A 113,323-nucleotide genomic window follows, 5' to 3' on the forward strand; every position below is an offset into this window, starting at 1 on the left:
TGGCGGAGGCGGTCCTTGACCTCCCTCCACAGGCCCGCGCGGGACAGGGACTCCTCCACCAGCTCGTCCTTCTCCCGGCGGCTCACGCGCGTCCCCGTGAGGCGCAGACCCGCCACCACGTTGTCGTAGATCGACATGGCGGGGAAGGGGTTGGGCTTCTGGAAGACCATGCCGATACGGCGCCGGGCGTCGGTCAGGCGTCGCTCGGGGGCGTAGATGTCCTCCCCGTCGAAGAGCACTTCGCCCCCGAACGCCGCCGACGGGATCAGCTCGTGCATGCGGTTGAGCGTGCGCAGAAACGTCGACTTGCCGCAGCCGGAGGGACCGATCAGACTCGTGACCTCGCCGGCGGGCATGGTGAGGGAGACCCGGCTCAGCACCTGGTGGTTGCCGAACCAGGCGGAGACCGCGCGGGCTTCGAGGGTGGCGGGAGCGGGGGCCGCTGCCATGGGTACGGGCGGCAGGACGGCGGTGTCGGTCAGGGCGTCGGTCACGTCGGGTACCTCGGTTCGTGGCGGGGCCGGTGCGGCGGTCACAGCAGGTTGGGCAGCAGTTCGGTGGTGCGTGTGGCGACCTGGAGGCCGAGCACCGCAACGAGGGGGGCGAAGACGATCCACGTCTGATGACGGCCCCACCGGTGCCACGCCCACACCGCGGCGACGGACGCGAGGAGCAACGCCTGCAGCCACATCACCAGCGGCCACGGCACCCCGGAGGGGCGGGCCAGCGGCTCTTCGGACTGCGGCAGCGTGCCGGAGCGAATGACGGCCGCCGGGGTCTGGAAGGGCGCGGACACCAGGTCCGCGTCCACGCGCAGGATGCCGCCTGGCATGTAGCTTGGTCCGGTCGCCGTGACCAGCACCAGCCGTCCCTTGCCCGCGGCCACCGGGGCGGGCGCCGGGTCGCCGGCCCGGCGGACGTCGAGGACCTGGTAGGTAGCCTTGCCCTGGCCGATGATCACCGTGAACCTGGCGCCCTCGCGTAGCCGGGCAAGCCCCCCGAACGGGCCACCGTAAGCGGCCGCCCGGCCCATCAGCACGCTCGTGCCCGCCTGTCCGGGCATCGGGGTGTCCCGTCGGTGACCGGGGCCGTCGGTCATGACGGTCGAGTCGGTGCCTTCGAGGACGACCTGGGTCATGTCCAGGGCGGGGATGTCGATCAGCGCGACCGGGGTGCCGGGTGCCAGCAGCCGGCCCTGCTGGTCGGTCTGGGCCACCGGGGCCGTGCCCAGGGCGAGTTGGTTGCGCAGCTCGTCGAACGCGGCGCGCTGGGCGGAGTGCTCCTGGATGCCGCTGACCAGCAGCAGCTGGGCGGAGATGCCGAGGAGCAGGGCGGCGAGGCTGAGCAGGCCGCCGCGGGCGAGGTGGCGGACGGCGGTCACGCTGCCAGCGCGCGCCCGGAGCGCGGCCGGTGCGAGCGTGGTCTGTACGGCGACGGTCACGACGGCCCGCCTCCTTCGCTGGTCGTGGGGTTTGTCTCGGGTCCGGCCGGGGAGACTGCGGTCGCGGTCTCCCCGGCCGGGCTTGATCAGGTGGACCGGATGGTGAAGCTCGCGCCGTTCCTGGCGGTCACCGTCGAGGAGCCGGCGTAGTACGCGTGCAGCGTGTGCCTGCCGCGGCTCAGCTTGGGCAGGGTGATGGTCACCTTGCCGCCGCTCAACGTGCCGGTCGCGATGACGCGGGAGCCCTCGTAGATGCGCACCGTGCCGCCCGGAATGGTGCCGGTGGCGGACACCTTCACCGTGACCTTGGCGCGGCTGGTGTGGCTGACCGTGCTGGGCGCGGTGGTGGCGACACTCGGCGTCGCCTTGACGATCTTCAGGGAGACGGTCGTCGAGGACGCGTTCAGCTTGCTGCTGCCGCCGTAGGAGACACGCAGCGAGTGCGTGGCGACCTTCAGGTGGTTCGACAGGCTGATGGTGACCTTGCCGGTGGAACCGAGGGTGCCGGTGCCGAGGGTGGTGGAGCCCTCCTTCACCGTGACCTTGCCTGTCGGGACGACCCCGTGGGAGTCGGTGACCGTGACGGCGACCTTGGGCGTCTTGCCGTACGCGGTCGTGGCGGTGGTCGCCTTGGTGGCGCTCGCGTACTTGACGACACCGCTCCACGTGGCGAGAGCGCCGGCGCCGTTGAGGTTGGCGGCGCTGACCGAGGCGGTGTAGCTGCCGAGGGCCAGACCGCCGAAGGTGTACGACGTGGTGGTGGCCGGGACGTCCTTGACGGCCACGACGCCGCCGTCCGAACCGGTCAGCGTGATGCGGTAGTCGGTGACCGGGAGGCCGGTGGCGGCCGGGGCGGTCCAGGTGAGCTTGACGCTCGCGTCGCCCAGGGTGGCCTTCAGACCCGGCGCGGCCGGCGTGGAGGCGTCGACGCCCGACTCCTCGAGACCGCCGAACTTCGCGTGCTTGTTCGGGTTGATCGAGCCGTTGTACGACTCGTTCAGAAAGCCGAAGTCGGCGATGACCGCCTCGGCGGCGTCGGACGCCAGCGCGGCGACGTGGCTGCCGCTGGTGACGAAGACGTCGTAGAGGTCCTTGTCGAAGAAGATGCTCGTCGGGTCGATCGCCCGGCTGGGCACGACGTTGTAGACGTCACGGCCGAAGGTGGCGTTCTCGTAGTAGCTGCTGACCGGGATGAACTTCCCGTTGGCCTTCGTCACCGGGCTGGTCTCACCGGTGTCGCCGGGCAGCTGCACGGAGGCCAGGTGGCCGCCCGCGGCCGCGGCGGCCTTGCTGTGGTCGGGGGCGATGCCGTTGTTCTGGGCGATCCAGCTGCCCACGGAGAACGGAACCAGCGCGCCGTCCTCGGTGAGGGCGTCGTCCGCCTGGTTCTCCTGGACGGTCGGGATGTTCGGGGAGAGCGTCGCGTCGGTGATGCCGATCGCGGACAGGAAGAACTTCCGGGTGCCTGAGCCGTTCTGCGGGATCTTCGGGTGCAGGGTCTGGCCGTTCACCTCGGTGAGCGTGCCGGAGTAGATGTCGTGCAGCTGGTCCACCGTCAGCGTGTCCAGGGCCGAGCCCTTGACGGCGACGCCGACCGCGTCCCGCGCGAACGGGACGTAGGTGAACGCGGTGCCGGCGGTGCTGGGGCCGCCGGAGGAGCGGGCGAAGTCGACCTGGCCCTTGATGGAGACGCCGGAGCTGTCCGGGTACTTGTCACCGGTCAGCGACTCGCTCAGGGCGAGACGGCCCTTACCCGAGCCGTTCGGGCGCAGGAAGGACGGGCCGCCGGAGCGGGTCTGGATCGGGGAGTTGGTGGAGCCGGTGTCGGGCTCGACCGCGTCGTACGAGGCGATGCCCGCGCCGCTCGCCGACTTCACGGCGGTCGCGGAGTAGTCCTTGCCCGCCACGGTGTCGCCGGCGAGGGCGTTGAGCACGTCCTGCGTGGTGTCGGACCCCACGCCGACGAGCTGCCGGAAGGTCCCGGCGGGGGTGGGGTCGGCGGACGCCGGGCTCGCCAGAGCCAGGCCGCCGGCCACCACGGCGGCGGCGACGAGCGCCGCCGTAGAGCGCGTTCTGCGCATCGAGAGTCTCCTGACGGTTGAGCGTGGGAGAAGGGAGATCTGGCAGGGTGGTACGAGCCGTCCGCCCCGACTGCCTTTCGGGGCGGGCGGCCGTCTGTGGGGAGCGCCGCATCGGCGCTCCGGTGTCAGCCCCGACCCGGTGGCAGCAGCCTCCGCAGCCGTTCGGGCAGGGTGAAGGCCGGTACGACCGTCACGGTGCGGCCCCCGGGGAGCGGCACACGCAGCGGGAGGCGCAGTCGGCTGCCGCCCGCGAAGGGCGCGCCGACCGCGGCGGCGGCGCCGAGGGCGGCACCCACCGGGACGGCGTAGCGCAGCGCGTTCGCGGGGTCGGCGGGTGTGGTGCCGAGGGCCGTGGTCTGCACGGCCTTGCCGCCGCCGTACGAGGGCGCGTCGCTGGGCGTGGCGCCGGCGCCGGCGCCGGCGGCGCCGTCCGAACCCGTGGCGCCGTCTCCGGTACCGCCGCTCGTGGCGCCGCCGTCCGATGCGCCTCCGGAGCCACCGGCACCGCCGGAGGTTCCACCAGCCGAGCCGCCGTCGTGCGAGGGACCGGTGTAGTGGGCGAGTGCGTCGGCGGCGCGCTCCGTCCGGGTGCGCAGCTGCTTGGACAGCGGGGCGTAGCCGGCCGGCAGGCGGCCCGGGTCGGCGCCGCTGACCTGCCCGGCGCCCGCCACATAGCGCAGGAGGGTCGCGTAGTCCTGGCGGGCAGCGGCCTTCACCTCGCCGGGGCGCACGGCCGCGTAGACCAGTTGGGCCAGCGGGTAGGCGCCCTTGGCGGTCGCCCGAGCCGGGCTGATCTCGGCCACCCCGGACCCGGAGGCGCTCGCGGCGGCCGCGGTCAGCGACACGGTCGTGGGGGCGACGAACTTGCCCGCGGCGTTGCGCAGCCTGGCGGTCTGCAGGCCGTAGCGGGATGCGGAGGCGGCGTCGGTGATCGTGATCATGAACCGTGAGCCGACGATCTGTGGTCCCGGGCTCTTGTACGTGGGCGGGTTAGCGAGAGCGTCCCAGGTCGACTTCCACAGCGTGTCGGTACGCCGGGTGCGCAGGGCTCCGTCGTGCATGTCAGTCACGGGCGGGTGGAAGTCGGTCATGCACTGCAGGGCGTCCTTGGGTGCGTCCGTGCCCGGGGGCACCGTGCACCAGGGATCGTTCTTCGGGTAGCTGTCGGTGTGGGCGGGGTCGAAGGCCGGGCCCTTCGGCACCAGGTCCGCGTTGGTGCTGTAGTACGGGTTGACGCGCATGCCCCAGTCGTCGGGGACGCCGGCGAGGAACTGGCGGGCTTCCTTGTCGGACAGGATCCACTGCCACAGCGCGCGGGCCGAGTCCGAGTGGCCCGCCGCGGTCAGCAGGTCGGTGTCGGTGGCCGGGGTCTCGGCGACCGACAGATCGGCGAACTCCGGGTTGAGCGCGATGAACTCGGGGTCGCTCGCCAAGCCCGCAGGGTTGTTCTTGGCCCAGCCGTACCCCGATGCGGCCTTGTCGCTGAGCACCGCTCCCCAGGGGGAGTTGCGGTAGGACTCGGTGAGCAGTTTGGCAACCAGGCGGGGCGTGAGGTCGATGGAGTCGACTTTCGTGCCGGCGAGCCTGCGCACGCTGTCCGGCGCCCCGGCCTTGGGTCTGCGTTCGATGGTGAAGCCGATGGCGGCTCCGGAGAGCGCGACTGGTGCGTAGGTCGTGGTGCCGGAGGGCGCCGTCGTACCTTCGTCCGAGCCGAGGGCCCGCGTGGTGAAGGCGAGTCCGGCGGCTCCGTCGGAGCTGATCTGCTGGCGGGCGTCGGGCTCGCCGAGCTCGGTGTAGCCGTACACCCGGCCGGTCGGGCACAGGGCCGCCTGCCAGCTGGTCATGGCGTCGGCGGCGAGCTCGCTGCCGATGGTGGGGCGCTCGTCGGCGCCGAGGGCGCAGCCCGAGCCGACCGCGTTGAATTGAAGGGGGATCGCGATGCGGTTCTTCCAGTTGGTGGAGGACACCGGGGAGCCCGCGTTCACCTGGCTCTGGTCCGCGTACGGCTTGCCGTCGAGGTCCAGGTGGCCCTGCGGGACGATCACCAGCCAGCACGGGCGGGGCCTGGTGACGCCGTTCCGGGTGACCGTGACGCCGCACCCCAGGTGCGGGGCCTCGCTGGCGGTCTGCACCTCGAAGTACTCGCGTCCGGTGCCGTCGGCGCCGGTGCGGGCGAAGTCGACCTCGTTGGTGGTGTTGCGGTTGAAGAACTGGTTGTTCTGGGTGTTGCTGGTGATGACGGTGCCGTCGACGGACTTGAAGGGCACCTCGCCCTGGCCGAAGGGGTTGCCCGCCCCGTACCGGTCGTCATCGCCGTAGTTGGTCGGGTCGGCGTTGTAGGTGACTTTGCGCGTGTCGTCGCGGTCGTTGCCCGGCCAGCTGTCCCGGCCGGTTACCGGGGACCCGCCGAACTGGCACTGGGTGCGCGGTGGACCGGGATTGGACGGCACGGTGCCGTCGTCGTCTCCCCAACACTGCATGATCTGCACGAAGTCGGTGTTGAACCGCGTGCCCGCGAAGGTGGTCGGGCTGCCGCCCCTCCAGGAGACGCTGATCGCCTGGCTGCTGAGGTGAGTGGTCTGGTCGACCGTGAACTTCATGTCATTGAACTCGCCGCGCCCGGCGACGGTGACGGCGGAGCCCTTGGTGTCCGCAGCGGTGGCGGACGGGGCCGCCTGCGCCACGGCGAACCCGGCGAGGGCACCGACGACCCCTCCGGCGATCAGGCGGACCAGAGCGTTGCGCAGCCGCCTCATCGCGCGCCCCCGTCCGTGGAGTGGCCGTCCCGGGTGCCGGTGCGCGAGGCGATCGCGCGGGAGACGACGGAGGGCAGCAGGACGAGCCCGAGCAGCAGGCCCACCGCGAGCAGCATCAGCGTCTGGGTGCTGGTCCAGCCGTGCCGCCCGGCCACCGCGACCGGCTGGGCGAGGGCGACGGTGCCGCTCGCGGGCGTGCCGCCACCGGCTGCCGCGCCGTCCGGCGCGATGGTCTGACCGGTGTCGGGGTCGACGGAGGGCTGTGCGCTGCCGCCGCCCGAGCCCCCCGTACCACCGCCGGAAGCGCCGCCGGCCGAGGTGCCGCCCGTGCCCGAGCCGCCGCCGTTCGAGCCGCCCGAGGAGCCGCCCGAACCTCCGGACCCGCTGTTCGACTTGGCGCCGCCGGTGCCCGTGGTGCAGGGCGGGGCGCCCTTCTTGTCGCAGGCGGCCGGGTAGGGCGCGGTCTCGGCGAGCTTGTTCCGCCCGCTGGTGGTGAAGGTCGGGTTGTTGCAGCCCCGGATGTTGATGTTCTGCGCCTGCACCCCGGGGATCCGGCGGATCTGGTCGAAGCCCGCCTGGACCAGGTTGATCGGCAGCGGTGAGTACCCGAGCTCGGGTGCCTTCTGCTGGCCCTGGCACATGAAGTAGTACGAGAACGCGCCGAGGGTCCTGCCCTTGGCCTCATTGAAGATGCCCTGCACCTTCAGCGGCAGGATCATGTACGAGTAGCTGGACAGCGGGTAGTTGCGCTTGTCGGTGTCGTTGTAGACGCCGTCGAGTTGCTGGGTGAGGTAGTCCGGGGAGCTCTTGTTCGTGTTGATCTTGGCCTTGAGTAGCGACACCGCGACGTTCTGCGGGGTCGGCTCGGTGTAGTAGCCCGCGTGGTTGAGGACCTTGGCGACCGGATAGTGCTCGTTGAGCGCGTACGAGTAGTTGACGTAGCCGATCGCGCCCTCGCCGTAGTTCTGGGCCACGTACGAGGCCACGCCGAGGTCCCCGGACTGGGCGATCATGCCGGGGACGGTCGGGTAGTTCGAGGTCTGCCCGCAGGCGCCGGAGCGGCCGACGCGACGGCAGTAGTCCTCCCACAGGCCCTTGTGCTGGTTGGCCATCCACATCGTGAACTGGGCGGTGGAGCCCGAGCCGTCCGAGCGGACCACGGGGACGATGGCGCGGTGCGGCAGTTGCAGACCGGGGTTGTCGGCCTTGATCACCGGATCGTCCCAGGTCTTGATGACCCCGGTGAAGATCTTGGTGACCACGTCACCGGAGAGCCGCAGGTTGGTGATCCGCTTGCCGCCCGCAGTCAGGTGGTACATGAACACGGTGCCACCGGCCACGATCGGCATGTAGGCGTACGATCCCGGGGCCGGGCGTTCGGCGGCGGAGCCGTCGGTCGGGTGGGTCTGGAAGGGGATGTCCGAGACCGCGAAGTCGACGGTGCCGCTGAGGAACTGCCGACGGCCGTCCGAGGAGCCGTTGCCCGCGTAGTCGATCCGCATGCCGTACTGGTTGACGGCGCGGGCCCACGCCGCGACGGCGTTCTCCGCCCATGTGGAGCCGGCTCCGGAGATCCGGGTGTAGGCGGTGTCGGCGGCGGCCGGTGCGGTCAGGGGGCCGCCCAGCAGCGCGGCGATCATGGCGAGCAGTGCGCCGAGAATCCCCGGCGCGCGCAGGCGGCGCAGAAGAAGGGGCAGGTGACGGCGCATCAGTCGGTCTCTCCGAACTTGTGTCCGGGGTCCTCTTCGGTGGTGGACCCGGAAGGCTTGGCGAACGGGGCGTCCTGCGGGTCGGCGCCGAACAACGTGAGGCCGGGGGCGTGCAGTTCGGCGAAGCGGGCGACGTCGCGGCGCGAGGCACGGGCCGTGCGGCGGGCTTGGCGGCGGCTCTGGTGCCCGGGGCCGCGGCCGCCGATCACCCGTGCGATGGCGAAGAGCACCAGGACCAGGGCCATCAGGACGGCCGCCGCGCCGAAACCGCGGGCGATCATCGCGGGCTGCGGCGACTTGACGAAGTTGAAGACGGCGAGCGGCAGCGAGATCATCGGCCCGCTCGTCGGATCGGCGTTGAGCGCGGCCGTGAAGCCAGCGGTGAGCAGTACGGGCGAGGTCTCGCCGATACCGCGTGCCGTGCCGAGGATGACGGCCGTGGCGAGGCCGGAGCGCGCGGTCGGCAGGACGACGTGCCACACGGTCCGCCAGCGCGGGGCCCCGAGCGCCTCCGCGGCCTCGGTCAGCGTGCCCGGCACCAGCCGGAGCACCACGTCCGCGGCGCGGATCACGATCGGCAGCATCATCACGCTGATCGCGAAGGCGGCCGCAAGGCCCGACTTCGGCATGCCGAGGATGAGAATCCAGGTTGCGTACACCATCAGACCGGCCACGATCGAGGGCAACGCGGTCATCGCCTCGACGATGGTCCGCACGAACCGCGAGAAGCGACCCGGGATCTGGTTGAGGTAGACCGCGCAGGCCAGGCCGAGCGGGACCGTGATCGCCAGGGCGATCGCGATCATGATGAGCGTGCCGAGCATCGCGTGGGTGATGCCCCCGCGGGTGATCGGGTCGAGCGGGCCCGCCGCCCGCATGTCCTGGGTGAAGAAGTTGCCGTGCGGCAGCGCCTCGCGGCCGCGCCAGGCGGTGAAGCCGACGACCATGGCGAGCGCGGAGAACAGCAGCGTCGCCGCCGTCCACAGCACCACGGTCATCACCCGGTCGCGTACGGCCTGCCCGTTCTCCTCCAGGCCGGTGAGCACCGCGTAGATGGCGAGGAAGGCGAGGTACGCGGTGACCGTGAAGCCCAACGCACCCGAGAACGGGGCGAGTTCTCCGAACAGCAGCACCGTGACGCAGAACCCCGAGACTGCGGCGCCGAACAGGGACAGCACGCCCGAGCGGGTCAGGCCGCCGATGCGGCGGGGGCGGTCGGGCAGGTCCGCGGGCTCGGCGGCGGCCGGCACCGGGGCCGGTGCGGTCTGTTCGACGGTCTCTTCCACGACGGTCATCTCATGCCTCGCTCTGCGCGCCGGACCGGGAGCGGGCCACGATGGAGGAGGCGGTGAAGTTGACCGCCAGGGTGAGCAGGAACAGCGCCAGGCCCGCCGCCATCAGCGCCGACATGCCGAAAGTGGAGGCGTCGCCGTAATGCAGGGCGATCAGTGAGGACACCGAGTTCGAGCCGGTCTGCAAGATGTGCGGCTGGATGACGAAGACCGGCGAGATGATCAGGTAGACCGCGATCGTCTCACCGAGTGCCCGCCCGAGCCCCAGCATCGTGCCGCCGATGATGCCGCCCATGCCGTAGGGCAGGACCACCGCGCGGATCATTCCCCAGCGGGTGGCGCCCAGCGCGTACGCGCCCTCCCGCTCGCCCACCGGCGCCTGGGAGAACACCTCGCGCATCACCGAGCACTGGATCGGCGCGACCATCAGCGCGACGACGATCCCGGCGACGAAGGTGGAGGCGGTGTAGACGCTCTCGGAGGCCAACGGCTCGCCCGGCTGGGCGCCGTCCACCTTGAAGAGGGGGAACCAGCCGAACCAGTCGGACAACCAGCGCGACAGCCCGATCACCTGCTGCTGCAGGAAGAACAGCCCCCACAGGCCGTACACCACGGAAGGGACGGCCGCCATTAGGTCGACCATCGTCACGAGGGTGCGGCGCAGCGGGCGCGGCGCCACGTCCGAGATGAACAGCGCGGTCCCGACGGCCAGCGGCACGGAGATCGTCACCGCCACGGCGGCGATCAGCAGGGTGCCGGTGAGCACGGCCGCGATGCCGAAGTGGTGGACGTCGGGCTGCCATTCGGCGGTAGTGAGGAAGGAGAAGCCGGTGGCGCGCAGTGCCTGAGTGGCCCTCAGGAGCAGAAATAGACCGACGGTCGCCATGATGGCGAGGACGACGACTCCGGTGGCCGTCAGCTGGAGGCGGAAAACACGGTCGCCGATCCCGCGGGCCGCACGCGGCCGCCGGAGTGTCGGTTCGCCGAACTCCGAACTCGCGAACGCCAGTTCACCGGTCGCCGGTCTGCCGGACTCCGGAGAACCGGAAGCCGGTTCCTCGCAGTCCACTCTGTCCGAGTCCGATGCGTCCGGGTCCGGTCTACCCGAATCCCGTTCGCCGGACTCGTGTTGCGTGGCCACCACTGTGGTCCCCCCACTGCGGAAACGAATCTCTCCGCGGGGGACCGATCGGCCCCCCGCGGAGAGATTCAATGGCCGGATCGTGTCGGTCCAACGCGCGCCAAATGGCCAATCAGTGAATCCCACATGTCTGTTCCGTACGTCGCTTGTGGGAATTCTGAGGTGGGAGCCGTTCTAACCCGCCGCGACGTCCTGTCCGGCGGACACATCCCGTTCCACCGTCGCGGGCAGCCGGTCCACGTCACGGGCCGTCCCCGTCACTCCCGACAGGAAGCCCTGGGCCCGCGGCGACGCCCCGTTGGTCAGCCATGCCGGGTCGATGTCGCACACCGCCACCCGTACCTCCGTGCCGGCCAGGGCCAGCGGCAGGGTGTGGACGACCGTGGACGGGAAGCTGAGGACCGTACGGCCGATGGGACCGCGACGCGCGATCAGTTCCAGCGGCAGATCGGGGCGGACCACCTCGAGGCCGGTCCGCACCGCCAAGTGGTGCAGTTTCTCGGGGCTTTCACGGCGGTGGGCGAAGTAGCGCCGCGCACCGTGCGCCTGCGCGAGGGCCGTCACCGCCTCCAGGTAGCGCTCGCCGTCCACCACTCCCGTCTCGACGAGAGAGGTGCCGACCAGGTCCGCACCCTTGGTGATGCGCGGCGGCCCGAAGCGGGCGCGGGTGAAGGAGAAGTCGTTCGCCGTGACCGTGACCCCGGCGGGCGCCTCCTCGATCGGCATCGCCGAGAAGACCTCCACCGTGCGCCGGGCGCTCGGCGTCAGGCGGCGCCGCGCCGACGACGACACCGGCGCGAAGAGCAGATCACGTGGGCCCCGGCGGCCGCCCTTGCGGTGCCAGCGCACCAGACGTTCGCCGCGGGCGAGTTGGGCGACGAACTCCATGGTCGCCGTGCCGTCGTCCACCACCACCAGTTCGCGCGCCCGGGTGATCGTCAGCAGCAGCTGGACGTAGCGGGAGAAGGGGTCTCCCATCACCACTCGGTGCGCCCGGCGCAGCAGCCGGGTGAGGCCGCCGACCGTCTGGAACGGCGCGGCCGTACCGCCCCGCGCCTCCTCCCAGCGGACCCCGTATCCCTCGTCGCGGGCCAGCTCCGCCATCCGGCGGAGCTGGCCGCGGGTCATCGGGTCGGTCGGGGACAGCACCACAAGGGTGAGCCCCCCGGGCGCCGGATGTCCGGCCGCCCCCGCGTCGTCCGCCGACGTACGCCCCTCGCCGGACCGCGGGCCACCCTGTGCGGGGATCGCCGCAGGGCGCCCGGGCGCATCGCTCCCCGCCGTGCGGAGCGCGTGTGCGTGCGCCCACTCCAGCACGTTCAGGAGTTGCACGGGGCTCTCGACGAAGGCCAGCGTGTGGTGGCCGGCGGATCCGGCGCGGGGGCTCATCGGCGTACGACCGTCCCGTAAGGTGCTCAGACCGACATCGGCTCGCCGGCGGCCGCGGCGATCTCCGCCTCGGCGACGACGCCGGCCACGCGGCGCAGCTTCTTCATCGGGCCGAGCTCGGAGTCGTAGACCTTCTTCACGCCGTCGCCCAGCGAGGCCTCGATGGTGCGGATGTCACGCACGAGGCGCTGCAGGCCCTGCGGCTCGACGGAGGCGGCCTGGTCGGAGCCCCACATCGCGCGGTCGAGGGTGATGTGACGCTCGACGAAGGTGGCGCCCAGGGCGACCGCGGCGAGCGTGGTCTGCAGGCCGGTCTCGTGGCCGGAGTAGCCGATCGGGACGTTCGGGTACTCCCGCTCCAGGGTGTTGATGACGCGCAGGTTCAGCTCCTCGGCCTTCGCCGGGTAGGTGGACGTGGCGTGGCACAGCAGGATGTTGTCCGAGCCGAGGACCTCGACCGCGTGGCGGATCTGCTTCGGGGTCGACATACCGGTGGACAGGATGACGGTGCGGCCGGTGGCGCGCAGGGCGCGGAGCAGCTCGTCGTCGGTCAGGGAGGCGGAGGCCACCTTGTGCGCCGGGACGTCGAACTTCTCCAGGAAGGCGACGGCCTCGGTGTCCCACGGGGACGCGAACCAGTCGATGCCCTTCTCCTTGCAGTACTCGTCGATCTGACGGTACTCGTCCTCACCGAACTCCACGCGGTGGCGGTAGTCGATGTAGGTCATCCGGCCCCAGGGGGTGTCGCGCTCGATGTCCCACTGGTCGCGCGGGGTGCAGATCTCCGGGGTGCGCTTCTGGAACTTGACGGCGTCGCAGCCGGCCTCGGCGGCCACGTCGATCAGCTTGAAGGCGTTCTCCAGCTCACCGTTGTGGTTGATGCCGATCTCACCGCAGATGTACACGGGCTGACCGGGACCGGCGGTACGCGTACCGAACTGACGCAGACGGGAGTTGGTGCTCATGGCAGGGAGATTCCTTACTTGTCGAGGGAGTCGAGAGAGGGGCCGAGGATCCAGCTGGCGATCTCTCGGATCGCGCCGTCGCCGCCGGGTACGGTGGTGACCGCGCGTGCGGCGCCGCGCACGACGTCGTGGGCGCTCGCGACCGCCACGGGCCAGCCGACGAGGGCGAAGCACGGGAGGTCGTTGACGTCGTTGCCGACGTAGAGCACGCGCTCAGGCGCGATGCCCTGCTCCTCGCACCACTGCTTCAGTGCGAGGTCCTTACGGTCGATGCCGTGCAGGACCGGGATCTGCAGCTTCCGGCCTCTGGCGGCGACGACCGGGTTCTGCTCCGTGGACAGGATGAGCATCGTCAGGCCGCTCTTGCGCAGCGCCGCGATGCCGAGCCCGTCCCCGCGGTGCACGGAGACGAACTCGCGTCCGTCGGAGTCGATCAGCACCCTGTCGTCGGTCTGGGTGCCGTCGAAGTCGAGTACGACCGCGTCGATGTCGTCGCGGGTCGGGAGCGAACCGATGGGGGTCCCCCCTGTTCGAGCGGAGTCGAGAACTTGGGGGAGGGTCGCGTCGAAGAGGGGCGCGAGGGCCCGGGCGCGGGCCAGGTCGTGCGGATCGTCGATCTCCAGCACGCGGGCCGGGTCGGTGCGCACGAGTTCGGTGCGGCCGAAGAAGCGGTGCCGGTGCTCGCGCAGACCCGCGGCGTCCATCGCGTACGCGGCGCCGGTCTCCAGCAGGTCCTGGGGACGGTCCTGGCGGCGCGGACGGAACGACTTGTCGTGGTTGACGCCGTACCCGCCGTGCGTGGCCGTGGAGTCGGCGACCCGGATGGTGCCTCCGACCTCGTCGGTACGCTGCCGCCCGATGACCGGCGCGGGCTCGTCCGCCGCGTCGCGCCAGACGAAGCCGTGGAAGGAGGCCACCGTCAGCGCCGTGTCCGCACCGTTCTCGACGACCGCCGCGGCCACCCCGTCGACGTCCTCGCGCACGAGGAAGGGGCTCGTGCACTGGACCAGCAGCACCACGTCGACCGGCGAGCCGTGCAGCGCCTCGTGGGCGTCCATGGCGTGCAGGACCGCGTCCTCGGAGGTGGCGGTGTCGCCGGCGATGGCGGCGGGGCGCAGCACCACCTCGGCGCCGGCCTCTCGGGCGGCGGCGGCGATCGCCTGGTCATCGGTGGAGACCACGACGTCGGTGATGAGGCGGGCGGCCCGGCACTCGCGCACCGCGCGGGCCACCAGCGGCACCCCGCCGACCGGGGCCAGGTTCTTCGCGGGCACGCCCTTGGAGCCGCCGCGCGCGGGGATCACCGCGAGCACACGGCGCACCGGCGGCGCCTCTACCGCTTCCGGGTTGGACATGGGCTGTACTCCTTGAGGTCCTTGGCGTGGGATCCGGTCGCTCACAGCTCCCCCATCCGCCGGATCACGGGTGCCACGCGCTGCACTCCGTGGCGGTAGGCGCCGCGGGCCGCGCGGCGGACGATCTGGCGTACCGGGCCGGCCGCCTTGTCGGCGGCGGGTGCGCCGGGCAGCGGGCTGCCGTCCGGTGCGAGGTGGTGGCGGGCGAGGACGCCGGGCAGATAGCCGGGCGCGGTGACGGGGGTGTAGTAGGGCCCCAGCGGCGGGAGTTCACCGGCGGCCAGCAACTCGCGGATGCGCCGGCGCGCCTCGTCGAAGGCGGTGGCGTACGACCCTCCCCCGGAGGAAGAACCCCCAGCGGCGACACCCTGCCGGGCGACCCACTCGGGGTCGGGCGCCGGCTCGTGTCCGGCGTCGAGCTGGTCCCAGGAGGCGAGGCAACCCGAGCCCACGAAGTGGTGGTTGCCGAGCGCCTCCCGCACCCCGAGGTCGGTCAGGACGACGGTGGGGATACGGCGGTGCAGGGACTCCAGGGCAGCCGTCGAGCTGATGGTGACCAGCAGGTCGGCGTGGTCGAGGACCTCGCCCATGTTCCCGTACACCAGACGGAAGTTGGCCGGCAGGTCCTGCTTCTGGGCCAGCTTCTGGTACGGCAGCTCCTCGATGTGCGTGGTGTGTTCGCCCGGCTTGGAACGGAGCTTGAGCACCACCTCGCGCTCGGGATGCCGGCGCGCGTGCTGGATCAGCCGGTCCAGCAGGTACGTACGGTCCTTGCGGCTCTCCGGCACGGAGGGCTGCGCGGCGAAGACGACCGTGTAGGGGTCCTTCTTCTCGTACGGGGCACCGCCGAGGAAGGGCAGCGCCACCTCGGTCACCGACGAGGCGTCGGCGCCCACTCCCTCGTACACGGCCCGGAAACGGTCCGCGTCCTGGCGGGAGTTCGCGAGGACGAGGTCCGCGCCGTGCCGCAGCAGCAGGCCGTCGGCGAGCTTCTCGTAGACGACGCCGACATACCCGGTGACGACCACGGGCCGCTTCGTGCGGCCCTGCCAGGCGTGGGCGAGGCCGTGCAGCATCGCCTGGACGGCGCCGCCGACGAGGGCGAGCACGAGGACGTCGTACGTCTCCTCCGTCATCTCGCGCAGGAACTCGACGGCGGTGACCTCGCGCAGGGAGTCCGCGCGGACGCCGACCTCTTCGAGCTGGCGCACGGTGGGAGTGGCACGGCCGCGCAGCAGGAAACCGGCCAGAGCGGGATCGGCTTGCGCGTCACCGCGCGGCCCCGCTTCCATGGACGGGCCCGCCGCGAGGCGGCTCGCGGTCAGCGCACCCCATTTCCACCGGGTGTCGGAGTCCGCGAGGACGGCAATCCGCAGGGGCTTCGTAGTACTTGCTGGCACGAACCAAGACGCTAGGAAGCAATTCCTAGGTATGACCCAACCACGACTCAACAAAAGGTTAACAGCACATCACCGAGAGCCGAACTGGCCCGTCGAAGCCCTGAAAGCGCACGGGATGCACCGTTCCGACACATGGAGTTCACCCCCCGTATGCACACCGGAAAGTTCACCAGTCGGGCGGGACCCTACGCTTTCGCAAGTGCCAAAGCTTTCCGTGATCGTGCCGTTCTACAACGTGCAGCAATATGCCCCGGACACTCTGCGAAGTCTCCGGCTCAACGCCCGACCAGAATTCGAGTTCATCCTGGTCGACGACCGTTCGAGAGACGACACGCCGGTCATTCTCGAACGGGCGGCCGAAGAACTCTCGGATGTCGCGAGCGTGCGTTTCATCCGCCGGGAGGAGAACGGGGGGCTCGCCACCGCGCGCAACACCGGCTTGGATGCGGCGCAGGGCGAGTACGTGACGTTCCTGGACGGGGACGACTGGCTCGCTCCGGGATACCTCGATGACCTCGTGGCGGCCATGGACGAGCTGGGCTGCGACTTCGTCCGTACCGATCACGTCCAGGCCACCGCACGCGCCCGTGCCGTGTTCCGGGCGCCGCACGGACGGCGCTGGGAAGTGATGAACCCGCGTGACGCGATCCTGCCCGCCGACCGGTCGACCTCGGTCGACTACCCCTACGCCTGGGCCGGGGCCTACCACCGCCGCCTCCTCGACAAGGGGCTGCTGCACTTCACCGACGGTCTGCGCACGGCCGAGGACCGGCCGTGGATCTGGAAGCTGCACCGTGAGGCGGAGTCGTTCGCCGTGGTCAGCCTGATGGGTGTCTTCTACCGCCGCGGGGTGGCCGGTTCCCTCACCCAGATCGGCGACGTGCGCCAGCTCGACTTCATTCGCGCCTTCGACCAGGTGATCGAGGAGACCGCGGCCGACCGCGATGCCGACCGGCTGCTGCCGAAGGCGGTGCGGACCTACTGCGCGATCATCGCCCACCACCTCTCCGAGATCGACAAGTTCGAGCCACAGGTGGCCAAGCAGCTGCGCACGATGAGCTCGGCAGCAGTCAAGCGCATGCCCCAGGAACTGCTCACCGACGTCCTCGACACCATGGACCTGAACCGTTCCTCCAGGCTGCGGCGACTGCGCCGCCGGGCCACCACAGCGAAGGCGGCTGCCTGATGTCCCGAACTACCCAGATCTTCTGCGCCTCCACGCTGTACGGCGCCGCCACCCTGGCCGCCGCGATCGAGGCCGACTGCTTCCCCGAGGCCGATCGCCGCCTGCTGCTGGTGTGCAACAACGCCGCGATGCCGGAGACCACCCCCGCCGTCGACGACATGCCGGGCTTCGCGTCGCTGCACGATCACTTCGACGCCGTGCTGTCCTGGAACGACGCCATCCGCCCCTTCCACCCCGGGGCCTGGGCGCCGCGACCCGACGACATCCCGCTGTTCGAACGTTATCTGCGGCTTTTGTGGGACCTGGGCGACGACCGTGTGGCACTGGTGCTGGAGTCCATCCAGGTCAACCCCGCTCAGGCCATCGCCCAGTCGTTCACCGACGCACCCATCGACGTCTACGCCGACGGGCTGATGAGCTACGGCCCCACGCGCAACAAGATCGACCCGCTGATCGGCACGCGCGTGCGCAGGCTGCTCCACCTGGACCTGGTGCCCGGCCTGACACCGCTGCTGCTGACCGAGTTCGACGTGCCCGCCCAGATCGTGCCCACCAGTGCGTTCCTGAAGGTGCTGAGCCGGGTCGGTGACGCCGTTCCGCAGCTTCCGGCCCTGCCCGACAACGCCGCCGTCCTGCTCGGCCAGTACCTGTCCGCGCTGGACATCCTCTCTCCGCAGGAGGAGGAGGACCTGCATGTGCGGATGATGCGGGGCGCGGTCGCCCGCGGACACCGCACGATCGTCTTCAAGCCGCACCCGACCGCGCCCGCCCGCTACAGCCGCGCCCTGGAGGCCGAGGCCGGCAAGCTCGGCGTGGACCTCACCGTCCTGGACCTGCCCGTGCTCGCCGAGACGCTGTTCGAGAAGGCCCGGCCCGCGCTGGTGGTGGGCTGCTTCTCGACGGCGCTGTTCACCGCCACCGCCTTCTACGACCTGCAGGTGGCCCGTATCGGGACCGAGCCGCTGCTGGACCGCCTCACGCCCTACCAGAACAGCAACCGCGTCCCGCTCACCCTGGCCGACGCACTGCTGCCCGATCTGGAGGGCAAGAGCGGGGGCGACACCCTCCCGGCCGACACGCTGACGGGTCTGGTCACCGCCGTCGGCTTCGTCATGCAGCCGCAGATCTACCCGGATCTCCGATCGGCGGCTGAACGTTTCCTCTCCCAGCACTTCGGCCCACGCACCCAGCGCTACTTCAAGCGCCGTCGGCTCACCTCGCTGGGGCTGCCGGGCGGCATCCCGGAGCGGCTGGCGTTCCTGCCGCGCAGTTCCACGGCGCGCCGGGTCGTACGGCGGGCGAGGGCACTGCGCAAGGCGGTACGACGCTGACGGCGTGAGCAGTGCGCCAGGTGCCGGAGAGTCCTGTACCTGGCGCACGACTCACGGGAATTCCCGGTGAACAACATGGAACCGGAACGGGGATCGGTCCGGGGGCGGCCTAGCATCGCGCAGCCACGTCCGCCCAGATTCCCCGCTCCGGAGGCGCTCCATGCCGAAGCTGGCCCGGCTCTACCCCCTCCTCGACGACGTCCGGCTCCCCGAAAGCCTGCCGTACGCGCAGATGAGCGAGTGGGAGCTGCAGTTCCTGTACCTGCTGGGCCGCCACCACCTCACCGGCGAGGACGCACTGGTGGAGCTGGGCTCCGGCGGTGGCGGTTCGACGTACGCGCTGGCACTCGGCCTGCGGGAGAGTCCCGTGTTCGAGGAGCGGACCGGCCGGCTGCACGCGTACGACTTCTTCCGCGTCGGCAAGGGCACCTTCGCCTCGGAGAAGTTCTTCACCTCCGGGGCCGCGCCCGAGGGCGGCAACTCCTTCCTGGACGACTTCCGGGCCCGGCTGGAGCCGTTCCTGCCGTTCCTGGAGATCCACGCCGGGGACATCTGGCAGACCTCCGACCCGGACGACCGCTCCCCCGTCGAGTTCCTGCACATCGACATCGCCAAGACGGCCCGCGTCTTCCGCTGCGTCGCCGAGCGGTTCCTGCCCCGGCTGCGGCCCGGGTCGGTCGTCCTGCACCAGGACTTCGCGAGCCCCCGACTGCCGTGGCTGCACCACAGCACGGGTGCCCTGCTGCCGTACATCGAGATCGCCGGGCCGCCGATCCGCTCCACGCTGGCCTTCGAGATCACGCGGGCCGTCCCCGAGGACGTGCTGCGGCGGATCGCCGAGGACGCCTACACCGTCGAGGAGAAACTGGAGCTGATCTCCGCCGTCCAGGAGCGCGTCGACCGCGACCACACCGGCAAAGTCCCGTTCCGGCCCGTGCTGGAGCTGGCGAAGGCGTACGTGGCGCACTACGCGGACCGGCCCGAGCAGGCGTGGAAGATCGCCGAGCCGCTCACCTCGGACCCGTACCTCTCCGAGACCCGGGCAGACCACTTCGCCCAGCTGCGCAAGGCGTACGAGGCGGTGCCTCAGGCGCCGGCCGAGTCGCGGCTGAAGCGGCTGGTGCGCAAGGCCGTCCGGCGTTGACCGTTTCGCCCGGTCGTCAAACCTGAAAAGACGAAGAGCAACGGGGAAGTTCACTCCCGGACACGGGTTGTTGGGCTGGGCTTAACGAAGCCTCCATAGCTTCCCGGAATGCTGCAAATAGATTTCTCCACGCTCCCGTTCATGTCGGTGGGCGGTCCGAGATGACCCAGCAGGACATCCGTCCGCCCGCCCAGGCCCTGGCTCCCGCCTCACTCGCGGCGGTCGAGCCGGAGCGGGCCCGTCGGCCGCTCGTCTCGTACGTGCTGCCGGTCTTCAACGAGCAGGACGGCATCGCCGCCTTCCACACGGCACTGACCGCCGCGCTCGACGGCCGTCCGGACCTCGACGCCGAACTGGTGTACGTCAACGACGGCTCCTCGGACGGCTCGCTGGCCATCCTGCAGGACCTGGCGCAGAAGGACGACCGTGTCCGCGTGGTCGACTTCGCCCGCAACTTCGGGCACCAGATCGCGATCACCGCCGGCCTCGACATCGCCAAGGGCGACGCGGTCATCGTCATGGACACCGACCTGCAGGACCCGCCGCGGGTCAGCCTGGAGCTGGTCGACGCCTGGCGCGAGGGCGCGGAGATCGTGCACGCCCGCCGCCGCTCCCGCCAGGACACCGCGTTCAAGCGGACCACAGCACACATGTTCTACCGACTCCTGCGCTCCTGGACCGAGGTGGACATCCCGGTGGACACCGGCGACTTCCGCCTGCTGGACCGCCGGGTCGCCGACGAGCTGCGCAAGTACCGTGAGCGCAGCCGGTTCGTGCGCGGCATCGTCGCCTCGATGGGCTACCGACAGAAGGAGATCTCCTTCGACCGCGACGAGCGGTTCGCCGGTGAGACCAAGTACCCGCTGCGCAAGATGGCCCGGCTCGCCGTCGACGGCGTGACCAGCTTCTCCACCGTGCCGCTGAAGCTGATCACCCGGCTCGGCTTCATCGTGCTGACACTGTCGCTGCTCGGCATCCTGTACGCGCTGGCCATGAAGTTCTTCCGGCCCGAGATCACCGTCTCCGGCTGGACGATGCTGATGGTCGTCGTGCTCTTCCTGGGCGGCACGCAGATGCTGTCGCTGGGCGTGCTCGGCAGCTACATCGGGCGCATCTACAGCGAGGCGCAGCGCCGCCCCCTGTATCTGGTGCGTGAGGTCATCGGCGACCGCGAAAAGGACGGGCGGGACGGTCCCGGTGGCGTCTGACACAGCGGCCGAGAAGGCCACCGCCGGGGCGGTGGCCGAGGACCGGCGGCGCACCCTGCGCCAGTTGGTCCGCTACACCCTGATCGGCGGCAGTGGCGTCGCGCTGGACATGGTCGTCTTCCTGCTGCTGCACAACTGGGCGGGGATGAACGAGCAATTCGCCAACGCGCTCAGCACCACGCTCGCCATCGCCAACAACTTCGTCCTGAACACGCTGTTCACCTTCGAGCGGCGCGACCGGCTCGTGGTGCGCTTCCTGCGCTTCTACGCCGTCGGGCTGACCGGGATCGTCCTGACGAATCTGCTCTTCCTCGCCTTCACCGACGCACTGGGGATCGACGCCAACCTCGTCAAGGCGGGTTCACTGCCGCTGGTCCTGGCGCTCCAGTTCGTGCTCAACAGAAAGTGGAGCTTCGCATGAACCTCGGCATCATCGGCGCGGGTGCCACCGGCCTGACCGCCGCCTGGGACGCCGTACGCGCCGGCCACCAGGTCACGATCCTGGAGGCGGCCGGCGAACTCGGCGGTCTCGCCGCCTCGTTGCAGGTGGGCGGCGTCCCGTTGGAGCGCTACTACCACCACATCTTCCGCAGCGACAAGGCCATGATCGCCCTCATCGAGGAGCTGGGCCTCGGCGACGCACTGCGCTTCCACAAGCCGACCACCGGCATCTACCGCGGCGGCAAGCTGATCGACTTCACCTCGCCGTTCGACATGCTCCGCTTCCCGGAGTTCTCCCCGATGGACGCGGTGCGCTTCGCGGGCTCGTCGGCGGTGCTCAAGGCCGTGCGCAACGGCGAGCGCTACAACGACCTCACCGCGCTGGCCTGGCTGCGCAGGCGGGCCGGCAAGAAGGCGACGGCCGCGATCTGGGAACCCCTGCTGCGCGGCAAGTTCGGCGACCGCGCCGAGCAGGTGTCGATGGCGTGGCTGTGGGCCCGCATCCACTGCCGCACCTTCGAACTCGGCTACGTCGACGGCGGGTTCGAGCGCGTCTACGCCGCCCTGCATGACGGCATCGAGGAGCGCGGCGGCAAGGTGGAGTTCGGCAAGGCGGTCGAGACGATCCGGCAGGAGGGCGACGCCGCCGTCGTGACGTGCGCGGACGGTTCCCGCTACAGCTTCGACCAGCTGATCGTCACCACCCCGCAGCCCGCCTTCGCCAAGGCGGCCGGGCTGCCCGCCGACGACAAGGCGTGGAAGAACCAGTACCTCGGTGCGACCTGCTTCGTCCTCGAACTGGACCGCAGTGTGATCCCGTACTACTGGCTCAACATCAACGAGCCGGACTTCCCGTTCCTCGCGGTCGTCGAGCACACCCGGATGATCGACCCGGCCGTCTACGGCGGCCGTCACGTCCTCTACGTCGGCAACTACGTCGAGCGCGAGGACTGGCGGTTCACCACCGAGCCCGGCGAGCTGCTGGAGAAGTTCGTGCCGTACCTGAAGCGGATCAACCCGGAGTTCGACCTCTCCTGGGTGAAGGAGTGGCACTTCTCCAAGGCCGGCTTCGCCCAGCCGGTCGTCACGCCCGAGTACCGCGCGCTGATCCCGGGCCACGACACCCCGATGAGCCGGGTCAAGCTGGCGACGATGGCGCAGATCTACCCGCAGGACCGGGGGCAGAGCTACTCGGTGGCGATGGCGCGGAAGGTGACCGCGTCGATGGGGCTGCGCTGACCGCAGACGTACGAGAACGGGGCCCCGGTGTGCCGACCGGGGCCCCGTTGTCCTTGTGCGCGGGTCAGCTGGTGCCGGACTTGCGCTTGCACACCACGATCTTCAGGTCGCCGTTCGCCGACGGGCACTCGTACGTGGCGCTGATGCGCCGCCGGAGCCCCGGGTCGACCTTGCCGGGCTTGAACCAGACCCGGTCGAGCACCGCGTAGGGCGCCGGGTTGTGGTCGACGCAGTCGGCGTTCTCCTTGAACGACTTCAGATCGGCGACGTCCTTCAGGAACCGGGTGCGCTGCAGGAACGTGGAGATCGGATACCGGCACTGGGCCGGGTGGTCGATGAAGTACACGTCGTCGCCGAAGGCCAGGTAGAGCACCTTCGCGCCGTCGGGGATCTGCGCGCGCAGCTCGTCGGCATGGTCCTGCTTGCGTTCCACGCCGCGCAGGAAGGAGGCGTTGGTCGAGCCCACCTTGCCGTGCGCCACCAGGTGCGGCGAACCCGGCCACATGCCAGCGGACAGGCACACCACCCCCGCCAACGCGGTGATCGCGGCGGGCAGCACGCCCCGAGGAACCCTGTCCGCTCCGCGGGACTCGCGCCACGCGTCGATGGCCGCCGCCAACAGCGTGACCAGGCCCAACGCCCAGACGGTGGCGGGGCGCTGGACCCCGTCGGGGGCCTGCGCGTACAGCACGGGCAGCAACCCGCACAGCAGCGACACGGCGCCGAAGCACCACGGGATCGAGCGGCGCGCCCCACCCACCGCGAGCCCCCACATCGCGGCGGCGACCGCGGTCAGCTGGAAGGCGTGGTACATGAACCAGTTGCCCTGCACGATGACGACTGCCAGCGAGCCGCACCCGATGGCCAGAGCGATCACGAGCAGTTCGATACGCCGCCCGCGTCCGCGCACCCGGGCGAGGAGGAGGAGCAGGGCGCCCGGCAGGAGCAGCAGCACGGGGCTGAGCACGGACCGATCGGCGAGGAAGTCCACCGACTGTTCGAAGAGGTGTGCGGGGTGGATACCGGTGCGGCTGAGCGCCGACTGGTTGATCTGCGGCATGTCATGGGTCCACTGCCACTCGTGGGACCCGGCGAGCACACTCAGGGCGAACAGGGCCACCGCACCGAGCACGGAGACGAGCGCGACCCGGATCGCACGGCCACGGTCCACGACCCAGACGAGCAGGATGCCGAACGCCGCAGTGGAGGCAGTGGAGTACTTCATCATCACCGCGAGCCCGAACGGCAGCGCGGAGACCAGCGCCGCCGGCCAGGGGCGCGCCACGCCCAGCGCGGCCGCCACACCGAACACGGCGAGGACGACCGCTGCCCACTCCGGCTGGAGGAAGTCGGTGCGCGGGGTGAGAATCAGCAGGAGGCCCGTGGCGCCCGCGGTGAGGGCGGCCTCACGGCCGGTCAGCAGCCGCAACAACGCCACGTACAGGGCGTAGGCCGCTGCGGCGGCGAGCAGGGCGCCCGCCGCATACATCAGGGTCTCCCGGACGACGACTCCGCCGAAACTGATGTCGTCCAGAAGCGCGATGAACCACCGGTAGAAGAACGGCCGGTGGGTGAAGACCTCCGACGGCGAGTAGCCCGCCTCGCCGCCGGTGCGCAGGGCGGCGAGGACATACCGGATGTCGCCGGTGAGGCGCCGGGTGAGGACGGTGTACACGACGGCGGCCGCCGCCGGGACCGCGACCACCGGCCACCACAAGGGTGACCGGCGGACGCGTGGCCCCGGCGCGGCGGGCGCGTCGGTCAGGACGGTCGCCATGGGTCAGCCGCCCAGGATGGTACGCAGGTCGGCGGCGTTGGCCTCGGTGACCTTCCACAGCTCCTGCTGTCGGCCGTGCACGTCGGCGACGGTCTTGGCGTGGTCGGCGAGCAGGTCGCGGGAGCGCTCCACCAGCCGGTCGGCGAGGTGCTTGTCGTGCACCGAGACGCCCCACTCCGGGCGGTCGATGTCGGCCAGGAAGTAGGCCATCTTGGGGTGCGAGATCAGGCTGATGATGGGCGTGCCGCAGCCGAACGGGATCATGCCGGCGTGGCCGCGCATGCCGATGACCAGCTTGGTGCGGGCGTACAGATCGCGGATCTCGTCGTTCTCGAAGTCGTACATCGGGATGACGGGCAGCGACACACCGTGCTCGCGGCGCAGGTCGAAGACGATCTTCTCGTCGTCGAGCGAGTGCGCCACGCACTTGACCTCGGCGAGGTCGCCCAGGCGCTTGACGGCGTCCGCCATCTGGGCGAGGAAGTAGCCGTAGTCGTGGCCGAAGCGCAGGCCCGCGCGGTCGTAGGCGGCGTTGATGAGGATGGTGTCCTCACGGGTCGCCGGATCCTGCCAGTTCGCGAGGAGCTGGCGGGTGACGGTGGTCGGGCAGGGCTGGAAGCGCACCTTGTCGTGCAGGTGCTCCGGCAGCATGGCGCGGACCTTGGCGATGGAGCCGTGGTTGCGCAGGCCGAAGAAGGAGGAGCGCTCGACGAGCAGCCGCAGCGAGGCGCGGAAGCGCTCCGCCCGGTAGGACTGGCCGTCGAAGGCGTTGAAACCGACGGCGTAGACCGCGATGGGCACGTCGATGCGGTTCAGCAGCTCGTCCGGGACGTTCCACTGCCAGGCGCTGTTGCCGTTGGGCATGGTGTCCGGGATGAACAGGCCGCCGCCGCCGATGACCAGACCCCTGCGGGCGTTGACGCGCTCCAGCGCGGCCTCGTCGAACAGCCGGTGGGCGTGCACGGAGTGCCAACGGCGGGAGCCGGTGTCGGGGCCGAAGGCGAGGCGGACGCTCTCCGGAAGCAGCTTGTCCCCGGCGTTGCCCTGGCGGTCCATGTAGAAGGCGACGTGCGCGAGCTGGTCCTCGGGGCTGCCCGCGGGCTGGGCCGGGATGCCGACGGTGCGCTGGTGCCAGATGCGGCTGGCCCGGTGCGTGGGGTCGACGCCGAGGCCGGCGAGGGCGTACTTCTGCGCGCCGGCGTCGTCTCCGTGTACCCAGGCGATCTGGGCGAGCCGGGAGAAGGCGGTGGCGGCCCGGTTGGGCGCGGCCGTGGCCAGCAGCAGGTGGGCGCGGGCCTCCTCGTAGCGGGAGACGCTCATCAGGGCGTTGCCGTACACCTCGTGCGGCCATGCCTCGTCGATGGGGAGGTGGACCTGCTCCAGGACATCGACGGCGGCCTGGTAGTCGCCGACGCCGACGTGGGCGAGGGCGACGCGGCGGGCGGTGTCGACGTCGCCGGTGCGCTCGACGTGCGCGGTGCCGTAGTGGACCAGCAGGTCGTGGTGGGCGGGGTCGCCCTTCTCGACGTAGGCGGCGTGCAGTTCGGCGTCGGTGACGTCGAACTCTGCCCAGCTTTCCTGCGCCTGGCTGTAGCCGTACTCGCCGCCCTGCCAGGGCTTGTGGCGGCCGGTGAAGTGCAGGATCGCGGTGTCCTCGGGGACCGGGAGGTCACCGGACAGGCGCCGCTTGACGTAGTTGTACTTGGGGTCGAGGTCGACGAAGTCGCCGTCGAGGAGGGCGTTGAGGATGCCCTGATCGTGCTTGTCGAGCTCGTAGCGGCCGCTGCGACCGATCTCGTCGAGCTTCGCGCAGAACTCGTCGCTCAGGTACTCCTTCTGGATGACGAGAAGTCCGCTGTTGAGCATGCGGGTCTTGTCGCCGTAGAAGAACTGCGGGACGGCGGCCAGCCCCTCGCGCAGCGCGAGCAGTTCGGTGATCGGGCCGAGGACCACCATGTCGGTGTCCAGGGTGATCACGGTGTCGTAGTCGCGGATACGGAAGACGTCGAGGATGAAGTACGCCTTGCGGACCAGGTAGTTGTCCTGGTCGCCCTTGACGTAGCTGTCGTAGTGGTCGGCGTCGACCCGGCGGAACTGCACCCTCGGGTGCAGGGCGCGGATGGCGGCGACGGAGGCCGGGCGCAGGTCGTCGTGCAGGACGATGAAGTCCTCGCAGACATCCGGGTTGGTCAGCGCCAGCGAGCGCAGCAGGACGAGGAAGCCGGGCAGGTAGTTCTCGTCTACGAAGCTCGCGAAGGCGACGCGGCGCTTGCCGGTCAGCGCGCTGGCGGAGCTGTCGTCGGCGACGGGGCGAGCGGCGGCCGCCGCGGATATCGGTGTCGTGGTCATCGCAGGGAAATCCTCATGCCAGAGACGCTCTGGGCCCGTTCCATGACCCACGCCTTCTCGCTGCCGTATTCGTGCACGTTGGTGATGGCCAGCTTCATCGCCTCGGGGATGCGGTAGGCGCCGCTCTCGTAGAAGTCGAAGCCGATCAGGTCGAGGGTGGGGCTGACGTCGAGGTAGTCGAGCAGCCAGAGCATGTTGAAGCCGGAGGTCGGGATCGCGGCGAACTGCTCGGAGGTCCAGCCGCCGATGTTGCGGACCGGCCAGCGCAGCGACTCGTCGCCGACGTACTTCTGCGCGCCCGGCACGAGTTTGTTGCGCACGGAGTACTTCCAGTCGGGCGAGTTGCCGCCGAAGACAAGCCGGATGTCGACGGGCTTGTCCCAGTTGAAGGCGTGCTTGTGGATCGTGACGTGGATGTCCGTCCGCTTGCCCGTGTGCGCCGGGTCGATCCGGTACGAGTTGAAGCGCACGACCAGGTCGTAGTCGTCGATCTGGGAGCCCATCGAACTCTCGCCCACCTTGGCCGAGTTGGCGATGAGGCAGATGGACTTGCCGGCGACCCGGTTGCGGAACTCGCCGAGACTCAGCCACTGCACGCCCCCGAACAGGGGGTCGGGGACGGGGCCGCGCATACGGTTGCGGCGCGCGGCGGCGTACAGGGCGATGGCCTGGACCAGTTCGGGGGTCGGCCGGTTGTGCAGCTCGGTGCTGAGGTCCAGGTAGTGCCCGACGGCTTCCTGGATCTCCTGCTCGGGAGCCTCGGCGCTGTCCATGGCGAGCAGGGCGCCGACGAGGCGTGCCTGGGCGCCGGGCCAGTCGCCCAGGGCGTGCGCGGCGAGGCCCTCGGCCCAGACGTCGGTGGCGGGGCCGTCGGCGAACCGGGCGGCGTCGGGCACGGCGCGCTGCAGGACGGTGAGCAGTTCGGCGCGGGCCGTGTTCGCCGCCTTGATGCCCGCGAGCCGCGCGCGGACGCCGTAGCCGTCCTCGGTCGTCAGCTCCAGGTAACGCTCGAAGGCGTCGGCCGCGGCGGCCGGACGGCCGATGGCCTCCAGCAAACGGCCGCGCAGCCGCCAGCCGGCGCGGGAGTTCTTGCGCTGCGTCAGCACGGTGTCGCTGATGAGCAGGGTGAGGTTCAGCTCGTCGTCGTAGCCGCAGTCGAGAGCCTTGTTGCCGACGGCCAGGAGCGCGTCGAGCATCTTGTTGCTCATGCCGCCGGTGACGGCCTTGGTGCCACGGCGCAGCAGGCTGCCGGCGGTCGTGGCGGCGGGCGCAGAGAGCTCCTCGCCGGAGGCGCACAGGGCGAGCAGCTGCCGCAGCTGTTCGGCCAGTGCGATGCGACGGGTGTCCAGGCTGCCGACGAGTTTGCCGCTATGGACGGCGCAGGCGCGCAGGCAGTCCTCCAGCTCGGTCGGCGTGGGCTGGGCGGTCGGCGCTCCGGAGCCCGGTGGCGCGGAGGCGGGCCCCCCAGGCCGGGGACGTGACCATCTACTGCCAACCCTCGTCATGGTTCTCCTGCAAGGTGTGAAAAAGGTACGTAAGTGCCAAGCCCTGGGGGGAAGATTGGGGAACAGTAAGAAACCAATGCGACGCGCAGATGAACCCCTCGGGTCCTGTGGGCAAATGCTGATCTCGTCGAACAGACTCCCTCGGAGTGACGTCATAGAGTCTCCATAGACGACTTTCATTTGACCCGGGCGCAGTCGGTCAGAAGTGAGCAGAACGGAGCCCGCGGCGGAGCTACGAGGGGTACCAGTGACCGAAACGGTCGTCAGCACATCGAAGCAGCAACCCGCCGCGGCCGCCCTCCCCGAGGAGCGCGGCGCCCCGCCCGCCCAGCCGAAGGCGAGGACGTCCGGAGGCCGGCTGCGCGCCCTCGACGGGCTGCGGCTGGTGGCCGCGCTGATGGTGGCGCTCTACCACTACGGCGGCCGGGGCGGCGACATCACGACGGCCTGGGGGACGTCGGCGAAGACGCTGTTCCCCACGCTGCACTCGTTCTTCGCCTACGGCTGCCTCGGAGTCCAGGTCTTCTTCGTGATCAGCGGCTTCGTCATATGCATGAGCGGCTGGGGGCGCTCACTCCGCTCGTTCTTCGCGTCGCGGGCGTCACGGCTGCTGCCCGCCTACTGGGCGGCGGTCCTCCTCGTGACGGCGGTGTTCGCCCTGCCGGTGGTCGCCTACCAGGCGGTCTCGCCGAGCGACCTGCTGGTGAACCTGACGATGCTCCAGCAACCGCTGGGGGTCGACCGGGTGCTGGGCGTGTGCTGGACGCTGTGGGCGGAGGTCCGCTTCTACGCCCTGTTCGCGCTGTGCATAGTGCTGCCGGGCGCGAGCCGCCGACGCGTGATCCTGTTCTGTGCCGGCTGGACGTTGGCGGCCGCGATCGCCCAGTCGTCGAAGGACGCGCTGCTGAACGTCGTCCTGATGCCCGAGTACGCGCCGTTCTTCATCGGCGGTGTCGGCCTGTACCTGGTGCACCGGAACCGCAAGGACGCGTACGCCTGGGGCATCGTGGCCGTGAGCTTCCTGATCGGGCAGCACTACGCGGTGCGTGACCTGTGGAACGTCTCGGACCCGAACGCCTTCGCCCACCGCTCCTCCCTCGGCATCACCCTCATCGTCGCCTTCGGCTTCGTGGCGGTCGCGGCGATCGCGCTGGGCTGGCTGGACTGGGCGAACTGGCGCTGGCTGACCGTCGCGGGCGCGCTGACCTATCCCTTCTACCTCGTCCACGAGCATCTCGGCTGGGTCGTCGTCAAGACGCTGCATCGGGATCTGCACGTTCCGTCGTACGGCACCTTCCTGCTCACGATCGCCTCGATGCTGCTGCTGGCGTGGCTGCTGAACCGGTACGTCGAAAAGTGGCTGACGCCGACGCTGCGCACCACTCTGTCGAAGCCGCTGGCGTAGGCCGCCGGCCCGGCCCACCGTCACGGGGCGCCCCGCACGGGGTGCCCCTCATTTCTTCCGGTGACCGGTGCCGTCCGCCTCGCTCCCAAGGGTCAGCGCGATGCCCTCGATCACCGCCCTGAGCCCCGTTTCGAAGCCCTGGCCGTGCTCCTGGAACATTTCACGTCCGGCCTCTTCCGCCGGTGGATAGGCCGACAGGCGTTCGGCGCGGGCCTCGAGGTCGTAGCCCTGCGCGCCGGAGGCCGGGTCGGGTCCCATGGCCTGTTGCTCGATGACGTAACCGATGGTGCAGCTGTATGCCGTGAACCAGGCGCGTGCGGCGGCCCCCGGGAGGCACCCCCACCGGCAAAAGGGGTGCACGTGGTCCACGGACCCGCCCACGCGGCGTACGGGACCGGCCTGTTCCTGATCCGTCCGTACGGTTACGTCGGCTGGACCGGCGACTCGACGACCGGTCTTTCGGAGTACCTCGAGCGGTTCGGTCTGCGCCTCTAGTCAGGCGCCGGCGAGCGACAGCTTCACCGCAAAGCCCAGGAAGAGGGCGCCCGCGGCCGTGGTGGCGCCCGCCGACAGGCGCTTGCGCCGGCGGAAGGCGGCGGCCAGCTTGGTGCCGCTGAATATCAGTGCGGTGAGGTAGAGGAAGCTCGCCAGCTGAGCGAAGGAGCCGAGCACCACGAAGGAGAGCGCCGGGTAGGCGTACCCGGGGTCGACGAACTGCACGAAGAAGGCGACGAAGAAGAGGATCGCCTTGGGATTGAACAGGCTGATGACGAGGGCGCGGCGGTAGGGCCGCTCTTCGGCGGCGACGGCCGGGGCGTCCTCCACGGTCTTCTCCCGCCGCGTCCGCCACATCCCCCGGGCAGCCCGAAGCATCCCGATCGCGAGCCACGTCAGATAGCCGGCCCCCGCGTACTTCACGATGCCGAACAGCACGGCGTTCGCCTGGAGCAGCGAGGCGACCCCGGCCGCGGACAGCGTCATCAGCACGGTGTCCCCGCACCAGACACCGGCCGCCGCGGTGTACCCGGCCCGCACACCACGCCGGGCGGCGACGGAGAGGACGTACAGGGAGTTGGGACCGGGCAGGAGGACGATCAGGACGAGTCCTGCCAGATAGGTGGGGAGATCGACGACGCCGAACATGGAAAGGAGTGTCGCACGGGGGTACGGCACTCCGACTCCGGGTTTCGCGCGGCGAGACGGTCAGCCGTCGAGGAGGGTGTCGACGGAGAGGTCGGGAATCGCGAAGTCCTCGGGCAGCGTGGGCAGCCAGAGGCCGACGCCCTGAGCCCAATCAGCCCCGCTTCCGTCGATCCCGGCGCGTTCGAGTGCCCGGCACACCGTGGTCAGCGACAGCGCATGCGAGCCGTCCCACGGCGGTGTCACAGTGAGCCTCTCCTGGGGAATCTCCACGCGGTGCCCAGGCAGTGCACGGGAGAGCAGGTCGGCGGCCTCGCCCAACGTCAGCTCGTGTTGCAGTACAGCCACGCCATCCTCCTTTCCGGGCTCACTCATCACGAGCGTCACCGGGGACGTGCAGCCTCCGCCCCCGATCACCCATACGGACGAATTGCCCAGCTCAGAAGGCATCCGAGGGTACGTACGTCCCCCACACCTCCCGCAGCGCGTTGCACACCTCGCCCACCGTCGCGCGGGCCTTGAGGGCCTCCTTCATCGGGTACAGGACGTTGTCCGTGCCCTCGGCCGCCTTCTTCAGGTCCGCCAGGGCCGCGTCCACCGCCGCCTGGTCGCGTTCCGCGCGGAGCTTGGCGAGGCGTTCGGCCTGCTGGGCCTCGATCGCGGGGTCGACGCGCAGCGGCTCGTACGGCTCCTCCTCGTCCAGCTGGAAGCGGTTGACGCCGACGACGACCCGCTCGCCCGCGTCCGTCTCCTGGGCGATGCGGTAGGCGTTGCGCTCGATCTCGTTCTTCTGGAAGCCGTGCTCGATCGCCGACACCGCGCCGCCGAGGTCCTCGACCTTCTGCATCAGCTCCAGCGACGCCGCCTCGACCTCGTCCGTCATCTTCTCGATCACGTACGAGCCCGCGAAGGGGTCCACCGTCGCCGTCACGTCCGTCTCGTAGGCCAGCACCTGCTGTGTGCGCAGGGCCAGGCGAGCCGACTTGTCGGTCGGCAGCGCGATCGCCTCGTCGAAGGAGTTCGTGTGCAGCGACTGCGTTCCGCCGAGCACCGCCGCCAGGCCCTGCACGGCGACCCGGACCAGGTTCACCTCCGGCTGCTGCGCCGTCAGCTGTACGCCCGCCGTCTGGGTGTGGAAGCGCAGCATCAGCGACTTCGGGTTCTTCGCCCCGAACTCGTCCTTCATCACCCGAGCCCAGATCCGCCGGGCGGCACGGAACTTGGCGACCTCCTCCAGGATCGTCGTACGCGACACGAAGAAGAAGGACAGCCGCGGCGCGAAGTCGTCCACGTCCATGCCCGCCGCGACCGCCGTACGCACGTACTCGATGCCGTCCGCCAGTGTGAACGCGATCTCCTGCGCGGGAGACGCCCCCGCCTCGGCCATGTGATACCCGGAGATCGAAATGGTGTTCCACTTCGGGATCTCGGCCTTGCAGTACTTGAAGATGTCCGCGATCAGCCGCAGCGAAGGCTTCGGCGGGAAGATGTAGGTCCCCCGCGCGATGTACTCCTTCAGCACGTCGTTCTGGATCGTGCCCGTCAGCTTGTCCGCCGGGACGCCCTGCTCCTCCGCCACCAGCTGGTACAGGAGCAGCAGGAGAGCGGCCGGCGCGTTGATCGTCATCGACGTCGACACCTTGTCCAACGGGATCCCGCCGAACAGCACCCGCATGTCGTCGACCGAGTCGATGGCGACGCCCACCTTGCCGACCTCGCCGTGCGAGATCGGCGCGTCGGAGTCGTGACCCATCTGGGTGGGCAGGTCGAAGGCGACAGAAAGACCCATCGTGCCGTTCGCGATCAGCTGCTTGTAGCGCGCGTTCGACTCCGTCGCCGTACCGAAACCGGCGTACTGACGCATCGTCCACGGACGGCCCGTGTACATCGTCGGGTACACGCCGCGTGTGAACGGGTACGCCCCCGGCTCACCCAGCTTCTCGGCCGGGTCCCAGTCCTCCAGGGCGTCCGGCCCGTACACCGGCTCGATGGGCAGTCCGGACTCCGACTCGCGCGCCATGGTGTGTGCCTCCGCGTTGCTTCGTTACTCGGCTTGGTGACCTGGCTTCATTACTCACCAGTACAGACGACCCTCGCGACGGACTGTAGCGGCGGCCGTGCGCGCGGTGGAGTGCCGCACGCTGGGACCTTGCTCACAACCATGCCCCGTAGTTCGCCGGCGGTCACGCCCGGGGAACATCTCAGGTGACGACCGGGCCTCGGGACCCGGTGAGACGACGGGGGTACGGATGCGTACTGAGGGCATGGGGAGAACGCTGGTCGCAGCCGCCACGGTCGCCGTGCTGGCCGCGGTCACCGGCTGTACGGCGCAGCCGGTGGACGCGAAGGGAGGGGACGGGAAGCGTCGTTCGCCGGTGCACATCGAGATCCCGCACACACCGTCCGGCACCGGCGCGCCGAGCACCACGCGCACGCCGAAGCCCTCCGCCGCCGCGCTGTGGGCGCGTGGCGACTCGGGCCCCGGCGTGCGCGAGTTGCAGGCCCGTCTGCGCCAGGTCGCCTGGCTGTTCGACGGTCCGACTGGGACGTACGACGATCTGACCGAGAACGCCGTCAAGGGCTTCCAGGGCAAGCGCGGGCTGCCACAGACGGGCCGGGTCGACTCCATCACCTGGCAGCGGCTGCTGAAGATGACGCACGAGCCCGGCAAGTGGGAGTTGTACCTGATGGGCGGACAGCCGGCGGCCGCCCCGGACCCGCGCTGCATGACGGGCCGTGTGCTGTGCATCAGCAAGACGAGCCGGACACTGCGCTGGATGGTCGACGGGCGGACGGTCATGACGACGGCGGTCCGGTTCGGCGCCCAGTACACGCCCACCCGTGAGGGCGTGTACTCCATCTACTGGAAGTCCCGCTACCACGTGTCCACGCTCTACCACTCGCCCATGCCGTACGCGATGTTCTTCAGCGGCGGTCAGGCGGTGCACTACTCGTACGACTTCGTGGCGCGCGGATACGCCGGAGGTTCGCACGGATGCGTGAACGTACGGGACGAGGCCGCGATCGCGGCGCTGTTCTCCCAGGCAAGGACCGGCGACAAGGTCGTCGTCTACTGGTGAGACCGGCGAGAGGGGATTGCGGGGCGCGGGCGGGACCGGGGGAACGTGTCCCGCCCGCGCCGAGGTGCACCGAGCCGTAGGTACGGGGGGAACCCCGGCTCTGTGCGACGGCCGATGACCAGTCGGCTCACTCAGTACTGCGCCACGGCGGCCGAAAGTGTCACACCTTCCCCGAAGAAAATCAGAAGACCTGCGAAAACGCAGGTCAGAAGGGTGCGTGAGGGAGAGCTGTGGCCGTCGCGAGGCACGGCCAGCCGTCGGGCCGGTGAGTCACTGCCCCTCGGGCGTGCTCAGCGCGCTGTATGCCGGACTCGGGGTCGGCAGCTCCCGCGGCGGGACCGGAGCCGGGGAAGAGGAAGGGGAAGGAGAAGGGGATGTGACTGACGGGAACGCGTCCACACCGTTGCCGCCCGGCAGTATGTGACCTTCGCCGTCACCACCGCTGCCGCCGTGGTCGCCGCCCTTGTCGCCCTCGCCGTTGCCGGTTCGGCCGTCGCCGTCACCGTTGCCGGAGCCCTGGGTGCCGCCGTTGTCCGTGCGGCCCTCGTCACCGGTCAGGACGCCTCGGCAGAACGTCTTCACCCGGCCGCTGCCGCCGGCCGCGTCCTCCAGGCTGCGCATCCGCTGCGCGCCCAGTTCCTTGCCGCCCGTCAGGTCGCGGCAGGAGGAGCGCACCGCGGCCCACCACTCCCGGGTCCGACCAGCGGCCCCGTTGTAGGTGGAGCCCGTCCGGCCGGTCGCCGGGGAGCCGACACTCGCCTCGTCGTGCGAGGGGTCGCTCTGCGCGGGCGCGCCGCTCGTGCCGCCGGGCGTCACCGACGGGGAGCCGCCGCTCTGCGTTCCGCCGGGCGTCGGAGTGAGCAGCGGCTGCTGCGAGGTCGCGGCGGCCGACACGGACGCGGCGGGTCCCGGTTCGTCGCGGAACGGCGTGAGCAGCACTCCGGTTCCGGCCGCCACCGCGACGCCGCCGATCATCCCCGCGGCCACCGCTGCGGCGAGGCCGAAGCGCACGGGGCGCCCCCAGCGGACCCTGCGCCCGCCCTCGGCCGGTCGCCCGAGGCGGACCAGCCCCGCATCGGCGGAGTGGGCCGCGGCGTGCCGAGGGGTGTGCCGGCCGACCGCCGCTCCCTCGCCACTGCGAACGGTCCGCGCGGCCCGGAAGGCGGCCAGCGCGGCGGCCTCACCCGGAAGTTCGGCGCCGGTCGGCGGGGGTGTCGCGGCGAGTGCGGCGAGGGTCTCGGCGAGCCTCGCGGCGTGTGCACGCCTGTCGTCGCCGACGGCGTCCAGCGGCTCTCCACGCAGCAGACGCTCCGCCGCGTCACTGTCCAGCCACCTGTACTGCTCGTCGGCCATCACATGTCCTTCTGCGTCCGCGAACGCGTATGCGTCACACCGGCGGACGACACCCTGCGCCTGCGCGCATCTCGTTGGAAAGGCATGGCGCCGAGCGCGCCGCCGGATTCCGGATCGGTCTCCGCGCCCGCGCCGAGCAGCTCTGCGAGCCGCTTGAGGCCGCGGTGCGCCGCCGTGCGGACGGCCCCGGGCCGCTTGCCGAGCGTCTCGGCGGCGGTCTTGGCGTCCAGGCCCACGACCACCCGCAGCACGACGGCCTCGGCCTGGTCCTGCGGGAGCTGGGCGATGAGGGAGAGGGTGCGATCCGTGGCCAGGGCCTCGAGGGCCTCGCCGGCCGTGTCCGACTCGGCGGCTTTCCCGGTCAGTTCCGTCTCGTCGCCGCCGATCGCGGGCCGGCGGCCACGCATGCGTATGTGGTCGAGTGCGCGGTTGCGGGCGATCCGGGCCGCCCAGCCACGGAACCGGTCGGCGTCGCCGCTGAACCGCTCGAGGTCACGGGCGATCTGCAGCCACGCCTCGGAGGTGACGTCCTCGGCGTCCGGCTCGCCGACCAGCGTCCGCACGTACCCGAGCAGCCGCGGGTGCACCGCGCGGTACACGGTCCGGAACGCGGACTCGTCCCCGTCCTGTGCCGCAAGTACCGCGGCCGTCAGCTCCGCGTCGTCCCCCAGCACCCCGAACTGCCCCTCTGTGCGCCTGAGCCGGCACCGCTCCCGCGGACCGGGTTCTCACGGTCGTGGTTCCTCATCGTGTTGCGGTCTGAGGCCGCTCGTGGTCTGCGGCGGTTGCATCACCCGTTTTGCTGATCGTCCGCGGTCGGCGCGAAAGGCACGTTACGGCTTGAAACCGCTCTGCGTCCATGTCCGTACAACGTGCAACCAACCCGTGACGCGGCGAGGTGTGACAGAAAACGCATCCACGACGCTGTAGAGAGTACGGGCCGCCGCGCGGCCCGTGCCGCGCGACGGCCGGGGCCTCTCCTGTGGGGGGTGGCGGCCCCGGCCGTTGCCATCGGCAGCTCATGGCCGCCGAGTTGGGCGGAATCAATGATGCCGCGAGCGGGCACGGACGGCCCGCGCGTTCTCTACTCCTTCTTACTGTCTTACTGTGCGTTTTTCTTACCCTGCGCGGACTTCCCCGCGGCATCCTTCGCCGCCTCGGCTGCCTTCGCTGCGTCCTTGGCTGCCTTGTCGGCGGCCTCGGCGGCCTTCCCGTCGGCCTTCTGCTGCGCCTTGACGGTCTTCCTCGCCGCCTTCTCCCCTGCTGCCGCCGCGGGCGTTCGGCTCGTTCCGCCACCGTCGCCCACTCCGGGGGTTGCGCCGCCCGTCATGTCCGAACCGCCCCTGGACTGCCGCGGCGCCGAGGACGCGGGTGCCTCCGACCGGGTGGGACGCTGTGGGGCGGCGTCGTGCGGAGCGCTGCCCATGGACGCGACGGCGACTCCGCCGAGGGCCACGCCACCCAGGAGCACGGCGAGCAACGCCCGCAGCGCACGCCCCGCCCCGCGCCGGGCGTGCGGACGCCAGTCGTCCCGCCGCCGGGTGCGCGGGGACCGTACGCCCTGTCCCTCCTTGCGGGCCTCCCGGAAGGCGGCGACGGCCAGCGCCTCCGCCTCCGGGTCGAGGTGCCGCGGCCGCAGGGCGGCGCGGAGGGCGTCGGCCACCATTGTCTCGGGGCCGCGGCGTACGGGCGGGCGGCCCATGTGCCCGCCGCCGTCACGTCGTTCACCCATGACCGTGTCCGTCCCTGGACCCCACCGTGCTTGCGCTCATTCCGACTCCCCACGCGTTCCGGCCCCGTCGTCCGTCACACCCTGGGCGCCGAGCTCGCGCGCGAGACGCTTCAGGCCCCGGTAGGCGGCGGTGCGGACCGCGCCGGGGCGCTTGCCGAGGACACGGGCGGCCGTGGGCGCGTCGAGGCCGACGACCACGCGCAGCAGCACGGCCTCCGCCTGGTCGCGCGGCAGCCGTGAGATCAGCCGTAGGGCGTGCCCGGTGGACAGGGACTCGAGGGCCTGGGCGGAGGTGTCGTGGCGGCCGGGCAGTTCGAGGACCTCGCCGTCGAGCGGCGTCGAGCGCGGGCGGACGCGCTGGCGACGCAGATGGTCGAGCGCCCGGTGCCGGGCGATGGTCGCGGTCCAGCCCCGGAAGCCCGCGCCGTCGCCCCTGAACCGGGCCAGGTCGCGGGCGATCTCCAGCCAGGCGTCGGACGCCACGTCCTCCGCGTCGTCGCCGACGAGCCCGCGCAGATAGCCGAGCAGCGCCGGCTGCACGATCCGGTAGGCGACCGCGAAGGCGGTCTCGTCCCCCTGCTGCGCGCGTGCGACGGCCGTGCCCAGCTCCCCGTCGCGCGCCTGCGCGCGGCGGGGTTCCCCTCCCTGGCCCAACGCTGTCCTCGTTCGTGGCGAGTGGTCCCGCATCCCCACACGTGCGGCACGCCGGTCGTGCCCACGCCCCAAGGTCATCAGCGTCCGCTTCCGAGGAAATGTCACTGACCGTCAAGGAGCGGGCGTGGCACGGCGTCCGCCGTCCCTCAAGACCTGGTCGTGCTCTCCGCGTCCCGACACAGCAGCCGCAGCGAACCGTCGCCGTGGTAGCAGCGGCGGGCCTCGTCGATGGGGTCCCAGAGACGACCGTCGGGCGTGCGCACCCAGTGGTCGCCGTCGGCCGTCCACCACTCGCCGCCGGTCAGCCGCACCACCACTTCGCCCGCGTACGCCCCGAACCCGCGCAGCACGGTCTCCACGGCGGCGTACGGAGCGCCCTGACGGCCTATCCCCTCGATCATCCGGTCCACCCGCCACAGGCTCTGCGCCGAGTAGTCGAGCCGCAGCCGGGCGCCCTCGCGCATGGTCGTCACGACGTCGGCGGCCCAGCGCACCGGCTTGGTGGCGGCGTGGGGCCTGGTCACCTCAGTTGCGTTCACACCCGGAAGAGCGTCCTCCGGTCGCCGGGTGTCACGCCGTTCGGAGGGGGTCCCCGACACCGGCGCAGGACCGCCGCACGGCACCACAGGACGGTCACAGGATTCTTGCACCCAAGGGGGTTTACGCAGCTGGGGAGCGGTTCGCGCGGTTACGAGCGGCCTCTTGCGCGTCGGGACACCACGGCCCGCAGCACCCGACGGCCCTCGGTCGACACGTCCAGGGCCCGTCGCAGCCCGCCCGTACCCTGGCCCGTGACCAGCTCCAGCACGGCGACCTGGCGCCTCAGTTCGGCGGCGACGAGCGGCGACATGCCGTCCGTACGGCCCTCGCGGCGGGCGGCGACCGACGACTCGCCGTCGTCGGCGGGGTCCAGCAACCGGTGTATCTGCAGCGCTGCGACCGAGCAGGCGTCGGCCCACTGACGCAGGGCGTCGGCGGAGGGCTGCGCGGGCGCCGCCTCGAGCATGCGGCGGGCGAGCCGCGTGGCCTCGGTCTCCGAGCCGCATCCCGTGTCCTGCTCGGCTTCCCCCTCGACCCCGAGTTCGGCTCGCGCCTTCGCGAGCCGTTCCTCCCACTCGTGACCCTCGACGAGGCTCGCCCACAGCGGGCGCAGTGTGTCGTCGTCGCCACCGAGGAGCGGGACGCACCGATCCAAACAAGCCAGTCCGCTCGCCGCCAGTGCTCGCTCGTCGGCCTGTGCGATCAGGTCCACCAGGCTCATCACGCCTCCTCGGAACGCCTCGCCGGGGCGCCTCATGTCTACGGATCCCGCACTTCCCCTTACTGCGTGCAACCTACCGGGTGTGTCACAGGCGCACCACGCCCGGCCGTCCTGGAGTTCGAGGAAGGAGTTTTCGGCCAACTGCGGGTCCGGGGCCGGACGTCTCAGCCCAGCCGGTCCGCCAGTTGCCGGAACTGGGTCCAGGACAGGGCCGGTGTGCTCGGGTCCCACAGCTTCTGGACCGTCGCGCGCAGCGGCATCCGGATCCCGGCCGCCACCTGGTCCTGCGTCTGCGCGTAGGGGCGATCGCTCCACACCGCGAACACTCCGCCGAGGATCTGCCCGTCGTACCGCGCGGGCACCGACGCCGTGCCCCGCAGCACGCGCGGGTTCCACTGCTCGTAGATCCGCTGACCGGTGGGGTAGACGAAGGTCTGCGGCTGCCCGAGCACGTAGTAGAGGAACTCGTCGTTGTAGTTGAGCACCTTCCGGCCCGCGCCGAGGTACTCCGTGGGCTGCCGGGCGCCGGTCTCCTTGCCGGTCCAGTACGCGACCTCCAGGTCCTTGGCCGGCTGCACCACGCCCGCCCGGTAGAAGCCGTCGTTCCAGGCGCGCATCGTCCGGCCGTGCCCGCGCATCACGTTCGCGCGGTCGTTCAGCCAGCCGGTCGCGAGGTCGGCGACGCCGGCGTTCGCCCCGAACTTCGCCCTCGCCGCGGCGGCGAGTTGTGGATAGGAGGCGGCCGGGTTCGACACCGTCAGCGCCTGGTACTCGTCGCCGCCCAGGTGCCAGTACGCGCCGGGGAACACCCCCGCGTACTCGCCCAGGAGGTCGTCCACGATCCTCGCGGCCGCCGGATTGGAGATGTCGACCGTGCCGCGCGGGGCGGCGCCGAAGGCGCTGCGCAACTGCAGATCGGGATGCGCGGCGATCACAGCACCCAGGTGGCCCGGCGAGTCGATCTCGGGGACGACCGTGACGTGCCGGCTCGCGGCGAGGTCGACGATCCTCTTGACCTCCGCCTTGCTGAGGTGCTGAGCGGACACGATCTCCGGATGCGTGGCGGACTCGATGCGGAAGCCCTGGTCGTCGGAGAAGTGCAGGCCGAGCTCGTTGTACTTCAGGTCGCCCAGTTCCCGTACGCGGTCCTCGATCCAGCCTGCCGAGTAGAACTTACGGGCGATGTCGAGCATGAACCCGCGCCGCGGCTTGGCGGGCTCGTCCCGCACGACGCCATCGGGAGCCGTACCGCCGCCGTGCACCTCCTGCTTGAGGGTGCGGGTGCCGTAGAAGACGCCCGCGTCGCCCGGAGCGGTGATCCGGACACGGCGGTTCTCGACGGTCAGCGTGTACGACTCCTGGTCGCCGCTCCCGGCCAGGCCCAGCTCCACGTCGCCGTCGCGGGCACCGGTCCGCCCCGCGTACGCCATCCCCAGCTCACCGGCCAGCAACCGACCCTCGTCGTCGAGGGACGGGTTGTCGATCACCACGCGTGCGCCGGAGGCGGGCCGCCAGCCCGGGCCGCGCGCGGGGGTGTGCTCGCGTACGGCGGGAATGGTGCGGGGCGTCTGCGACAAGGGGTAGGCGGTGGTCGGCGGGACAGGCGCGGCGGGGGACCCGGTGGACGTTCTGGGAGCGGCCGGCGGGCTCAGGGAGACCCCGTTCGGCGAGCCGTCGCCGGACGGCCACAGCGTCACGGCCGCCGCGATCGCACCCGCGACGACGATTCCGCCGCCGAGCAGCAACCTCTTGCGCCTTCGGGGCGTCTTCCCCACGGGAATCCGTCGCCTCCGGCCGGTCACCGCGCCACACCTCGCCTCACGGCCTCGTACGGCCACGCCGGACCCGTACGCCCCCGCGGCACCTGACGCACCCCGCCTGTACGTATTCGTCCGACTTTCGACCGCACGCCACTCGCCTCCATGCACCTGTCCCCCTTCCGAACCTACGACCCTGCCCGCTCCACCCGTCCACCAGACGCCGCGAAACTCTCCCATCCGGGTGAAATTCGGGCAGTGACTGGACGACCAGCCGACCGTCGCGGTTAACGTGGCGGCGCATTTCCCGCACGCTCCCCTGCCGACCCGTACGTGACGCCCCCATGACGTCACGCCCGCCACTCGCCGAGGACCCACGCTGCCTTCGCACCGTCTTCCCCACCTCCCCGGCTCCACCGCCCTTCCGGCACAACACCGCACCGAGGCCCCCACGGGTCTGGAGCGGTTCAACTCCGCACCCGACGAGAACGCCCGACGGGCCCTCCTCACCTGCTGCCGGAGCCTGCGCTGGGCCCACCGCGTCGCCGACCACCGCCCCTACCCGGACCTGGACTCCCTGCTCGCCGCGGCCGACGAGGCGGCGTACGACCTCAGCCCCGCCGACCTCACCGAGGCCCTGGCGGGCGAATCGCTCACCCAGCTCCCGGCCGGCGCGTACTCCGCCGCCCGCACCGCCCTGAGCGCGGCACACGCGGCCTACGAGAGCCGTTTCGGACATGTGTTCGTCATCTGTCTGGACGACGCGGCGCCCGAGGAGGCGGCCGACCGGGTCCTGGCCGCCATCCGGTCACGATTGACGAACGATCCGGAAGACGAACGTCCACTGGCGGCGGAGGAGCTGCGCCGACTGGCACGGGGCAGGATGATCCGGCTGGTACGGGACTATTCCGACATGCCTGTGGTGGAACGCGCCCTGTAGAGGTCCCCGACCGAACCCGCCCGGCCAATAGCCCGTCCGTGCTCGTTTGATTGCCGGTTTGATCACATCGGTAGGGCCGCCGTAAGCGTTCCGACAACACATCGCTACGATGCTGGGGGCCGGTGGACCGTACCCGGCCGGGCCCGACCGACACAGAAGCCGGCGCGGCCCTAGTCCCCGCTCCCGGAGGGTTCTTCCGTGCCGGCTGGAACGCTGTACCGCGGCCGGGAAGGAATGTGGTCCTGGGTGGCTCACCGAGTCACCGGCGTCCTCATCTTCTTCTTCCTGTTCGTACACGTGCTGGACACCGCACTCGTACGTGTCTCCCCCGAGGCCTACGACAAGGTCGTGGCCACGTACAAGACGCCGATCGTCGCCGTGCTGGAGTACGGCCTGGTTGCCGCCATCCTCTTCCACGCGCTCAACGGCCTCCGCGTCATCGCTGTCGACTTCTGGTCACAGGGCCCGCGCTACCAGAAGCAGATGCTCTGGACCGTCGTCGGCGTCTGGGTCGTACTGATGCTCGGGGCCATCTACCCCGTCCTCGGCCACGCCGCTCGTGAAGTGTTCGGGAGCTGACGCGCATGTCCACGACTGAAACCACCGTCTCCGGCATCGGCCCCGTCGAGGGCGCCCCGCTGTACGGCGTCGACAACCCGGCACCGGTCATCGAGCCGCCGCGCAAGCGGACGAAGAAGACCCCGAAGTCGACCCGAGGCAACTTCGAGATGTACGGCTGGCTGTTCATGCGCCTGTCCGGCATCGTCCTGGTCGTCCTGGTCCTCGGCCACCTGCTGATCCAACTCGTCCTCGACGGCGGCGTCTCCAAGGTCGGCTTCGCCTTCGTGGCCGGCCGCTGGGCCTCCCCGTGGTGGCAGGTCTGGGACCTCGCCATGCTGTGGCTCGCCATGCTGCACGGCGCCAACGGTCTGCGTACCGTCATCAACGACTACGCGGAACAGGCGAACACGCGTCTGTGGCTGAAGGGCCTGCTGTACACCGCCACGGTGTTCACCATCCTGCTGGGCACGCTGGTGATCTTCACCTTCGACCCGAACATCCGCTAGGCACGGGGCTGCGAGAATCATGAAGATCCACAAGTACGACACCGTCATCGTCGGCGCCGGAGGCGCGGGCATGCGCGCGGCCATCGAGTCGACGAAGCGCAGCCGCACCGCCGTGCTGACGAAGCTCTACCCGACCCGCTCCCACACGGGCGCCGCGCAGGGCGGCATGGCCGCCGCGCTCGCCAACGTGGAGGAGGACAACTGGGAGTGGCACACCTTCGACACGGTCAAGGGCGGTGACTACCTGGTCGACCAGGACGCCGCCGAGATCCTGGCGAAGGAGGCCATCGACTCGGTCCTCGACCTGGAGAAGATGGGCCTGCCGTTCAACCGGACGCCCGAGGGCCGGATCGACCAGCGCCGCTTCGGCGGTCACTCCCGCAACCACGGCGAGGCCCCCGTCCGCCGCTCCTGCTACGCGGCCGACCGCACCGGTCACATGATCCTCCAGACGCTGTACCAGAACTGCGTGAAGGAGGGCGTGGAGTTCTTCAACGAGTTCTACGTCCTGGACCAGCTGATGACCGAGGTCGACGGCGTCAAGAAGTCGGCCGGCGTGGTGGCGTACGAACTGGCGACCGGCGAGATCCACGTCTTCCAGGCGAAGGCCGTGATCTACGCCTCCGGCGGCTGCGGCAAGTTCTTCAAGGTCACGTCGAACGCCCACACGCTGACCGGTGACGGCCAGGCGGCGGTGTACCGGCGCGGTCTGCCGCTGGAGGACATGGAGTTCTTCCAGTTCCATCCGACCGGCATCTGGCGCATGGGCATCCTCCTCACCGAGGGTGCGCGCGGTGAGGGCGGCATCCTCCGCAACAAGGACGGCGAGCGCTTCATGGAGAAGTACGCGCCGGTGATGAAGGACCTGGCGTCCCGTGACGTCGTGTCCCGCTCCATCTACACGGAGATCCGCGAGGGCCGTGGCTGCGGTCCCGAGGGCGACCACGTCTACCTCGACCTCACCCACCTGCCGCCGGAGCAGCTCGACGCCAAGCTCCCGGACATCACCGAGTTCGCGCGCACCTACCTGGGCATCGAGCCGTACACGGACCCGATCCCGATCCAGCCGACCGCGCACTACGCGATGGGCGGCATCCCGACGAACGTCGAGGGCGAGGTCCTCGCGGACAACACCACGGTGGTCCCGGGCCTGTACGCGGCCGGTGAGGTCGCCTGCGTGTCCGTCCACGGCGCGAACCGCCTCGGCACGAACTCGCTGCTGGACATCAACGTGTTCGGGCGCCGTGCGGGTATCGCCGCGGCCGAGTACTCCCAGAAGGCGGACTACGTCGAACTTCCGGAGAACCCGGCCGACTTGGTCGTCTCGCAGATCGAGCGCCTCCGCTCGTCCACGGGCAACGAGCGCGTGGCCGAACTGCGTCGTGAGCTGCAGGAGACCATGGACGCGAACGTCATGGTGTTCCGCACCGAGCAGACGATCAAGACGGCGGTCGAGAAGGTCGCCGAACTCAAGGAGCGCTACAAGAACGTGGCGATCCAGGACAAGGGCAAGCGGTTCAACACGGACCTGCTGGAGGCCGTCGAGCTGGGCAACCTGCTGGACCTGGCCGAGGTCATGGCGGTGTCGGCCCTGGCCCGCAAGGAGTCCCGCGGCGGTCACTACCGCGAGGACTACCCGAACCGCGACGACGTCAACTTCATGCGCCACACCATGGCGTACCGCGAGGTGGGCGACGACGGCACCGAGTCCATCCGTCTCGACTACAAGCCGGTCGTCCAGACCCGCTACCAGCCGATGGAGCGTAAGTACTGATGGCTACCCCTGTTCTGGACAAGGTCGAGGCGGAGTCCGCGGCCTCCCCGTACATCACGGTCACCTTCCGGGTCCGCCGCTTCAACCCGGAGGTCTCGGCGGAGGCGACCTGGGAAGACTTCCAGCTGGAGATCGACCCGAAGGAGCGCGTCCTCGACGGCCTCCACAAGATCAAGTGGGACCTCGACGGCACCCTCACCTTCCGCCGCTCCTGCGCCCACGGCATCTGCGGCTCGGACGCCATGCGGATCAACGGCAAGAACCGTCTGGCCTGCAAGACGCTGATCAAGGACATCAACCCCGAGAAGCCGATCACGGTCGAGCCCATCAAGGGCCTCACGGTCCTCAAGGACCTGGTCGTGGACATGGAGCCGTTCTTCCAGGCGTACCGGGACGTGATGCCCTTCCTGATCACGAAGGAGACGAACGAGCCGACGCGCGAGCGTCTGCAGTCGGCGGAGGACCGCGCGCGGTTCGACGACACGACGAAGTGCATCCTGTGCGCCGCCTGTACGTCCTCGTGCCCGGTGTTCTGGAACGACGGCCAGTACTTCGGTCCCGCGGCCATCGTCAACGCGCACCGCTTCATCTTCGACTCACGTGACGAAGGCGGCGAGCAGCGCCTGGAGATCCTGAACGACAAGGACGGCGTGTGGCGCTGCCGCACGACGTTCAACTGCACGGACGCCTGCCCGCGCGGCATCGAGGTGACGAAGGCGATCCAGGAGGTGAAGCGGGCGCTGATCACGCGCCGCTTCTGACCTCCCGGTCTGTATCAGGACCCTGTTTCCGTCCCTTCGGAAACAGGGCCCTGGGCTGTTTCGGCGCATCCTCGATCCTGCCGAACGGTGGCGGTGGAACTCCGTGACGTTCTGCCCGAGTCGATGTGGCTGTCCCAGATGGGGCTGGTTCTGTACTGGATCTTCGACCGGACCGAGGGGCGCGAGCGCAGCTACCGGCTCGCCGAGCGCGGCGCCCGCCTCACCGCGCGGGGAGTCGCCCTGGCCCGCTTCCGGGTGCTGCGGCCCCTCGTCCTCGAGGTGCACGAGCTGTCGAGCGGCCGCACGAGGAGAGGTCGCTGATCGCCGAGGCGAACCACATCATGGAGAGCATTCCGGGCCTCCGCGTCGAGATCATCGGAGACCAGATTCTTGCGGTCCCACACCGGACGGGCCTCATGCCGAGGCCCTGATGCTGTTCGCAGCGCCATTCCTGCGGCTGGGCCTCGTGCGGGCATTGCCGGGAATCGGCGTCTGGCTGCCCAGCGGCCCAGCGGATTACGTCATCCCCGACCTGTCCGTGGTCGACGATGAATCGGCCGGTGGCCGTTACGCAACGCACGGGATCCACGTGCCCGGGGAGCTCGTCACGCTCCCCGAGTCCGTGGGCGGCAAAGTCGTGCTCGACGTCGAGCGCGTCCTCAAGGCCGGACCGGCCTGAGTCAATTCACCGCGTCCACCCCGTCCGTCGTCAGTTCCACGTCGTACACCAGCGGTTCCTCCCCGACGACCACGTGCCGGGCCCGGGCCCCGTACGCCGTGGACGTCGCCGCCACGAGGTACGTGCCCGGTGCCGGGACCGAGACGATGTACGAGCCGTCGGCCAGTGACGTGACGCGGTCGAGCTGGCGGCCGCCCTTCGACAGCAGCGTCACGGCCGCTCCCTCGACCGGATCGCCCTCCGCGTCCTGTACGAAGCCGTGCACCGCGCTCGCGGCCCCCGGCAGCAGCGCCTCCTCCTCCGGCTCATCGCGCGGCTCCACCGCCAGGTGCGGCAGACGGCTCTCCAGCCAGCCCGGCAGCCACCAGTTCGCCCTGCCGAGCAGATGCATCGCCGCCGGCACCAGCGCGGTCCGCAGCACGAACGCGTCCAGCGCGACCGCCGCCGCGAGGCCCACGCCCGCCATCGCCGCGCCCGAGTTGCCGCTCAGCACGAAGGCGAGGAAGACACAGACCATGATCAGGGCCGCGGAGTTGATGACCCGGCTGGTCTCGGCGAGGCCCACCCGGACCGCGCGGGCGTTGTCCTTGGTGTGCACCCACTCCTCGTGCATCCGGCTCACCAGGAACACCTGGTAGTCCATCGACAGACCGAAGAGCAGCGAGAGCATGATGATCGGCAGGAACGCCTGGATCGGTCCCTCCTTGCCGAGGCCCAGCAGCTCCAGGCCCCAGCCCCACTGGAAGATCGCCACGAGGACGCCGAAGGACGCGGCGGCGGCGATCAGGTTCATCACGGCGGCCGTCAGCGGCACCACGAGTGAGCGGAAGGCGATCAGCAGAAGCAGGAACCCGAGGCCGATGATGGTCGCGATGAAGGACGGCAGGCGGTCGCCGGTCACGGACGCGAAGTCCTTCGAGACCGCCGTGACACCGCCGACGTGCGCTGTCGCCCCCGCCTTCGGGATCACCTCCCCGCGCAGGGTGTCGATCAGCCGGTCCGTCTGCTCGGACTGCGGCGAGGTGGTCGGGACGACCTGGATGACGGTGACGCCCTGGGCGGGGGGCAGGGCGGAGACCCGGGCCACCCCGTGGGTCTCGCCGATGTCCTTGACGAGTGTGGTCGTGTCACCGCCGACGGAGACCACCTGGAGCGGCCCGTTGAAGCCGGGTCCGAAGCCCTCGGCGAGCAGGTCGTACGCCTTGCGGGTCGTCGTCGAGGCGTCGTCGTTGCCCTGGTCGGTGGCGCCGAGGCGCAGGGAGAGCACGGGCAGGGCGAGCAGAGCCATGACGACCACGGCGAGCGTGGCGACCGTCCGGGGACGCTTCTGCACCGTGGCCGACCACCGCGCCGCGAGACCGCTCGCCCGCTCCGGTTCGGGCCCTCGCTCAGCGAGCCGCCGCCGCTGCCGCCGGCTGAGCACCCGCGGCCCGAGGAGCCCGAGCAGCGCCGGCAGCAGGGTGACGGCCGCGAGCACGCTCAGCACGACGGTGAGCGAGGTGCCGATGACCACCCCGTCCAGGAAGCGCAGGTTCGTCACCAGCATCCCGGCGAGCGCGATGCACACCGTGCCGCCCGCGAACAGCACCGCCCGGCCGGAGGTGTTGAGGGCGGTCACCGCCGACTCCTCGGGATCCAGACCGCGCAGGATTCCGCGCCGGTGCCGGGTGACGATGAACAGGGCGTAGTCGATGCCGACTCCGAGGCCGATCAGCGAGGCGAGCAGCGGGGCGATGTCGGGTACGTCCGTGACATGGCTGATCAGCTGGGTGGAGAACAGCCCGATACCGACGCCGAAGACCGCGATGGCGATCGGAAGCAGCATCGCGAAGAACGAACCGAAGGCGAGGAACAGCACGATGGCCGCCGCCACGATGCCGACCATCTCGGACAGGCCGGCGGGCGGCTGCTGGATGCGGGTGATCGCCTGGCCGCCCAACTCGACGTGCAGACCACCGCGTTCGGCGCCCTGCGCGGTGTCGACGACGTCCTGCACGAGCTGCGTCGGCACTTCGTTCGCCCGCTTGGTGAAGGTCAGCTGGGCATACGCGATCTTGCCGTCCCGGCTGATCTGCGCCGCCCCCCGGGCGCCCGCATACGGGCTGCTGACCGCGCCGACCCCCGGCATCCGCCCGATCTCCGACAGCGCGGGCTCGATCCGCGCCCGGACCGACTCGTCCCTGACCGATCCCTGGTCGACCTTCCACACCACCGTGTCGGTGTCGCCGGCGGCCCTCGGGAAGGCCTTCGCCATCAGGTCGTACGCGGTCTTGGAGTCCGTGTTCGGCAGGGAGAAGACGTTCGCGTAGTCCGTTCCCCTGGCGGACGCCGCAGCGCCCACCCCGAGCAGCGCCCCCACCCACAGCAACAGGACCAGCAGCCGGTGCCGATAGCACCACCGTGCCAATGTCGTCACGCTCTACGCTCCTTCATCAGGGTCCCCCGGGTCCTGGAGCACCAGGATCCGCAGTGACGGGCGCGGACGGACGCGCCCCGCCATGACTCTCAAGGAACTCCAAAGCGCCTACGGTCCCGCCGTCGGTGCCGCTGCGGATACTGGTGGGCATGACCGTCAACGAGGCAGCGCACATGGAGGCAACCGTCCTCGTCGTCGAGGACGAGGAGAGCATCGCGGACGTCCTCGCCATCGCCCTGCGCTACCACCGCTTCCAGGTGATGACCGCGGGCACCGTCCGCGAGGCGCTGGCGCTCGCCGAGCGCACCCGACCCGACGCGGCCCTGCTGGACGTGATGCTGCCGGACGGCGACGGACGGGCCCTCGGCCGCCAACTGCGTGCCCGCCGGCCGGACCTGGCGCTGGTCTTCGTCACCGCGCGCGACGCACCGGCCGAGATCGTCGGCGCGCTCGGCTTCGGCGACGACTACATCACGAAGCCGTTCAACATCGACGAGGTGGTCGCCCGGGTACGGGCCGTCCTGCGCCGTACGCGCCCCGCCGACGTCCTGCCGCAGCGCCCACCGCTGCGCTACGGCGACCTGGAGCTGGACGAGACGACGTACTCGGTGCACCGCGCGGGCCGCACGGTCGAACTCACCCCCACCGAGTACGCGCTGCTGCGCTTCCTGGTGCGCAACGGCGGGCGGATCGTGCCCAAGGAACAGCTGTTGCGCCACGTCTGGCGGTACGAGCACACACCGCCCGAGTCGACGGTCGTGGAGACGTACATCAGCTATCTGCGCCGCAAGCTCGACGCGCTCGGACCGCCGGTGATCACCACCCGGCGGGGTGTCGGATACGGGCTGGCATGACGCTCCTCGGTCTCCCCCAGCTGCTGCGGCCGCGCGGCATTCACTCCCTGCGGGGCAAGCTGACGCTGGCGAACGTGGCGCTGCTCGCGCTCGGCATCGTGGCGGCGACGGCCATCAGCCTGATGGGCATGCGGCACTACGTGCTCGGACAGATCGACGCCGAACTGATCAGGTCCCGTGACTCTCTCGCCCGGTCGCACCTGACCCTGCAGGAGATCGACTCGCTGAGCGCGCTGGCGGTCGTCCGCGACCGGCTGCTGCCGCACAGCGGCGCCGACTCGCCGAACCCGGACACCGTCTTCGCGGCCGTCGACAGGCACGGCACGGTACTCACCGTCGCCGGTCTGAAGCCGACCACCGCCCAGCAGGCGCTCGTCTCCGTCGTCCACGACCCCGCCGCCCTCGCCCAGGAACGGCAACCGCACGACATCCGCCTGCGCGGCGACCCGTACCGGGTGACCGGGGCGCGGCTCGCCGACGGCACGTATGTGCTGCTCGCCCGCTCGACCGGCGTGCTGCACACGGGCATGGCCAAAGCGCTCAGGCTCGACCTCACCGTCGGGACCCTGCTGCTGGCGCTGCTGGCCGCGTTGACGATGATCAGTGTGGGCCGGCGGATGCGGCCGCTGGAGGACATGGTGGAGACGTCGTCGGCGATCGCCGAGGGCGATCTGACCCGGCGCATGCCCTCCAGCAGGGAGACGTCCCTGGAGGTGGAGCAGCTGCGCACCGCCCTCAACTCCATGCTGCACCAGGTGGAGTCGGCGTACCGGACACGCGAGCGCAGCGCCGCCCAGCTGCGCCGCTTCGTCGCGGACGCCTCGCACGAGCTGCGCACACCCCTGTCGGCGATACGTGGCTACCTCCAGCTGTATGAAAAGGGCATGCTGACCGTTCCGGACATGGGGGTCCCCCCGCTCGAACGAAGCCCAGAGCGGGGGAGCAAGCGGTCGTGGGAGCGGATGATGGCCGAGGCGGACCGGATGGGCCGGCTGGTCGACGAACTCCTCACCCTCGCCCGCCTCGACCAGCAGCCCGAACTCCGCTTCCGCAACGTGGACCTGAGCCGTCTGGTGCGGGACGCGGCCGAGGACCTGCGGGCCCAGCAGCCGGAGCGTCCGGTGACGGTGCGCGCGGACGGCGCGCTGCTGGTGCGGGCCGACGAGTCCGGGCTGCGGCAGGTGCTCGGCAACCTCATGGCGAACGTCCGTGTCCACACACCCGCCGGAGTTCCGGTACGGCTCGGTCTGGAGCGCGAGGACGGGATGGTGCACCTGTGCGTCGCGGACGAGGGGCCTGGCCTCGCCGAGGAGGACGCGGCACGCGTCTTCGACCGCTTCTTCCGTGCGGGCTCATGCGCGGGCAGCGGGCTCGGGATGGCGATCGTGCAGGGGGTGGTGGCGGCACACGGCGGCGAGGTGGCGGTGCGGACGGCGCCGGGCGAGGGGCTGGCGGTGACGGTGACGCTGCCGGCTTGCGCACACGTGTGGGACAGCCAGTGAGCGCCATGCCGCGGCCCGGTGGCCGTACGCACGGCCGTGCCGACCGCGGCGGCGCACACGTCCCGCACCACCAGCGCCCACACCGTACTGCCGTACCGGCCCCGGCCCCGGCTCCACACGCCCCACGCCCCACGCCCCACGCCGCCGCGATGTTCTCCACAAGATGCAGGCGGCGGCCGGTCTCGTCCAGGTCGTCGACCACCCTCAGCCGGGGTTCGGCCCGGCCCTCGTCGGAGACCTCTGTGAAGCAGGAGCCGTCGGCGAGGGCGGTGACCGCACCTCGAACTCCCGCTCGGGCAGGGACGCATGGCGTACGACGTTGGTGGCCGGCTCGGACACGAGCAGCACCGCTTCCTCCTGGGCGGGGTCTCCGGGAGCGTAGCCCCAGTCGTCGAGGTGCTCGCGCACCCGGCGCCGGGCGAGAGCCACGGACGCCGGGTGGCAGGGCGGCCGGAAGGAGTTGCGTCCGACCACGTCTGCTCCTCACCCCGCGCACACCTCCGACACATGGTGCTGCGTGGGGCGGGCGCCCGCTGTCACTCGCGTGGGTTCGACCCCTCGGGATCGCGCCGGGCCGCGGGGCCGCCGCCGTGTGTCAGATCCAGTTCAGCCGCCAGAGACGGAAGACGCCGGTGCCGTCGGAAAGGTACTGGCCGCCGCCGACATCCACGCTGCTGACCACGTACTCCTTGCGTTGCCACAGGGGAATCAGCGGAACGTCCTGCGCCACCATCTGCTGTATCTGCTCGAAGTCGTCGGCGGTCCGGCTGCGATCCGAATACCGCTGGCTGTCCCGGACCAGGCTGTCGACGGCCTTGCTGCTGTAGCCGTTCTTCATGCTGTTGCCGGTGCCGACGAGCGGGGTGGTGAAGGTGTCCGGGTCGGGGAAGTCGGCGACCCAGCCGACGGCGTACGCGTCGAGCTTGCCGCTCGCGTAGCGCTTTTGGAAGTCGGTCCACTCGTAGCCCTTGATGTCCACCGTGAACAGTCCGCTCGCCTCCAACTGCCGCTTGAGATCGGCGGCCTCCTCGGCTGCGGCGCCGCGACCCTCGGCGTAGCCGTAGGTGAAGCGGACGGGCACGTGCACGCCCGCCGCGGTGAGCAGGGCGCGGGCCTTGGCGGTGTCGGGCTTGGGATAGGCGTCGAAGAACGAGGTGGTGTGCCCGGTGATGCCCGCCGGGATGAGCGAGTACAGCGGGTCGGTGGTGCCCTCGTACACCTTGTCGACCAGTTCCTCGCGGTTGATCAGCGCGGCGACGGCCTGGCGGACACTCCGGTCGTGCAGGGGCGAGCTCGCACTGGTGTTGAGGACGAGGTTGCGGATCTCGGCGCTGTCGGCCTCGCTGACGCGCTGGTTGGGGTCGCTCGGCGAGAGGCCTGCGAGGACGGCGGGCGGCAGCTGGCGCGTGGCGACATCGACTTCCTTCGCCTTCCACGCCTTCTCCAGGGCGGTGGGGTCGGCGTAGTAGCGCAGCAGGATGGGCCGGCCGGTGTCCTTGATGTCGCCCTGGTAATGCCGGTTCGTCGCGAGGACGGCCTTCTTGTCCTTCGTGTACGACGTCAGGGTGTACGGCCCCGTCCCGTCGGCCCCGGTGTCGGTGCGCAGCCCGTTCTTCGGGTACTTGGTGCTGTCGACGATCGAACCGGCGCCGGTGGCCACCTTGAACGGGAACGTCGCATCGGGCGAGGACAGATGGAACGTGACGGTGAGCCCGTCGGCGTCGACCGAGGCGAGCGTGTCGAGCAGGCTCGCGGGGCCGACGTCCGAGTTGATGCGCTTGACCCGGTCGAAGGAGTACTTGACGTCCTCGGCGGTCACGGTGCGCCCGCTGGGGAACGTCAGTCCCTTGCGGAGCGTGCAGCGGTAGGTCTTGAGGTCCGTCCCCACGAAGGCGCAGCTCTCGGCGGCGTCCGGGACGGGTTCGACACCGTCGGGTTCGAAGGTCAGCAGCGACTGGAAGACGCTGCTGAACAACGCCCAGGACCCGGCGTCGTAGGCCCCCGCCGGATCGAGCGACGTGACGGCGTCCGTCGTCCCGACCGTGATGGCCCTGTTGGTGTTCTCCTTGGCCGGCAGCAGCTGCCACCCGCCCACTCCCACGCCCGCCAGTACCAGCACAGTCGCGAGAATCCGTATGCGAACCGATCGCATCGGCGCCCCTCCCCAGGCCCTCAGCGCATACCACTCCCCTGTGGCGCGGATCACCTAATCACAGGTGTTTCACTTGGGGGAAGAGAGATCTGCAGAGATGAGACAGAACTTACCGAGGGGCCGTTTCCGTCAAGTTTCAGCCACGGCTCGCGAGTTCCGCCGACGGGTTGCCTCGGCGCCTGCCTCGGTCTGGGTCGAGCGCACCTGGCCCGCCTCCTTCCCGGTGGCGAGGATCGATCACATACTCGTGCGCGGCGTGGACCCGCGCGCATTCTGGACCGTGAGCAGCACCGGCTCACAGGACCGTCACGTTTGTGCCGACGCCAGTTCGATCACCGTGATGTCCGACGGCGCGCCCACCCGCGTCGGCGGTCCCCAGGCGCCCGCTCCGCGGGACACGTACAACTGCGTGCCCCCGTAGTGGTCCAGGCCCGCGAGGGTCGGGTTGGCGGCGGCCGCGACAAGGTTGCCGGGCCAGAGCTGGCCGCCATGGGTGTGGCCGGAGAGCTGGAGGTCCACGTGGTGCTTCACGGCCTCGTGGATCTGGACCGGCTGGTGGGCCAGGAGGACCACGGCGCGTGAGGTGTCGCGGTCGCCGAGCGCCTTGGTGAAGTCGGGGCCCTCGCCCTCGCTCTCGCCCGCCAGGTCGTTGACCCCGGCCAGGTCGAACGCGGGCAGTTCCGTGCGCGCGTTCTCCAGCGGGCGCAGGCCGAGTCGGCGCACCTCCTCGACCCATGCGTCCGCGCCGGAGAAGTACTCGTGGTTTCCGGTGACGAAGTAGCTGCCGTGGCGGGCCGTCAGCCGCGCCAGCGGTGCCGCCGCCGGCCCCAGGTCCTTCACGCTGCCGTCGACCAGGTCGCCGACGACCGCGATCAGGTCCGGCTGGGTCGAGTTGACCGTGTCCACCACGCGCTGCGCGAAGCTCCGGCCGAGCACCGGGCCGAGGTGGATGTCGCTCACGACGGCGATGCGGAAACCGTGGGCCGAGCGCGGCAGTTTGGCCAGCGGGACCGTGACGCGTTTCACAGCGGGGCCGCGCAGGACACCGTACGTGCCGTACCCCACCGTGCCGACCGCGGCGGTGGCGACCGCTCCGCCGACCGCCCGGGAGACGAAGAGGCGGCGGGAGGGATCGGTGAGCGCAGGCGAGGGGATGGGCTCAGGCTCGGGCTCCGTGGCCGCGGTCCCCGCCGGTACCGGTACGGGTCTCGGTGCCGTCTCCTCCGTCCGCGCCCGGCGTTGCGCGATCCGGCGCACCAGCGGTCGCAGGAGTTCGCCCGCGAGCAGCGCGAGCAGCAGGTAGAGCGACAGCGCCATCCACAGGAACCCCGGCCAGCCCAGGGCGCGCTGGAGCCAGAAAGGGGCGCCGGCACGCTCGGCGACCAGGGCCGCGACCATCAGCACCGGTCCCGCGACGAGCACCGCTGTTCCGATACGGCGGACCGGACCCGGGCCGCGGGTCGTGTCGCGGACCAGCCGCCGCCACGCGTATCGGTGCAGCGCCGCGAACGCGGCCAGAACGGCCAGGGCGAGGAGCACGAAGACGACGACCACCGTGTTCCCGTTCCCCCGCTATGACCTTCGCCGCAGAGCGCGCAGTCCGCGCAACCCGATGATGCCGATGACAGTCCCCAAGACGAAGGAGACGACGGCGAGCGTCAGATGCACCCAGAAGTACGCCGTCGGATTCCCCGCGTCGTCGAACGCGAGTCCGCTGCCGTCCTTCCAGAGGTTCTTGACGAAAGTGATCCAGATGAACCAGCTCCACACCCCGAAGGCGAGCAGGAACCAGGAGATGGGGCGGCTGAGCTTCATACGTCCAGTATCGCCGTTCTTGCGCGGACCCTCGCTCCGGGGTGGGCGGGATCGGCTGGGACCGGGCGGGACTTCCCGCCCCGTACCCGGTACTTTCGCGACCGTGTCCGCCTTGAAGAAGATCGCCGGGCGCCGCTCGGCGCTCGCCTCCGCAGCCGTGTTGTCCCTTTCGCTCACCGCACCCGCGACCGCCTTCGCGGACACGCAGAGCCCGACCGCGTCGCCATCGGCCACGCCCCCGGCCGCGATGTCGACCGTCGGCGGCGCCCTGCTCGGCCAGCCCGGTACCCAGGTGAACCTGGGCAGCGGCGCCCCGGTGCTCCCGAAGGACTTGACCGCGCGTTCCTGGATCGTCGCCGACGCCGAGTCCGGTGACGTCCTGGCCGCCCACAACGCGCACTGGCGGCTTCCCCCGGCGAGCACCCTGAAGATGCTGTTCGCCGACACCGTGCTGCCCCGGTTCCCGCGGAGCGAGAAGCACAAGGTGGTCCCCACCGACCTGGCCGGCATCGGCGCCGGGTCCAGCATGGTCGGGATAAAGGAGGGCGAGACGTACACGGTCCACGACCTGTGGCTCGGCGTCTTCCTGCGCTCCGGGAACGACGCCGTGCACGTGCTGTCCGCGATGAACCACGGTGTCGAGCAGACCGTCGAGGACATGCAGGCGCATGCCGAGGAGCTCCAGGCACTCGACACGCACGTGGTCAGCCCGGACGGCTACGACGCCCAGGGACAGGTCTCGTCGGCGTACGACCTCACGCTGTTCGCCCGCTCGGGGCTGCAGAAGAAGGACTTCCGGGAGTACTGCTCGACGGTGCGGGCGACGTTCCCGGGCGAGACCACCAAGAGGGGCGGCAAGAAGACCCGCGGGTCCTTCGAGATACAGAACACCAACCGACTGCTGGCCGGGGACAGTGACATAACGCCGTACCGGGGCATCGCGGGCGTGAAGAACGGCAACACCACCAACGCGGGCGCGACCTTCACCGGTGTCGCCGAGCGGGGCGGCAGGGTGCTGCTCGTCACCGTCATGAACCCGGAGAAGAACGATCACAACGAGGTCTACAAGGAGACCGCCCGGCTGTTCGACTGGGGCTTCGGCGCGGCCGGCAAGGTGAAGCCGGTGGGCGAACTCGTCGCCCCGAGGGGCGCGGCCCCCGGCTCGCAGACCGACCCGACTCCGACCGCCACCGCCGCGGGCCAGGACTCCGCCAAGCCGGTGGCCGCCTCGGTGAAGGAGAGCGGTTCCAGCGGCATCGGCGTCGCGCTCGCCATCGTCGGCGGCGTCCTCGTGCTGCTCGCGAGCGGCGTGTTCCTGGTCAATCGCCGCTGGCCGCTGCCTGATCTGGTACGTCATCGGACGCGCCCCTGACCTCGTCGGCCTCACGGCTCTGCGTCGCCGTCCAGGCGGCGCAGAACAGCACGAGTCTCGCGGTGAAGTTGATCCACAGCAGCAGCGCCACGGGCACCCCGAAGGCGCCGTACATGCTTTTCGATGCGACGCCCTGGATATAGCCGCTGAGCAGCAGCTTGAGCAGTTCGAAGCCGACCGCGCCCATCAGGGCGGCCGTCAGCAGCCGGTGCCGTGGGGGTTCCACGCCGGGCAGCAGGGTGAGGACGTAGAGCAGAACCAGGAAGTCGGCGAGGACGGCGACGACGAAGGCGGCGATGCGCAGCAGGACGCTGCCCCAGCCGCCCTTGTCGAGGCCGATCTGCCCGGCGATCCAGTCGACCAGCGCGGTGGCGACGGTGGACGTCGCGAGGGTGACCAGGATGGCGCCGCCCAGGCCGACGAGCACCACCCCGTCCTTGACCTTGGCCAACACCGGGTTCTCGTCGCTGTCGGGCAGCTCCCACACCGCCCGCAGGCAGTCCCGCATCTGGCCGACCCAGCCGATGCCGACGAAGAACAGCGTGGCACCGGCGATGACGCCGACGGTGCCGGCGTTCTGGACCAGACCGTGGATGTCGAGCTGGTCGGAGATGCCGGGGAACTGTTCGGCGACCTTGCTCTGCAGCCTGTTCTGCCGGGCCTCGCTGAGCGTCGCGGCGCCGATCGCGGCGGCGACGGTGAGCAGCGGGAACAGCGCCACGAAGCTGATGAACGTCATCGCGGCGGCGAGCCGGGTCCACTTCACCCGGTCGAGACGTTCGTAGCAACGCCAGGCGTGGGTGGCCATGAGGCGCGTGACGATCGGCCCGATGCCGGGGAGTCTCTTCAGCCAGTCCATGATCCGACTCTCCCCTCGTACCCCTCGACCAGTCTTCGAGTACCCCGTCGAGCACGTGATGAGGCGCTCTCGGCCGCGTACGGTGACTCATCCATTTCAGTGAGGAGCCGCCTGGAGTGGGGGTATTGGTGGGTTACGCCTTATTCACGGCGATACGGTCACGGTCATGCCTGCCCACAAGGACGCCTTCAGCCCCCCGAAGTCCCTGCTGATCCTCGGCGGCACGTCCGAGATCGCGCTGGCCACCGCGCGCCGCCTCGTCGCCCGCCGCGCCCGTACCGTCTGGCTGGCGGGGCGCCCCTCCCCCGAGTTGGAGAGGGCCGCCGAGCACCTGTCCGAACTCGGTGCCGACACTCGTACCGTCCCCTTCGACGCGCTCGATCCCGAGGCCCACGAGATCGCCCTCGGCAAGGTGTTCACGGAGGGTGACATCGACATGGTGCTCCTCGCGTTCGGCGTGCTCGGCAACCAGGCGACCGACGAGCGCAACCCGGTGGCCGCGGCGCGCGTCGCACAGACCAACTACACGGGCGCGGTCTCCGCGGGCCTGGTGTGCGCCCGCGCACTCCAGGACCAGGGCCACGGCTCACTGGTCGTCCTGTCGTCGGTCGCCGGTGAGCGCGCCCGCCGCTCGGACTTCATCTACGGCTCCAGCAAGGCGGGGCTCGACACGTTCACGCAGGGGCTCGGCGACGCGCTGTACGGCACCGGCGTGCACGTCATGGTCGTACGCCCCGGGTCCGTCCGCAGGCGCGGTGCGCGGGCACGCACCGCGAGGCCGATGGCCACCACGCCGGAGGAGATCGCCGCGGCGATCGAACTGGGGCTGAGCAGACGGTCGGAGGTGGTGTGGGTGCCGGCGGCACTGCGGCTGGTGATGTCGGGGCTGCGGCACATGCCCCGGGCGCTGTTCAGGCGGCTGCCGGTCCAGTAGCGGGGAACCCGACCCGGCAAAACTAGGGCATGGGCAGGGTGGCGTCCTCCGCCGGCGCACACGCCTGCGGAGGCACCACCGCGGCCCCGAAGGCGAACTCCCGCAGCTTGCGCCAGACGCCGTCCTGGCCCTGCTCGTACAGCGCGAAGCCCGTGCACGGCCACTCGGCCCGGTAGTCGGCGAGTTCCTCGTACGCCCGGTCCATCGCGGCCTCGTCGATGCCGTGCGCCACCGTGACGTGCGGGTGGTACGGGAAGAGCAGCTCGCGCGCCACCGGCCCGGAGGAGTCACGGACCTGCTTCTGCAGCCAGGTGCACGCCGCGGCGCCCTCGACGACCTGGACGTACACCACGGGCGACAGGGGCCGGAACGTGCCCGTGCCGGACAGCCGCATCGGGAAGGGGCGCGCGGCCGCCGCGACCTCGACGAGGTGCGCCTCGATGGCGGGAAGCTCGGAGGCGTCGACCTCCGTCGGCGGCAACAGGGTGACATGCGTGGGGATGCCGTGAGCCGCGGCGTCGCCGAAGCCCGCGCGCAGCTGCTGGATCGTGCTGCCGTGGGGCTCCGGGACCGCGATCGACACACCGATCGTTACGGTCCCCACGTCGTCTCCTGTCGTCGTGCTGGTGTGCGTGGCCGGTGGGCAGGCCGGGACGCCGCTTCGGTGTCCGCCCTTCCGACTGTACGGCCGGGCCCGTGCCCCGGGCAGGCGCAGACGGAGTGGAGTGCAGCACTCCACGGCGCGTCGGGGCCCGGCGGGATCAGTGCTTGGCGGGCAGGAAGCCCACCTTCTCGTACGCCTGGGAGAGGGTCTCCGCGGCGACGGCGCGCGCCTTCTCCGCGCCCTTGGCCAGGATCGAGTCGAGCGTCTCGGGGTCGTCCAGGTACTGCTGGGTGCGCTCCCGGAACGGTGTCACGAAATCGACCATGACCTCTGCGAGGTCCGTCTTGAGCGCACCGTAGCCCTTGCCGGCGTACTTCTGCTCCAGTTCCGCGATACCGGTCCCGGTGAGGGTCGAGTAGATGGTCAGCAGGTTGCTGACACCCGGCTTGTGCTCCGCGTCGTACCTGATGACGGTGTCCGTGTCGGTGACGGCGCTCTTGACCTTCTTGGCGGTGGACTTCGGGTCGTCGAGCAGGTTGATGAGGCCCTTCGGCGTGGACGCCGACTTGCTCATCTTGATCGACGGGTCCTGCAGGTCGTAGATCTTCGCCGTCTCTTTGAGGATGTACGGCCGCGGGACCGTGAAGGTCTCGCCGAACCGTCCGTTGAAACGCTCGGCGAGGTCGCGGGTCAGCTCGATGTGCTGGCGCTGGTCCTCGCCGACCGGGACCTCGTTCGCCTGGTACAGCAGGATGTCGGCGACCTGGAGGATCGGGTACGTGAACAGGCCGACACTGGCGCGCTCGGCGCCCTGCTTGGCGGACTTGTCCTTGAACTGGGTCATGCGGCCGGCCTCGCCGAAGCCGGTGAGGCAGTTCATGATCCAGGCCAGCTGGGCGTGCTCGGGGACGTGGCTCTGCACGAAGAGCGTGCACCGCTCCGGGTCGAGCCCGGCCGCGAGCAACTGTGCGGCGGCCAGGCGGGTGTTGGCACGCAGTTCCTTCGGGTCCTGCGGAACGGTGATCGCGTGCAGGTCGACGACCATATAGAACGCGTCGTGGGTCTCCTGCAGGGCCACCCACTGGCGGACCGCGCCGAGGTAGTTGCCGAGGTGGAACGAGCCGGCGGTGGGCTGGATTCCGGAGAGCACGCGAAGAGAACGCTGCATGGCGGAGCCATTCCCCTGAGGGTGGTGAGAGACGGACGGGCTGTCAGAGGCCATGTTCACCATTCTCTCAGGTCCGGGGGGCCGGTCCGGAACTGGTGGGCAACAGGTGCGGCCCGAACCGTCACCGGCGGTGTAACAAGGGGACATGACAACGGAGGGGTACCGCGTGCGCGGGCTCGGCAGCCTGGTGGCGGTGCTGGCGGTGACGGCCGTGGCGACCACGGGGGCCGCCGCCCCCGCACGGGCCGCGAGCAAGGACATACCCGACCTGGCGCTCGTCGTGACGAACGGCACCGGCCGGACGACGACGCTGCGCTCCGGGGACCGGGACTTCGCGCTGCTGTGGCAGCTCATGGCGCCGACGGAGACCGGGACCGAGCAGGTGCCGGACGCGTGGGCCGCAGGACGGTATCCGCGGGTGCGGGCCACCGTGGTGTGGGCGCTGACCGGGATCGGGGGGTGGCCGGACACCAGGCGGGCGCCCGGGGGCGACGTGGCCGTCGAGCGGCAGGATCAGCTGTTCCTGGCATCGGACGGCACGGCGTGGGTTCGTTCGGATCCGGCGCCGGACGTCTCCGACGACGACATCAGGTGGCACCGGGCGCCGCGGGGCGTTTTCGAGCGGCTGGAGAAGAGCGGACTGCTCACCGACCCCACCCCCGCCGCGGGGGTCGGCTCCTCGGACGCCGTGCGCTGGGCAGCCACGGGGCTCGGGGCGGGGCTGGTCCTGGGGGCCGGGGGCATGTACGCCGCGCGGCGGGCGGCGGCCCGGCGAGAAGGCGGGCCGCCGCGGCAGGAGCTCATCGATCTCGGTGAGCTCCGGTGATCACGCGGTTGCGATCGGATCAGCCGAGATCGATCTCGGGGTACAGCGGGAAGCCGGCCAGCAGGTCGCTCGCGCGGTGGGCGATCTCGTCCGCGATCTTCAGGTCCAGGACGTGCTGGGCCTTCGACGGGGTGCCCTTGCCGGTCGTGCCGGGGACGGTGGTCGTCAGGACGCGGTCGATCAGGGCCGCGATCTCGTCCATCTCCGCCGTGCCGAGGCCACGGGTCGTGAGTGCCGGCGTGCCGATGCGGATGCCGGAGGTGTACCAGGCGCCGTTCGGGTCGGCCGGGATGGCGTTGCGGTTGGTGACGATGCCCGACTCCAACAGGGCCGCTTCGGCCTGGCGGCCGGTGAGGCCATAGGAGGAGGCCACGTCGATCAGGTTCAGGTGGTTGTCGGTGCCGCCGGTGACGAGCGTGGCGCCGCGGCGCATCAGGCCTTCGGCCAGGGCGCGGGAGTTGTCGACGATCCGCTGGGCGTAGCCGCGGAAGGACTCCTGCCGGGCCTCGGCCAGGGCCACCGCCTTGGCGGCCATCACGTGCGGGAGCGGGCCGCCCAGCACCATCGGGCAGCCGCGGTCGACCTGGTCGCGCAGGGAGTCGTCGCACAGGACCATGCCGCCGCGCGGACCGCGCAGCGACTTGTGGGTGGTGGTGGTCACGATCTGGGCGTGCGGGACCGGGTCGAAGTCGCCGGTCAGCACCTTGCCCGCGACCAGGCCCGCGAAGTGGGCCATGTCGACCATGAGCGTGGCGCCGACCTCGTCGGCGATCTCCCGCATGATCCGGAAGTTCACCAGACGGGGGTACGCCGAGTAGCCGGCCACGATGATCAGCGGCTTGAACTCGCGGGCCGACGCGCGCAGCGCCTCGTAGTCGATCAGACCCGTGGCCGGGTCCGTGCCGTAGGAGCGCTGGTCGAACATCTTGCCGGAGATGTTCGGCCGGAAGCCGTGGGTGAGGTGGCCGCCCGCGTCCAGAGACATGCCGAGCATGCGCTGGTTGCCGAAGGCGCGGCGCAGCTCGGCCCAGTCCTCCTCGGAGAGGTCGTTGACCTGGCGGACGCCCGCCTTCTCCAGGGCCGGGGCCTCGACGCGCTGGGCGAGGACGGCCCAGAAGGCGACGAGGTTGGCGTCGATGCCGGAGTGCGGCTGGACGTAGGCGTGACGGGCGCCGAACAGCTCCTTGGCGTGCTCGGCGGCGAGCGACTCGACGGTGTCGACGTTGCGGCAGCCGGCGTAGAAGCGGCGGCCGACGGTGCCCTCGGCGTACTTGTCGCTGAACCAGTTGCCCATGGCCAGCAGCGTGGCCGGGGAGGCGTAGTTCTCGGACGCGATCAGCTTGAGCATCTCGCGCTGGTCGGCGACCTCCTGGCCGATGGCGTCGGCGACCCGGGGCTCGACGGCGCGGATCACGTCGAGGGCGGCGCGGAAGGCAGTGGACTCGGTGGAGAGGGGCTGCTCTGGCATGGGGACCTCCGGACGGCGTGCGTTCTGCGTTCACGGTTCGGCCCAGGCGCACGGCACACGATCGCTCGACTCAGAGCCGCTCCCCGATGGTCCGTCCCATCCCAGCGCGCCAGTCACGGCCCGCGATCAGCGTACCGGGCGCGTCGGACGGCTCGGTTCCCGCGTCCACCATGCGAGCGACGATAGGAAAGGGGGCACATGCCCGCGTACGGCCGGAAGGGGAGCCCCGTGAACACCACCGACACCCTCATCGCCGCGTCCGAGGCCCACAGCGCGCCCACCTATCGCCCCCTTCCGGTCGTCGTGGCCACGGCGGACGGGGCCTGGATGACGGACGTCGAGGGACGCCGGTATCTGGATCTGCTGGCCGGCTACTCGGCGCTGAACTTCGGCCACTGCAACCGGCGGCTGATCGAGGCGGCCAAGGCGCAGCTGGAGCGGGTGACGCTGACGTCGCGGGCGTTCCACCACGAACGGTTCGGGGCGTTCTGCGAGCAGCTGGCCCAGCTGTGCGGCATGGAGATGGTGCTGCCGATGAACACGGGCGCCGAGGCGGTGGAGAGCGCCGTGAAGACGGCCCGCAAGTGGGGCTACCGGGTCAAGGGCGTGCCCGCGGAGATGGCGAAGATCGTGGTCGCGGGCAACAACTTCCACGGCCGTACGACGACGATCATCAGCTTCTCCACGGACCCGGGGGCGCGCGCGGACTTCGGCCCGTACACGCCGGGCTTCGAGATCGTGCCGTACGGGGATCTGACCGCGATGCGCGGGGCGATGACGGAGAACACGGTGGCGGTACTGCTCGAGCCGATCCAGGGCGAGGCGGGGGTCCTGGTGCCGCCCGCCGGTTATCTGCCGACGGTGCGGGAGCTGGCCCGGGAGCGCAACGTGCTGTTCGTCGCCGATGAGGTGCAGTCGGGGCTCGGCCGTACGGGTCGGACCTTCGCGTGCGAGCACGAGGGCGTCGTACCCGACATGTACGTGCTCGGGAAGGCGCTCGGCGGCGGGATCGTGCCGGTGTCGGCAGTGGTGTCGAGCGCCGAGGTGCTCGGGGTGTTCCGGCCGGGTGAGCACGGGTCGACCTTCGGCGGGAACCCGCTTGCCTGTGCGGTGGCGCTCGAGGTGATCGCGATGCTGCGGTCCGGCGAGTACCAGGCGCGGGCGGCGGAGCTGGGCGAGCATCTCCACCGCGAACTGGGCACGCTGGCCGGCACGGGCCGGGTCACGCAGGTACGCGGGCGGGGGCTGTGGGCGGGTGTGGACATCCATCCGCGGTACGGGACCGGGCGGGAGGTCTGCGAGAAGCTGATGGACCGGGGCGTCCTGGTGAAGGACACCCACGGGTCCACGATCCGGATCGCCCCGCCGCTCGTCATCGGCAAGGAGGACCTGGACTGGGGGCTCGCCCAACTGCGGGCGGTACTGGGCGTCTAGAGGATCACGTGTGGCAGGAAGCGCGCGTACTCGTCCGTGACCAGGCCCGAGGACTCGCGGATGCCGAGTCCCGCCGACTCGTCCTCGACGACCCAGGCACCGAGGACTACACGGTTGCCGTCGAAGGACGGCAGGGGCGCCAGCCCCCGGTAGCAGCAGGCGTCCTCGCGCAGTGCCGCGGGGATGCCCGGCTCGTGGACCGTCACCCCTTCGCCCTCGCGGCCGAGGAGCGGCTCGGCGACGTAGCCCGTGGTGCGCGCCAGCTCCCGCGGCCCGTCGAGGTAGGCGAAAAGCAAGCGGTGAGGGCGGCGGCGAGGAGTCCCATGCCGCCGAGGACGACCGTGCCCGAGCGCAGTTGCCGGCGTGTGTCCGCCATGTTCGTGTTCCCCCGTCGAGTGAGACTTCGTTGAGACGTCGGTGAGACGTGTGCGGCCATCAGACTGGCGATCAGACTGGAGAGCATCACTCTGATGTTCGAACGCGCCCCTGTCTGTCCCGCGTCGCCTACAGTCGCTTCGTGCTCTTTGGGATGGTGTGCGCACTGGGTGCGGCGGTCTGTTTCGGTACGGCGACGGTCCTGCAGGCGATCGCTGCGCGCGCGGCGGGCACGGGTGGGGGCGGGGACGCGGCTCTGCTGCTGCGGGCGCTGCGGCAGTGGCGGTATCTGGCGGGGCTCGCGCTGGACGGGCTCGGATTCCTGCTGCAGATCGCGGCACTGCGGTCCCTGCCGATCTACGCGGTGGGCGCGACCCTCGCGTCCAGTCTGGCGGTGACGGCGGTGGTCGCGGCGCGCCTCCTGCGGGTCCGGCTGACCGGGAACGAGTGGGGCGCTGTCGCGGTGGTGTGCGCGGGGCTTGCGATGCTCGGGCTGGCGTCCGGGGCGGAGGGGAACCGGGACGGGTCCTCGAACCTGAAGTACGCGATGCTGGCCACGGCGGTGGCGGTACTGCTGCTCGGTCTGGCCGGAGGGCGGCTGCCGGGTCGGGGCCGGGCCCTGGTGCTGGGCCTCGGCGCCGGGTTCGGATTCGGGGTGGTCGAGGTGGCGGTGCGGCTGATCGACTCGCTGAAGCCCGTGTCGCTGCTGGCCAACCCGGCGACTTACGCGCTGCTGCTGGGCGGAGGAGCGGCCTTTCTGCTGCTGACCACGGCGCTGGAGCGGGGCTCGGTGACGGTGGCGACCGCGGGCATGGTCGTCGGCGAGACGTTGGGGCCGGCGGCGATCGGGGTGGTGTGGCTGGGCGACCGCACACGGGAGGGCATGGCCTGGCTGGCGGTGCTCGGCTTCGCGGTGGCGGTGGCCGGCGCGCTGGCGCTGGCCCGCTTCGGAGAAGCGCCGGTCGGCGAAGGGTGACGGCCGGGCCCCCGGCCCTCAGGGCAGCACCCTGCACAACGCCTCCAGCGCCCCCGCCCACCCGTGATCCGGCGGCGTTCCGTACCCGACGACCAGGGCGTCCGGCGGATCGGCGGTGGCGTCCGGGTGGCGGAAGCGGCGCAGGCCGTGCACCGCCAAGTCCTGCCACGCCGCCGCCTGGACCACCGTCTGCTCGGTGCCGGGCGGGAGGCGCAGGATCGCGTGCAGGCCGGCCGCGATCCCCATGACGCGGACGTCGGGAGCGCGGGCCGCGACGGCCCGGACCAGGGCGTCGCGGCGGCGACGGTAGCGCAGCCGGGCGGCGCGCACGTGGCGGTCGTACGCGCCCGACGTGATGAACTCCGCCAGGGTCAGCTGGTCCAGCACCCCGCACGTGTCGGTGCCGCCCTTGGCCGCGGTGGCCTCCCCCACGAGATCCGGCGGCAGCACCATCCAGCCCAGCCGCAGCCCGGGGGCGAGGGACTTGCTGGCGGTGCCGAGGTACACCACGTGCTCGGGGTCAAGGCCCTGCAAGGCCCCGACCGGCTGGCGGTCGTAGCGGAACTCGCCGTCGTAGTCGTCCTCCAGGATCAGTCCGCCGGTGTGCCGCGCCCAGTCCGCCACCGCCGCCCGCCGCTCGGGGCGCAGGGGCACGCCCATCGGGAACTGGTGGGCGGGAGTGAGAAGTACGGCGCCCACATCGGCCAACCCCTCAGTCTCCGTGCCCAGTGCGTCGAACGGGAGGGGCTCCGTGCGCAGGCCGGCCTCCGCCAGCAGCTTCCAGTGGACATCGAGTCCGTACGACTCGACGGCCACCGTGCTCACGCCGCGTGCCCGCAGCACCGCGCCGAGGATCTTCAGCCCGTGCGAAAAGCCCGCGCACACGAGGACGCGCTCGGGGTCGGCGCGCACGCCGCGTGCCCGGGACAGGTACGCAGTGAGCGCCGTGCGCAGTTCGGCGCGGCCACGCGGATCGCCGTAGCCGAGGGCCTGGTTCGGTGCCGCCGTCAGGGCGCGGCGGGCCGCCCTCAGCCACTCGACGCGCGGGAAGGAGGCGAGGTCGGGGGCGCCGGGCAGCAGGTCGTGGACGGGACGGCCCGGCTCGCGGGGACGGCGCGCGGCGGGCGCGGCCGGCGGCTCGGGTGAGCTGCGCTCGGCCACCCGGGTGCCCGACCCCTGGCGTGCGGTGAGCCAGCCCTCGGCCACCAGGCCGGCGTACGCCTCGGCGACCGTGTTGCGCGCGATGCCCAGGTCTGTGGCGAGCGAGCGAGAGGAGGGCAGCCGGGTCCCCGGGGCCAGGCGGCCGGTGCGGACCGCCTCGCGCAGTGCGCTGGTCAGCCCCTTGCGCAGCCCCCTTCCGGTCGGCTCCAGATGGAGGTCGACACCCAAAGTGGCCCACGATTTCCCCATGGAAATGGACCATACTCCTGGGCTGCTCCGCTCCTAGGGTCGAAGACATGACGACGAACGATTACGCCCCTGAGCACACCCCCCGCCTGCACTGGGCCCAGCACGCCCCGGAGGTCTACAAGGCGCTGGTGCGAGCGGACGCGGCCGCCGGGAAGGGCCTCGACCCGAAGTTGCGCGAGCTGGTGAAGATCCGCTCCTCCCAGCTCAACCACTGCGCCTTCTGCCTGGACATGCACACCAAGGACGCGCTCGCGGCCGGCGAGAGCGTGGAGCGGATCGTCCAGCTGAGCGCCTGGGAGGAGTCGCGCCACTTCTACACCGAGAGGGAGCTCGCGGCGCTGGAACTGACCGAGGCGGTGACCGTGCTCACCGACGGCTTCGTACCGGACGAGGTGTACGAGCGGGCCGCCAAGCACTTCGACGAGGCGGAGCTGTCCCAGCTGATCGCCGCGATCGCGGTGATCAACGCGTGGAACCGGTTCGGCGTGGCGACCCGGGCGGTGCCGGGCCACTACAAGCCGGGCCAGTACACGTGACGGCTCGCACGAGCCATCTCGACCCCGGGGTCCGCACCGCGCTGCAGGGCCCTGGGCGCCGAACGGCAGCTGGACCGTGCTCGCCCGGCCGGACGGCGAGGGCGGGCTTCGGCGACCCCGTCTACGGCGACGGCCCTGGGCTCGGTCGCCGCGCAGCTGACGCAGGACTGATCAGGGCAGCCATGCCTGCCACGTCGAGGTGTGGCTGTCCACCCACTGCTTCGCGGCCTGTTCGGAGGTCAGCTTCCGGTCGGCGATCATCAGCGCGACCTCGTTCGGGTCCTCCGTCGTCCACGTGAACTTCTTCAGGAAGGCCGCCGCCCTGCCGCCGCTCTTCGCGAAGTCCGCGTTCACGTACTTCTGCAGCGGCGTGTGCGGGTAGGCGCAGGCCACCTTCGCCGCGTACCCAGCTCTTCGCGATCGCGTACGAGGAGGTCGGCGACGCGGTGCAGCAGCGCGGCACGCTCGGTCACGGGTGCGTGCGGCCAGGGGCCCTCGTCGAAAGCACGGCGGGCGGCCGTGACGGCGGCGTCGGCATCCTGTTCGTCACCCTCCGCAACCACCGCGAACGGCTCGGCGTCCGCGGGATCGAGGATCTAGCGGGTGCCCCGGAGAGCGCAGTGCGCCACTCGCCGACCACGCGAACTGTCTGTTCTGCCTGCCGTGTCTGCCGTCCGGCCATGATCGGTACTGCCTTCCGTTCCTGTTCGGCACCCCTGTGTCACACGCGTGTCACTCTCAGAGGCCGGGCGCACCTGCCCCGGGCTCACGGATGCATGCACGTTCCGTGGCCGAAAGTGCGCGGGGTCACTGAAAATGCGGTCGAAAAGGGTGAAAAGTACGCTATCGATCAAGCACTCATGGAGGTGATGCGATGTCCACGACCCGTGGCTTCACAATCGCGACGTGCACCGCGACGACGGCCGCGACGGTGGGTCTGTTGTTCTGGCCAGGTCTCGGCGGAGTTTCTGCGGCCGAGACCGGCGGCAACCAAGACCCACGGCGGCTGGCCGCGCAGGCACAGGAGGGGCTGCGGAAGGCGACATCGGTCCGCCTCGACTACGTCGACCGGAGTACGGCGGCCACGTCGAGCAATCGCCTGCCGACGGCGATGACCCTCTCGCTCGACCGGTCGGGCAACTGCGCGGGCTCCCTGACACTGGGTGGGCACGGCGGATCCGTCGAGATCATCAAGCGGGGCACGGAAGTGTGGCTGAAGCCCGACCGGACCTTCTGGAAGGCGGAGCTTCCCGGTCAACGAGGCGTCACCGCGAGCAAGGAGTTCGAGAACCGCTACATCCACGGCTCGACCTCCGACTCGCTTCTGAGGGGCATCGCGAACACCTGCGACCTCGGAGAACTGCAGCAGGCCGCGATGGCCACCCCGCCTGCGACCCTGACGGAGGGCCTCGCGAGGACGCTGGACAACACGAGGGTGGTCCCCCTGTCCTTCCGGGTGAACGACCTCACGTCGACGCTGTACGTCACCACGGGCAAGCCGCACCGCCTGTACCGCGCGGCCCAGCAGGGCCCGGGCACGGACCTGTCCCTCACCTTCACGGACTACAACAAGCCGGTTTCGGTCACGGCCCCGCCCGCGAACCGGTCGGTGGACATCTCGAAGGTCCAAGGCCTGCCGAAGGCCTGAGTCAGGGGCGCGGCAGGGCGCGATACCGCCGTAGCGCGCCCTGCCCGTCGGGAAAGCCCGTCGCCCGTTCACGCGTTGGCCGATGCCCGGCGACGACACTCGCACCCATGGACATCCCGGGTTTTCTTTGACTAAGGTCAAAGGAATCATGGAACCAATGCCGAGCGAAGACGTGACGGCCCTCCGGCGGTTCAACCGCTACTTCACCCGTCGGATCGGGGTCCTCGACGACCACTACCTCGGGCAGGACCGGCCGCTCGGTCAGGCGCGGTTGCTGTACGAGATCGGGGACGGCACCTCCCTGCGCGAGCTGCGCGGCCGGCTCGGTCTCGACGCCGGGTATCTGAGCCGGATGGTACGGGCGCTGGAGGCGCAGGGGCTGGTACGGATGAGCGTGCACCCCGACGACAGCCGGCTGCGGCTCGCGAGGCTGACGCCCGCCGGACGCGTCGAGGTCAAGGAGCAGAACCGCCGTGCCAACGCCCTCGCCGAGAGCCTGCTCGGCGGCCTCACCGAGGGCCAGCGCGGCGAGCTGACCGCCGCGCTCGGCACCGCCCGGCGCCTGCTGCGCCTCGCCGCCATCACGGTCGAACGCGTCGACGGCGCCTCACCGGACGCCCGGGCCTGCCTCGACGCCTACGCCGCCGACATCGGCGACCGCTTCCCCGAGGGCTTCGACCCCGCCGCCCTCGTACGCCCCGAAGAGGTTTCCGGGGCCGCTGGCGCCTTCCTGGTCGCATACGAGGAGGGGCGGCCCGTCGGGTGTGGGGCCCTGCGCACCCTGGAGCCCGGCGTGGGCGAGACCCGCCATGTGTGGGTTCACCCGAATGCCCGCCGGCTCGGGCTGGCACGACGCATCCTCGGCGGCCTGGAGCAGCAGGCCGTCGAACGGGGGCTCGGCCTCGTGCGCCTCGACACCCACTCCGTCCTGACGGAGGCCCAGGCGATGTACCGCTCCTGCGGATACACGGAGATCCCGCGGTACGACGACAACGTGTACGCGGCCCACTGGTTCGAGAAGCGGCTGACAGGCCCCGACGCCCGCTGACGACTGCGCCGCCCCGCACGGCGCAGGCCCCCGTCCGGGCGGAACCGGCAGGGGGCCTGTGCGGGTTGACGGATCGTCGAGGATCAGATGAGGCCGAGCGAGCGGACCGCCTCGCGCTCCTCCTCCAGCTCCTTGACGGAGGCGTCGATGCGGGCGCGGGAGAACTCGTTGACGTCCAGGCCCTGGACGATCTCGTACTTGCCGTCCTTGGTGGTGACCGGGAAGGAGGAGATCAGGCCCTCCGGGACGCCGTAGGAGCCGTCCGACGGGATGGCCATGGAGGTCCAGTCGCCCTCGGCGGTGCCGTTGACCCAGGTGTGGACGTGGTCGATGGCGGCGTTGGCGGCGGAGGCGGCCGACGAGGCACCGCGGGCCTCGATGATCGCGGCACCGCGCTTGGCGACGGTCGGGATGAATTCCTCGGCCAGCCACTTCTCGTCGTTCACGACCTCGGCGGCGTTCTTGCCGGCGACCGTGGCGTGAAAGATGTCCGGGTACTGGGTGGCGGAGTGGTTGCCCCAGATCGTCAGACGCTTGATCTCGGTGACCGACGCGCCCGTCCTCTTCGACAGCTGGGTCAGCGCGCGGTTGTGGTCGAGACGGGTCATCGCGGTGAAGCGATCGGCCGGTACGTCCGGGGCGGCGGCCTGGGCGATCAGCGCGTTGGTGTTCGCCGGGTTGCCGACGACGAGGACCTTGACGTCGTCCGCGGCGTGGTCGTTGATGGCCTTGCCCTGCGGCTTGAAGATGCCGCCGTTGGCCTCGAGGAGGTCACCGCGCTCCATGCCCTTCGTGCGCGGGCGCGCGCCCACGAGGAGGGCGACGTTCGTGCCGTCGAAGGCGACGTTCGGGTCGTCGCTGATGTCGATGCCCTGCAGGAGCGGGAACGCGCAGTCGTCGAGCTCCATGGCCGTGCCCTCGGCGGCCTTCAGGGCCGGGGTGATCTCCAGGAGGCGCAGCTTGACCGGCACGTCCGCGCCGAGCAGCTGGCCGGAGGCGATGCGGAAGAGCAGTGCGTAGCCGATCTGGCCGGCCGCGCCGGTGACGGTGACGTTCACGGGAGTGCGGGTCATGGCGTTCTCCGTATGACAGCTGGCGGTGGGGCGTCGTCGCCCCGGGGTGCGGGATCCCCGCCGCCGGCTCGTGACCGGCGCCCGCCTCGATGATCGATCACGGGTATGAATGATCGATCTCTTGGCGTCAAGAGAGATCCAGCGATCAGGCTATCGCGCATCCGAGATCCCGGACGTCCGGGCCCCTGTGGCCCGCCCCACAACCGGATGACACGGCGGCCGCCTGTCCGGGAGAGGGGGGACTGAAGGCGGCCGCCGTGTGGGGGTGTCCTGCCGGAAGGGGTATGGGCCTTCCGGACTGCCGGACTCCCGTGGGGGTATGGTGCGCCTGCCCCGCCGCGCGGCGGTCATGCCTGTCGTACGGCACTTGGTTCTCGGCGAGAGGCGCACGGCGCCTTTCCGCACGCCTCTCGCTTCGCGATGGCTCCCCTGCGCGCGCCGCTCTCCCCTCGTCCGGCCCTCCGCACGCCCTACTTCGTGCATCCCTTCTGCCCCGACGCGAGCGTCACGCATGCCTTCGCCGCGGTGGCGTCCTTCACCACCACCATCGAGGTGTACGCGTCCGTGTCCGAGGCATCGGTGACCGAGCCGGTCTGCTTGGCCGCCGTGCCCGCGGACACCTCGACCGTGTCGCCCTGCGCCGCCTGGGTGATACGGGCCCACGCGGCACCGCAGGTCTTGCTGTAGCGGACCTCGACGAGGGTCCTGCCGACGGTGACGCTGGTGGTGGTCTTCGCCAGCGTGCCGCCGCAGCCCATGTTCTCCGGGTCCTTGCCGGTGCAGCCCGCTCCGCCGCACTTGACGCCGGCCGGAAGGTCGGGGCTCGGACTCGGAGCCGTCACGGACGCCTTGGGCGCGCCCTCGGCCTTCTTGCCGTCGCCGCCGCTGAGGAAGAAGGCCACCCCGATCACGACGAGCGCCCCGACGACGCCCGCGAGGAACATCGTCAGCCGTCGCTTGCGGCGCGCCCCGTCGGACGCACCGCCGGCATCCGGACGGGCGTCGCGCGGCGGACCGCCGGCCGACGCCGGCCCGTAAGCCCCTGGCGCTCGCGGCGTCCAGGCGGGTCCGTCCGGTGACTGCGCCGGGGCCTTGGGTTCGGCGGCGGCCCGCCCGCCGGACGTCGGCGGCCCCTGGCGCCCGGCCACACCCCAGGAGTTGCCGCCCGGCGAGCCGCCCCGTGGCGCCCCTGCGTCGCTCCCGGCGTCCGGCACCTGCGCGGGCGTCGGCTGCCGCGGCGCGGTCGGAGCCACCCCGGCCGGTCCGGCGACACCCGGCGCCGCCGTGGCACTGCGGGCCGGCTTGGCGCCTCGGCCCCGGGTCTCGGGGGCCGCCCCGAACTCCCCCAGCGCGGCGCGCGCCTGGGAGATCCGGATGGCCTCCATGGTCATGTCGTGGCGCAGCTCCGAACGACTCCAGGCGCGCTCGGCCAACTCCCACATGGTGGTCAGATGGACCGGATCGGTGCCGGTCACCTCGGCCAGCGCGACGATCGCGCCCTTCGGTGCCAGTAGCCGGCCGTTGAGGTAACGCTCCCAGGACGTCTTGCTGTAACCCGTGCGGTCGGCCACCGCGGAGACGCTCAGCCCGCTGCGGTCCAGGACCCGTCGCAGCTGTTCCGCGAACTCCCTGACCTGCGGATCGAGTTCATCGGGCAAAGCCTTCCAACGAGGCATCGCTTCCCCCCTCTTTCCCCCGGTGCGTGCTGCCGTTCCCCGTGCGTGGTGCCCGCTGCCGATTCCCCGTTCTGGCTACCCACGGGGAGAGGCCCCATCAGGATTCCAGTTCCCGGGGTGCGGGCGCACGGGAGCATTCGGTCTGGGGCCTGCACCCTTGCACACCCGTCGGTCTGCGGGTCGGCGTTCCACCGCCTGTTCGCACGGTCGAACGGAACTGCCGGCTCACCGCACGGGACGCCCGCACCATCCCGATTGGACACGTTAGCCCCGGTGTGGAGACGATTCGGCGCACATCCGCGAACTTGTCAACACATCGACACAACGGGAACACAGCGGTGACCTCAGCGGGCACAGGGAGCTCAGGTCACCCCAGTGTGACGGCGCCGACGAGGGCGACGCGGAGCAGCGCCAGCAGGACGAGGAGCGCGGCCAGCAGGAGACGGCGCCCGGCGGGTCGCGGCTCGGGCTCCTGCGCCGGACGGTCCCACCACGGGACCGTCGGATCGTCCTCGTACTCCCCGGGCGCCGGACCGTCCGCCGGGGCCGGCGCCGGGGCCGGCGGACGGGGCCAGGCATGCACGGCCAGCTCCCAGCGCACACCGAAGCGTTCGGCCTCCTCGCCCCCGAGCTTCGCGACCCGGCACAACGCGGCCACCGCCTGACGGGGTGGCGGTTGGGTGGCGTTGAGGTAGCGCTGCCAGGAGGACTTGCTGTAGGCGGTGCGGGCGCCGAGGGCGACGAGGCTGAGCCCGGTGCGGTCCTTCAGGAGCCGCAACTGCTCCACGAAGTGGCGTACCTCCGGCGGCAGGTCGTCCGGCAGGGGCTGCCAGGCGCCCATCATCACCCCTCCGCGTTGCCCGGTCCGAGAGCCTGTTTCCGTTCGATTGACGACGTCAGGGCTGCATCGCTTCCGTTGCGGGGCGCGGACACCGTAGCGGAACGGTCACTTCCATGCCACAGGGGACTGCCAGGTGTTGAACAGCTCACGCATGTACATGAGGGTATTTCCCGGGCGCCCGGCCTCCCACGGGGGAGAGGCCGAGCGCCCTCCTTTTCGGCTCGAGGCCGTCCCCGTCCCCGGGCGGCCCGCCCCGCCGCGGCCCACCACGCCCGGCGGGTCGCCGCAGCTCGCCGAACGGGACGCCCCGTTTCGTCCCGCCTCAACCCGTCCGGGGATCCGAATCCCGGGCGCCGCGCGACCTGATGACTGTGCGTACCAAACAGGCCACGGACCGCACTGGTGGGTCGAGGGGCCAGCGGAGTCAGGCGGTCCGGAGGCCTCGCGCAGGCCGAGCAGGCGCGTCGGACCCGCCCCGGCCGCCTCGGGCCAGCGACCGCAAGGCCGCGGCGGTATCTGACGGCCGTTGGAGGTAGTGCTGCCAGGACGACTTCGAATAGTGGGTCCGCTTGGCGAGGGCGGTCAGGCTCAGCCCCGTGCGCTCCTTCAGCAGCCTGCTGTGCTCGGCCGGCACGCGGGCCTCCCGCCCCCGGGTCCTCGGGCAGCGGCGCCCGCTCCCTCCGGCTCCGGTCCGCCACGTGGCTCCCCCTTCACGACCGTGCCCGGCCATCGTCGGCGCGGAACCGGGGGCCGTACCGAGGTCCGGCCATGTTCGATTCCCCGGACATCCGGAACGCCTGCCGGCGGATACTGCACAACCCGCAGCCGCCGTACGGCAGTCGGACAGGGGTCACCTGCGACGACGGCTGGCCGTCCCTTCCGGGGAAGGGACGGCCAGCCGGCATGAGTGTCCGCGGACGCGCCGTCAGGTGCGGACCGTGAAGTGCAAGGTGTCGTCCAGGAACGGTATCTCCAGCCACGGTTTCGGCTGGGCCATCATCGCGAGCAGCACGATGGCGAGCCCCAGGACGCCATAGGTGACCATGTCCGTGAAGCGGGAGCGCACCGCGAGCATGCCGACGTCGGGCAACGCCCAGCGCATCACGGCACCGCCCAGCAGCGCCACACCGATCAGGATCGTGCCGAGGCGGAACGCGTCCAGCGCGGTCAGCAGCAGTCCCAGGCCGACGAGGGCCAGCACGGCCAGGATCGGCCACTGGCGCGCGGGCGCGGGCGCGGCACCGGAGGCGGCCCTGCCGCCGCCCTCGGGCCGCGCGGTGTCCCGCGTGACCCGCGGGAACCGCCGGGTCACGCGACGCGGCGTGCCGTCGGCGTCGGGGGCGCTCACGGCGTCCCTCACGACGGGCTCGGTGTCGGCTGCCCGCCGCTCTCCACTGGTGCCCTCGGGCCTGCCCTCAGCCGACACTGCGCTCCGCCGCCTCGACCACGTTGACGAGCAGCTGGGCGCGGGTCATCGGTCCCACACCGCCCGGGTTCGGGGAGATCCAGCCGGCCACCTCGGCCACGTCGGGGTGGACGTCGCCGACGATCTTGCCCTCGGCGCTGCGCGAGACCCCGACATCGAGGACGGCGGCGCCCGGCTTCACGTCCTCCGGCCGGATCAGATGCGCGGAGCCCGCCGCGGCGACGACGATGTCGGCCCGCCTGAGGTGTGCCGAGAGGTCGCGGGTGCCGGTGTGACACTGGGTGACCGTGGCGTTCTCGCTGCGCCGCGTGAGCAGCAGCGGCATCGGCCGCCCGATGGTCACGCCCCGGCCGACCACCACGACCTCGGCGCCCTTGATCTCCACCCCGTAGCGGCGCAGGAGGGTGAGCACGCCGTTCGGGGTGCAGGGCAGCGGCGCCGGCTCGTTCAGGACCAGGCGGCCGAGGTTCATCGGGTGCAGGCCGTCCGCGTCCTTCTCCGGGTCCATCAGCTCCAGGATCCGGTTCTCGTCGATGCCCTTGGGCAGCGGCAGCTGCACGATGTAACCGGTGCAGGCCGGGTCCTCGTTCAGCTCTCGGACGACCGCCTCGATCTCCTCCTGCGTGGCCGTCGCGGGCAGTTCGCGCTGGATCGACGCGATGCCGACCTCGGCGCAGTCACGGTGCTTGCCCGCGACGTACTTGCGGCTGCCGGGGTCGTCCCCGACGAGGATCGTGCCGAGGCCGGGCGTGACGCCCTTCTCCTTCAGCGCCGCCACGCGGGCGGTCAGCTCGGACTTGATCTCGGCTGCGGTGGCCTTGCCATCGAGAATCTGGGCGGTCATGGGTCCCATCCTCGCGGATGACCCGCCCCCGGTTCCAATCCGGGCGCCCCCGGGAACGTCCCTGCCCGGTTCGTCCCGTGATCAGCGATGTTGCACTTGCACAACACATGCGAAATGGCGCTGGACAAAGACGCGAGGGCTTTAGAACGATGAACGCCACGGTGCAGCGGGCAGTATCCGGGGGGCAGACCGCATCCGTAGAACTCTCCTCCGAACCGTGCCGCGCTCGTCCCCGCACTTGAGGCAGACGGAGGAAAAGACCGCTCATGAGTTTCGGCGACCCGAACAACCCGTACGGCACACCCCAGGGCCAGCCCGGTTACGGCTACCCGCAGGGCCAGCAGCCCGGTTACGGCTACCCGCAGGCGCCGCCGGTGCCGCAGGGCGGCTACGGCCAGCAGCCCTTCCCGACAACGATGCCCGGCACGGTCAGCGCGGCCCGTGTGCTGCTGTGGGTCATCGTCGGTCTGCAGTTCATCGGCGTGGCCCTGTTCGCCATCGCCGCGGCCAGCGTGCACGCCGCCAAGAACGACGCGGAGCTGAAGGACAACGCGAGCTTCCAGCAGCTCGCCGACTACTCCTCCGGCATGCTGTGGGCGTTCACGGCATTCGCACTGGCCTGGGCGGTGTTCGCGATCGTGCTGGCCCTGAAGTTCAACTCGGGCGGCAACGGCATCCGCATCACGATCCTGGTTTTCGCGATCATCACCGCGATCCTCGGCATCTACCCGTTCATCATCGTCGGCCTGCTGCACACCGTACTGGCCATCCTCGTCGCCGTCTTCGTCGGCAACTCCAACGGCGCCGCCTGGTTCAACCGCCCGCGGCAGCCCCTCTACTGAGCAGGACCGCGACGTTCGCGCACTGAGCAACAGGGCCGTGGGCCCCCCGGCGCGGGGGCCCCGCCCCGGGGGGGGGGGGGGGGGGCGGCCCCCCCCCCCCGGCGCAGGGGTAGAAATTGCGCGGGGCCCGGGAGTACCACGTCCCGCCCCCCCGCCCCCCCCCCCGCGCCCCCCCCCCCCCCCCCCGGCCCGGCCCCCCCCCCCCCCCCCCCCCGGGGGGGGGCCCCCCGCGCCCCCCCCCCCACGGCCCTGTTGTGTGGGCGTGGTGCCGGCCCGCCCGACCGGTCTCAGTGGAAGAAGTGGCGCGTGCCCGTGAAGTACATGGTCACGCCCGCCTTCTGCGCGGCCTCGACGACCTGCTCGTCACGGATCGAACCGCCGGGCTGGACAATGGCCTTGACGCCTGCGGCGATCAGGATCTCCGGCGCGTCGGGGAACGGGAAGAAGGCGTCCGAGGCGGCGTACGAACCGCGCGCCCGTTCCTCGCCCGCCCGCTCGACGGCGAGCTTGCAGGAGTCCACCCGGTTGACCTGGCCCATGCCGACGCCGACCGAGGCGCCGTCCTTGGCCAGCAGGATGGCGTTGGACTTGACGGCACGGCAGGCCTTCCAGGCGAAGGCGAGTTCGCGCAGCTCCTCGGGGCCGAGCGCCTCGCCCGTCGCGAGGGTCCAGTTGGCGGGCTCGTCGCCGTCGGCCTGGAGGCGGTCGGTGACCTGGAGGAGCGCGCCGCCGTCGATGTGCTTGATCTCGGCCGGGTTCGAGGGACCGTTCGGAGCCTTCAGCACCCGGATGTTCTTCTTCTTGGAGAGGGCCTCGAGCGCGCCCTCCTCGTAGTCGGGCGCGACGATGACCTCGGTGAAGATGTCGGCGACCTGCTCGGCCATCTCCTTGCTCACCGGCCGGTTGACGGCGATGACACCGCCGTACGCGGAGACCGGGTCGCAGGCGTGCGCCTTGCGGTGCGCCTCGGCGACGTCCGCGCCGATCGCGATGCCGCAGGGGTTGGCGTGCTTGATGATGGCGACACAGGGCTCGTCGTGGTCGTACGCGGCACGGCGCGCGGCGTCCGTGTCCGTGTAGTTGTTGTACGACATCTCCTTGCCGTGCAGCTGCTCGGCAACGGCGAGACCGCCACCGCTGCCGTCCACGTAGAGCGCGGCGGGCTGGTGCGGGTTCTCGCCGTAGCGCAGGGTGTTCTTGCGCTCGTAGGTGGCGCCCAGGAAGTCCGGGAAGACGCCCGTGGCGGAGCCGCTGTCGGCCGCTGCGTCGACGGGCGCGTACGAGGACGCGAACCAGGAGGCGACGGCCACGTCGTAGGCGGCGGTGTGCTGGAAGGCCTCGGCCGCGAGCCGCTTGCGGACGGTGAGGTCGAAGCCGCCGTCACGGACCGCGGCCAGGACGTCGGCGTACCGGTCGGGACTGGTGACCACGGCCACGGACGGGTGGTTCTTGGCGGCGGCACGGACCATGGAGGGGCCGCCGATGTCGATCTGCTCGACACACTCGTCGGGGGAGGCGCCGGACGCGACGGTCTCGCGGAAGGGGTAGAGGTTGACGACGACGAGGTCGAACGGCTCGACGCCCAGCTCGGCGAGCTGCTGCCGGTGGCTGTCGAGGCGCAGGTCGGCGAGGATGCCCGCGTGGACCTTGGGGTGCAGGGTCTTGACACGGCCGTCCAGGCACTCGGGGAAGCCGGTCAGCTCCTCGACCTTGGTGACGGGCACACCCGCGGCGGCGATCTTCGATGCGGTGGAGCCGGTGGAGACGAGCTCGACGCCTGCCTCGTGCAGCCCGCGGGCGAGCTCTTCCAGCCCGGTCTTGTCATAGACGCTGACGAGCGCGCGCCGGATGGGCCGCTTGGTGCTCTCGGCGGTCACAGGATTACTACCTTTCGTCCCTCGATGCGATAGCCGTTGCGGGCGATCCGCCCCACGACCTCGACGAGCAGCCTTCGCTCGACTTCCTTGATGCGCTCGTGCAGAGCGCTCTCGTCGTCCTCGTCCCGGACCTCCACCACGCCCTGAGCGATGATCGGTCCGGTGTCGACGCCGTCGTCGACGAAGTGGACGGTGCATCCGGTGACCTTGGCGCCGTACGCGAGCGCGTCGCGCACACCATGGGCCCCGGGAAAACTCGGGAGCAGGGCGGGATGGGTGTTGACGAACCGCCCGCCGAACCGCGCGAGGAACTCCTTCCCCACGATCTTCATGAACCCGGCCGAGACGACGAGGTCGGGCTCGTGAGCGGCGACGGCCTCCGTGAGGGCCGCGTCCCACGCCTCCCGGCTCTCGTAGTCCTTCACCCGGCACACGAAGGTGGGCAGCCCGGCGCGCTCGGCGCGGGCGAGACCCTCGATGCCGTCGCGGTCGGCACCGACGGCCACGACCTCGGCCCCGTAGGCGGCGACTGAGGTCTCGGCGATGGCGTCGAGAAGCGCCTGCAGGTTGGTGCCGGACCCGGAGACCAGGACGACCAGGCGCTTGGCCGCGGACTCGGTGACGGTCTCGGTCACGGACTCGGCCACGGCGGGGCCCTTTCTCGGGGAAGCGTTCGTGCGGTCGCTCGGGCGAGCGTTTGTATGGTCGTACGAATGCTTCGCGCCCCCGGATACGGGGAAGTCTACGAAACGGCCGACCGTCAGCAACGATACCGGCACACCGCATGGCCCCCAGGGGACGGGGGCGCGGCCGGAAGGTAGCGTCTGAGGGAGGGGCCGCCCGGGAAACCGGGGCCGACACGGGGAACGCCACACCTGCGCGGGACGTTGACCCGGAACGGGTACGCCCGCCCGGGGCGTGCCCGCCTCGCGGCGAGTTCCATGGACAAACCGGACAAGCCGCCCGCCGGAACCACCAAGGGGAAGACGCACACCTGATGCCGGACCGCAGTCTCCGACTCCCTCCGCTGCTGCTGCGCGAGCGGCGCCCTTCGCCCGTGCCGCCGCGGGAGAGCGAGGGGGCACCCCAGAGCGGGGGTGACTCCGCGAGCGGAGGCTCCGCGAGCGGCGGGCGGGTCCCGGAGGCGCCCACGGACGACAACCCCTTCGCCCCGCCGCCGGAGGGAGCACCGGACCGGCCCTGGAAGCCGCGTCACCCGGCGCCCGGCCAGGGCCGAGGGCAGGGACAAGGACAGGGCCACGGACAAGGACAGGGACAGGAAGGCTCCGACGAGGGCGGTCGCTCCCCGTGGGGCAGCCAGTGGAGCGACCGGCAGCCGGGCCCGTCGGCCGGGGGCCGCTTCGGCGAGCGTCCCGGAAGCCCCGGCGGTCAGGGTGGCCCCGAGGGACCCGGCGGCCCCGGCGCGGGCCTGCGCTGGGACCCCGCGGACCCCGCCCAGCGCCGCGCGCGCTACGCGCTGCTGGCCGGCATGTGGGCCTTCTTCTTCGCCCTCTTCAGCTGGCCCTACATCGCCCTGCTGCTTGGCGCGCTGGCGCTGTACTGGGGCACGAGCGCCCTGCGCGCCAAGCCCCGCAACCCCGACCCGAACACCCCCGCCTCCACCACGGGCCGTCCGCAGACGTCGGCGGCGATCAGCGGCCTGGTCACGGCGTCCCTGGCGATCGCGATGGTGGCGGCCACGTTCGCGGCCCAACTGGTCTACCGCGACTACTACACGTGCCTGAACGACGCCCTGACGACCACGGCGAAACAGTCCTGCACCGACCTGCTGCCGCAGGATCTGCGAGGAGTGCTGGGGACGCGGGGCTGAGCCGAGGCGGGCCGTGGGGGCGCGAAGCCCCGCCTGCCTGCGGCTTGCCGCCGCTCCCGGCGCCTCAGGCATGAGGCTTCCGTTCCTCCGGCGGGACCGCTTTCGGGGGCCCGCCTAGGGGAGCTCCGTCTTCCGGGGATCCGCATTCGGGAGCTCCGTCTTCCGGGGATCCGCATGGGGCAGGTCCGCCTTCCAGGGATTCGCCTGAGCGAGGTCCGAGAATTCCGGGAGGAACGGGTCCTCCGTCGGCAGCGCCTCGTACGGCTTGAGATCGGGGTCCTCCCACGCCTCGGACGGCCCGAGATCGGGCTCCTCCCACGCCTCGTACGACTTTTCGACGAACCTGACGAGGTGGACCGCGGCCGGTTCCGGAACCGTCGGCGAGGGGACCGCGACCACCCGCGCCGCGCGCCGGGGCTGCGGCTCACGCCACCGCACCGGGGACCCCCGCAGCCGCCACGCCCGTGCTCCCGCTGCCACCGGCATCCCCACCCCGACCGTCCAGCCGGCCGCCGCGATGCCCACCTGCCAGCCCACCGGCCCGAACCGCGCCAGTGCGGCCACTCCGAGCGGCCCGCCCGCCGCCGCCGCGAGCCCCCCGAGCAACACCCCGCACACCACCCCTGCCACCGCGACCGCCCCCACGGTCCGCCCGGCCGACCACACCGCGTCGCGCCCCCGCTCCCGGCCCTCGCACGCCGCCCGCGCCACGAACCACCCGACCGTCATCCCCGCCGCGACCGGCACCGCACCCACCGCCCACCACAGCGGCCCGCCGCTTGTCCTGGGCACCGCCGCCAGCAGCGGGAACGGCGGTAGCAGCGCCGGGGGCCGCGCCGTCGACAACGGCCCCATCACATGGCCCACCCCCAGCACGAATCCGGGCCCGAGCCCGTACGCCGCCCCCCACACGGCCGCGTTCGGCACCAGCGCCAGCGCCAGGAGCAGCACCGCCCACCGCCCCGACCACCCGTCGCCGAGCTGCAGGAACGTCGCCTGAGCCGCCTCTCCGTGCCACATCAGGGACACCCCCACGAGCACCGCACCCCCGCCCACGAGCACGGCGGCCCCGGCGATGGCCGCCCTGAGGGAGTCCCCCAGCCGTAGCCGCCCGTCACGATCCACCGCGCCGGCGGTCACCACCCGCCGTACGCCCTCGGGCAGCCACTCCAGCGCCCTGCGCACACTCAGTGGCAGGCGCCCGCACGGGCGCCCGTAGGCCGTCCACACCCCCGACCCCGCCGACCCGACGACGACCAGCGGCAGGTACAGCGCGGTCCACGTCCACGACGGCCGCAGCACCCCGTCCGATGCGTACAGCGCCGCCACCGCGCCCACCCCGAGGTAGCCCGTCACCACTCCGGCCCACGCCGTGCGCCCGTCGGCGAGCGGCACGTCGTCCCCCGCGGGCTCCACACTTTCTCCGTCCGTCGCGTCCCGGGCCGCCCGGTGCAGCAGCCACACCGGCACCACGGCCAGCAGCAGTGGCGTGACGCCGACGGGCGCGGGCAGTCCGGACAGCGTCTCGGTGCGGACGAGGACGACGCCGTGCGCCAGCAGCCACACGGCGGCCGCCACGCGCAGCGCCCCGCCGGCACCGTCGTCGGGATACGGCGAACTGATCCACAGCACGATCACGAGCAGGGCGAACGAGCCGAGCCCCAGCGCCGCGGCAACGGCGCCCGCCAGGAGTCCGTCGCCCAGCCCGGGCCAGCGGTCCCGCAACCGGGTGAGCAGGGACGGCAACGGAGTTCGGCGGTGGGTCCATTGGGTCACGCCCGCCATGGTCCCAACGACACGCGCTTTATCCGCGTAACAGGCAAAGACCCGATGTGTCGCCCAATATACGTTTATGTTCTTTTCTGCATGGAGGGCAGTCACGTGAAGCAGAGTCCCTCCTCCCAGCTGCCGAGACCCAAGGAATGCCGCCGCCTGCGCAGGACACAGTCGCTGACCCAGACTCAGGTCGCCGCGAAGCTCGGCGTCTCCCTCGAATCGGTGCGCGACTGGGAGACCGGCCTGACGACCCCGCGCGGCCGGAAGCGGAAGGCGTACGCGAGCCTGCTCGCCGAGTGGGCGGCCCAGGCACCGGCACCGGAGGGGAACCAGGACCGGCCCATCGCGCCCTTGACGCCCCATCAGGCATTCGACGCCTTGTACGAGTCCTGCATCCCCACCCTGGTACGGCAGGCGTATCTGCTCACCGGCCGACGCGCACTGGCACGCGAGTCGGCCGAGCGTGCCTTCCAAACGGCGTGGCACCGCTGGCCCGAAGTGGCCCTGGACCGGGACCCGCCGGGGTGGGTACGGGCGGCGGCGCACGACTGGGCGCTCTCCCCCTGGCACCGCTTCCGCCCGCGTTACCGCCGCGCGGAGCAGCCGCCCGCGGATCCCGACAACCGCGCCCTGCTGGAGGCGTTCCTGACGCTGCCGCCGGTCCACCGGCGCACCCTGCTGCTGTACGACGGGGTCGGCCTCGACCTGCCGGAGACCGCGGCGGAGACGCAGGCGAGCACTCCGGCGACGGCCGCCCGGCTGTTGCGCGCCCGACAGACCATGGCCGCACTCGTGCCGGACCAGGCGGCGCCGGACGTCCTCTCCCGCAGGCTGGCCGAACTGGCCCAGGCGGAACGTCTGCGCGCGGCCAGACCGCCCTCGGTGCGCTCCGGCGGCGAACGCCGCGCCCGCCGCTGGTCCCTCGCGGCGATCATCTGCACGACCGCCGTCACGGGTGCGACCGCCCTGAGCCTGAGCATGGCCGCGGGCCATTTCGAACGACCGGTGCCCCCGGGAACGGCGATCGAGGACATCCCGGCCCGGGTCGCCCAGGGCCCGCTGTCCGCCCGGCAACAGGCACTCCGTGCCCGGCTGAAGGCGCAGTCCCAGAGCGGGCCGGAGCGACTGGTCCCCCAGGCGCGCTGACGCGGCGCCCCGGAAACGTCGGTGGCCCGTACCCCTTGGAGGGGTACGGGCCACCGATCAGCCGGGAAACTCAGCCGGAAAAACCCGGCCGGGGAAAGCTCAGCCGGCCAAGCCGTACTTAGTTGCCGAGGATGGCGCGCGCCAGCTTCGCCGTCTCCGTCGGCGTCTTGCCGACCTTGACACCGGCCGCCTCCAGCGCCTCCTTCTTCGCCTGGGCGGTGCCCGACGAACCGGAGACGATGGCACCCGCGTGACCCATGGTCTTGCCCTCGGGCGCGGTGAAGCCCGCGACGTAGCCGACGACCGGCTTGGTCACGTTCTCCTTGATGAAGGCCGCGGCCCGCTCCTCGGCGTCGCCGCCGATCTCACCGATCATGACGATCAGGTCGGTGTCGGGGTCGTCCTGGAAGGCCTTGAGGGCGTCGATGTGGGTGGTGCCGATGATCGGGTCACCGCCGATGCCGACGGCCGTCGAGAAGCCGATGTCGCGCAGCTCGTACATCATCTGGTACGTCAGCGTCCCGGACTTCGAGACCAGGCCGATGCGGCCCGGCTTGGTGATGTCGGCCGGGATGATGCCGGCGTTCGACTGCCCGGGGGTGATCAGGCCGGGGCAGTTCGGACCGATGATGCGGGTCTTGTTGCCCTTCTTGCCTGCGTACGCCCAGAAGGCGGCCGTGTCGTGGACCGCGATGCCCTCGGTGATGACGACCGCGAGGGGGATCTCGGCGTCGATGGCCTCGATGACCGCGGCCTTGGTGAACTTCTCCGGGACGAAGATGACCGTGACGTCGGCGCCGGTCTTCTCGATGGCCTCCTTGACGGTGCCGAAGACCGGGATCTCCGTGCCGTCGAAGTCCACGGACTGGCCCGCCTTACGCGGGTTCACGCCACCGACGATGTTCGTGCCGGAGGCCAGCATGCGCTTGGTGTGCTTCTGGCCCTCGGAGCCGGTCATGCCCTGGACGATGACCTTGGATTCCTTGGTGAGGAAGATAGCCATGGTTGTCTGTGACCTCGTCCCTTACTTCGCGGCAGCAGCCAGCTCGGCGGCCTTGTCGGCCGCGCCGTCCATGGTGTCGACCCGCTGAACGAGCGGGTGGTTGCGGTCGTCCAGGATCTGGCGACCCAGCTCGGCGTTGTTGCCGTCGAGGCGAACGACCAGCGGCTTGTTGACCTCTTCGCCCTTGGACTCGAGGAGCTCCAGGGCCTGCACGATGCCGTTGGCGACCGCGTCGCAGGCGGTGATGCCGCCGAAGACGTTGACGAACACGGACTTGACGTCCGGGTCGCCGAGGATGATCTCCAGGCCGTTCGCCATGACCTCGGCGGAGGCGCCACCGCCGATGTCGAGGAAGTTGGCCGGCTTGACGCCCTTGTGGGCCTCACCCGCGTAGGCGACGACGTCCAGGGTCGACATGACCAGACCGGCGCCGTTGCCGATGATGCCGACCTCGCCGTCGAGCTTGACGTAGTTGAGGTTCTTCTCCTTGGCCGCGGCCTCGAGCGGGTTGGCCGCCGCCTTGTCGTGGAACTCCTCGAAGTCGGGGTGACGGAACTCGGCGTTCTCGTCCAGGGACACCTTGCCGTCGAGGGCGAGGACGTCACCGGAGGCGACCTTGGCGAGCGGGTTGACCTCGACCAGGAGGGCGTCCTCCTTGACGAAGACGTCCCACAGCTTGACCAGCACGTCGGCGACCTTGTCGGCGACCTCGGCCGGGAACTTCGCCGCGGCGACGATCTCCTGGGCCTTCGCCTGGTCCACGCCGTCGATGGCGTCGACCGCGATCTTGGCAACGGCCTCGGGGCGGGTGGCCGCGACCTCCTCGATCTCCATGCCGCCCTCGACGGAGGCGATGGAGAGGAAGGTGCGGTTGGCGCGGTCGAGGAGGAAGGAGACGTAGTACTCCTCGACGATCTCCGGAGCCGTCTCGGCGATCATCACCTTGTGGACCGTGTGGCCCTTGATGTCCATGCCGAGGATGTCCGTCGCGCGGGCGACCGCCTCGTCCGGGGTGGCGGCCAGCTTCACGCCGCCGGCCTTGCCGCGGCCACCGACCTTCACCTGCGCCTTGACGACCGACTTGCCGCCCAGCCGCTCGGTGATCTCGCGCGCCCCCTCAGGCGTGTCGATGACTTCACCGGCCAGCACCGGTACACCGTGCTTGGCGAAGAGGTCCCTCGCCTGGTACTCGAACAGGTCCACGCGCTTCCGTCCCTATCAGTGATCTCGCGGTTCGTTGGATGCGTGGGCGTGCCGCGAAGGGCAACGTGACGTCCGCTGTGTCACAAGGGAGGCGCACACGGTGTCCGAGCGCGCGGCATGTCCGTCTCGCAGGTTATCGCCGCTTGAGGTGGGGCTCTAAATCGCAGATCACACCTGAGCGGTGATACCTGTCACACGTGCGGCCTCACCAGGGGTGGACCGGCTCGCGGCCCTCCGGCGAACGGGCGAAGCCGGGCGGCAGGGTCCCACCGGGTTGGGGTTGGCCCGGTGGGACCCCTTGTGCCGCCCCGGAGGGCGCGGGACGGGTGGGCCCCACCCCAATGGGGCCACCCGTCCTGGCCGCGGGGTTTCGGTCGAGCAGGCCGACGGATTTCGGCCGCCCGGGTCCTCAGCCCCGCGGAGTCGGTCGGGTGCCGTACGGCGGCGCAGCCGGGCGCGCGGCAGTACGGCATCGGCGGATCAGATCGAGTACGTGCTGTAGTGCCCCGGCTGCAGGTAGCTCGGCGCCGTGGACTCAGCGACGCCCTGAACGCCGGTCACCGCGTGGCCGCCCAGCGAGCCGCCGGACGCCTGGACGGTCCCGGCGAGGTCCCCGGCGAACGGCGCGACATGACCCGCGACCCCCTCCGCGAACGGGCCGACCTCACCGACGACCCCGCCCGCGAACGGCTGTACGTCCCCCGTCACGCCGTACGCCAGGTCCGTGGTGCTGCCCGCCACACCGTGCACGACCGGCTGCACGGTGTCGTTCACCGTCTGCACGACCGGCTGCACCGCACCGGCCACACCGTAGGCGAACGGCTGCACCTCGTCCCCCACGCCGTAGGCCAGCTGCGTCGCGTTCCCGGCGACGCCCCATGCGAGCGGCGGGACCTGGCCGGCGACCCCGCCCGCGAAGGGGTCCAGGTCGCCCGCCACGCCGTACGCGAGCTGCGTCGCGTCCCCGACGGCCTGCCCGGCGACGGGCACCACCCCGTGGACGGCGGCCTGCGCGACCGGCGGCAGCACGGACGAGGCCACGTCGCCGGTCGCCTGACCGGCCACGCCGTACGCCAGCGGCTGCGCGTCGGCGGCGACGCCGTACGCGAGCGAGGACACGTGGGCGGCCGCGTGCTGCGCGAGCGGCTGGACGTCCGCCACGACCCCGTAGGCCAGGCCGGTCGCGTCGCCGACGGCGTGCCCGGCGACCGGCAGCACACCGTCGACGACCGTCCCGGCGACCGGCGGAAGGACGGCGGCGGCCGTCTCGGCGACCACCGGCGTGACCGTGCCGGGCACGCCGGTGACCGTGCCGACGACCTGCTGCTTCAGCCCGGTCACCGCACCGGTGACGTGGCCCGGGACTGCGGAGACACTGGCGTCCGCGGCGTTCGTCGCCTCGTCGGTCCGGCGCTGGGCAGTGGCGACCGCACCCGCGGCCCGGCCCTCGGCCCCGGCGACGGTCTGCTGTGCGGCGCCGTTCGCGGCCCCCGCCATGCGGCCCGCGCCCGCGACCGTGGTCTGTGCCTTCGTACGGACCACGCCGTCGACGCCCTGCGCCTGGGTGCGCGCGGCGTTCTGCACGCCCTGGAGCTTGGTCTGCGCGGCGGCGAGCGCCTGCTCCAGCTCCGGGGCGAAGGCCGAGAGGGGGCCGAAGAGGTAGTCGATCTCGTCCTGCGGAGCGGTCGCGTCGGAGACGACCGCCGTGGCCGCGCCCTTGGCGTGGTCCGCCACCGTCGAGGCCCTGGACATGGCGGCGTGCGCGGCGCCCTTCGCCTGCGACGGGTGGGCGACGGTCGCCTTCGCGTCGAGGTAGCGGCGGGCCTGGTCGGCGGTGGGAGTCGCCTTCCTGGCGTGGGACGTGGCCCAGGCGCCGGGCCGGGCCGGGGTGCTCGTGGCGTCCGTGACCGTGGACTGCGCCTTGGCGGCGGTGTCCGTCACCGTCGAGGCGGCACCGTCCGCGGCCGTGCCTTGCAGGACACCGGACACGGTGTCCTGCACACCGGCGACGACGCCGTTCACGGTGTCGGTGACCGCGCCGACCGTGTCGGCGGTGTCGATGCCGACGTCAGGGGTGGACACGGACGACGCCGGCAGTTCGTCCGCGCTGGCGACGGCGGAGCCGAGCGCCCACGCGCCGGTGACACCGGCGGCTATGACGATGGAGCGGCGGATGTTCTTGTTCATTTGTGCGTCAGATCCTTCGGGATTCCGGGAGTTCGGGACGTACCGGTACCGAGGCCTGGGCCGGTGTCGGCGTGGTGCCGACGGATCCGTGGGCGGTCCGGGGAGTGGGACCGGCGGCCAAGGAGGCGCTCCGGCTTCGACGGCTCGGGTCCGGTGGCTTCCGTCCGGGGATCGGAGGGGTGTCCGGACGGCGGGCAGACCTGTTCCGCCCCCGCGCGGCAGGTCTCGCGGGGAAGAGGTGCTGCCCTAGCCGGGGAACTCGGGGATGTCCCGGTGCCGGTCCCGGGTCCCGCCCGCGGTGACGACCGCGGTGGCGCCGCGCACCAACGGCAGCGGCACCCGGTGGTTCGACGCGACGGCGTGCCCGTCACCGTGCCGGGGAGCGCCGCCATCGGCGCCCGGCTGATCGCCGTACGCGCCCGTCGGGTCACCGTCGGGCGTCTGGTGCGAGGGCACATGCGGGGACTGCACGAAAGGGGGCGTGCGATGGGCGAGCTGCATGGCTCCGGCGTCGGCCACGGCGGCCCGCGGCCCGCACGCGCCGGTCCCCCACTGCTTCACCGCGCTCCGGTGTTCCGTCCCCACACCTGGCTGCTGCGGCCCCGACGGCGCGGGAAGAGTGTGCACCGGATGCGTCGGCAGACCCGGCAGACCGGGAACCCCCGGCAGGCCGGGAACGCCCGGGAGGGACGGCAGCGACGGCCACTGCGACGGCGCGTCCGCCAGCCCCTCGGTCACCGTCTGCACGAGCCCCCCGACGGGCCGGACGACCGTGTCGCCGACCGGCCGCAGGAGACCCTCGGCGACGGGCCGCACCGCCTGGCGGACGGTGCCGCCGACAGCGGGAACCGTCTCGGCCACAGAGGTGACGGGGTCGGCGGGTGCGATGGGCGCTGGGCGCGTGGTGGGCGTCGAGGGACGGGAGCCGGGAACGGTGACCGGCCGGGCGGCGTGTGAGCCGGAGGGGCTCACGTTGTGCCGGCCGGAGGGCGGCACGGGCAGCTTGGTGTCGGGCTTCTGCCCGGCCGAAGACACGGGGCGTCCCGGCTGGACGGCGGGCTCGGGCGAAGCCTTCACCGTCTGCCCGACCGCGCTGCTGACGGTCCCTTCGATCCGCCGCACCGCCCCCGCGACGGGCCGTACGGCGTCGGCCGAAGTGCGGGCCGTGGCCGGAGCCGCCGAGGCCGCCGGCGTACCGTCCACCGCGTGCGCCTGCCCCTCGCACAGGAGCCCCAGCGCGAACAACCCGCCCACCAGCAGCGCCAGATGCAGCGCACGCCGCCCGGCCGCCGTACGCATCGCGCGCAGTGCGGCACCGGCGAAGGGCAGTGCGGCTGACAGGGTCAAGACGGGGAGAGCCTCCGTGGGCGGAACGAGGCGGTACGGAGCGAACACGGTGTACCGCCGATGGTGAAGCGCCGTCGATCCTCGCACGCGACTCCTGCGGTTGCGCAAGCCCCCCGTTACCGATGGGTACTCATATCCGCTTTCCCACCTGCGCTCCGTCATGCCCGGTTTGAGAAGCGCCCGTTGCGCCCCTCATGTCGTCATCGTCATGTCGTCTCCGGTATCGGCAGGGGCCGTTTCTCGATCGCCGCCGCCATCACCTCCGGGAACAGGTCGGGCGTGCACGCGAACGCCGGTGCGCCCAGCGCCGCGAGTGCCGCCGCGTGCTCACGGTCGTACGCCGGCGCCCCCTCGTCGGAGAGCGCGAGCAGCGCGACGAACTGCACCCCCGACGCCTTCATCGCCGCAACCCGCTTGAGCATCTCGTCCCGGATCCCGCCTTCGTACAGGTCGCTGATGAGGACCACGACCGTCTCCGGGGGCCGCGTGATCTGCGACTGGCAGTACGCCAGCGCCCTGTTGATGTCCGTGCCGCCCCCGAGTTGGGTACCGAAGAGGACGTCGACGGGGTCGTCGAGCTGGTCGGTCAGGTCCACGACGGCGGTGTCGAAGACGACAAGCCGGGTGGCGATGGACCGCATCGACGCCAGGACCGCCCCGAACACGGACGCGTACACCACTGATGCCGCCATCGACCCCGACTGGTCGATACAAAGGACGACCTCCTTCTTCACCGACCGGGACGCCCTGCCGTAGCCGATCAGCCGCTCCGGCACGACCGTGCGGTGCTCCGGCAGGTAGTGCTTGAGATTGGCGGCTATCGTGCGGTTCCAGTCGATGTCGTGGTGGCGGGGGCGGGTGACTCGGGCGCTGCGGTCGAGGGCTCCGGTGAGCGTGGCCCGGGTGCGGCCGGCGAACCGCTGCTCCAGGTCCTCGACGACCTTGCGGACCACCGCCCGTGCCGTTTCCTTGGTGGTCTCCGGCATCGCCTTGTTCAGCGAGAGCAGCGTGCCGACCAGGTGCACGTCCGCCTCGACCGCCTCGAGCATCTCCGGCTCGAGCAGGAGGGTGGACAGTTCGAGCCGGTCGATGGCGTCGCGCTGCATGACCTGGACGACGGACGAGGGGAAGTAGGTCCGGATGTCCCCGAGCCAGCGCGCGACGGACGGCGCGGACGCCCCCAGGCCCGCCGAACGGTTTCGCCCCTGCTGTGGCTTGTCCCCCTTCCCGTACAGCGCGGTGAGCGCCCCGTCCATCGCCGCGTCCCGCCCGATGAGCCCGTACCCGGTCCCGTCCGCCGCGTCTGCGCCGAGCACGAGCCGCCACCGCCGCAGCCGCTCGTCGGATCCGGTCGCCCGGCGGTCCGGAATTGGGGCTTCCGTCCGGTCGGTCGTGTGCGTGCTCATCCGGCCACCTCCACAAGCTCGTCGACATCACTGCCTTCCGACTCGTCCAGACCGAGCAGCAGACGCAGTACCGGCACCACCGCGTCCGCCCGCCCGGCGTCGAGCTCGGACGAGAATCCGGGGACGCCCGAGCCGATGGCCACCGCGCTGCCCCGCGCGCCCGGCCCTCGCCGCACCAACTCACCCAGCGTGCGCCGCACTCCCGGCTCGTACGCGGAGAACGTGCGCCGCAGCAGGGGCAGTACATCGGTGAACGCCTCCGCAGGCACCCCGGTGAGCCATGCGTCCACCAAGCCGAGCAGCCGCTCGTCGTGCACGAGCAGCATCCCCCCGCCCGAGCTGCCACCGACGAACCCCTCGATCCATGCGGCCGCGTCCGCCGGTGCCGTGCCCGGCGAGAGTATGAGCCCCATGAGCCGCGCCGCCTCGTCCTGCGTCAGCTCCCCGTCGTCCAGAAGCAGTCGCACGGCACGGCCGCGGATGACACCGGCAACGGTGTCCCGTCCGGAAAGCACCCGCAGGACGGATCGCCACCGCCCACGCAGGTCGCCGTGTACCCCCGCGATCCCCTCCCCGAGCAGCCCCACCGCCCCGTGCACCGCGTCCATATGGCGCCGCATCTCCTCGGCCGCCTCCGCGTCCAGCGCGGCGCACGCCGGCGGCAGTCCGACGAACACCCGCTCGGCGAGGCCGGCCGCGACGCCCGCCAGCGCCCGGGTGTCGGTGCCGCGCACGTCTCCGTAGCGCAGGGAACGGACCAGCGCGGGCAGGGCCTGAGCGAGATGGCCGACATCGGCTTCGAGGGCGGCGCGGTCGGCGAGCACCCGCATCACCATGGGCAGCGCGTCCGGCAGCTCCGCGCGCAGACACCGCTCCGCGAGCGCCGTGACGTCGGCGAGCTTCTGTGCGGCGGTCGCGTCCGACTCGGCCTTGGCCGTCGCGGCGGCGAGCACGGTCGTCCCCCACACGCCGGCCTCGGCGACCCGCACCGCCAGCTCCGGCTCCCAGCGCAGCCGCCAGGTCTCCCGGAACGTCCCCGTACTTCCGCGCGAGGCCATGGGCTCGCCCCAGGCGATCCCGAGCAGATGGAGCCGGTGGAGCAGCCGACTGCGCCCGGCGTCGGTCTCCTTGCGCAGGTCGAGCTCCAACTCCCGATCCAGTGGTACCGGTTTGAGCCTGAGCCGCTTCTGCAGCCGCGCGAGGTCACGCTGCAACGGCACGGCGGGAGCCGACGCGGGTACCTCCCCCAGGACGTCGCCGACCACGAGTCGGTCGTGCACCAGCGCCAGCGGCACGTCCGAGCCCTCGCACATGACCGCCCGCACCGCGTCGGTCGTCTCGGACAGGCCCGGCAACGGGCGCCCGCGCAGCGCCGCGAGCGTCCCGGCGAGCCGCACGGCCTCGATGACATGCGCGGAGGACACGATCCGGTCCTCCTCGCGGAGCAGCCCGGCGACCTTGGTCAGCCACCGCTCGACGGGCCGGTCGGGGGCGCCGAACAGATGCCCGTACCAGCCGGGCGAGTCGATCCCCGCTCCGTAACCGCCGGCCCGCGACAGCCTCCGATGGGTCCAGGGCACCCAGGTCATGTCCGTCTTGACCTTGGGCAGCCCTTTCAGCAGGGCCCGGTCGGCGGCGACGGCGGCCCTCTTCCGTAGTGCGGGCACGTGCCAGGCCCCGCACACCACGGCCACGTCGCACCCGAACTCTCGCTGCGCGGAGCGCACTTGGAGGCGCATGTACGCCTCCCGCACCAGGTCCCGCTCGTGCCCCCCGGTACCGTAGGTCTCCCGCAGGGCGGTCATCGCCTCCTCGAGCACGGCGAACGGCGCGAGCGCGTCGTCCTCCCCCACGCCCCGGTGCTCGACGACGTCCTCCCACCACCGCTCCGGATCGTCGTACCCGGCGATCTCGGCCAGCACGGCGAGAGGGTCGACGCGCACGGCGTCGTCGGGGCCTTGGGGCGGGTCGGTTGCCTGAGCCTCCGATGGCAGTGGCGCGTCCCCGGGCAGGTCTCCCGTCGGCGCCGGCCGCGCCTCCCCGGGCGCGCCCTCCACCGGCACCGGATCCTCTTTCCCCCATGCCAGCGTGTGAGTCGCCGGTAGGTCGATGAACCGGGCCGGAACGCCGTGCTCCAAGGCCCAGCGGATCGTCACCCACTCCGGGGAGAATTCGGCCAGCGGCCAGAACGCCGAGCGTCCGGGCTCGTCCACGGCGTGTGCGAGCAGCGCCACCGGCGGGCGCATCTCCTCGTCCGCCGCGAGCGGGATCAGGGGATCCGCCTCCGGCGGCCCCTCGATCAGCACGGCCCGCGGCCGCGCGGCCTCCAGCGCGGCACGCACGGCGCGCGCGGACCCCGGGCCGTGATGCCGCACCCCGAGCAGCAGCGGCCCCTCGCCGGGCGGCCTGTCAACGCCTGTCACACCATCCCCCTCGTCGCCGGGACCACGCCGGGTCGCCCTCCCCGTTCACTCCCGCGCCGCCACGGTCGTCCGTGGCTGCGACACCGCTCGCCCCGCCCAGAACGTTCCACGAGGAGTCGTCGTCCGAGACGTTCACGCGGTCACCTCCCGGCACGCGCGGTAGAAGTCCGTCCAGCCGTCGCGTTCGCGGACCACCGCCTCCAGGTACTCCTGCCAGATGACGCGGTCGGCCGCCGGATCGCGGACGACGGCGCCGAGGATGCCCGCGGCGACGTCGCTAGCCCGCAGCACGCCGTCGCCGAAGTGGGCGGCCAGCGCCAGCCCGCCGGTGACGACGGAGATCGCCTCGGCGGTGGACAGCGTTCCGCTGGGCGACTTCAGCTTCGTCCGGCCGTCCGTCGTGACGCCGCCTCGCAGCTCACGGAAGACCGTGACGACACGGCGGATCTCGTCGACACCGTCCGGTACGGCCGGCAGGTCGAGCGAGCGGCCGATCTGCTCGACCCGGCGGGAGACGATGTCGACCTCGGCATCGGCGCTCTCCGGCAGCGGCAGCACCACCGTGTTGAAGCGGCGGCGGAGCGCGCTCGACAGGTCGTTGACCCCGCGGTCGCGGTCGTTGGCCGTCGCGATCAGGTTGAAGCCGCGAACCGCCTGCGCCTCCTGCCCCAGCTCCGGTATCGGCAGGGTCTTCTCGGAAAGGATCGTGATCAGCGTGTCCTGCACGTCGGCCGGAATGCGGGTCAGCTCCTCGACACGCGCGATCATCCCCTCACCCATGGCCCGCATGACGGGGCTGGGCACCAGCGCCTCACGGCTCGGGCCCTGTGCGAGCAACTGCGCGTAGTTCCAGCCGTAGCGGATCGCTTCTTCCGGGGTCCCGGCCGTGCCCTGCACGAGCAGCGTCGAGTCGCCGCTGATGGCCGCCGCCAGGTGCTCGGACACCCAGGTCTTGGCCGTGCCGGGCACGCCGAGCAGGAGCAGGGCGCGGTCGGTGGCGAGCGTGGTGACGGCGACCTCGACGATGCGGCGGGGACCGACGTACTTCGGTGTGATCACCGTGCCGTCCGGCAGCGTGCCGCCCTGCAGATAGGTGGCCACGGCCCACGGTGACAGCTTCCAGCACGCGGGGCGCGGCCGGTCGTCCTGCGCGGCCAGCGCGGCGAGTTCAGCCGCGAAGGCGTCCTCGGCGTGGGGCCGCAGCGCTTCGGCCGCCGCTTTCCCCGCTTCCCTCGTGCTTGCTTCCGTCTGCTCGCCCGGCTTCTCTTCCGCGGACGTGCGCACGGGTGCGGACACCCGCCCGTCCGGGCCCCCGCCCCTGTTCGCGGGCGCGGACTCGCTCGGGCCCGGTTCGACGGACATCGGATCAACGGTCACACGCATGGCCACTTCCCCCTCGGCATCGGCCGTCTCGGATCTGGCACCAACCGTGCACCACGCCACTGACAATGCATCCTGACCTGCGCAAACAGTCCCTCGCCGGCCGATTGTCAGTGCCGGGATCTACCTTCGATGGCATGACTCAGCAGGGGGTGCGCTGGACTGCGGAACAGGTGCTGGCACTGGCGCCTGACGTCGCGTCACGCAAAGCGGGAAGCAAACTCGGCGCGGCCGGACCGTGGTCGGAGGCGGGCAGTTCTGAGGAGGGGACGGTGTGGGGGCTGTGCAAAGGCAGTGGCAGCAAGCCGTATCAGACGGTCATCGACATCGCGGACGCGGCCGGCCCGGCGTACACGTGCAGTTGTCCGAGCCGCAAGTTCCCGTGCAAGCACGCGCTGGGACTGCTGCTTCTGTGGGCGGGCGAGGACGGGACGGTGCCGCGGGGGCAGGTGCCGGAATGGGCGGAGCAGTGGATCGACGGGCGCAGACAGCGCGCGCAGGAGAAGCGGACGACGAGCGGCGCGAACCCACCCGCGTCCGCGGATCCGGAAGCGGCCCGGCGCAGGGCGGAACGGCGGGCCGAGCGGATCACGGCGGGGGCAGGGGAACTGGAGCAGCGGCTCACCGACCTGCTGCGCGCCGGTCTGGCCACGGCCGAGCAGGCGGGGTACGGACTGTGGGAGGAGACGGCCGCCCGGATGGTCGACGCGCAGGCTCCGGGACTGGCCGCGCGAGTGAGGGAGTTGGGGGCGCTCCCTTCGTCGGGACCGGGCTGGCCGGTGCGGCTGCTGGAGGAGTGCGCGCTGCTGCACCTGCTGGACCGGGGCTGGCTGCGCCGTGAGCGGCTGCCGGACGGGCTCGCGGCGACGGTCCGTTCGCGGGTCGGACTGCCGGGCTCGCCCGAGGGTCCGCCCGTCCGCGACCACTGGCTGGTGCTGGCGCAGTACGACACCTCGGACGGACGCCTGACCACGCGCCGGATCTGGCTGTACGGGGCGGAGTCCGAGCGCACCGTGCTGCTCCTCTCCTACGGGGCGGCCGGGCGCGCACCGGAACTGGCCCTGCCGGTGGGACTGACCTTCGAGGCGGAGGTGTCCGCGTATCCGGGAGCAGGGCAGCTGCGGGCCGCCCTGGGCGAGCAGCTCACTCCTCCCGCACCGGCAGCGCTGCGGCCGCCGGGTGTGACCACCGCACGGGCTGCGGCGCGCTACGGGGAGGCGCTCCGGGTGGACCCCTGGCTGGAGTCGTTCCCGGTGACGCTGGGCCGGGTCATACCGACGCCGGTCGAGGACTCCTGGCAGCTGGCGGACGCGGAAGGCACTACGGCGCTGCCGCTCACCCCTTCGGCGGGCGCCCGTCCGGGTCTGTGGCGCCTGGTCGCCCTCTCGGGCGGTGCCCCGGTCACGATCTTCGGCGAGTGCGGCCACCGTGGCTTCAACCCGCTCACCGCCTGGCCGGAGGGAGCCGGAGATGCGGTCCCGCTGTGCTGACGACACCCGAGCAACTCCGAAACCGGCCCGGAAGGGACTGACATGAGTGCGACCCACGCTCCGTCGGACACGCACTCCGCCGTGCCCTGGGAGGAGCTCGTGACCGTGGCGCTGCTCGGCACCGACCGGCGTACACCGCCATGGCTGCTGCCCGGCCGCGAGGCACCGACGGCGCTGCTCGACCTGGCCGCCGTGGAGACGGTACGCCGCAGGGCAGGACTGCGCCCCGCCCCGGCGGGGGCACGGCCGGAGCCCGCGGCAGCGGACCCGCGCCCACCGCTGCCGCCCGCGGCGGCCCGCAGACTCGCCGTGCTGCTGTCCGACCGCCCCGGCACGGGCGGTGGTCGCCGAGGGTCGGCCCCGGACCTCATGGAGCTGCTGCCGCAGTGGCTGTCCCTGGCCAACGCACGCGGCTTCGCGCCACCCCCGGAAACGCTGCCGGCGCTCCTGGACGCGGCGCGCGGCCGCACGGACCTGCGGCCGGCGGCGCTGGCCTTCGCCGGCCCGCGGGCCCTGTGGCTGGCCCGGCTGAACCCGGACTGGCGTTTCGCGCTGCGCTCCACGCCCGGCGGCGGGTCCGGACCGCCGCCGGAAGAGACGGATCGCGCCCAACCCCTCTGGCAGGAAGGCCTGTTCGCGGAACGGGTCGCGCTGCTCACCGCACTTCGTACGCGGAAGCCGGCCGCCGCCCGCGAACTGCTGGCCGCCACCTGGGCGACGGAGCGGGCCGAGGACCGCCTGATGTTCCTCGACTCGCTCCGTACGGGACTGGAGCCTGCGGACGAGCCGTTCCTGGAACAGGCGCTCTCCGATCGGAGCCGCAATGTCCGGGCGACGGCGGCGGAGTTGCTGTCGGCGCTGCCGGGCTCGGCCCTGGCCGGGCGGATGGCGGCGCGGGCGGCGGCCTGTGTGGCGGTCGACCGCACGCGGGGCGAACCCATGATCGTGGTCGAGGCGCCGCACGAGTGCGATCCGGGCATGGAGCGCGACGGAGTGGTGCCCAAACCTCCGGCGGGGCGCGGCGAACGGTCGTGGTGGCTCGGCCAGTTGGTGGAGGCGGCACCACTCGGCGCATGGACGGCACGACTCGGGGGGCGTACGCCGGAGGAGATCGTCGCTCTCCCGGTGGCGGACGACTGGCGGGACGAACTGCACGCGGCATGGTGCCGGGCGGCGGTACGGCAGCGGGACCCCGGCTGGTCCCGGGCCCTGCTCGGACGGCCCTCGGCGCCGGAGGCCGGGGGCCCGGGAGCGGTGTCACTGGCCGAGCGGGCCAAGCTGCTGTCGACGCTGGCCGCGGCGGAACGGGCCGACTGGGTCGCGGGGTTCATCGCCACGCACGGTCTGTCTGAGGCGTTCCAACTCCTCGGGGTGTGCGCGGTCCCCTGGGCCGCTCCTCTCGGAGGGGCGGTCGTGGACGCACTCAACATCGCCCGGGACGCGGGAAGTTACCCGTGGAGCTTCAGCGGGGTGATGGGCCTGGCGGAGCGCTGCCTCGATCCCGCGGAGGCGAGCCGACTCGACGCGCTGGCGGCGATACCCGACGAGCCGGAGGACGCGTCGCCGGGAGCCGGCGGCTACTGGGCGGAGGCGTTCCAGCGCCTGACGACGACGCTGCGCCTGCGCGCGACGATGCGGGAGGAACTGGGGGAGCCGTGAAGTGGGGCACGGGACGGCCTCGGGATGCCCGGAACCGCACGGGACGGGGATGGCCGGGGGGAAGATTCGCCCCCGGCCCTGACCGGCTCGGACCGTCCCGTCCCGTCGGGGTTACCGCTCCCGGGCCCCCGACTCGGCCTGAACGGCCTCGTCCTCGAACGCCTCATGCTCGACTTCGCTCGCGGGGATCCCCAGGGCGAGCTCAAGGTCCCTCACCAGGTCCCTCCCCGCCACCGAGCGCGGAGCGTTACGCCTCTGCCGGCTGGCGTACGTTCGCCCGCACCCAGTCCACGATCGAGGCGGTCGTGGCCCCGGGCGTGAAGATCTCCGCAACGCCCTTCTCCTTCAGCGCAGGGATGTCCGCCTCGGGGATGATCCCGCCGCCGAAGACCAGGATGTCCTCCGCGTCGCGCTCCTTCAGCAGGTCGATCACCGCGGCGAACAGCGTGTTGTGCGCGCCGGACAGGATCGACAGACCGATCGCGTCGGCGTCCTCCTGGATCGCCGTGTCGACGATCTGCTCGGGTGTCTGGTGGAGGCCGGTGTAAATGACCTCCATACCCGCATCGCGCAGCGCCCGCGCGATCACCTTGGCCCCGCGGTCGTGGCCGTCGAGCCCCGGCTTGGCCACCACCACGCGGATCGGACCGGCTGCCACACCCATCACTGCCTCCATGAAGCGACTACTCCACCCTGTACCGATCTATCGCACTGCCGCCACATCACCCCACCGGCGGACACGCGGACCACACGGTCGGCGCATTCCGCACCGACGGACGCGTGAACCCGCCCGCCCCACAGTCCCCGCGGAACAGGCGCACTGCACCCGTCACGGCACAGGCGCCCCGCGCCGCATCGACGCGGGAAGTGAACGAACGTTATCGCCAGCATCCCGCAACCGGCAGTTTCACGGTGCGGACCGAGGGGGAAATCACACAGTGGGACACATTCGCCGCGCAGGGTCTCCCCTCTCCGCGGCACACGCGCCGCAGTCAACGGCGGCTCGCGCGCCGTGCACCGAGGAGATCGTGCGCAAGGAGAGCCGCTACGAGGCGGCCGCACCACCGCACCGCCAGCGGGGCGCCGTGGTGGTGGGCTCGTCGGCGAAAGGATTTGCACGGGCACGACAGCGGGGAGCCACACCCGTACGAGGAGGGCGGGTACCGCGCCACGAAGACGGACGGCATCGCGTCATTGCGACGAAAAAGGCGTCCGTCGTGTCACCGGCGTCGCACGCGCCGCATCCGCGGCACGGCCGCACCGGCGGCACCTGCCCCGCAGGACACCGCCGCAATCGGCTTTCCATGAGGGCTCACGGGGGACAGAGGCGTCCTCGCGTGCGCCGACGGGAGGTCGGCCATGATGGTCACCAGGGCAGTGCAGCCCTTGCAGCCGTTGCTTCCGCTGTGCCAGCGCCTGTTCCCCATCAGGCTGGCCGGACTCTCCCTTGCCCTTCTGAAGGCGACCGCCCTGGAGCTCGCGATCCTCGCCGGGCATCTGCTCCTCTACCCCTCGGGAATCATCCAGGAGCGCCATTCGGCGCCCTTGCCACCCCCTCCGGACACCGCCACGCTGCCGACCGAGGCCAAACCCCCGGTCATCCTGCTCCACGGCTTCATCGACAACCGCTCGGTATTCGTCCTGCTGCGCCGTAACCTCACGCAGCACGGGCGTCAGCACATCGAGTCACTGAACTACTCTCCGTTGACGTGTGACATCCGGACCGCCGCCGAGCTGCTCGGCCGCCACATCGAGGAGCTCTGCGAGCGCACCGGGCAGGAGCGGGTGGACGTCGTCGGACACAGCCTGGGCGGACTGATCGCGCGGTACTACGTGCAGCGCCTCGGTGGCGACCTCCACGTCCGTACACTCGTGACGCTGGGTACACCCCACTCGGGCACCCGCGTCGCGCCGCTCGCGAACGCGCACCCGATCGTTCGCCAGATGCGCCCCGGTTCCGAGTTGATCGAGGAGCTGCGCGAGCCCGCCCCCGGCTGCCGTACGCACTTCGTGAGCTTCTGGAGCGATCTGGATCCTCTGATGGATCCGCTGGAGACAGCGTGTGTCGACCACCCCGACCTGCAGGCGCAGAACATACGGGTCAGCGGTATCGGCCACCTCGCGCTGCCGGTGCACCCCGCCGTCGCGACAGGGATACGACAGGCACTGGACCTCGAACAGCCAGGAGCAACCGCCGCCCACACCGACGGTCTGACGGTGGCCTGAGCCCCTCCGCCCCCGGCCGACACCGCCACCGGAAGACAGCCCGCACCCTCGCTCGGCACAGCTCCGACCCGGCCGCCCGACAGTTCCCGGATACCGGCACGCCCTCGAACATTCATCGAACGCAGCACCAAAGCCTTGCCGAGGGCCGCCGAAACACGGCCGAATGCCCGTTTCCTGCCGGAGGGAAACCTGCCGAAGATTGTCGCGCCCGCATACCGCCGGGTACAGTCGCCGCACTGCTCTGCCAGCCCCTGTTGTCGAGGCGAAAGAGAAGTTGGTGAACGACCGTCACCCGTCGGGGACCGCAACTCCCCCGGCTCCGGCCCCCGATGCCGACTCGGCGCACTATGCGTCGTACGGCGGGCAGGGTGGCCAGTACGGTGAGTTCACGACTTACGCCGACGCCTCCGCAACCGCTTTCGGCACCGTCGGCCACACCGCCACGACCTTCGCGGCCGACCCCCTCTTCGGTGACCTCCCGGGCCACGACTCGACCGGTTCGTACGACGCCACGCAGTGGGCCGCCGACAGCCACGCGACCCTCGGTGCCGGCACGTACCAGACGCTGAACTACGACGCGTACGCCGCCCAGCACCACGCCGCGTTCGACACGGGCGCCCATGACACGACGGCCTGGGCCGTCGGATATCAGCAGCTCGCCGGCATCCCCGCGCAGGCCACGTCGTCCCCCGATGCCACCGGCCAGTGGGACGGGCATGCCTGGCTCGGGGCCGATCAGCCGACGGACCCGGCCCACCAGTGGGACTGGGGCATGCAGGCCTCCGACACGGGCGCGTACGACGCCACGCAGTGGAACTCGGGTGGCGCCTCCGAGTACGAGACGCACGAGCAGCACGCCAAGGCGGCGACCGCGACGGCGGCCTTCGAGCACGTGGTCCCCGAGTCCTTCGACCAGCGGGCGACCGGGGCGTTCGACCAGGCCGAGCCCTTCGACGAGCAGGCCACCGCGGTCTTCGAAGCCGAAGCCTTCGATCGGCTCCCGTACGGGCAAACGACCGCCGAAGACGGCGGGTCGGAGGCCGACGAGGCATCCGGCGACGCTCCGCTGCTCGAGGACCAGGAGGAGATCACTCCCGCCCCGGCCCCGCGTGCCGCCTCCCGCGCCTCCAACCGGTCCCGGCGGCGTCCCCCGGCGAAGCGGTCCGCACTTCTGACGGTCGCCGTGCCGTCGGCGTGCGTGATGGGGGTCGCCGGGATCGCCGCCGCGTCCGTCGGCACGGCCGGGGAGGACGGCAGGACGACGAGTGCCTCCCCCGTGACTCCGGTGAAGCCGTCCGCCGCCAACAACAAGCTGGACTCCCAGCTCGAGAGCCTCTCCGCGGGGGCGAACGACTTCGCTGACCGGGCCAGTCGCACGCAGGAACGCATCGACCTCAAGGCCCAACAGGCGGCCGAGAAGAAGAAGGCGGCGGCGGAGGCGGCACTCAAGGAGCGGCTGCGTCCGAAGTTCGCCCTGCCTGTCACGCAGAGGGGGCTCAGCGCCTACTTCGGTCAGGCCGGCATCAACTGGATGTCCGTGCACACCGGTATCGACTTTCCGGTCTCGTACGGCACGACGGTGATGGCCGCGACCGACGGCACGGTCCGCACGCAGTGGAACAGCGCCTACGGCAACATGATGATCGTGACTGCGAAGGACGGCACGGAGACGTGGTACTGCCACCTCTCCAGCTACCGGGTCGCCAGCGGGACGACCGTCAAGGCCGGCGAGCCGATCGCGTACTCCGGCAACTCGGGCAACTCCACCGGGCCACATCTGCACTTCGAGGTGCGGCCGAGCGGAGGCTCCGCGATAGACCCGCTGCCCTGGCTGCGGAGTCACGGGCTGGACCCGACCTGATCCAACCCATAGTTGAGCCCCCGCCGTTCGGCGGGGGCTCAACTATGGGGGCTACAGCTTCTCCACCGGCGCGTACCGCAGCAGCAACCGCTTCGGCTTGGTGTCCCCGAAGTCGATCGTCGCCTCTGCGTTCGCCCCCGTGCCGTTCACGCCGACGACCGTACCCAGGCCGAACTGGTCATGCGTGACGCGGTCGCCGACCGCCAGAGGGATCACCGGCCTCTCTGTCGCGCCGCCCCGGCGCGTGGCGAAGCCGGACGCGCCCGCAGCCGAGGACCGCGACCGGGAGGACGACAGCGAGGCCGCCACGCCCGAGAGCGGACCCGACGACACGGGAGCGGAGGAAGCGCCCGTCCGCTTCCACTCCACGTGCTGGTCCGGGATCTCCTCCAGGAAGCGCGAGGGCGGGTTGTACGAGGGCTGGCCCCAGGCGCTGCGCATGGCCGACCGCGTGAGGTACAGCCGTTCCCGCGCGCGTGTGATGCCGACGTACGCCAGGCGCCGCTCCTCCTCCAGTTCCTTGGTCTGGCCGAGCGCGCGCATGTGCGGGAAGACGCCGTCCTCCATGCCGGTCAGGAAGACCACCGGGAACTCGAGGCCCTTGGCGGTGTGCAGGGTCATCAGGGTGATGACGCCGCCCCCCTCCTCCTCGTCGGGGATCTGGTCGGAGTCGGCGACCAGGGCGACCTGCTCCAGGAAGTCGGCCAGCGTGCCTCCGGGGACGGCGGCCCCTGTGGTCGCTGCGCCCTCGCCCCGCTCCTGCTCGAACTCGAGGGCGACAGCGGCGAGTTCCTGGAGGTTCTCGATGCGGGTCTCGTCCTGCGGATCGGTCGAGGCCTGCAACTCTGCGAGGTAGCCGGTGCGTTCGAGCACCGCTTCCAGGACGGTGGCCGGTCCCGCGCCCGATTCCACGATCGTTCGCAGGTCTTCCATCAGAGCGTTGAACCGCTTGACCGCGTTGGTCGAGCGGGACGCCATGCCGTAGGCCTCGTCCACGCGGCGCAGCGCCTGCGGGAAGCTGATCTTCTCCCGCTGGGCCAGGGCGTCGATCATCGCCTCGGCGCGGTCGCCGATCCCTCGCTTCGGCACGTTCAGGATCCGCCGCAGCGGCACGGAGTCCTCCGGGTTGGCCAGCACCCGCAGGTACGCAAGGACGTCCCGGACCTCCTTGCGCTCGTAGAAGCGGACGCCTCCGACGACCTTGTAGGGCAGGCCGACGCGGATGAAGACCTCTTCGAAGACTCGGGACTGGGCGTTCGTGCGGTAGAAGACGGCGACGTCGCCGGCCTTCGCCTCGCCCTGGTCGGTGAGGCGGTCTATCTCGTCGGCGACGAACTGCGCCTCGTCGTGCTCGGTGTCGGCGACATAGCCGGTGATCCGTGCGCCCGCGCCCGCGTTGGTCCACAGGTTCTTGGGGCGGCGCGACTCGTTGCGCTCGATGACCGCGTTGGCGGCACTCAGGATCGTCTGTGTGGAGCGGTAGTTCTGCTCCAGGAGGATCGTGGTGGCGTCCGGGTAGTCCTCCTCGAACTGGAGGATGTTGCGGATGGTCGCGCCGCGGAAGGCGTAGATCGACTGGTCGGCGTCGCCGACGACGCACAGTTCGGCCGGCCGCAGGTCGTGGTCGTCGGGCGGCACGTCCACGGGGTGCTCGGAGGTGCCGACGAGTTCCCGGACGAGGGCGTACTGCGCGTGGTTGGTGTCCTGGTACTCGTCCACGAGGACGTGGCGGAACCGGCGGCGGTAGTGCCCGGCGACGCCCGGGAAGGCGCGCAGCAGGTTGACCGTCGTCATGATCAGGTCGTCGAAGTCGAGCGCGTTCGCCTCCCGGAGGCGGGACTGGTAGAGCGCGTACGCCTGGGCGAGGGTCTTCTCGAAGCCGTCGGTGGCCTGGGCGGCGAAGTCCTCCTCGTCGATCAGCTCGTTCTTCAGGTTGGAGATCTTGGCGCTGAAGGACTTGGGCGGGAAGCGCTTGGGGTCGAGGTCCAGGTCGCGGCAGACGAGGGCCATCAGGCGCTTGCTGTCGGCGGCGTCGTAGATCGAGAAGGAGGACGTGAAGCCGAGCTTCTTGCTCTCCCGCCGCAGGATGCGGACGCACGCGCTGTGGAAGGTCATCACCCACATCGCGTTCGCGCGGGGGCCGACGAGCCGCTCGACGCGCTCCTTCATCTCACCCGCGGCCTTGTTGGTGAAGGTGATGGCGAGGATCTGCCCGGGGTGCACCCCCCGCTCGGCCAGCAGATAGGCGATACGGTGCGTGAGCACGCGGGTCTTGCCGGAACCGGCGCCGGCCACGATGAGCAGGGGGGAACCGGCGTGCACGACGGCCGCGCGCTGGTTCTCGTTCAGCCCCTCGAGCAGCGCCTGGGGGTCGACGACGGGGCGGGGGGCGCCGTCGCGGTAGTAGGCGTCCCGGTCCGGCGGCACGTCGAACCGCCCGCCGAACAGATCGTCCGGAACCGACTCCGGAGCGTGATCGTCCTCGGGCGGCGGGGGCTCCTCCTCACGGGCCGAGGTGGCCTTGAGGTCCGCCAGGAAGCTGTCGTCAAAGAGGCTGCTCATCGCTCTCCGAGTCTAGGGCTCCTCACTGACAAGCGGCCGCCGCCCCGCGAACTCCGTCTGCGGGAGCGTGGCGCGGGCCCTGCGATCTTCCGGAGTGGATCGCTCGACGACCCTTCGCCGTCCGCGACCGTCCGTTCACGATCCGCAATCGATCGGGCAAGCGTGCACTGCCACACGGCGAATCCGCTTAACTCTCCACAAATACCGGCGCATTGACCACGGACGGCGGGACCCTCCATCAAAGGTCACAAAAATGTATCGGGCATATCGCACATCAACCTTCACACGAGCCACATCAGTTGGCTAGCGTTCCCGGCGGGCCGCACGACCCCCACCGGCGAAGGTCGCCGGGCCGCGCGGCCTCCGCCGAGTCCGGTGCGCCTCACGGCAGCCCGGAGCCGGGGACCCACCCGACCTTGGGGTGAATCGGCCAACCGCCCTGTGGGGCACGGCCGTAGGGCACACCTTCCGGATCCACCCGCCCGAACCCGACAGCTAACTCGGTAGGCGGAGTACAGAAGGAGTCGCCTCGCATGGCGCCGCACCGCAAGGCGCGCCCCTCGGGCACGCGCATCGCAGGCATACGGACACCCGCTCTCGCGACAGCAGCCCTCACCTCCGTGGCCCTGCTCGCCCAGACGGCCAACGCCGCCCCCTCCGCCGACAACAAGCCGAGCGTCGAGGAGGTCGAGAAGAAGGTCGACGACCTCTACCGCCAGGCCGAGTCGGCCACCGACAAGTACAACGCGGCCAAGGAGAAGACGACCAAGCAGCGCAAACAGGTCGACACACTCCTCGACGATGTCGCCCAGCGCACGCAGAAGCTCAACGAGGCGCGGGACGAACTGGGTTCCTTCGCCGCCGCGCAGTACCGCACCGGGGCGGCGGCCCCCGACACTGCCACCTTCCTGCTGGCCGACACGCCCCAGGACTACTTCGACCAGACACAGCTGATGAGCCGGCTCACCGGCCGCCAGAAGGAAGCGGTCGACGAGTACGTCACGGACCAGGCCGTGACGATGAAGAGGCGGCAGGAGGCCACCAAGAGTCTGCAGACGCTCACCGAGTCGCAGACGACCCTCCAGTCGACCAAGACGGAAATCCAGCAGAAGCTCTCCGCCGCGCGGGAGCTGCTGACCAAGCTCACCGCCGAGGAGAAGGCGCGGCTCGCCGCGATCGAGAAGCAGAAGCAGGAGGAGGCCCAGCGCCAGGCGGAGGAGCTGGCGCGGCAGCAGGCGGCCCAGCAGCGGGCAGCCGAGCAGCAGGCGGCTCAGTCGCAGCCGTCCTCGACCCCCACGACCGGCTCCTCGGAGTCCTCCACCACGGACTCCTCGTACGCGACGAAGGCGGCGAAGGCTCTCGCGTTCGCCCGCGCCCAGATCGGCAAGCCCTATGTGTGGGGCGCTACCGGACCCGGTTCGTACGACTGCTCGGGCCTGACCCAGGCCGCCTGGAAGGCCGCCGGGGTGACGCTCCCGCGCACCACGTACGACCAGGTGAACGCCGGCACGACGGTCACGCTCGCCGACGCCCAGCCCGGGGACCTGATCTTCTTCTACGACGACATCAGCCACGTCGGGATCTACATCGGCAACGGCATGATGATCCACGCCCCCAAACCGGGCGCGTACGTCCGCGAGGAGTCGATCTACTACGCCGGCTCCTCGATCATCCACAGTGTGGTGCGGCCCGCCTGAGTCTCTGCTTCCCGTTTCTTCCGGTTTCCGCACGCCACGCGCGCGTAAGCCGAGGAAGCACGCCACGCGCGTGGCGTCTTCGTGCGGCACGCGCGCGTGGGGTTGTTTTCGGCCTCCGCGCGCGTGCCCCGCAGGGAACCGGCGTGCGCGTCCCTAGCATCGGGCGCATGTCAGGCACCTCCGCGCTCCGCGTCCGGTGGGCGCAGCGTCCGCCCGCCACCGGAGCCGCCGTGATGGCGACCGGCGTCCTCTCGGTCGGGCTGCACCTGACGGGCTACGGCGTCCTCTCCCGCGTCGCCCTGGCCCTGGCGGCCGTCGGCTGGCTGGGGCTCGTCGCCGATCTCGTCGTACGGGCACTGCGGGAACACGCCCGGCAGCAGGCCGGGGCGCTCTCCGCGACCGCGCTCACGCCCGTCGCGGCGACCGCCACGCTGGGCACGGGGGTGTCCGTCCTGGTCCGGCAGCCGCTCGACGAGGCGTTCCTGGCGCTGGCCGTCGTGCTGTGGGCGGCCCTGGTCCTCCCGGTCGTCCGTCGCTGGACGCGCCCCATGCCGGGGGCCGTGTTCCTCGGGTGCGTGGCGACGGAGAGCATCGCGGTGCTCGGAGCGGTGCTCGCGGCGGCAGTGGGAGTGGCGTGGCTCGCGCACACGGCGCTGGTGTTCTTCTGGCTCGGGCTGGTGTTCTACCTGGTCGGGCTGCGGTGCTTCGACCTGCGGGAGGTGGCGACCGGTGCGGGGGACCACTGGGTCATGGGCGGCGGCCTCGCCATCTCCGCACTGGCCGGGTCGCGGCTCGTCGCCGCCGGACACAGTGGGCTCTACCTCTGGAACAACGACGACAACGGCGTCCTGCGGGGCGTGAGCGTCGCCCTCCTCGTCCTCGCTCTCTTCTGCTACTGCATGCTGGCGGCGACAGAACTGCTCCGGCCACGGCTCCGCTACGACGTGCGGCGCTGGGCGACCGTCTTCCCGATGGGGATGACGGCGGTGGCGGCGCTGTCCGTCGCCACCGCCGTCGGCGTGCCCTGGCTGCGCGACCTGGGCCATGTGCTGCTGTGGGTCGCGGTGGCCGCCTGGTGCGCGGTCCTCGCGGGAGCCGTCCGGTCGGCCCTGGGAGGCGTCAGGTCCAGAGCACCGCGATGAAGATGTTCGCGGTGGTCAGCGCGCCGACGAGGGCGAAGAGGGGCTTCTCGACCTTCTCCTCGTCACGCTTGACGTAGACCAGGCCGAGAATCACGATCAGCAGGGCCAGCTTGACGCCGATCTTGATCGTGTTCACCGAGTGGTGGTCCGCCTGGTTGAGGCCGACCAGCACCACACCCGTGACCAGCATGGTCAGCGCGCCGTGGAGCATCCCGGGCACGAAGCGGGCCGTGCCCTGGCCCATCGCCTTCATCTGGGTGAGGAAGCCGCCGAGGAGCGCGGCGATACCGACGATGTGCAGGCCGACGAAGAGATGGATGAGTACGTCCATGGGCCCGGAGCCTAATCGGGGGCGCACGGGTCACCGACACCGGCCCGCGGATGCGAGGCGCTCGCACGGCCGCCGGGGCCCGCGTATATGCGCCCCCTAGCACTCCGTCAGCTCCTCGTGCCCGAGAACCATCGCATCGGTCATCGCACAGCGTGAAGTCGGTGCTCCTGAGACGGGATCACGGTCGCATACGGTCACGGGCAGTCCGGTCGCGCCAGTTCCGTACTTTGCGTCACGACCCGGTCACGGTGAGGTTTAGCGTCCTCCACCAGGTGACCGGCTCCCCACCGCCGCCCGGGCCAGGGGCGGCAGTCGGACACCACCGCCGAGAAGGTCCGGCGGCGGCCTGCTCCCCCTGTGCGCGCCGCCGCCGGACGCGTAACACCCCGCGTGGCCCGGCGGTCGTACGAAAGGACGGGACGTCCAGGTGGCAGCGCACCGCAAACCCAGACAGCGTTCGCTCGGCGGCAACACGGCCCGTACCGCCGCCACGATCGCCCTCGCGGGAGCAGCGACCGCGACCGGCCTCGACGGCACGGGGCACGCCGAGCCACAGCTCTCCCCGGCTCAGGTCAAGGCCAAGCTCGACAAGCTGTACCAGGAGGCGGAGGCCGCCACCGAGAAGTACGACGGGGCGAAGGAGAAGGCCGACGAGGCCCAGGAACGACTCAACGCGCTGCGGGACGAGGCCGCTCGCCGGACGGACCGGCTCAACTCGGCACGTGAGGCGCTGGGTTCCGCCGCGGCGGCGCAGTACCGCAACGGAGGCGTCGACCCCGCGGTGCAACTCCTGCTCTCCTCGGATCCAGGGCAGTACCTCGACGACGCGGCGTTCGCCGAGCGGGTCGACAGCCGGCAGACGGCCGCCGTGGGGCGCGTGCGCGCGCAGTTGCGGGAGATCGAACGACTGCGCGGGGCGGCGCGGGTGGAACTGGCCTCCCTGAAGTCACGGCAGGAGGAGTTGCGCCGGCAGAAGCGGACCATCACCGGGAAGCTGGGCGAGGCACGGCAGTTGCTGTCCCGGCTGACGGACGGGCAGCGGGCACAGCTCACGGCGTACGGGGGCGCCGGGCGGGCGTCGCGTGACGCGGTACGGGGCCTGGCGCCGGTGTCGGCCGCGGCGGCGGCCGCGCAAGCCCCCAACGCTCGTGCGGGGGCCGCGGTGGCGTACGCGTACGGCAAGCTCGGCAGCCCCTACGTCTGGGGCGCCACCGGCCCCGACGCCTTCGACTGCTCCGGCCTGGTACAGGCCGCGTACCGCTCGGCGGGCATCTCGCTGCCGCGGACGACCTACTCCCAGATCGACGCGGGACGCCGCGTCTCGCGCTCCGAACTGCTCCCCGGTGATCTGGTGTTCTTCTACTCCGGGATCAGCCATGTGGGGCTCTACGTCGGGAACGGCCAGATGATCCACGCACCGAACCCGTCGGCGCCGGTACGGCTGGCCTCGATCGACGACATGCCGTTCGCGGGGGCCACCCGGGTGGTGTGAGCCGCCGTCGGTGCCCCGGCGAACCGGGGTCGGACGTGGGCGTCGAGCGGTCCGTCACACCAGCCGTCGCGCCGTCGCCCAGCGTGTCAGCTCATGCCGGTTCGACAGCTGCAGCTTGCGCAGGACCGCCGAGACATGGGACTCGACCGTCTTCACCGAGATGAACAGCTGCTTGGCGATCTCCTTGTACGCGTAGCCGCGGGCGATGAGGCGCAGGACCTCGCGCTCGCGCTGGGTGAGGCGGTCGAGGTCCTCGTCGACGGGCGGGGCGTCGGTCGAGGCGAAGGCGTCGAGGACGAAGCCGGCCAGCCGCGGCGAGAACACGGCGTCGCCGTCCTGCACTCGGAAGATGGAGTCGACGAGGTCCGAGCCGGTGATGGTCTTGGTGACATAGCCGCGTGCGCCGCCGCGGATGACCCCGATCACGTCCTCCGCCGCGTCCGAGACGGACAGGGCGAGGAAACGGACCGGCCGTTCGGCGTCGGCCATCAAGGGCGCGCACCGGCGCAGCACTTCGACTCCGCCGCCGCCCGGCAGATGGACGTCGAGGAGGACCACCTCGGGACGGGTTGCGGTGATGACGCTCACCGCCTGGTCGACGTCCGCGGCCTCGCCGACGACCTCGACCCCGGTCCGCTCCGTCTGCCCGATCTCGGCCTGGACGCCCGTACGGAACATACGGTGGTCGTCGACGAGCACGACCCGCACACGCCGCTCCCCGGCGCCCCCGCTCGCGCGCTCCGGCTCCGCCGGGCCGGCCGGCTCGTTCGTGTCGCTCATGACGTCTTCTCCACCCTCTCCGTCTCCAGCTCGACCTCCGTGCCTCCGCCCGGAACGGCGCGCAGCCGTGCCGTGCCGCCGTTGCGCTCCATGCGGCCGATGATCGATTCTCTGACACCCATACGGTCGGCGGGTATCGCGTCGAGGTCGAAGCCGGGGCCGCGGTCGCGGACGGACAGGAAGACGGTCCTCCCCTCCACCTCGGCATAGACCTGGACGGCGCCGCCCTCGCCACCGTACTTGGCGGCGTTCACCATCGCTTCGCGCGCGGCCTGCATCTGTGCGCCGATCCGCTCGTCGAGGGGGCAGTCGCCGACGATGACGACCTCGATGGGGACGCCGTGCTTGTCCTCCACCTCCGCCGCGTTGCGCCGGACCGCCTCCGCGAGGGTGTCGGGCTCCTCGTCCTCGTCCTTGCCCGTGCCCTCCGGCTTGTAGAGCCAGGCGCGCAGGTCGCGTTCCTGGGCGCGGGCGAGACGGCGTACCTCGTTCGCGTTCTCCGCGTTGCGCTGTATCAGGGTCAGGGTGTGCAGGACCGAGTCGTGGACGTGGGCGGCGACCTCCGCGCGCTCCTGGGCCCTGATGCGCATCAAGCGCTCCTCGGACAGGTCCTGGGTCATCCGGACGAGGTAGGGACCGGCGAGCAGCGTGACGCCGACGAGGACCGCGAGCGCCGCCTGGAGGACCGAGCCGAGGTGGGCCGCGGAGCCCTGCAGCACGAAGATGCCGGAGACGCCCGCGGTGACCAACAGGACGCCGGCCGCGGCGCGCAGCAGGGTGAGGGTGCGCCGACGACTGCCGACCTCCATCCAGCGGGCCCGCCGAGCGTTGTCCGCCTGACGCCAGACCAGGGCGACGCCTGCGGCGACGAGGACGGCCGGAATGAGGTACGCCTTGGCCCCGCTGCCGAGGTTCACGCTGCCCACGAAGGTCAGCGCCACGACGACCATGAGCAGCAGGGCGACGATCTGACCCCGGTCGGGCCTGCGGGCGACCAGTCTGCGCCGGCCGTCGGGCGAGGCCTCGGTGCCGACGAGGGACGAGGGGCGCCGGTCGTCGACACCGCCGACGCCGAGCGGGACGAAGAACCAGAAGGCGGCGTACAGCAGCGCGCCGAGGCCGTCGGCCGTCATCAGGCCGACGAAGACGAGCCGCACCCAGATCACGGGCAGGCCGAGATGCCCGGCGAGCCCCCGCGCCACGCCCCCGAGCCAGCGTCCGTCGCTGCTGCGGTAGAGCTTGCGCGGCGGCCGCGGGTCGGCGAGGGGCATCGCTGCGGCGTCCGGCATGCCATCGATGGTCACACGTCCGGAGCACCGGGACATCAGGGTCGGCCCCCTAGACTCCCCTGATCTTCGAATTCGGTGATCGAACAGTTCCCCCGGCAGCTGTCAGGGCAGATTTCAGGGTTCGGCCAGGGTCGTCCCGACTGCCGCCGCGCCGCCGGGGCGGAGACCATGGACGCATGGCAGATCAGCAGCACGCGGCAGCGGGGCGGGGCCCCGGCTCAGGGCACGGCCCCGCCGCGGGAGGGGAGTCGCGGGCGCAGGAGGACACGACCGTGCGGCAGGATGCGGCCGTGCGGGAAAACGGGGTCAGGGGCGAGGACGCGGGCGCAGCTCCGCGTGACCGCGCCGACGCGGGGAAGCACGCGTCCGGGCACTCAGGTGGACCCGCGGACGAACGCAGACCCGGCAGCGAACCCACACACGAAGGCGCACCCGGGCGCGAACACGGACCCGGAGGCGCAGACGCCCCCGGGCGCGAACCCGGACCCGGAGGCGCACGCAAACCCGAGGGCGAAGGCCCGGAGCTGGTTCTGGGACCCGGGCGCTTTCGGCGTGACCGGCGGTACAAGATGCTGGGGGGCGTCTGTGCCGGTCTGGCCCGGCAGTGCGACATGGACCCGGTGATCTTCCGGATCGTGCTCGCGGTGCTGTCCGCGACGGGCGGCCTCGGCCTGATCTTCTACGGCTTCGTCTGGCTCCTCGTCCCCTACGAGGACGAGGAGGAGAACGAGATCCGCAAGCTGCTGACCGGCCGCGTCGACGGTCACGGCCTGGCCGCGGTGCTCTTCGCGCTGGTGGGCTGCGGGGTCTTCCTGTCGATGCTCAGGAACGGCGGGGTACTGACCTTCGCCGCCATCCTGTCCCTGCTCCTCGCCGGTGCTGGCTACTGGTCGCGGCAGCGCGGAGCCCCCGACCCCGACGCGCTCGCCGCGCAGGCAGTGGCCGACGCCCCACCGGAGGCCACGGCACCGCCCGTCCCCGCCTCCCACCCCTCCTGGTGGCGCGAGCCCATCGTCAAGGACGGCACCCACGTGGGCGGCACCGGCTACCTGTGGGGCCCCAGCGACATCCCCGGCCGTGACGTCGCGGCGGCGGTCGACGGCGCCCGCGGCTCGTCGTACGCACAGCAGACAAGGACAGCGGACCGGCCGCGGCCGCGGGGTCCGCGCTGGATCGGCGGCTGGGTGTTCCTGTTCGCCCTGCTCGCGGGTGCTCTGGGCACCGGACTGACCTGGGACGACCAGGCGCTCGGCACGAGCCTGCAGACGGGTCTGGGGAGTGCGCTCGTCGTATTCGGCGCGGGTATCGCGGTCAGCTCGTTCCTGGGGCGTACGGGTGCGGGCTCGGTCTTCCTTGCGATACTCACGGCGGGGCTGCTCGCAGCGTCGGCGGCCCTGCCGAAGGACATCAGCACGCACTGGGCGCGCACGACCTGGGCACCGGCCTCTGCGACCGCCGTCCGGGGGACGTACGACCTGGGCACCGGCGTCGGCACCCTGGACCTCAGCGGTCTCAGACTCGCCAAGGGCCAGACGGTGACGACGCGGGCGGAGGTCGGCGTGGGCCGGCTCAAGGTGGTGGTCCCGGAGGACGTCACCGTGAAGCTGAAGATCGACACAGGTCTCGGCGACATCCAGTTGCCGGGCGACTCCAAGAAGGACGTGGACGTGCAACCGGGCAGGCACGAGCAGATGACGCTCTCCCCCACATCGGGGACGAAGAACGGGGCCACGCTCCGCCTCGGCCTCCAGGTCGGCGTGGGACAGGTGGAGGTGACCCGTGCTGCGTCATGAGTTCCAGCCCGGCCGGCTGATAGCGGGCATGGCCCTGACCGCCGCCGGTGTCGTCTACCTGGGCGACACGAGCGGGGTCTGGGAGACACCGTGGTTCGCGATCATCCCGGTGGTCAACGGCGGTCTCTGTCTCGCGGCCGTGGCGGGCCTGCTGACCCGCGCCATACGCAAGGGCCGCTCGGCCCGCGGCGAGCGGCGCGCCGAGCGGGACGGGGCGACGGCCCCGTAACTCCCGGACGCCGTGGCCCCCGGGAGTACGCGTCCTACCGGTACGCGCCGACGCGTTGCCGCCGTCGGGCGCGTATGGCGGCGTCCAGGGAGAGGACTGAGGCACCGGCGAGCACCAGAGGGAGCCACGCCATCAGGTAGGCGAGGTCGTTGCCGTAGTAGTAGGGGCTGGAGGCCCAGCTCATGGTCAGCCAGAGACTCAGCGAGATGAGCGCGCCGCCGAACGCCGCGAGGCGGCCCAGCAGGCCGATGAGCGTGCCGATGCCGACGGCGAGTTCACCGAAGGCTATGACATAGCCGAAGCCGACCGGGTTCTTCAGCGCCAGGTCGACCAGGGCCGGGATCGCCGACGAGTCGCGCACGCTGCGCATCAGGTCGCCGATCGAGCCGGAGCCGGAGCTGTGCATGAAGGCGCTGTCGGTGAGCTTGTCCACGCCCGCGTAGATGAAGGTGACACCGAGGAAGACGCGCAGGGGGAGCAGCGCGTACCGGGTGGCGGTGTCCCGCCAGTCACGGCCCTCGTCCAAGTAGGAAGTGTGGGAGTCCGTGCGAATGCCATGAGCCATCTGTGCGCCGCCTCTCGCCCGCCATGCCGTTGACCCCGCAACAGACCATACGTACGAAAGGGGGCGCCCGCTCAACCACTGCGCGCCGACTTTTCCACTTTCCGGCCTTGGAAGCTCCACCCCGCGCGCGCCCAGGACCCCGAGACCGTGGACAACAGGGTGGAAGGGCACGTGAGGCACATCGGACGGCCGCAGTGTGTGTTCACACCACTGGGCGTCACTCCGTCACGTCGATCGCCACCCGGTTCGTCTCCACCCCCGCGGCCGTCACCACCTGGATCTCGACACTTCCCGGCTCCACGTCCGCCGGAACCGGGACCGTCAAAAGGGTGTCCGTCGGATTGCTGAAGCCGCCGGTGACCGGGACCAGGGGGACGTGGACGTGAACCGCGCCTATGCGGACCACCATCCGGGACAGCCGGTCGGCCGTCTGGGCGCCGGGCGGTACGAAACCGGCGCCACGGATCTCGATGTCGTCGCCCGTGCGGATCGGCGCGTCCAGATCGCCCGCCTCCCGGGCCCGGACCACCGAGAGAACCACCGGACGGCCGCCCTCAGCGTATTTCCCCGCCAGGTAGGTGGCCGCCGACACGAGGACCAGCAGTGCGAGACCCCACGGGAGGTCCGGGAGCTGGTCGGGACGGCGGGCCAGCCGTACCACCGCGAAGGCCAGGGCGACCGCGCTGATCACGACGTACTGCGTGTCCGCGAAGCTGCCGCGGCCCGAGTCGTCCGTCAGCAGGTCCGCCGCCCGCGGCCGGTCGGCGGATACCTTCTGCAGGCGCTGGCCGAGGACACGCAGCCCGACCACCCGCCGCACCAGGACCGCGGTCCCGCTGACCACCGCGACCACGGTCACCATGCCCACCCCGCGCGCGAGGTCGAGCCCGGCGATCAGCGCGTCACGCCTGTCGTGCCCCGAGGCCGCCGCCAACTCGCAGATCAGCACGAGGACCGCATACAACACGAACAGCACCCAACTCGCCGCGACGGCACGGGAGGTCGACAGCCGGTTGTCCTCCCCGACGAGGGGCGCGAGCGCCCCGCCGCGCGCCCGGTGCAGATATCCCGCGGCGGTCAGCGCGGCGCCCACCAGCAAGGCCGCGACCAGCCCGGCTGTTCGTGCCGCGCTCCACCCCGCCCCGATCGCCGTCAGCGCCTGTGCCAGCAGCAGGACACCCACCAGGCCCCACACCGCGACCGCCGTCCGCCGCCAC

Annotated in this window: 94 protein-coding genes, 5 pseudogenes and 2 riboswitches (2 of these 101 only partly in view); of the genes and pseudogenes, 38 read left to right on the forward strand and 61 right to left on the reverse strand. The window is 71.3% G+C overall.

The genetic code is table 11. The features are described 5' to 3' along the window. The 11 genes from pstB to ACZ3TS_RS06625 all read right to left on the reverse strand — a co-directional run. On the reverse strand, window positions 1–449 hold the 5' portion of the coding sequence (pstB, locus tag ACZ3TS_RS06575; protein ID WP_467614552.1) for a phosphate ABC transporter ATP-binding protein PstB. It extends 343 nt beyond the left edge of the window; only the first 449 of its 792 coding nucleotides appear in the window; it begins with the start codon at window positions 447–449; its stop codon lies off the left edge, out of view. An 83-nt stretch (window positions 450–532) separates the two neighbouring features. Beyond that, entirely contained in the window at window positions 533–1,441 is a 909-nt protein-coding gene (locus tag ACZ3TS_RS06580) for a sortase (protein WP_467614201.1), read from the reverse strand. Window positions 1,442–1,527: 86 nt separating this feature from the next. Further along, on the reverse strand, window positions 1,528–3,522 hold the full coding sequence (locus ACZ3TS_RS06585) for an Ig-like domain repeat protein (protein ID WP_467614202.1): 1,995 nt from the start codon (window positions 3,520–3,522) through the stop codon (window positions 1,528–1,530). A 125-nt stretch (window positions 3,523–3,647) separates the two neighbouring features. Beyond that, window positions 3,648–6,278, reverse strand: a complete 2,631-nt coding sequence (locus ACZ3TS_RS06590) for a hypothetical protein (RefSeq protein WP_467614203.1) — start codon at window positions 6,276–6,278, stop codon at window positions 3,648–3,650. Beyond that, entirely contained in the window at window positions 6,275–7,987 is a 1,713-nt protein-coding gene (gene pstS, locus ACZ3TS_RS06595) for a phosphate ABC transporter substrate-binding protein PstS (RefSeq protein WP_467614204.1), read from the reverse strand. Before pstS ends, ACZ3TS_RS06590 begins: the two co-directional genes overlap by 4 nt. Next, window positions 7,987–9,282 (reverse strand): phosphate ABC transporter permease PstA, encoded by a 1,296-nt coding sequence (gene pstA, locus ACZ3TS_RS06600; protein WP_467614205.1) that lies wholly within the window; start codon window positions 9,280–9,282, stop codon window positions 7,987–7,989. The genes pstS and pstA overlap by 1 nt, the downstream gene beginning before the upstream one ends. Window position 9,283: 1 nt before the next feature. Next, window positions 9,284–10,348, reverse strand: a complete 1,065-nt coding sequence (gene pstC, locus ACZ3TS_RS06605; protein WP_467614207.1) for a phosphate ABC transporter permease subunit PstC — start codon at window positions 10,346–10,348, stop codon at window positions 9,284–9,286. A 246-nt stretch (window positions 10,349–10,594) separates the two neighbouring features. After that, a complete protein-coding gene (locus ACZ3TS_RS06610; RefSeq protein WP_467614208.1) occupies window positions 10,595–11,809 on the reverse strand; it encodes a hypothetical protein in 1,215 nt (404 codons plus the stop codon). Between the two features lie 26 nt (window positions 11,810–11,835). Further along, a complete protein-coding gene (locus tag ACZ3TS_RS06615; RefSeq protein WP_360998101.1) occupies window positions 11,836–12,774 on the reverse strand; it encodes an N-acetylneuraminate synthase family protein in 939 nt (312 codons plus the stop codon). A 14-nt stretch (window positions 12,775–12,788) separates the two neighbouring features. Beyond that, a complete protein-coding gene (locus tag ACZ3TS_RS06620; protein ID WP_467614210.1) occupies window positions 12,789–14,129 on the reverse strand; it encodes a cytidylyltransferase domain-containing protein in 1,341 nt (446 codons plus the stop codon). Between the two features lie 41 nt (window positions 14,130–14,170). Beyond that, entirely contained in the window at window positions 14,171–15,529 is a 1,359-nt protein-coding gene (locus tag ACZ3TS_RS06625) for a DUF6716 putative glycosyltransferase (protein ID WP_467614212.1), read from the reverse strand. A 199-nt stretch (window positions 15,530–15,728) separates the two neighbouring features. Between ACZ3TS_RS06625 and ACZ3TS_RS06630 the strand changes: the two genes are divergently transcribed. The 6 genes from ACZ3TS_RS06630 (at window position 15,729) to ACZ3TS_RS06655 (ending at window position 22,078) form a co-directional block, all read left to right on the forward strand. Beyond that, entirely contained in the window at window positions 15,729–16,715 is a 987-nt protein-coding gene (locus tag ACZ3TS_RS06630; RefSeq protein WP_467614214.1) for a glycosyltransferase family 2 protein, read from the forward strand. Continuing rightward, window positions 16,715–18,046, forward strand: coding sequence for a polysialyltransferase family glycosyltransferase (locus ACZ3TS_RS06635; protein WP_467614215.1), 1,332 nt, complete (start codon window positions 16,715–16,717; stop codon window positions 18,044–18,046). Before ACZ3TS_RS06630 ends, ACZ3TS_RS06635 begins: the two co-directional genes overlap by 1 nt. A gap of 160 nt (window positions 18,047–18,206) precedes the next feature. Next, window positions 18,207–19,190, forward strand: coding sequence for a class I SAM-dependent methyltransferase (locus ACZ3TS_RS06640; protein ID WP_467614217.1), 984 nt, complete (start codon window positions 18,207–18,209; stop codon window positions 19,188–19,190). A 161-nt stretch (window positions 19,191–19,351) separates the two neighbouring features. Then, window positions 19,352–20,398 (forward strand): glycosyltransferase family 2 protein, encoded by a 1,047-nt coding sequence (locus ACZ3TS_RS06645; protein ID WP_467614219.1) that lies wholly within the window; start codon window positions 19,352–19,354, stop codon window positions 20,396–20,398. Beyond that, window positions 20,388–20,819: a GtrA family protein gene (locus ACZ3TS_RS06650; protein WP_467614221.1), complete on the forward strand. Its 432-nt coding sequence runs from the start codon at window positions 20,388–20,390 to the stop codon at window positions 20,817–20,819. Before ACZ3TS_RS06645 ends, ACZ3TS_RS06650 begins: the two co-directional genes overlap by 11 nt. Then, window positions 20,816–22,078: an NAD(P)/FAD-dependent oxidoreductase gene (locus ACZ3TS_RS06655; protein WP_467614223.1), complete on the forward strand. Its 1,263-nt coding sequence runs from the start codon at window positions 20,816–20,818 to the stop codon at window positions 22,076–22,078. The genes ACZ3TS_RS06650 and ACZ3TS_RS06655 overlap by 4 nt, the downstream gene beginning before the upstream one ends. Window positions 22,079–22,142: 64 nt before the next feature. Here ACZ3TS_RS06655 and ACZ3TS_RS06660 read toward each other — a convergent pair whose 3' ends face one another. From ACZ3TS_RS06660 to ACZ3TS_RS06670, 3 genes are read right to left on the reverse strand one after another with little or no spacing between them, the layout of a single operon-like run. Beyond that, complete coding sequence (locus ACZ3TS_RS06660; RefSeq protein ID WP_467614225.1) at window positions 22,143–23,855, reverse strand: hypothetical protein; 1,713 nt, start codon at window positions 23,853–23,855, stop codon at window positions 22,143–22,145. A gap of 3 nt (window positions 23,856–23,858) precedes the next feature. Further along, window positions 23,859–26,204, reverse strand: a complete 2,346-nt coding sequence (locus tag ACZ3TS_RS06665; protein ID WP_467614227.1) for a glycosyltransferase — start codon at window positions 26,202–26,204, stop codon at window positions 23,859–23,861. After that, complete coding sequence (locus tag ACZ3TS_RS06670) at window positions 26,201–27,709, reverse strand: tetratricopeptide repeat protein (RefSeq protein ID WP_467614228.1); 1,509 nt, start codon at window positions 27,707–27,709, stop codon at window positions 26,201–26,203. The genes ACZ3TS_RS06665 and ACZ3TS_RS06670 overlap by 4 nt, the downstream gene beginning before the upstream one ends. Window positions 27,710–27,956: 247 nt before the next feature. On the opposite strand from ACZ3TS_RS06670, the gene ACZ3TS_RS06675 reads away from it, so the two are divergent. Further along, window positions 27,957–29,114: an acyltransferase family protein gene (locus ACZ3TS_RS06675; protein ID WP_467614230.1), complete on the forward strand. Its 1,158-nt coding sequence runs from the start codon at window positions 27,957–27,959 to the stop codon at window positions 29,112–29,114. Between the two features lie 48 nt (window positions 29,115–29,162). On the opposite strand, the gene ACZ3TS_RS06680 is transcribed toward ACZ3TS_RS06675, so the two are convergent. Then, entirely contained in the window at window positions 29,163–29,495 is a 333-nt protein-coding gene (locus ACZ3TS_RS06680; RefSeq protein WP_467614231.1) for a TetR/AcrR family transcriptional regulator C-terminal domain-containing protein, read from the reverse strand. On the opposite strand from ACZ3TS_RS06680, the gene ACZ3TS_RS06685 reads away from it, so the two are divergent. Beyond that, on the forward strand, window positions 29,475–29,609 hold the full coding sequence (locus ACZ3TS_RS06685) for a hypothetical protein (RefSeq protein WP_467614232.1): 135 nt from the start codon (window positions 29,475–29,477) through the stop codon (window positions 29,607–29,609). The genes ACZ3TS_RS06680 and ACZ3TS_RS06685 overlap by 21 nt on opposite strands. On the opposite strand, the gene leuE is transcribed toward ACZ3TS_RS06685, so the two are convergent. The 3 genes from leuE to ACZ3TS_RS06700 all read right to left on the reverse strand — a co-directional run bounded on the left by leuE (window position 29,610) and on the right by ACZ3TS_RS06700 (window position 32,274). Continuing rightward, window positions 29,610–30,257 (reverse strand): leucine efflux protein LeuE, encoded by a 648-nt coding sequence (gene leuE, locus ACZ3TS_RS06690; protein ID WP_467614233.1) that lies wholly within the window; start codon window positions 30,255–30,257, stop codon window positions 29,610–29,612. Between the two features lie 60 nt (window positions 30,258–30,317). Continuing rightward, window positions 30,318–30,602, reverse strand: a complete 285-nt coding sequence (locus tag ACZ3TS_RS06695; RefSeq protein WP_467614235.1) for a hypothetical protein — start codon at window positions 30,600–30,602, stop codon at window positions 30,318–30,320. Between the two features lie 91 nt (window positions 30,603–30,693). Further along, on the reverse strand, window positions 30,694–32,274 hold the full coding sequence (locus ACZ3TS_RS06700; RefSeq protein WP_467614236.1) for an acyl-CoA mutase large subunit family protein: 1,581 nt from the start codon (window positions 32,272–32,274) through the stop codon (window positions 30,694–30,696). A 244-nt stretch (window positions 32,275–32,518) separates the two neighbouring features. Between ACZ3TS_RS06700 and ACZ3TS_RS06705 the strand changes: the two genes are divergently transcribed. After that, window positions 32,519–33,334 (forward strand): L,D-transpeptidase family protein, encoded by an 816-nt coding sequence (locus ACZ3TS_RS06705; RefSeq protein WP_467614238.1) that lies wholly within the window; start codon window positions 32,519–32,521, stop codon window positions 33,332–33,334. Between the two features lie 270 nt (window positions 33,335–33,604). Here ACZ3TS_RS06705 and ACZ3TS_RS06710 read toward each other — a convergent pair whose 3' ends face one another. From ACZ3TS_RS06710 to ACZ3TS_RS06740, 7 genes are all read right to left on the reverse strand, one after another. Continuing rightward, window positions 33,605–34,687 carry a hypothetical protein gene (locus ACZ3TS_RS06710; protein ID WP_467614239.1) on the reverse strand — a complete coding sequence of 361 codons (1,083 nt, stop codon included), beginning with the start codon at window positions 34,685–34,687 and terminating at the stop codon, window positions 33,605–33,607. After that, window positions 34,687–35,361, reverse strand: coding sequence for an RNA polymerase sigma factor (locus ACZ3TS_RS06715; RefSeq protein WP_467614240.1), 675 nt, complete (start codon window positions 35,359–35,361; stop codon window positions 34,687–34,689). The genes ACZ3TS_RS06710 and ACZ3TS_RS06715 overlap by 1 nt, the downstream gene beginning before the upstream one ends. Window positions 35,362–35,789: 428 nt before the next feature. Next, window positions 35,790–36,419: a hypothetical protein gene (locus ACZ3TS_RS06720; RefSeq protein ID WP_467614241.1), complete on the reverse strand. Its 630-nt coding sequence runs from the start codon at window positions 36,417–36,419 to the stop codon at window positions 35,790–35,792. A 36-nt stretch (window positions 36,420–36,455) separates the two neighbouring features. Continuing rightward, window positions 36,456–37,073, reverse strand: a complete 618-nt coding sequence (locus ACZ3TS_RS06725; protein ID WP_467614242.1) for an RNA polymerase sigma factor — start codon at window positions 37,071–37,073, stop codon at window positions 36,456–36,458. Between the two features lie 146 nt (window positions 37,074–37,219). Further along, window positions 37,220–37,537 carry a hypothetical protein gene (locus ACZ3TS_RS06730; protein WP_467614554.1) on the reverse strand — a complete coding sequence of 106 codons (318 nt, stop codon included), beginning with the start codon at window positions 37,535–37,537 and terminating at the stop codon, window positions 37,220–37,222. A 224-nt stretch (window positions 37,538–37,761) separates the two neighbouring features. Continuing rightward, window positions 37,762–38,334 (reverse strand): hypothetical protein, encoded by a 573-nt coding sequence (locus ACZ3TS_RS06735; RefSeq protein ID WP_467614244.1) that lies wholly within the window; start codon window positions 38,332–38,334, stop codon window positions 37,762–37,764. Window positions 38,335–38,498: 164 nt separating this feature from the next. Further along, window positions 38,499–40,109: a beta-N-acetylhexosaminidase gene (locus tag ACZ3TS_RS06740; protein WP_467614245.1), complete on the reverse strand. Its 1,611-nt coding sequence runs from the start codon at window positions 40,107–40,109 to the stop codon at window positions 38,499–38,501. Between the two features lie 361 nt (window positions 40,110–40,470). Here ACZ3TS_RS06740 and ACZ3TS_RS06745 point away from each other — a divergent pair, with 361 nt between their 5' ends. From ACZ3TS_RS06745 to ACZ3TS_RS06775, 7 genes and pseudogenes are all read left to right on the forward strand, one after another. Further along, the gene (locus ACZ3TS_RS06745) at window positions 40,471–41,031 is read left to right on the forward strand and encodes a 2-oxo-4-hydroxy-4-carboxy-5-ureidoimidazoline decarboxylase (RefSeq protein ID WP_467614557.1); all 561 of its coding nucleotides are present in this window, start codon (window positions 40,471–40,473) and stop codon (window positions 41,029–41,031) included. A 198-nt stretch (window positions 41,032–41,229) separates the two neighbouring features. Continuing rightward, on the forward strand, window positions 41,230–41,610 hold the full coding sequence (sdhC, locus tag ACZ3TS_RS06750; protein WP_355136054.1) for a succinate dehydrogenase, cytochrome b556 subunit: 381 nt from the start codon (window positions 41,230–41,232) through the stop codon (window positions 41,608–41,610). A 5-nt stretch (window positions 41,611–41,615) separates the two neighbouring features. Continuing rightward, entirely contained in the window at window positions 41,616–42,098 is a 483-nt protein-coding gene (locus tag ACZ3TS_RS06755) for a succinate dehydrogenase hydrophobic membrane anchor subunit (protein ID WP_467614247.1), read from the forward strand. A gap of 19 nt (window positions 42,099–42,117) precedes the next feature. Further along, complete coding sequence (gene sdhA, locus ACZ3TS_RS06760) at window positions 42,118–43,872, forward strand: succinate dehydrogenase flavoprotein subunit (RefSeq protein WP_467614249.1); 1,755 nt, start codon at window positions 42,118–42,120, stop codon at window positions 43,870–43,872. After that, window positions 43,872–44,633 carry a succinate dehydrogenase iron-sulfur subunit gene (locus ACZ3TS_RS06765; protein ID WP_467614251.1) on the forward strand — a complete coding sequence of 254 codons (762 nt, stop codon included), beginning with the start codon at window positions 43,872–43,874 and terminating at the stop codon, window positions 44,631–44,633. Before sdhA ends, ACZ3TS_RS06765 begins: the two co-directional genes overlap by 1 nt. A gap of 87 nt (window positions 44,634–44,720) precedes the next feature. Then, window positions 44,721–44,924, forward strand: a pseudogene (locus ACZ3TS_RS06770) (TetR/AcrR family transcriptional regulator); the annotation flags it as partial. 139 nt (window positions 44,925–45,063) lie between these two features. Further along, entirely contained in the window at window positions 45,064–45,312 is a 249-nt protein-coding gene (locus ACZ3TS_RS06775; protein WP_467614252.1) for a hypothetical protein, read from the forward strand. A 1-nt stretch (window position 45,313) separates the two neighbouring features. Here ACZ3TS_RS06775 and ACZ3TS_RS06780 read toward each other — a convergent pair whose 3' ends face one another. Then, complete coding sequence (locus ACZ3TS_RS06780; RefSeq protein ID WP_467614559.1) at window positions 45,314–47,719, reverse strand: MMPL family transporter; 2,406 nt, start codon at window positions 47,717–47,719, stop codon at window positions 45,314–45,316. Window positions 47,720–47,877: 158 nt separating this feature from the next. Between ACZ3TS_RS06780 and ACZ3TS_RS06785 the strand changes: the two genes are divergently transcribed. Both ACZ3TS_RS06785 and ACZ3TS_RS06790 read left to right on the forward strand, forming a co-directional pair. Then, the gene (locus ACZ3TS_RS06785) at window positions 47,878–48,582 is read left to right on the forward strand and encodes a response regulator transcription factor (protein WP_467614253.1); all 705 of its coding nucleotides are present in this window, start codon (window positions 47,878–47,880) and stop codon (window positions 48,580–48,582) included. Continuing rightward, window positions 48,579–50,084 carry a sensor histidine kinase gene (locus ACZ3TS_RS06790; protein WP_467614255.1) on the forward strand — a complete coding sequence of 502 codons (1,506 nt, stop codon included), beginning with the start codon at window positions 48,579–48,581 and terminating at the stop codon, window positions 50,082–50,084. The genes ACZ3TS_RS06785 and ACZ3TS_RS06790 overlap by 4 nt, the downstream gene beginning before the upstream one ends. A gap of 68 nt (window positions 50,085–50,152) precedes the next feature. Here ACZ3TS_RS06790 and ACZ3TS_RS06795 read toward each other — a convergent pair. The 4 genes and pseudogenes from ACZ3TS_RS06795 to ACZ3TS_RS06810 all read right to left on the reverse strand — a co-directional run. After that, a pseudogene (locus ACZ3TS_RS06795) lies at window positions 50,153–50,558 on the reverse strand (ATP-binding protein); the annotation flags it as partial. A 121-nt stretch (window positions 50,559–50,679) separates the two neighbouring features. Continuing rightward, window positions 50,680–52,236: an ABC transporter substrate-binding protein gene (locus ACZ3TS_RS06800; protein WP_467614256.1), complete on the reverse strand. Its 1,557-nt coding sequence runs from the start codon at window positions 52,234–52,236 to the stop codon at window positions 50,680–50,682. Window positions 52,237–52,542: 306 nt separating this feature from the next. Beyond that, window positions 52,543–53,790 carry a metallophosphoesterase gene (locus ACZ3TS_RS06805; RefSeq protein WP_467614258.1) on the reverse strand — a complete coding sequence of 416 codons (1,248 nt, stop codon included), beginning with the start codon at window positions 53,788–53,790 and terminating at the stop codon, window positions 52,543–52,545. Between the two features lie 18 nt (window positions 53,791–53,808). Beyond that, the gene (locus ACZ3TS_RS06810; RefSeq protein WP_467614259.1) at window positions 53,809–54,051 is read right to left on the reverse strand and encodes an SCO4848 family membrane protein; all 243 of its coding nucleotides are present in this window, start codon (window positions 54,049–54,051) and stop codon (window positions 53,809–53,811) included. Between the two features lie 103 nt (window positions 54,052–54,154). On the opposite strand from ACZ3TS_RS06810, the gene ACZ3TS_RS06815 reads away from it, so the two are divergent. Beyond that, window positions 54,155–55,423, forward strand: coding sequence for a D-alanyl-D-alanine carboxypeptidase family protein (locus ACZ3TS_RS06815; protein WP_467614261.1), 1,269 nt, complete (start codon window positions 54,155–54,157; stop codon window positions 55,421–55,423). Here ACZ3TS_RS06815 and ACZ3TS_RS06820 read toward each other — a convergent pair. Continuing rightward, a complete protein-coding gene (locus tag ACZ3TS_RS06820) occupies window positions 55,371–56,282 on the reverse strand; it encodes a YihY/virulence factor BrkB family protein (RefSeq protein ID WP_467614263.1) in 912 nt (303 codons plus the stop codon). The two genes, ACZ3TS_RS06815 and ACZ3TS_RS06820, sit on opposite strands and share 53 nt — an antisense overlap. A 166-nt stretch (window positions 56,283–56,448) precedes the next feature. On the opposite strand from ACZ3TS_RS06820, the gene ACZ3TS_RS06825 reads away from it, so the two are divergent. After that, entirely contained in the window at window positions 56,449–57,216 is a 768-nt protein-coding gene (locus ACZ3TS_RS06825) for an SDR family NAD(P)-dependent oxidoreductase (protein WP_467614265.1), read from the forward strand. A 22-nt stretch (window positions 57,217–57,238) separates the two neighbouring features. On the opposite strand, the gene ACZ3TS_RS06830 is transcribed toward ACZ3TS_RS06825, so the two are convergent. Then, window positions 57,239–57,820: a 2'-5' RNA ligase family protein gene (locus tag ACZ3TS_RS06830; RefSeq protein ID WP_467614267.1), complete on the reverse strand. Its 582-nt coding sequence runs from the start codon at window positions 57,818–57,820 to the stop codon at window positions 57,239–57,241. 157 nt (window positions 57,821–57,977) lie between these two features. Further along, complete coding sequence (gene trpS / locus ACZ3TS_RS06835; protein WP_467614269.1) at window positions 57,978–59,042, reverse strand: tryptophan--tRNA ligase; 1,065 nt, start codon at window positions 59,040–59,042, stop codon at window positions 57,978–57,980. A gap of 91 nt (window positions 59,043–59,133) precedes the next feature. On the opposite strand from trpS, the gene ACZ3TS_RS06840 reads away from it, so the two are divergent. After that, window positions 59,134–59,814, forward strand: coding sequence for a hypothetical protein (locus ACZ3TS_RS06840; RefSeq protein WP_467614271.1), 681 nt, complete (start codon window positions 59,134–59,136; stop codon window positions 59,812–59,814). A 19-nt stretch (window positions 59,815–59,833) separates the two neighbouring features. Here ACZ3TS_RS06840 and ACZ3TS_RS06845 read toward each other — a convergent pair whose 3' ends face one another. Next, entirely contained in the window at window positions 59,834–61,282 is a 1,449-nt protein-coding gene (locus ACZ3TS_RS06845; RefSeq protein WP_467614273.1) for a glycine hydroxymethyltransferase, read from the reverse strand. A 33-nt stretch (window positions 61,283–61,315) separates the two neighbouring features. Then, window positions 61,316–61,409: riboswitch (ZMP/ZTP riboswitch) on the reverse strand. A 71-nt stretch (window positions 61,410–61,480) separates the two neighbouring features. Here ACZ3TS_RS06845 and rocD point away from each other — a divergent pair. Then, a complete protein-coding gene (gene rocD / locus ACZ3TS_RS06850) occupies window positions 61,481–62,716 on the forward strand; it encodes an ornithine--oxo-acid transaminase (protein ID WP_467614275.1) in 1,236 nt (411 codons plus the stop codon). On the opposite strand, the pseudogene ACZ3TS_RS06855 reads toward rocD, so the two are convergent. Further along, window positions 62,713–63,012, reverse strand: a pseudogene (locus tag ACZ3TS_RS06855) (glutathionylspermidine synthase family protein); the annotation flags it as partial. The gene rocD and the pseudogene ACZ3TS_RS06855 sit on opposite strands and share 4 nt — an antisense overlap. A 233-nt stretch (window positions 63,013–63,245) precedes the next feature. Between ACZ3TS_RS06855 and ACZ3TS_RS06860 the strand changes: the two are divergent. Then, the gene (locus ACZ3TS_RS06860; RefSeq protein WP_467614561.1) at window positions 63,246–64,067 is read left to right on the forward strand and encodes a DMT family protein; all 822 of its coding nucleotides are present in this window, start codon (window positions 63,246–63,248) and stop codon (window positions 64,065–64,067) included. 18 nt (window positions 64,068–64,085) lie between these two features. Here the strand turns inward: ACZ3TS_RS06860 and pdxR are convergent, their stop codons facing one another. Then, complete coding sequence (gene pdxR / locus ACZ3TS_RS06865) at window positions 64,086–65,477, reverse strand: MocR-like pyridoxine biosynthesis transcription factor PdxR (RefSeq protein ID WP_467614277.1); 1,392 nt, start codon at window positions 65,475–65,477, stop codon at window positions 64,086–64,088. 47 nt (window positions 65,478–65,524) lie between these two features. Between pdxR and ACZ3TS_RS06870 the strand changes: the two genes are divergently transcribed. Continuing rightward, window positions 65,525–66,013 (forward strand): carboxymuconolactone decarboxylase family protein, encoded by a 489-nt coding sequence (locus tag ACZ3TS_RS06870; protein WP_467614278.1) that lies wholly within the window; start codon window positions 65,525–65,527, stop codon window positions 66,011–66,013. A 171-nt stretch (window positions 66,014–66,184) separates the two neighbouring features. On the opposite strand, the pseudogene ACZ3TS_RS06875 reads toward ACZ3TS_RS06870, so the two are convergent. Both ACZ3TS_RS06875 and ACZ3TS_RS06880 read right to left on the reverse strand, forming a co-directional pair. After that, a pseudogene (locus ACZ3TS_RS06875) lies at window positions 66,185–66,412 on the reverse strand (glycine betaine ABC transporter substrate-binding protein); the annotation flags it as partial. Between the two features lie 5 nt (window positions 66,413–66,417). Continuing rightward, window positions 66,418–66,695: pseudogene (locus tag ACZ3TS_RS06880) on the reverse strand (aldehyde dehydrogenase family protein); the annotation flags it as partial. Between the two features lie 192 nt (window positions 66,696–66,887). Between ACZ3TS_RS06880 and ACZ3TS_RS06885 the strand changes: the two are divergent. Continuing rightward, a complete protein-coding gene (locus tag ACZ3TS_RS06885; RefSeq protein WP_467614279.1) occupies window positions 66,888–67,661 on the forward strand; it encodes a hypothetical protein in 774 nt (257 codons plus the stop codon). A 157-nt stretch (window positions 67,662–67,818) separates the two neighbouring features. Continuing rightward, window positions 67,819–68,709 carry a bifunctional helix-turn-helix transcriptional regulator/GNAT family N-acetyltransferase gene (locus ACZ3TS_RS06890; RefSeq protein ID WP_467614281.1) on the forward strand — a complete coding sequence of 297 codons (891 nt, stop codon included), beginning with the start codon at window positions 67,819–67,821 and terminating at the stop codon, window positions 68,707–68,709. Between the two features lie 83 nt (window positions 68,710–68,792). On the opposite strand, the gene ACZ3TS_RS06895 is transcribed toward ACZ3TS_RS06890, so the two are convergent. From ACZ3TS_RS06895 to ACZ3TS_RS06920, 6 genes are all read right to left on the reverse strand, one after another. Further along, entirely contained in the window at window positions 68,793–69,782 is a 990-nt protein-coding gene (locus ACZ3TS_RS06895) for a malate dehydrogenase (RefSeq protein WP_467614282.1), read from the reverse strand. A gap of 470 nt (window positions 69,783–70,252) precedes the next feature. Then, window positions 70,253–71,458 (reverse strand): helix-turn-helix domain-containing protein, encoded by a 1,206-nt coding sequence (locus ACZ3TS_RS06900; RefSeq protein ID WP_467614284.1) that lies wholly within the window; start codon window positions 71,456–71,458, stop codon window positions 70,253–70,255. A gap of 367 nt (window positions 71,459–71,825) precedes the next feature. Next, window positions 71,826–72,299 (reverse strand): helix-turn-helix domain-containing protein, encoded by a 474-nt coding sequence (locus ACZ3TS_RS06905; protein ID WP_467614285.1) that lies wholly within the window; start codon window positions 72,297–72,299, stop codon window positions 71,826–71,828. 424 nt (window positions 72,300–72,723) lie between these two features. Continuing rightward, window positions 72,724–73,029, reverse strand: a complete 306-nt coding sequence (locus tag ACZ3TS_RS06910; protein WP_467614286.1) for a helix-turn-helix domain-containing protein — start codon at window positions 73,027–73,029, stop codon at window positions 72,724–72,726. A 195-nt stretch (window positions 73,030–73,224) separates the two neighbouring features. Then, window positions 73,225–73,725 (reverse strand): DUF3017 domain-containing protein, encoded by a 501-nt coding sequence (locus tag ACZ3TS_RS06915; protein WP_467614288.1) that lies wholly within the window; start codon window positions 73,723–73,725, stop codon window positions 73,225–73,227. Beyond that, window positions 73,715–74,569 carry a bifunctional methylenetetrahydrofolate dehydrogenase/methenyltetrahydrofolate cyclohydrolase gene (locus ACZ3TS_RS06920; RefSeq protein WP_467614290.1) on the reverse strand — a complete coding sequence of 285 codons (855 nt, stop codon included), beginning with the start codon at window positions 74,567–74,569 and terminating at the stop codon, window positions 73,715–73,717. Before ACZ3TS_RS06920 ends, ACZ3TS_RS06915 begins: the two co-directional genes overlap by 11 nt. 266 nt (window positions 74,570–74,835) lie before the next feature. Here ACZ3TS_RS06920 and ACZ3TS_RS06925 point away from each other — a divergent pair, with 266 nt between their 5' ends. Continuing rightward, complete coding sequence (locus ACZ3TS_RS06925) at window positions 74,836–75,411, forward strand: hypothetical protein (protein WP_467614292.1); 576 nt, start codon at window positions 74,836–74,838, stop codon at window positions 75,409–75,411. A gap of 287 nt (window positions 75,412–75,698) precedes the next feature. Here ACZ3TS_RS06925 and purH read toward each other — a convergent pair whose 3' ends face one another. Next, window positions 75,699–77,288 carry a bifunctional phosphoribosylaminoimidazolecarboxamide formyltransferase/IMP cyclohydrolase gene (gene purH, locus ACZ3TS_RS06930; RefSeq protein ID WP_467614294.1) on the reverse strand — a complete coding sequence of 530 codons (1,590 nt, stop codon included), beginning with the start codon at window positions 77,286–77,288 and terminating at the stop codon, window positions 75,699–75,701. Further along, entirely contained in the window at window positions 77,285–77,935 is a 651-nt protein-coding gene (gene purN, locus ACZ3TS_RS06935; RefSeq protein ID WP_467614295.1) for a phosphoribosylglycinamide formyltransferase, read from the reverse strand. Before purN ends, purH begins: the two co-directional genes overlap by 4 nt. A gap of 350 nt (window positions 77,936–78,285) precedes the next feature. Between purN and ACZ3TS_RS06940 the strand changes: the two genes are divergently transcribed. Continuing rightward, window positions 78,286–79,119, forward strand: a complete 834-nt coding sequence (locus tag ACZ3TS_RS06940; protein WP_467614296.1) for a hypothetical protein — start codon at window positions 78,286–78,288, stop codon at window positions 79,117–79,119. 114 nt (window positions 79,120–79,233) lie between these two features. Here the strand turns inward: ACZ3TS_RS06940 and ACZ3TS_RS06945 are convergent, their stop codons facing one another. Continuing rightward, a complete protein-coding gene (locus ACZ3TS_RS06945; RefSeq protein ID WP_467614298.1) occupies window positions 79,234–80,904 on the reverse strand; it encodes a cell division protein PerM in 1,671 nt (556 codons plus the stop codon). A 96-nt stretch (window positions 80,905–81,000) separates the two neighbouring features. Between ACZ3TS_RS06945 and ACZ3TS_RS06950 the strand changes: the two genes are divergently transcribed. Further along, the gene (locus ACZ3TS_RS06950) at window positions 81,001–82,041 is read left to right on the forward strand and encodes a helix-turn-helix domain-containing protein (protein WP_467614299.1); all 1,041 of its coding nucleotides are present in this window, start codon (window positions 81,001–81,003) and stop codon (window positions 82,039–82,041) included. A 118-nt stretch (window positions 82,042–82,159) separates the two neighbouring features. Here ACZ3TS_RS06950 and sucD read toward each other — a convergent pair whose 3' ends face one another. The 7 genes from sucD to ACZ3TS_RS06985 all read right to left on the reverse strand — a co-directional run bounded on the left by sucD (window position 82,160) and on the right by ACZ3TS_RS06985 (window position 92,993). Continuing rightward, on the reverse strand, window positions 82,160–83,044 hold the full coding sequence (gene sucD / locus ACZ3TS_RS06955) for a succinate--CoA ligase subunit alpha (RefSeq protein ID WP_467614301.1): 885 nt from the start codon (window positions 83,042–83,044) through the stop codon (window positions 82,160–82,162). Window positions 83,045–83,065: 21 nt separating this feature from the next. Continuing rightward, the gene (sucC, locus tag ACZ3TS_RS06960) at window positions 83,066–84,247 is read right to left on the reverse strand and encodes an ADP-forming succinate--CoA ligase subunit beta (RefSeq protein WP_467614303.1); all 1,182 of its coding nucleotides are present in this window, start codon (window positions 84,245–84,247) and stop codon (window positions 83,066–83,068) included. A gap of 480 nt (window positions 84,248–84,727) precedes the next feature. Then, a complete protein-coding gene (locus ACZ3TS_RS06965; protein ID WP_467614304.1) occupies window positions 84,728–86,434 on the reverse strand; it encodes a hypothetical protein in 1,707 nt (568 codons plus the stop codon). A 246-nt stretch (window positions 86,435–86,680) separates the two neighbouring features. Next, window positions 86,681–87,781: a hypothetical protein gene (locus ACZ3TS_RS06970; RefSeq protein WP_467614306.1), complete on the reverse strand. Its 1,101-nt coding sequence runs from the start codon at window positions 87,779–87,781 to the stop codon at window positions 86,681–86,683. Window positions 87,782–87,987: 206 nt separating this feature from the next. After that, window positions 87,988–89,187, reverse strand: a complete 1,200-nt coding sequence (locus ACZ3TS_RS06975) for a VWA domain-containing protein (RefSeq protein ID WP_467614307.1) — start codon at window positions 89,185–89,187, stop codon at window positions 87,988–87,990. Continuing rightward, window positions 89,184–91,610 (reverse strand): DUF5682 family protein, encoded by a 2,427-nt coding sequence (locus ACZ3TS_RS06980; protein ID WP_467614308.1) that lies wholly within the window; start codon window positions 91,608–91,610, stop codon window positions 89,184–89,186. Before ACZ3TS_RS06980 ends, ACZ3TS_RS06975 begins: the two co-directional genes overlap by 4 nt. 132 nt (window positions 91,611–91,742) lie before the next feature. Then, a complete protein-coding gene (locus ACZ3TS_RS06985; RefSeq protein WP_467614309.1) occupies window positions 91,743–92,993 on the reverse strand; it encodes an ATP-binding protein in 1,251 nt (416 codons plus the stop codon). 134 nt (window positions 92,994–93,127) lie between these two features. Between ACZ3TS_RS06985 and ACZ3TS_RS06990 the strand changes: the two genes are divergently transcribed. Together ACZ3TS_RS06990 and ACZ3TS_RS06995 are read left to right on the forward strand one after the other, a co-directional pair. Continuing rightward, window positions 93,128–94,480, forward strand: a complete 1,353-nt coding sequence (locus ACZ3TS_RS06990) for an SWIM zinc finger family protein (protein ID WP_467614311.1) — start codon at window positions 93,128–93,130, stop codon at window positions 94,478–94,480. A 42-nt stretch (window positions 94,481–94,522) separates the two neighbouring features. After that, window positions 94,523–96,139, forward strand: a complete 1,617-nt coding sequence (locus ACZ3TS_RS06995) for a DUF5691 domain-containing protein (protein ID WP_467614312.1) — start codon at window positions 94,523–94,525, stop codon at window positions 96,137–96,139. Window positions 96,140–96,386: 247 nt separating this feature from the next. Here ACZ3TS_RS06995 and ACZ3TS_RS07000 read toward each other — a convergent pair whose 3' ends face one another. After that, the gene (locus ACZ3TS_RS07000) at window positions 96,387–96,803 is read right to left on the reverse strand and encodes a cobalamin B12-binding domain-containing protein (RefSeq protein ID WP_467614314.1); all 417 of its coding nucleotides are present in this window, start codon (window positions 96,801–96,803) and stop codon (window positions 96,387–96,389) included. 695 nt (window positions 96,804–97,498) lie between these two features. Here ACZ3TS_RS07000 and ACZ3TS_RS07005 point away from each other — a divergent pair. After that, window positions 97,499–98,365, forward strand: coding sequence for a lipase family alpha/beta hydrolase (locus ACZ3TS_RS07005; RefSeq protein WP_467614316.1), 867 nt, complete (start codon window positions 97,499–97,501; stop codon window positions 98,363–98,365). A gap of 277 nt (window positions 98,366–98,642) precedes the next feature. Next, a complete protein-coding gene (locus tag ACZ3TS_RS07010; protein ID WP_467614318.1) occupies window positions 98,643–100,226 on the forward strand; it encodes a M23 family metallopeptidase in 1,584 nt (527 codons plus the stop codon). Between the two features lie 51 nt (window positions 100,227–100,277). Here the strand turns inward: ACZ3TS_RS07010 and pcrA are convergent, their stop codons facing one another. Then, complete coding sequence (gene pcrA, locus ACZ3TS_RS07015) at window positions 100,278–102,788, reverse strand: DNA helicase PcrA (RefSeq protein ID WP_467614320.1); 2,511 nt, start codon at window positions 102,786–102,788, stop codon at window positions 100,278–100,280. Window positions 102,789–103,142: 354 nt separating this feature from the next. Beyond that, window positions 103,143–103,313: riboswitch (cyclic di-AMP (ydaO/yuaA leader) on the forward strand. Window positions 103,314–103,321: 8 nt separating this feature from the next. Between pcrA and ACZ3TS_RS07020 the strand changes: the two genes are divergently transcribed. Continuing rightward, window positions 103,322–104,485: a C40 family peptidase gene (locus ACZ3TS_RS07020; RefSeq protein WP_467614321.1), complete on the forward strand. Its 1,164-nt coding sequence runs from the start codon at window positions 103,322–103,324 to the stop codon at window positions 104,483–104,485. A 167-nt stretch (window positions 104,486–104,652) separates the two neighbouring features. After that, window positions 104,653–105,627, forward strand: a complete 975-nt coding sequence (locus tag ACZ3TS_RS07025; protein WP_467614322.1) for a tellurite resistance/C4-dicarboxylate transporter family protein — start codon at window positions 104,653–104,655, stop codon at window positions 105,625–105,627. On the opposite strand, the gene ACZ3TS_RS07030 is transcribed toward ACZ3TS_RS07025, so the two are convergent. Next, window positions 105,605–105,958, reverse strand: a complete 354-nt coding sequence (locus tag ACZ3TS_RS07030) for a hypothetical protein (protein WP_467614324.1) — start codon at window positions 105,956–105,958, stop codon at window positions 105,605–105,607. The genes ACZ3TS_RS07025 and ACZ3TS_RS07030 overlap by 23 nt on opposite strands. A gap of 427 nt (window positions 105,959–106,385) precedes the next feature. Between ACZ3TS_RS07030 and ACZ3TS_RS07035 the strand changes: the two genes are divergently transcribed. Further along, window positions 106,386–107,450: a C40 family peptidase gene (locus tag ACZ3TS_RS07035; protein ID WP_467614325.1), complete on the forward strand. Its 1,065-nt coding sequence runs from the start codon at window positions 106,386–106,388 to the stop codon at window positions 107,448–107,450. A 54-nt stretch (window positions 107,451–107,504) separates the two neighbouring features. Here ACZ3TS_RS07035 and ACZ3TS_RS07040 read toward each other — a convergent pair whose 3' ends face one another. Both ACZ3TS_RS07040 and ACZ3TS_RS07045 read right to left on the reverse strand, forming a co-directional pair. Continuing rightward, a complete protein-coding gene (locus tag ACZ3TS_RS07040) occupies window positions 107,505–108,230 on the reverse strand; it encodes a LuxR C-terminal-related transcriptional regulator (protein WP_467614326.1) in 726 nt (241 codons plus the stop codon). Next, window positions 108,227–109,519, reverse strand: coding sequence for a PspC domain-containing protein (locus ACZ3TS_RS07045; RefSeq protein WP_467614327.1), 1,293 nt, complete (start codon window positions 109,517–109,519; stop codon window positions 108,227–108,229). The genes ACZ3TS_RS07040 and ACZ3TS_RS07045 overlap by 4 nt, the downstream gene beginning before the upstream one ends. Window positions 109,520–109,695: 176 nt before the next feature. Here ACZ3TS_RS07045 and ACZ3TS_RS07050 point away from each other — a divergent pair, with 176 nt between their 5' ends. Together ACZ3TS_RS07050 and ACZ3TS_RS07055 are read left to right on the forward strand one after the other, a co-directional pair. Next, a complete protein-coding gene (locus ACZ3TS_RS07050; protein ID WP_467614329.1) occupies window positions 109,696–111,312 on the forward strand; it encodes a PspC domain-containing protein in 1,617 nt (538 codons plus the stop codon). Next, window positions 111,299–111,541 carry a hypothetical protein gene (locus ACZ3TS_RS07055; RefSeq protein ID WP_467614330.1) on the forward strand — a complete coding sequence of 81 codons (243 nt, stop codon included), beginning with the start codon at window positions 111,299–111,301 and terminating at the stop codon, window positions 111,539–111,541. The genes ACZ3TS_RS07050 and ACZ3TS_RS07055 overlap by 14 nt, the downstream gene beginning before the upstream one ends. A 34-nt stretch (window positions 111,542–111,575) precedes the next feature. Here ACZ3TS_RS07055 and ACZ3TS_RS07060 read toward each other — a convergent pair whose 3' ends face one another. Both ACZ3TS_RS07060 and ACZ3TS_RS07065 read right to left on the reverse strand, forming a co-directional pair. Continuing rightward, window positions 111,576–112,106 (reverse strand): DoxX family protein, encoded by a 531-nt coding sequence (locus ACZ3TS_RS07060; RefSeq protein ID WP_467614332.1) that lies wholly within the window; start codon window positions 112,104–112,106, stop codon window positions 111,576–111,578. A 217-nt stretch (window positions 112,107–112,323) separates the two neighbouring features. Further along, a protein-coding gene (locus tag ACZ3TS_RS07065; protein WP_467614334.1) for a hypothetical protein crosses the window boundary here: on the reverse strand, window positions 112,324–113,323 show its 3' portion. The gene runs 290 nt beyond the window's last position; only the last 1,000 of its 1,290 coding nucleotides appear in the window; the start codon falls outside the window, past its right edge — the gene reads right to left on this strand; it ends in the stop codon at window positions 112,324–112,326.

The organism is Streptomyces sp. NPDC022910 (genome assembly GCF_055561075.1).

What these genes read in the sequence shown, in the direction of transcription:
- ACZ3TS_RS06925 (WP_467614292.1), top strand. Translation starts at nt 74,836, where the DNA reads ATGAGTTTCGGCGACCCGAACAACCCGTACGGCACACCCCAGGGCCAG.
- ACZ3TS_RS06810 (WP_467614259.1), bottom strand. Translation starts at nt 54,051, where the DNA reads ATGAAGCTCAGCCGCCCCATCTCCTGGTTCCTGCTCGCCTTCGGGGTG.
- ACZ3TS_RS06620 (WP_467614210.1), bottom strand. Translation starts at nt 14,129, where the DNA reads ATGTCCAACCCGGAAGCGGTAGAGGCGCCGCCGGTGCGCCGTGTGCTC.
- ACZ3TS_RS06585 (WP_467614202.1), bottom strand. Translation starts at nt 3,522, where the DNA reads ATGCGCAGAACGCGCTCTACGGCGGCGCTCGTCGCCGCCGCCGTGGTG.
- ACZ3TS_RS06610 (WP_467614208.1), bottom strand. Translation starts at nt 11,809, where the DNA reads ATGAGCCCCCGCGCCGGATCCGCCGGCCACCACACGCTGGCCTTCGTC.
- ACZ3TS_RS06840 (WP_467614271.1), top strand. Translation starts at nt 59,134, where the DNA reads ATGACAACGGAGGGGTACCGCGTGCGCGGGCTCGGCAGCCTGGTGGCG.
- ACZ3TS_RS07060 (WP_467614332.1), bottom strand. Translation starts at nt 112,106, where the DNA reads ATGGCTCATGGCATTCGCACGGACTCCCACACTTCCTACTTGGACGAG.
- ACZ3TS_RS06885 (WP_467614279.1), top strand. Translation starts at nt 66,888, where the DNA reads ATGTCCACGACCCGTGGCTTCACAATCGCGACGTGCACCGCGACGACG.
- ACZ3TS_RS06785 (WP_467614253.1), top strand. Translation starts at nt 47,878, where the DNA reads ATGACCGTCAACGAGGCAGCGCACATGGAGGCAACCGTCCTCGTCGTC.
- pstA (WP_467614205.1), bottom strand. Translation starts at nt 9,282, where the DNA reads ATGACCGTCGTGGAAGAGACCGTCGAACAGACCGCACCGGCCCCGGTG.
- sdhA (WP_467614249.1), top strand. Translation starts at nt 42,118, where the DNA reads ATGAAGATCCACAAGTACGACACCGTCATCGTCGGCGCCGGAGGCGCG.
- ACZ3TS_RS06945 (WP_467614298.1), bottom strand. Translation starts at nt 80,904, where the DNA reads ATGGCGGGCGTGACCCAATGGACCCACCGCCGAACTCCGTTGCCGTCC.
- ACZ3TS_RS06710 (WP_467614239.1), bottom strand. Translation starts at nt 34,687, where the DNA reads ATGGCCGACGAGCAGTACAGGTGGCTGGACAGTGACGCGGCGGAGCGT.
- rocD (WP_467614275.1), top strand. Translation starts at nt 61,481, where the DNA reads ATGCCCGCGTACGGCCGGAAGGGGAGCCCCGTGAACACCACCGACACC.
- ACZ3TS_RS06995 (WP_467614312.1), top strand. Translation starts at nt 94,523, where the DNA reads ATGAGTGCGACCCACGCTCCGTCGGACACGCACTCCGCCGTGCCCTGG.
- ACZ3TS_RS06775 (WP_467614252.1), top strand. Translation starts at nt 45,064, where the DNA reads ATGCTGTTCGCAGCGCCATTCCTGCGGCTGGGCCTCGTGCGGGCATTG.
- ACZ3TS_RS06920 (WP_467614290.1), bottom strand. Translation starts at nt 74,569, where the DNA reads ATGACCGCCCAGATTCTCGATGGCAAGGCCACCGCAGCCGAGATCAAG.
- pcrA (WP_467614320.1), bottom strand. Translation starts at nt 102,788, where the DNA reads ATGAGCAGCCTCTTTGACGACAGCTTCCTGGCGGACCTCAAGGCCACC.
- ACZ3TS_RS06870 (WP_467614278.1), top strand. Translation starts at nt 65,525, where the DNA reads ATGACGACGAACGATTACGCCCCTGAGCACACCCCCCGCCTGCACTGG.
- ACZ3TS_RS06820 (WP_467614263.1), bottom strand. Translation starts at nt 56,282, where the DNA reads ATGGACTGGCTGAAGAGACTCCCCGGCATCGGGCCGATCGTCACGCGC.
- ACZ3TS_RS06615 (WP_360998101.1), bottom strand. Translation starts at nt 12,774, where the DNA reads ATGAGCACCAACTCCCGTCTGCGTCAGTTCGGTACGCGTACCGCCGGT.
- ACZ3TS_RS06660 (WP_467614225.1), bottom strand. Translation starts at nt 23,855, where the DNA reads ATGGCGACCGTCCTGACCGACGCGCCCGCCGCGCCGGGGCCACGCGTC.
- leuE (WP_467614233.1), bottom strand. Translation starts at nt 30,257, where the DNA reads ATGTTCGGCGTCGTCGATCTCCCCACCTATCTGGCAGGACTCGTCCTG.
- ACZ3TS_RS07030 (WP_467614324.1), bottom strand. Translation starts at nt 105,958, where the DNA reads ATGGACGTACTCATCCATCTCTTCGTCGGCCTGCACATCGTCGGTATC.
- pstS (WP_467614204.1), bottom strand. Translation starts at nt 7,987, where the DNA reads ATGCGCCGTCACCTGCCCCTTCTTCTGCGCCGCCTGCGCGCGCCGGGG.
- ACZ3TS_RS07045 (WP_467614327.1), bottom strand. Translation starts at nt 109,519, where the DNA reads ATGCCGGACGCCGCAGCGATGCCCCTCGCCGACCCGCGGCCGCCGCGC.
- ACZ3TS_RS06940 (WP_467614296.1), top strand. Translation starts at nt 78,286, where the DNA reads ATGCCGGACCGCAGTCTCCGACTCCCTCCGCTGCTGCTGCGCGAGCGG.
- ACZ3TS_RS06790 (WP_467614255.1), top strand. Translation starts at nt 48,579, where the DNA reads ATGACGCTCCTCGGTCTCCCCCAGCTGCTGCGGCCGCGCGGCATTCAC.
- ACZ3TS_RS06670 (WP_467614228.1), bottom strand. Translation starts at nt 27,709, where the DNA reads ATGACGAGGGTTGGCAGTAGATGGTCACGTCCCCGGCCTGGGGGGCCC.
- ACZ3TS_RS06665 (WP_467614227.1), bottom strand. Translation starts at nt 26,204, where the DNA reads ATGACCACGACACCGATATCCGCGGCGGCCGCCGCTCGCCCCGTCGCC.
- ACZ3TS_RS06975 (WP_467614307.1), bottom strand. Translation starts at nt 89,187, where the DNA reads ATGAGCACGCACACGACCGACCGGACGGAAGCCCCAATTCCGGACCGC.
- ACZ3TS_RS06645 (WP_467614219.1), top strand. Translation starts at nt 19,352, where the DNA reads ATGACCCAGCAGGACATCCGTCCGCCCGCCCAGGCCCTGGCTCCCGCC.
- ACZ3TS_RS06965 (WP_467614304.1), bottom strand. Translation starts at nt 86,434, where the DNA reads ATGAACAAGAACATCCGCCGCTCCATCGTCATAGCCGCCGGTGTCACC.
- ACZ3TS_RS06720 (WP_467614241.1), bottom strand. Translation starts at nt 36,419, where the DNA reads ATGGGTGAACGACGTGACGGCGGCGGGCACATGGGCCGCCCGCCCGTA.
- ACZ3TS_RS07025 (WP_467614322.1), top strand. Translation starts at nt 104,653, where the DNA reads ATGTCAGGCACCTCCGCGCTCCGCGTCCGGTGGGCGCAGCGTCCGCCC.
- ACZ3TS_RS07020 (WP_467614321.1), top strand. Translation starts at nt 103,322, where the DNA reads ATGGCGCCGCACCGCAAGGCGCGCCCCTCGGGCACGCGCATCGCAGGC.
- ACZ3TS_RS06735 (WP_467614244.1), bottom strand. Translation starts at nt 38,334, where the DNA reads ATGAGCCTGGTGGACCTGATCGCACAGGCCGACGAGCGAGCACTGGCG.
- ACZ3TS_RS07050 (WP_467614329.1), top strand. Translation starts at nt 109,696, where the DNA reads ATGGCAGATCAGCAGCACGCGGCAGCGGGGCGGGGCCCCGGCTCAGGG.
- ACZ3TS_RS06700 (WP_467614236.1), bottom strand. Translation starts at nt 32,274, where the DNA reads ATGGCGCGCGAGTCGGAGTCCGGACTGCCCATCGAGCCGGTGTACGGG.
- ACZ3TS_RS06800 (WP_467614256.1), bottom strand. Translation starts at nt 52,236, where the DNA reads ATGCGATCGGTTCGCATACGGATTCTCGCGACTGTGCTGGTACTGGCG.
- ACZ3TS_RS07005 (WP_467614316.1), top strand. Translation starts at nt 97,499, where the DNA reads ATGATGGTCACCAGGGCAGTGCAGCCCTTGCAGCCGTTGCTTCCGCTG.
- ACZ3TS_RS06640 (WP_467614217.1), top strand. Translation starts at nt 18,207, where the DNA reads ATGCCGAAGCTGGCCCGGCTCTACCCCCTCCTCGACGACGTCCGGCTC.
- ACZ3TS_RS06905 (WP_467614285.1), bottom strand. Translation starts at nt 72,299, where the DNA reads ATGGGCGCCTGGCAGCCCCTGCCGGACGACCTGCCGCCGGAGGTACGC.
- ACZ3TS_RS06990 (WP_467614311.1), top strand. Translation starts at nt 93,128, where the DNA reads ATGACTCAGCAGGGGGTGCGCTGGACTGCGGAACAGGTGCTGGCACTG.
- trpS (WP_467614269.1), bottom strand. Translation starts at nt 59,042, where the DNA reads ATGGCCTCTGACAGCCCGTCCGTCTCTCACCACCCTCAGGGGAATGGC.
- ACZ3TS_RS06765 (WP_467614251.1), top strand. Translation starts at nt 43,872, where the DNA reads ATGGCTACCCCTGTTCTGGACAAGGTCGAGGCGGAGTCCGCGGCCTCC.
- ACZ3TS_RS06845 (WP_467614273.1), bottom strand. Translation starts at nt 61,282, where the DNA reads ATGCCAGAGCAGCCCCTCTCCACCGAGTCCACTGCCTTCCGCGCCGCC.
- ACZ3TS_RS06705 (WP_467614238.1), top strand. Translation starts at nt 32,519, where the DNA reads ATGGGGAGAACGCTGGTCGCAGCCGCCACGGTCGCCGTGCTGGCCGCG.
- ACZ3TS_RS06900 (WP_467614284.1), bottom strand. Translation starts at nt 71,458, where the DNA reads ATGCCTCGTTGGAAGGCTTTGCCCGATGAACTCGATCCGCAGGTCAGG.
- ACZ3TS_RS06730 (WP_467614554.1), bottom strand. Translation starts at nt 37,537, where the DNA reads ATGCGCGAGGGCGCCCGGCTGCGGCTCGACTACTCGGCGCAGAGCCTG.
- sucD (WP_467614301.1), bottom strand. Translation starts at nt 83,044, where the DNA reads ATGGCTATCTTCCTCACCAAGGAATCCAAGGTCATCGTCCAGGGCATG.
- ACZ3TS_RS06985 (WP_467614309.1), bottom strand. Translation starts at nt 92,993, where the DNA reads ATGCGTGTGACCGTTGATCCGATGTCCGTCGAACCGGGCCCGAGCGAG.
- ACZ3TS_RS06910 (WP_467614286.1), bottom strand. Translation starts at nt 73,029, where the DNA reads ATGGCCGGGCACGGTCGTGAAGGGGGAGCCACGTGGCGGACCGGAGCC.
- pdxR (WP_467614277.1), bottom strand. Translation starts at nt 65,477, where the DNA reads ATGGGGAAATCGTGGGCCACTTTGGGTGTCGACCTCCATCTGGAGCCG.
- ACZ3TS_RS06825 (WP_467614265.1), top strand. Translation starts at nt 56,449, where the DNA reads ATGCCTGCCCACAAGGACGCCTTCAGCCCCCCGAAGTCCCTGCTGATC.
- ACZ3TS_RS06895 (WP_467614282.1), bottom strand. Translation starts at nt 69,782, where the DNA reads ATGACCCGCACTCCCGTGAACGTCACCGTCACCGGCGCGGCCGGCCAG.
- ACZ3TS_RS06655 (WP_467614223.1), top strand. Translation starts at nt 20,816, where the DNA reads ATGAACCTCGGCATCATCGGCGCGGGTGCCACCGGCCTGACCGCCGCC.
- ACZ3TS_RS06590 (WP_467614203.1), bottom strand. Translation starts at nt 6,278, where the DNA reads ATGAGGCGGCTGCGCAACGCTCTGGTCCGCCTGATCGCCGGAGGGGTC.
- ACZ3TS_RS07000 (WP_467614314.1), bottom strand. Translation starts at nt 96,803, where the DNA reads ATGGGTGTGGCAGCCGGTCCGATCCGCGTGGTGGTGGCCAAGCCGGGG.
- ACZ3TS_RS06890 (WP_467614281.1), top strand. Translation starts at nt 67,819, where the DNA reads ATGCCGAGCGAAGACGTGACGGCCCTCCGGCGGTTCAACCGCTACTTC.
- ACZ3TS_RS06635 (WP_467614215.1), top strand. Translation starts at nt 16,715, where the DNA reads ATGTCCCGAACTACCCAGATCTTCTGCGCCTCCACGCTGTACGGCGCC.
- ACZ3TS_RS06755 (WP_467614247.1), top strand. Translation starts at nt 41,616, where the DNA reads ATGTCCACGACTGAAACCACCGTCTCCGGCATCGGCCCCGTCGAGGGC.
- ACZ3TS_RS06860 (WP_467614561.1), top strand. Translation starts at nt 63,246, where the DNA reads ATGGTGTGCGCACTGGGTGCGGCGGTCTGTTTCGGTACGGCGACGGTC.
- ACZ3TS_RS07040 (WP_467614326.1), bottom strand. Translation starts at nt 108,230, where the DNA reads ATGAGCGACACGAACGAGCCGGCCGGCCCGGCGGAGCCGGAGCGCGCG.